Source organism: Cryobacterium sp. TMB1-7 (assembly GCF_004402435.1).
GTDB classification, from domain to species: Bacteria; Actinomycetota; Actinomycetes; order Actinomycetales; family Microbacteriaceae; genus Cryobacterium; species Cryobacterium zongtaii.
Window position 1 is genome coordinate 399,692 of record NZ_SOFZ01000029.1, and the last position, 112,720, is coordinate 512,411.

Here is a 112,720-nt window from a genome sequence, read left to right on the forward strand (position 1 = left end):
AGGCTCCGCCAGAAGTGCCCAACAACGCTGCCGGCTGCTCCGCCGACGATGGCGCTGCCGATGATCGCCGGGGGGAACAACAGGCCGACAACAGCGCCGGCGGCCACGCCGGTCCAGCCGGCATGTTTGCTGGTCTTGCGGTGAACCTGCACCGAGCCATCGGCCTCCTTGGTGGCGACGGCGGCGTCGTAGGTTCCGATCACCTTGGTGGAGTGCAGTTCACGCACAACCTCGAGGTCGGACTCGGCCGTTGCCGCGTTGGGGTACACACCGAGATAGAGGAAGACGGATTCGTCGGACATGGAAACTCCTTATTTCACGTGGGATTTCGGAAATGGGTCGCTGTCGCAAGGGACGGTACCCAGCCCCGTCCGGGTGTCAACCGCGCAGGGCAGCCGGCGCGACCGTAGGCTGATGCCATGATCTCCGACCGCCTGACCGACCTGTCGATGCGAGCCATGAACGCCGTACACCGCACGCTGCTGGTGCTCTCCCGAGGCCGGCTGGGCTGGAAAATCGGGCCGATGCCCGTCGTGGAACTGCACACACTCGGACGGAAGACCGGCGAGCGACGCTCCACGATGCTCACCGCCCCGATCCACGAGCCGAACCGGGTGGTGCTGATCGCGTCGAAGGGCGGCGACGACCGCAACCCGTTCTGGTACCTCAACCTGGTCGCCCACCCCGAGGTGGAACTCACCGAGAACGGGGTCACCCGCCCGATGCGGGCCCGCACGGCCACCGCGACGGAGAAGGCGGCGCTGTGGCCGGCGATCGTGCGCGCCTATTCGGGCTACGCCGGTTACCAGCAGAAGACCCGTCGGGACATTCCCGTCGTCATCTGCGAGCCGCGCACCCCCTGAGTCGGGATCCGGGCGCAGGGTCAGCGGGTCAGCCGGGTGAGCTCCACGTCGTGTCCGGCGAAGGCGGCATCCGTCGCCCGCAGAACCCGCAACACGTTGGCGCCGGCCAGGGCGGCCAGCTCGGCAGCGGTCCAGCCTCGCCGGGCGAGCTCGAGCAGCAGCGCCGGGTAACCGTCGACGCCCTCGAGGCCCTCGGGGAACTCGTCGGTGCCGTCGAAGTCCCCGCCTAGCCCGATGTGGCGGATGCCGGCGACGTCGCGCGCGTACTCGACGTGATCGGCTACCTGCGCCACGGTCACCCGGGGTGCGGGCGTGCTCCGGTCGCCGCCGAACCAGCCGGCATACTCCGCCGAGACGAACTGCGGCACAAAGGTGACCATCAGCACGCCGCCGTTGTCGGCCAGGCGCGCGAGCACATCGTCAGGCACGTTGCGTGGGTCGGCCGTGACGGCGGAGCAGGAGCTGTGGCTGAAGATCACCGGGGCGCTCGTGACGTCGAGGGCCGCGTGCGCAGTCGCCGGGGAGACGTGCGAGAGGTCAACGAGCATGCCCAACCGGTTGAGTTCCCGGATGTACTCGACACCGCGCGGGCTCAGGCCGTTGTGCACCGGTTCGTCGGTGCCGGAGTCGGCCCAACTCGTGTTGTGCACGTGAGTGAGGGTGAGGTAGCGCACGCCGAGCCTGGCCAGCATCCGCAGCACGGCGGGAGAATCGTTGAGCGAGTGGGCACCCTCGGCGCCCAACAGCGAGGCAACCCGGCCGCTGGCACGAGCGGCCTCCACATCGGCCGCACTCGTGGCGATCACGAAGGTCTGCGGATACCGGGCGGCGAGTCTGTACACCCAGTCCACCTGCTCCAGGGTGCCCTGCACGGCGTCGGCTCCGTCGAGGGTGTCTTCCACGTACACCGACCAGAATTGACCGCCCACCCGGCCGGCTCGGAGCCGGTCGATATCGGTGTCAGTGGCCAGGGCGCCGTCGAGACCCTCGACGGAGTAGTCCCGGTTCTCGCGACACTCCCAAGCCCAGTCGTTGTGCCCGTCAATGAGCGGAGCCAGGTCCAGGGCCGCGGCCACCGTGGCCAGGGCGTTAGCGCTGGACGCGTCAACACTGGACGGGGCCCTGCTGGACGGGGCGCTGCTGGACGGGGCGGTGCCAAAAGGGACCGCGCTAGACGAGTCGGTGCGAGCTGTCATCCGCACACGCTAGCAGCCACACGGCGGGCCGGCGCGGCTACTCGTCGAGCGCGAGTTCCTTGGGAAGTTCGAACTCCTTCGACGCCAGTTCCTCCACGTTGACGTCCTTGAACGTCAGCACTCGCACCGACTTCACAAAACGGTCGGAGCGGTAGACATCCCAGACCCAGACATCCTTCATCGTCAGTTCGAAGTAGAAGTCGTGTTCGGTGTCGCGGCGCACGAGTTCAACCTCGTTGGCGAGGTAGAAGCGGCGCTCAGTCTCGACGACGTACTGGAACTGCCCCACAACGTCTCGATACTCGCGGTATAGGGCCAACTCGACCTCGCGGTCGTAGTCCTCGAACTCATCTTCTTCCATGGTGAGTCAATCTTACGCGCAGTTCTCAAGCCGGAATCTTGAGCCAGCTGAGCCGGTGCTGTTCGCTGGCCCCCAACGCACCGATGGCGGTCATGTGTTGGGCGCTGCCGTAGCCCTTGTTGCCCGTCCAGCCGTAGCCGGGGGTGGCGAGGTCGGCCGCGATCATCAGCTGGTCCCGGTGCACCTTCGCGATCACGGATGCCGCGGACACCGACGCACAGTCCTGGTCGGCCTTGATACGGGTCACGACGGACAGCGGGGTGCTGAGGGCCTTGTTGAGCCAGTCGTCGTTGCCGTCCAGCAGCACGACTCCGCCGACGATGTCCACGCCGTCGGCGTGCAGCTGGGCAAGCGCTCGCTTGCCGGCCAGGCCGAGTGCGGCGATGATGCCGACGCTGTCCACCTCCTGCGGCGACGCCAACCCCACGGCGCTGTGGCGCACCCACGCCGCGGCCAGGGGGGCCAGCCGCTCCCGGCGGGGCTCGCTCAGGAGTTTGGAGTCGCGCAAGCCCACCGGGAAGGCACCGACGTCGGCCGTCACGACCGCGAGGCCCACGGCGACGGGGCCAGCGAGGGCACCGCGGCCGACCTCGTCGCAGCCGATCACACAGCTGGCGCCGGCAGCGAGCATCGCCAGCTCCACGTCGAGGGTCGGCTCGACGACAGCCATCATGACTGGAGGGGCTTCGTGGGCTGGGGAACGGTCACTTGTCGGCCTCTTCGACCCCGCGGAACACCTCGGGGTAATCGTCCAACCAGCTCCACCGTTCGAGCGGCCAGCTGATCACGAGGGCGCGGCCGACAACGTTGTCCATCGGCACGAACCCCTTGCCCGGAGCGTTGGGGTGGTAGCGGGAGTCGAGGGAGTCGTAGCGGTTGTCGCCCATGACCCACAGCGAATTCTCTGGAACGACGACGTCGAACGCGTCCTTGGACACGCTCGTCTCACCCGCCGGCAGCTGCGCGTACGGTTCGCTGAGCGGTATGTCGTTCACACTCATCTGGCCCAGCGTGTTGCAGCAGACCACGTGGTCTCCGGGCAAACCGATGATCCGTTTGATCAGGTGGTCGTTACTGTCCGGTGCGGACAGTCCGACCACCGACATCGTCCAGTCGAGCGCCGCGACGATCGGATTCTGTTCGAGGGGCGGCTGCGCCGGCAACCATCCGCCCGGATCGCGGAAGACGACGACGTCACCGCGGGAGACGGGCACCAGGGCGGGTTCGAGCTGGTTGACGATGATGCGATCGTCGACCAGCAGGGTGCTTTCCATCGACCCCGACGGGATGTAGAACGACCGCACGAGAAACGTCTTGATTAGGAACGAGATGAGCAGTGCCACCACGAAGATGATGAGAAGGTCGCGAATGAATATCGCAACGCCGCGCCTTTTGCGCGGCGAATCTGGTTCCAGGCGATGCGATCGCGAGGGCAGAGTGTTGTCTGTCATTTAACCGCCTGAGCTCCTCGCCCAGTTTAGCGGGGAGGAGCTCAGGGGGAAATCCAGCGGCTGCGAATACGCTCAGGCTTAGACCTGGCGAATCGGGATAGGCGCTGTTATTTAGTCGCGCTTTTCCTTGATCTTGGCCTTCTTGCCACGGAGACCGCGCAGGTAGTACAGCTTCGCGCGACGCACGTCACCGCGGACGACGACCTCAATGTGGTCGATCACCGGGGAGTGCACCGGGAAGGTACGCTCGACGCCGACCTGGAAGCTGACCTTACGGACGCAGAACGTCTCGCGGACGCCTTCGCCGGAACGGCCGATAACGACGCCCTGGTAGACCTGGACACGCGAGCGCGCGCCTTCAACGATGTTGACGTGTACCTTGACGGTGTCGCCGGCCCGGAACTCCGGGATGTCTGAACGCAGCGATGCTGCGTCCACCTGGTCGAGAATATGCATGTTGTTCGCTCTCTGTACCCGCCACAGGTCGAGGACGTTTCAGTGGCGCCCCGCCCTCTCACCGAAGGTGAGTTGGTGGCGACCAATTGAGTGTGTGCGTGCCGATATGAATGCAGCTCCCCTGTGGCAGAGACATGCCGCGGCACAAACGCTAATTCTGCCACTAAACCAGCCGCTCGCCAAACCCTCGGCCGACGGCACCTTTTACGGGTCAGTCAGCTTCTCCCGGATGATGATCACCGACGGGTCGGCGGGCGTCGTGGGCGCCGGATCCTGCCGGGCCCCGTCCGCACGAACGCCGGACCGGTCGTTCATCGGCGGGAACTGGTTCGGCCCGGCCGGGACGGTACCGAACCTGGCGGTCTCGTCGATGTAGACCATGGCTTCGCGCACTCGGGTGCGAGCGGCGTCGAAGAGTTCCCAGAGCGCGAACCAGAAGGCGCCGAGACCGACCAGGACCACCAGCACGGACAGCCACGGCGCCGTCACCGAGAACACGCCCATCAGCACGATCAGTACGTGCCAGAGGGCCAGCACCCCGACATCCGCCCAGGACACCGCCTTGACCGCACGCACCTCCTTGCGGGCCAGGAAGAGCAGGCTCACGACGAGGAGGCCGAAACCGATGGCGATGGCACCGAAGGTGGCGCCGAGAACCTCCCAGGCCGAGGATCCGAAAATCGACGCGGCGACCATCAGCCAGAGCGGAAGCGCGCCGACGGCTACGAACTGCCAGTAGTAGAAGACCCTGCGGAGAATCACAGTCCCCAGATTACCCGCGGGGGGCCCGCCGAGCCTTGGAGTTCGCTGGAGGCTGAAGGGCGGCATCCGCGTCGTCGGCGGGCAGGAGGTCGGGGCGCACCAACCGGGTGCGCTCGATCTGCTGCTGACGACGCCACGCCGCGATGGCGCCGTGGTTGCCGCTGAGCAGCACCGGCGGCACCTCCAGGCCACGCCAGCTGGCGGGCTTGGTGTAGCTGGGGTACTCCAGCAGGCCGTCCTCGTGCGATTCCTCGACCAGGCTTTCCGGGTTGCCCACCACGCCGGGGATGAGCCGGCCGATGGCCTCGATCATGGCCATCACGGCCACCTCTCCCCCGTTGAGCACGTAGTCGCCCAGGCTCACCAGGCGCACCCGGCCTCGGCCGGCGAAGTGGTCGACCACACGCTGGTCGATGCCCTCGTAGCGGCCGCAGCCGAAGACCAGGTGCGGCTCGTGGGCGAGTTCGCGGGCCATCGCCTGGGTGAACTGTTCTCCGGCGGGCGAGGGGAAGATCAGCACCGGGCCGGCGCCGCCCTCCGGCGCGCCGGCATCCGGGTCCTCGACCGCCGGCAGGATGCTGTCCAGCGCTTCACCCCAGGGTTCGGGCTTCATCACCATGCCGGCGCCGCCGCCGTAGGGGGTGTCGTCGACGGTGTTGTGCCTGTCGTGGGTGAAATCGCGCAGGTTGTGCACGGCGAGGTCGATCAGGCCGGCCTGGCGGGCGCGGCCGAGAAGGGAGATGTCCAGCACACCGAAGAACTCCGGAAAGATACTGATGATGTCGATGCGCATAGGGGCAATTCTACGAGTGGGTGACGGTGAGCTCCGGCGCGCTCGCGCCATCGTCTTCGGCCTCGAGGGCCGCCGCGCGGTTGACCTTGGTGCGGTGAGAGAAGTACAGCGGCAGGGCGGTGAAGAGCACGGCGCCCAGGAAGTTGCCGATCAGGACCGGGCCGGTGTTCCAGCCCCACCAGTCGCCGAAGCTGATGTCGGCGCCGAGCAGCATGCCCGCCGGGATGACGAACATGTTCACGACGGCGTGCTCGAGGCCGAGGCCGAAGAAGGTGAGCACAGGCAGCCACATGCCCAGGATCTTGCCGGAGGCCGAGGTGGATGTGTAGAACATGATGGTGCCCAGCGCCACCATCCAGTTGCACAGCATGGCCTTGATGATGGCGACCAGGACGCCGCCGGCACCGATCGTCGCGTACGGCAGCACCTTGTGCTCGGCCATGTTGATGATCGCCTGGATCATCGGGTCGGTGGTGTCCGTCCCGAGGTAGGTGATGACACCCACGTACAGGACGGCGTAGAGACCGGCGCCGAAGATATGCGCCGGGATGACGACGGCGAAGTTCTTCAGGCCCTTGGCGATGGTGGTGCGGCCCTCGAGGATCGCCAGCGGGATGATCGCAAAGCTGCCGGTGACCAGTTCGAGGCCGAGCATCAGGATCACAACGAACCCGACGGGGAACACGAGGGCGCCGACGATCGGCAGCCCGGTCTGGGCCGCCGCGGTCAGTGCCAGGGTCGTGGCCGCGCCGAGGATCGCTCCGGAGAGCGTGCCGCGCACGAACATCTGACGTGCGGTGAGGTTGGTCTTGACAACTCCGGAATGAACGAGCTGATCGATCAGGTGATCCGGTTTAACGTAGGACATGCGACGGTACTCCACTTCAACGGCCGCGATGTCAACGAACGTGAAGGAGGTGTGGCGCGGCGCGCCTCTTCCCGTGAACTGGATCAGGGCGCGTCTATGCGTCCTGACCGTCAGGAGTCGGCGTCGCTGCCGGTTCGTCTGAGTCGGGTTCCGCATCCGCTGCCGGCGCCGCGTCTTCGGGCGTCGAGTCGTCGGTGTCGGGTTCCTCAGGCAGCTCTTCGAGCAGCCCGGGGGGCGGAGTGATCGTGATGACGCCGGCCTTGACGTCGACCGAGGGAACGATCGCCTTGACGAACGGGATCATCACCTCGCCGTTGGCGGTCTTCACGATCAGGAGATCTTGGGCCGGCAGGTGCTCGAGGCGCGTCAGCGTGCCGATCTGCACGCCGTCGCGCACGACGGCGAGTCCCACCAGCTGGTGGTCGTACCAGGCGTCTTCTTCGTCGGTCTGCTCGGCCGAGTCCTGGTCGATCCAAAGGATCGCCTTGGCCAGGGCCTCGGCGGCTTCGCGGTCCGGGACCCCCTTGAAGAACCCGACGGGGTGCTGGTTGTACCAGCGCAGCTCGACGAGTTCGATGGTCTTGCCGTGCCAGGGTGAGCTGGTCGGCACCTGGAGTGTGAACACGGCGCCCGGGACGAAACGTCGTCCCGGGTCGTCCGTGAACAGCTCCAGCTTGATGGCGCCCTTGAGGCCATGGGCCTTGGTGAGGCGCCCCACCCGCAGTTGGGTGGCCGGGGTCGTGCTGTCGTCGCTCATGAGGGGCTAGTCACTACCCGCTCAGTTGTCGGTATCGACAACGTCGACCCGAACGCGCTTGCCATCGGCCAGAGCGGCCACGAGAGTGCGCAGCGCCTTGGCGGTGCGACCGGCGCGGCCGATCACCCGGCCGAGGTCCTCGGGGTTCACACGAACCTCGAGCACCTCACCACGGGGTGAGTTCTGGGCTACAACGTGCACGTCGTCCGGGTGATCAACGATTCCCTTGACGAGGTGCTCAAGCGCGGGAGCGAGCAAAATTACGCCTTGTCCTCTTCGGTTGCCTCGGCGGCAACGTCGTCGGTCGGGGCCTTGGCCGCGGGCTTGTCAGCCTTGGGCTTCAGAACCGGCTTCTTCTTCTCGTCGGCGACGAAGGGAGCCTTCGGCTCCTTCATCTTGACGGTGGAGACGGCGTTCTTGTCGCCCTTGAAGATGCCCCAGTCGCCGGTCAGCTTGAGGAGTGCCGCAACCTGCTCGGTCGGCTGGGCGCCGACGGAGAGCCAGTACTGGGCACGCTCGGACTTGACCTCGATGACCGAAGGCTCCTGCGTGGGGTGGTAGATGCCGATCTCTTCGATGACGCGGCCGTCGCGCTTGGTGCGCGAGTCGGCGACAACGATGCGGTAGTAGGGTGCACGGATCTTGCCCATGCGCTTCAGACGGATTTTGACAGCCACAATTCTCCTGTGATTTAGATGTTTGGCGAACTGACAGCCGTGAGCGTGGGGGCACACTCGGCACAAGCTCAATAAGGTTCGTGTTACGCCGGATTAGAGGGTCGGGCATAACGGAACTCGACTAATCATTGTGTCAGACATCGAGCACTTTGTGATAATCGTGCGCCGAGTTGCTTCGGGCAATCCGGCCGACACCGTGACCCCGTGTAGCGCGGCGAACCGCGCCGGCACGGTTTAGCTGTCAGGATTGTGCCACATCGCCCCGCATCGGGGCCTCGAAGCATGACTCGAAGCACGAAGGGCACCACCGTGGGTATCGAAAGAGTGGGAATCGAATTCGCTCGCTCCGAGCGGTCGACGGTGGGGATCGAGTGGGAACTCGCCCTGGTCGACCGCGCGACCGGAGACCTCGTGTCGATCGCCGACGAGGTACTCGACGCTCTCAGGGGGCCGGACGGCTCCCCACACCCGCACATCACCGGAGAGCTCCTCCTGAACACCGTTGAGCTCGTTTCCGGGGTGCACCACACCGTGGCCGGCGCTGTCGGCGACGTCGCCGGGCAGGTCGCCGAGGTGCGTGCCATCACCGACCCTCTGGGCGTCGACCCGATCTGTTCGGGTTCACATCCGTTCGGGCAATGGTTCGACCAGCAGGTCACCGATAAGAAGCGGTACCACAAGCTCATCGACCGCACCCAGTGGTGGGGTCGCAACATGATGATCTGGGGCATTCACGTGCACGTGGGCATCGAGGACCGCGACAAGGTCATCCCGATCCTCAACGGCCTACTTAGCTTCGTGCCGCACCTGCAGGCGCTGAGCGCGTCCAGCCCGTTTTGGGCCGGGGTCAACACGGGCTACGCCTCCAACCGCGCCCAGATGTTCCAGCAGCTTCCGACGGCCGGTTTGCCTTGGCGCCTCGAGGACTGGGCCGCGTGGGAGGAGTACGTCAACGACCTCACGGTGACCGGAATTATCGAGGACGCCTCCGAAGTGCGCTGGGACATCCGCCCGTCGCCGCGCTGGGGCACCATCGAGGTGCGCGCCTGCGACGGAGTATCGACGGTGGAAGAGCTCGGGGCGATCGCCGCGTTCATTCAGTGTGTGGTCGAGTGGATGTCGACGGAGATCGACGAGGGCCGGCCGGTGCCCACCATGCAGCCCTGGTTCGTGCGTGAGAACAAGTGGCGGGCGGCCCGGTACGGGCTGGCGGCCGAGATCATAGTGAGCTCCACCGGCACCGAGCGGATGGTCACCGACGAGGTGCGCCGCCTCGTCGAGGTGCTCTCCCCCACCGCCGAGCGCCTCGGCTGCCTGACCGAGTTGCTGCAGTTGAACCTGATCCTCGACCACGGTGCCAGCTATCAGCGTCAGCTGGCCGTGGCGGCCACACACAACGGTGACCTCCCCGCCGTGGTCGCCGCCCTCAGCCGCGAGCTCCGCGAGGGTCTGCTCCCGCCGGCCCCACCCTCGCGAACCGGGAATTAAGCACCAAAGACTCGCGAATTCTGGGGCTTTTCTCACGGTTCGCGGATGCCGTGACCGGGGCGGGGTGAGTGTCGGTGGTAGGTGAGACGATCTCAGTATGAGTATCGCTGACGAGGTACTACCGCCCGCTCCGGACGATGACGACTACTCTCCGGAGCCCACCCTGGACGACCGTGTCCAGACCGATCTGGTCAGACACACCGAACGGATCGCGGCCGATGACCGCCTCATCGCCCGGGCCCAGGCCCGCCGGATCGAGCACCTGCTGGACCTGCAGGACTGGAGCGAACAACCCCAGGTCGCCTCCCGGTTGCACGGCAACCCGGCGAACATCCGCCTCGCCGACGACAACGCGGCCAGCATGACCGAGGACCAGGCCCGCGCCGCCACCTACAACCGGTGGGACGACCGGGAGGTCGCCCGTCGCACGATCGTGAGTGAGACGGCGTGTCTGACCCGGGTGGCCGAGCGCACCATCGACCGGCAACTAAACGAGGCGCGGTTTCTCAGCTCGTACGCACCGGCCACGTTCGCGGCGTTCTCCAGAGGCGAGATCAGCTACCGGCACGCCACGACCCTGCTCGGGCAGCTACTCACCCTGCCCGATGGGGGCCAGGCGGCGTTTGAAGAGAAGGTGCTGCCCGACGCGAAACGCCTGCCGGTGGGCCGGTTCCGTGACAAGGCCCGCCGGCTGCGGGAGAGACTGCACCCGGAATCGATCGTGACCCGGCACCGGAACGCGCTGGCCGACCGGCGTTCGTACTGGGAGGCCGCCCCGGACGGGATGGGCTGGTTGCACTGGTACGGCACCGCCCACGACACCAAGGCCGCCTACGACCGGATCAACGGCATGGCCGTCAAGCTGAGGAAGGCCGGCGACCCAACTCCGGCCGACCAGGCGGAAGGCACCGACGGCGCCGGCACCGCATTCGCGCTCCGCCCATATGCCACGGAGGATATCCCGACCCGCACCCTCGACCAACTCCGCGCCGACATCACCGCCGCCCTACTGCTGGACGGAATCACGCCCGACGGGATGGACGCCGGCATCCGCGGCACCGTCATGGTCACCGTGCCCGTGCTCACCCTGCTGAGCTTGGACGAGGAACCCGCCACCCTCGAGGGCTACGGGCCGATCTCGCCGGAGGCCGCGCGGGAGATCGCCGGGCACGCACCGAGCTTCACCCGGCTACTGACCCACCCGGAAACCGGGGTGGTGCTCTCGCTGGGCAAAACCCAGCACAAGAACACCAAGGCCATGAAAAAGTACCTGCGGGTGCGCGACGAAACCTGCCGGTTCCCGGGCTGCTCCCGACCCGCGGTGACCAGCGACGTCGACCACACCGACCCCTGGGCCGGCGGCGGCAACACCGACAGTGACAACCTCGCCCACCTCTGCGAACCCCACCACCGACTCAAGCACCTCTCCCAGTGGCGGGTCACGCAGGAACCAGGTGGGATCCTGCACTGGACCTCCCCCGGCAAACGCAGCTACCGCACCGACCCCGCCAACCCGATGGGACCACCCCCGGCCACGGCCACCGGTGATGGGGCCGAAGACCCGGAAGCGGCCCGCCGACGAGACCTACCTGATGCCCCGGCAGCGGCCGACCCGGAAGCCGACCCCGCCGGTGCCCGAAAACCCGCCGTTCTGACCCGACGAGGACAGGCCACCTCACCGGGCCTATATCAGGCGTTTTTGCTGTCGCGCCAGGCGAGCCAGTCCTCCACGGGCGCGAGATCGTAGGCGGGACCGGAGATTCCGAGGGTGAACAGGGTGGTGCCGAGTCCATAGAGTTCGTCGGCTTCCTCGGTGGTTTTGCCGCGCAGTTCGGTGGAGATTTCAATCTCACTGACATCACGCCCGACGATGTCGCACCAGGTGCCCAGGACGCCGAGTTTGTGGGTGAGGACCTCTGGGGTGGAGAACGAGTGCCAGATGTCGGCGTGCTGCGCCACGATACGCAGCGTCTTCTTCTCACCCGCACCGCCGATGAGTACCGGGATGTCGCGAACCGGCGCCGGGTTGAGCTTGTCCCAGCGAGCCTCGATGCGAGGCAGGTCTGCGGCGAGGGCGTCCAGGCGGGTGCCGACGGTACCGAAGTCGTAGCCGTACTCGTCATAGTCGCGTTCGAACCAGCCCGAGCCGGTGCCGAAGATGAAGCGGCCGCCGCTGATGTGGTCGATGCTGCGGGCCATGTCCGCCTGCAGGTCGGCGTTGCGGTAGCTGTTGCAGTTGACCAGTGCGCCCATCTCGAGGACGCTGGTCTGTTCGGCCCAGGCGGCCAGCAGGGTCCAGGACTCGAAGTGCAGCCCCTCCGGGTCGCCGGAGAGCGGGAAGAAATGATCCCAGTTGAAGGCGACGTCAACGCCGAGGGCTTCGACCGCCGCAACGGTGTTCCGGATCGACGTGTAGTCGGCGTGCTGCGGGGCGATCTGCACGCCGAGGCGCACGGGGCGGGGCTGGGGAGAGGTCATTGCAAGATCCTAATCCCCGGCCACACCCATTTCGGCGACGCCGGCATGCGACATCCGGGCGCTTTAGCGGCCGAGCATCTTCTGCAGTGCCGCCATCTCCTCGGCCGACGGTCCGCCGGCCTTGGCTCCGCCGCCCAGACCGAAACCTGAGCCGCCGGCGGCGGGAGCGCCGCCGACCTTTTCACCGGAGGCGATTGCCGCATTCTCCGCGGCACGCTTGGCCGGGTTGCCCGACTTCGAGCCCTTCTTTTTCTGCTGCACCTGGGGACGCTTGCCGCCCATACCGCCGGGGATCGGACCCATGCCGGGGATGTTGGGCATGCCGCCCTTGGCCACGGTCTTCATCATCTTGGCAGCCTGTTCGAACCGCTGCACGAGCTGGTTCACCTCGGTGACGGTCGACCCGGAACCGCGCGCGATGCGGAGGCGCCGTGAACCGTTCAGGAGCTTGGGTGTGACCCGCTCGGCCTTGGTCATCGACTGGATGATCGCTTCGGTGCGCACGATCTCGCGCTCGTCGAAGTTGTCCAGCTGCTGCTTCATGGCGCCGGCGCCGGGCAGCATGCCCATCATCTTCTTGATCGAGCCCATGTTGCGCAGCTGCTGCATCTGGCCGAGGAAGTCGTCGAGGGTGAAGGTGTCGGTGGAGAACTTCTCCGCGATCTTGCGCGCTTCGTCCTCATCGAACGCCCCCTGAGCCTGCTCGATCAGTGTGAGGATGTCACCGAGGTCGAGGATCCGGCTGGCCATGCGGTCGGGGTGGAACGGTTCGAAGTCGTCCAGGCCCTCTCCCGTGGACGCGAACATGATCGGTCGGCCGGTGATCGACGCCACCGACAGTGCCGCACCACCGCGGGCGTCGCCGTCGAGCTTGGACAGCACGACACCGGTGAAGTCGACGCCGTCCTGGAATGCACGGGCCGTCGCCACTGCGTCCTGACCGATCATGGCGTCGATGACGAAGAGCACCTCGTCGGGGTCGATGGCCTTGCGGATGTCCGCGGCCTGCTTCATCATCTCGGCGTCGACGCCGAGACGTCCTGCGGTGTCGACGATGACCACGTCGTGCAGCTTCTGCTGAGCGAACTTGACGCCGTCGCGGGCCACCTTGACCGGGTTGCCGACGCCGTTGCCGGGCTCGGGGGCGTACACGGGCACACCCGCCTGCGCTCCGACGACCTCGAGCTGGGTGACGGCGTTGGGACGCTGCAGGTCGGCGGCGACCAGGATCGGCGTGTGGCCGTCCTTTGCCAGCCACTTGGCGAGCTTGCCGGCCAGGGTGGTCTTACCCGCACCCTGGAGACCGGCGAGCATGATGATGGTCGGCGGCTTCTTCGCGAATTCCAGGCGGCGCTGCTGGCCACCGAGAATCTGGATGAGCTCCTCGTTGACGATCTGCACGACCTGCTGGGCCGGATTCAGCGCCTTGCTGACCTCGTCGCCGAGGGCGCGTTCGCGCACCTTGCCGGTGAAGTCCTTGACCACTTCAAGCGCCACGTCGGCGTCGAGAAGGGCGCGCCGGATCTCGCGGACGGTGCCGTCGACATCCGCGGCGCTGAGCTTGCCCTTGGTGCGGAGATTTTTAAACGTCTCGGCGAGGCGATCTGAGAGGTTTCCAAAAGTAGCCATTGTGGTCTTAGTTTAACCGATCAATCGTTCGACGGCGCGCACCGCACTGGCCCGCCGGGCGGCGACGGTGGCGGGATCCGGCGCCCGGGCGGCGGCCAGGGCGGCGGCAGGCTCGTGGATCCAGCACGAGACGATCCCGAACACGAGGGCGTTGAGGTGGTCGGGGTCCCAGGATGCGTCGACGCTTCCGCCCGCCTGCAGTGCGATGACCGCGCGGACCCGCTCGGCGTGGAAATCCTCGACGAGGGCCAGCGGCGGGTTGATCAGGTCCTGGCCCTCCAGATTGGCCCAGTCGATCATCCGCAGGTACTCCGGATGCGCGACCGAGTAGTCGTAGAGTGCGCCCGCGAACTCGGGCAGGGACTCCCCTGCGCCCGGCTCCACCGCGCTCGCAAACTCGATCAGGTTCAGTTCCAGGACCGCGCTGAAGAGGTCCGCCTTGTGCCGGTAGTAGGCGTAGAGGCGCTCCTTACTGGCCGAGGCGTTGCGGGCGATCCGGTCGATGCGGGCACCGGCGAGCCCGTAAGCGGCGAATTCCACCCTCGCGGCCTCGAGGATGCGCTGACGTGTGGGCGCTGGCTCCGTCGGCGGCAGCCCGGACGGTGAATCGACTCTTTTCATGCCAACAGTGTAACAAAACGAACTAGTTCGTTTGGTATAGTTCTCGGCATGTCACAATCGAGCGCGACCGGCGTTTCCCCGGTTTCCACCCCTCCATCGCCCGACTCCTCTACCGAAGCCCACGCTCACCACCCCCGCCGGTGGTGGCTGCTGGCCATCGTGGCCCTCGCCCAGCTGACCGTCGTGCTCGACGGCACCATCGTCAACATCGCCCTCCCTCACGCCCAGAGCGACCTCGGCATGAGCGACGGCGACCGCACCTGGGTCGTCACCCTCTATGCCCTGGTCTTCGGCGCGCTGCTGCTCCTCGGCGGCCGCATTGCCGACTACTGGGGCCGCAAGCGCTCCTTCATCGTGGGCATGGCCGGCTTCGCGGTCGCCTCCACGCTCGGCGGCATGGCGCAGAGCACCTGGGAACTCCTGGCAGCCCGCGGCCTGCAGGGCCTGTTCGCCGCGCTACTGGCCCCGGCCTCGCTGGCCCTGCTCACGGTCAATTTCCCCGGTGGCAAGGACCGCATCAAGGCCTTCTCGGTCTACGGTGCGATCGCCGGCGGTGGCGCCGCGGTGGGCCTGGTGCTCGGCGGGGTGCTCACCGAGTACGCCAGCTGGCGCTGGTGCCTGCTCGTGAACGTGCCGATCGCGATCATCGCCATCGCCGCGGCCATCCCGATCATCCGGGAGAGCAAGGCCCACGGCAACACCCGGTACGACGTGCCCGGCGCGATTCTGGTTGCTCTCGGACTCGGTTCGCTGGTCTTCGGATTCGCCCAGGCCGAGAACGGCTGGTCGGCCTGGCAGGTCCTCGTCTTCATCCCGCTGGGCGTCGTGCTCCTGGGCCTCTTCGTGCTCGTCGAGAGCCGGTCCAACCACCCGCTGCTGCCGCTGCGGATCCTGGCCGACAAGGTGCGCGGAGGCGCGTTCATCACCGGGACGCTCACCGGCGCCGCGCTGCTGGGCGGCCTGCTCTTCCTCACCTTCCACCTGCAGATCGTGCTGGGCTTCTCGCCGCTGGAATCCGGACTGGCCTCCCTGCCGATGACCGCGACGATCATGGTCGGCGCCACTGTGCTGTCCAAGTTCCTGCCCCGCATCGGCGTTCGCGTGCCGATGACCGTGGGACCTGTCATCGTGGCCGCCGGGCTGTTCTATCTCTCCCGCATCACCGTCGACGGCAGCTATGTCGTTGAGGTGCTGCCCGGCCTCATTCTGATGGGTGCGGGCCTGGCGATGATCTTTGTGCCACTGCAAAACGTGGCACTGGCCGGCATCGACGCCCACGACGCCGGCGCCGCCAGCGCCGCGGTCACCGCCGTGCAGCAGATCGGCGGATCGATCGGCTCCGCGGTCTTCACAGTGCTCTACACCTCGGCCATTGCGGCCTCGCTGGCCGGCGGCGACGGCACCCCCGTCGCCCAGCTGGAGGCCTTCGTCGACGGCTATCAGGCCGCCTTCTTCTGGGCCGCCGTGGGCGTGTTGGTGGCCGCCCCCGTCGCGTTCTTCATGGTGCGCCCGAAGCCGGAGGACCTGCTCGGCACCGAGTCGGCCATGCACCTGGGCTGAATCGCCACGCTCCGCACACATCGAAGGCCCCCGGATCGCTCCGGGGGCCTTCGGTATGTGACGAGGCCGAATATCAGCTGTCGGCGGCGATCACGATGGTGTCGCCGTGTACGTCCAGGGTCACAACGAGCAGGGCATCGGTCTCGTGCGGGCTGATCGAGTAGTCGAGCACCGCGAAATGCTGGTCGTTGCCGACGTGATGCGGGTGGAACCCGATGCGCTGCAACTGGAGAGAGCGCAGGTAATCGATCTGCTTGTCCCCGGAGTCCCAGATCAGGGCGTCCTCGAGCACCTCGGCGTCGAGCTCCTCGAACTGCGCGACGATGAACTGGCTGGTGACCGAGACCTCGGCGCTCAGATCGGCGACGAGTGATTCGCGAGCCTGCGAATCGAGGTCTTCCAGGGCGTTGATCATGGCCGCGACGATATCGAGGGCCTCAACCGACACCGAGTCTTCGTCGGGTGAGCTCACGTCGATTTCGACGTTCTGGTCACCCAGTTCAGCGGTATCGGACCAGTACACCTCGCCGCTGTCGTCGTCGCTGCCGAGGATTCCGAAAAAGTCATGTTCGATGGTCATGAGGGGCGTCCTATCCGACGAGTTTTTGTGCGAAAACGTGCGGGGTGAAACCGGTGAGGTCGTTGATTCCCTCACCCTGCCCGACGAGTTTGATGGGAATTCCTGTTTTTTCCTGAACGGCCAGGACAAAACCGCCCTTGGCCGACCCGTCGAGCTTGGTCAGCACGAGGCCGGTCACCCCGGCGTGCTCGATGAATGCCTCCGCCTGCGCGAGACCGTTCTGGCCGGTCGTGGCATCCAGCACCAGGAGCACCTCGGAGATCGGGGTCTGCTTCTCGATGACCCGACGGATCTTGGTGAGCTCATCCATCAGCCCGCCCTTGGTCTGCAACCGGCCGGCGGTGTCGATGATCACGATCTCGGTACCCGTGTTGACGGCACGTTCGACGGTCTGAAAGGCAACGGATGCCGGGTCCTGGCCCTGGGCCTGCGGTTTCACGATGTCCGCGCCGGCCCGTTCCGCCCAGGTGGCGAGCTGCTCCACAGCGGCGGCACGGAAGGTGTCGGCGGCCCCGATCAGGACGCTGCGGTCGTGGACGCGCAGGAACTTGGCGAATTTTCCGATGGTGGTGGTCTTCCCCACCCCGTTGACACCGACCACGAGCACCACGGCAGGCCGGGCGCTGAGGTTCAGCGTGGGATCGAGCTTCGCCAGGCGCTCCTCGATGCCCTCGCGGAGCATCCGGTGCAGGTCCTTGGGGTCCGTGGTGTTGTACCGCGACACCTTGGCGCGCAGCTCTGCCACGATCGCATCGGTGATGTCGGGGCCGAAATCGGCCTGGATCAACGAGTCCTCGAGGTCATCCCAGGTATCGGCGTCGATGGTTTTCTTCGCGAACACTCCGCGCAATGCGCCGGAGAGGGACCACGGGGTGCGTTCTGCCATGCCCCTAGCCTATGGCTCGGCTGCCGACCCCGCCGTCGACGCCGGGCACCAGTGCGCACCGCGACACCATATTCACTCGGGGCGTCGGCCGCGCCTTCGTGACGCCCCGCTACGGAGCGTGACCGGCTGTGACGCCTCGCCATGACGTTGCGGCGCAGGCTCGGTAGATTTCCCAGCACGCCGCGCAGCCTGGCGGAGCAGCGCCCGCGTTCAACGAGGAGGACCTCAGTGCCACAGAGCCAGACCACCCAGCCGCAGACCGAGGCCGGCCATCGTCCGCGACCCGCCTCCCGGCCGAACGGCCAGTGGAAAGTCGACGGCACCGAGCCGCTCAACGGCAACGAGGCCTGGAAGCAAGTAGACAACGGGCTGAACGTGCGCGAGCGGATCGAGAAGATCTATTCCCGAGACGGGTTCGACTCCATCGAAAGCACGGACCTGCACGGCCGGTTCCGTTGGTGGGGCCTCTACACTCAGCGCAAGCCCGGTATCGACGGCGGAAAGACCGCGACCCTCGAACCCCACGAACTCGAAGACGCCTATTTCATGCTGCGGGTGCGCATCGACGGCGGCCAGCTCAGCACCGGCCAGCTGAGGGTCATCGGTCAGATCTCCGAGGAATTCGCCCGGGACACCGCCGATCTCACCGACCGGCAGAACATCCAGCTGCACTGGATCCGGGTCGAGGACGTTCCCGAAATCTGGCGCCGCCTCGAGGCCGTCGGCCTGCAGACCACCGAAGCCTGCGGCGATGTGCCTCGCGTGGTGCTCGGCTCCCCCGTCGCCGGCATCGCCGTCGACGAACTCCTCGACCCGACTGGCACGATCGCCGACATCACGGCGCGGTACATCGGGGTCCCCGAACTCGCGAACCTCCCCCGCAAGTTCAAGACCGCTCTGACCGGGCACCCGAGCCAGGATGTTGTGCACGAGATCAACGACGTCGGCTTCGTCGCCCTGCGGCATCCGGAGCTCGGCCTCGGTTACGACCTCTGGGTGGGTGGCGGCCTCTCGGCCAACCCCCGGCTCGGCGAGCGCCTGGGTGCCTTCGTCTCACCCGAGAAGGTCGCCGACGTGTGGCTCGGCGTTGCCTCCATCTTCCGCGACTACGGGTACCGGCGCCTGCGCAACAAGGCCAGGTTGAAGTTCCTGCTGGCGGACTGGGGGCCGGAGAAATTCCGTCAGGTCCTTGAAGACGAGTATCTGTTCGAGGCACTGCCCGACGGCCCGCCCGCCCCGACGCCGACCCAGCACGGTGACCACATCGGCGTGCACAAGCAGGTCGACGGCCAATTCTACATCGGTGTCACCCCGTTTGTCGGCCGGGTCTCCGGCACCATGCTCACACGACTCGCCGACCTCCTCGAGCAGCACGGCTCCGGGCGGCTGCGCACCACGCCGCACCAGAAACTCGTACTTCTGGACATCCGAGAAGAAGACGTCGAACCGCTCATCACCGCCCTCGACACGCTCGGCCTCGCCGCCCGCCCCAGCCTGTTCCGCCGTACGACCATCGCCTGCACCGGCATCGAGTTCTGCAAGCTCGCCATCGTCGAGACCAAGCAGACCGCGACCGACGCCGTTCTCGAACTCGAGAAACGCTTGGCCGGCATCGACGTGCCGCAACCGATCAGCCTGCACGTGAACGGCTGCCCCAACTCCTGCGCCCGCATCCAGACCGCCGACATCGGCCTCAAAGGCCAGCTCCTCGCCGACGGGAACGGCGGCCAGGTCCCCGGTTTCCAGGTGCACCTCGGCGGGGGCCTGGCCTCCGTCGGCCGCGATGAGGCCGGCCTCGGCCGCACCGTGCGTGGTCTCAAGGTCACCGCAGACGACCTCGCGGACTATGTGGAGCGCATCGTCCTCCGTTTCCTGGCCGACAGGGGTGACACCGAGACCTTCGCGGTCTGGGCGCACCGCGCAAACGAGGAGGCTCTGTTATGAGCAGCACCGGCACTCCCACGAGCACCCGCCGCTCCCCCGACGAGCTGCGCGCCCTGGCCGCGGCCGGCGCTGCCGAGCTGGACGAGGCATCCGCCGACGAGGTCATCGCCTGGGTGGCCCGCAACTTCGGCGCGGAGGCCGCCGCGGTCGCCTGCTCGATGGCCGACGCCGTGCTCCCCCACGCCGTGTCCCGGCGACTGCCCGGCGTTGACGTGCTTTTCCTCGACACCGGCTACCACTTCGCCCAGACCCACGACACCCGGGGCGACGTGGCCAGGCTGCTGCCCGTACGCATAGTCGACGTGCTGCCCGAGCGCACGGTGACCGAGCAGGACGCCGAGCACGGTTCCGAGCTGTTCGCCAGGGACCCGAACCTGTGCTGCGCGCTGCGCAAGGTCGATCCCCTGCACCGGGTGCTCGGTGGCTACGAGGTCTGGTTCACCGGCGTACGCCGCGACGAGGCGCCCACCCGGGCGAACACGCCGCTGATCGCCTGGGACGAACGTAACGGCCTCGTCAAGGTCAATCCGCTCGCCGCCTGGAGCTTCGAGGACATCCTGGACTACGCCGGCACGCACAACGTGCCGATCAATCCGCTGATGGCCCAGGGCTACCCCTCCATCGGCTGCGCGCCGTGCACCAAACCCGTCGCCGAAGGCGACGATCCCCGATCCGGACGCTGGGCCAGCCTGGCGAAGACAGAATGCGGACTCCACCTGTGAACGCTCTCCCCGCCCCCACCATCGACCGCGCCATCGACCGCGCCGCTTCCACCGACAGCACCGGGTTGAGCCAGCTCGACGTGCTCGAGAGCGAGGCGATACACATCATCCGTGAGGTGGTCGTCGAGTTCGAACGCCCCGTGCTGCTGTTCTCCGGCGGCAAGGACTCGGTGGTCGTGCTGCACCTGGCCGCGAAGGCGTTCTGGCCGGGGAAGGTGCCGTTCCCGCTCCTGCACGTGGACACCGGGCACAACTTTCCCGAGGTCCTCGAGTTCCGTGACGAGACCGTGGCCCGTCTGGGTCTCCGCCTCGAGGTGGCCAGGGTGCAGGACTATATCGACGACGGCCGCCTGACGGAACGCGCCGACGGCACCCGCAACCCCCTGCAGACGTTGCCGCTGCTCGACGCGATCGCCGCCGGCCGCCACGACGCCGTCTTCGGCGGTGCCCGCCGCGACGAGGACAAGGCCCGTGCGAAGGAGCGCATCCTCTCGCTCCGCGACGAGTTCGGCCAGTGGGACCCGCGCAACCAGCGCCCCGAACTCTGGAACCTCTACAACGGCCGCCACACTGTGGGCCAGCACGTACGGGCGTTCCCGATCAGCAACTGGACCGAGCTCAACGTCTGGCGTTACATCGAGCGGGAGGGCATCAGGCTGCCCCCGCTGTACTACGCGCACGAGCGCGAGGTCTACCGTCGCGACGGCATGTGGCGCGCCGTCGGCCCGGTCAGCGCCCCGCTGGCCAATGAGACCGTCGTCTCGCGCACGGTCAGGTACCGCACCGTGGGCGACATGAGCTGCACCGGCGCCGTCGACTCCGACGCCGCATCCGTGCAGGACGTCGTACGCGAAATCGCCGTGAGCACCATCACCGAACGCGGCGCGACCCGCGCCGATGACCGGATCTCAGAAGCCGCCATGGAAGATCGCAAGAAGGACGGGTATTTCTAATGACTCAGGTACAGCTCGAACGTTCAGAGGGCACCCTCTTCAGATTCGCGACCGCCGGTTCCGTCGACGACGGCAAGTCCACCCTGGTCGGCCGGCTGCTGCACGATTCGAAGGCGATCCTCGCCGACCAGCTCGACACCGTCACCCGTACCTCCACCGAGCGCGGCTTCGGCGGCGCGGCCGGCGGCATCGATTTTGCGCTGCTCACCGACGGGCTCCGGGCCGAGCGCGAGCAGGGCATCACCATCGACGTCGCCTATCGGTACTTCGCCACCGATCAGCGCTCGTTCATCCTGGCCGATTGCCCCGGCCACGTTCAGTACACCCGCAACATGGTCACCGGCGCCACCACGGCGGATGCCGTCATCATGCTCATCGACGCGCGCAAGGGCGTGCTCGAACAGACTCGCAGGCACTTGTCCGTCGTGAAACTGCTGCGGGTGCCCCACATCGTCATCGCGGTGAACAAGATCGATCTGCAGGATTACGACGAGGCCGCGTTCGGCGCTGTCGCCGCGGCCGTGCGCCGGGTCACCGACGAGCTGGGGTTGGGCGCTGTGCACGTCATCCCGGTTTCGGCCCTCGTGGGCGACAACGTCGTCGAGAGGTCGCCGAACACGCCCTGGTACGACGGCCCGAGCCTGCTCGAGCTGTTGGAGACCCTGCCCGCCGCTGACGACGTCGCCACGAATGTGGAGTCGTTCAGGCTGCCGGTGCAGCTCGTGCTGCGCCCCCAGGGCGCCGTCGCCGTTGCGCCGGAAGACGCCGCGGACTACCGCGACTACCGGGCGTACGCCGGCCAGGTGGCGTCAGGAACCGTGCGGGTGGGCGACACCGTCACGGTGACCCCCGGCGGCGCCAGCACCGTCGTGACCGGCATCGACTTCGCCGGAATCGCACTCGACGAGGCCGTGGCACCGCAGTCGGTCGCCCTGCGGCTGCGCGACGACCTCGACATCGCCCGCGGCGCCGTCATCGGCACGGCCGGCACCATGCCCGAACCCGTGAAGGAGCTGGCCGCCGACCTGTTCTGGCTCGACCCCCGGGCCCTGCGGCCCGGCGCCCGGGTGCTGGTCAAGTTCGGCACGCACACCGTGCAGGCCATCGTCGGAACCATCACCGGCCGGCTCAACCTGGACACCCTGGACCTCGAAGTCGCTCCAGCGCTCGAGATCAACGACATCGGACAGGTCACCGTGCGGCTGTCCGCCGCCCTCCCGGTGGAAACCTACGCGGCGAACCGAAGAGCCGGCGCGTTCCTGGTGATCCAGCCGCAGGATGGCGCGACACTGGCCGCCGGAATCGTGACGGCTGCCGGGACCAATGCCAGGACGGTTGCCGGGACTGCTGCCGGAACCGGAGGGCAGGCATGAGCGCCCGCACTGCCCGTCCGGCCGGCCGCCTCCTGTTGGCCGCCGCCCTGATTCCAGTGCTGCTGGGCGGATGCTCCGTCTCCCGCAGTGCCGCGGAACCGGCCGGGCCGGCCGCCGAGCTCCGATTGGGCTACTTCGACAACGTCACCCACGCCCCGGCACTGGTCGGGCTGGATCAGGGGCTGCTGGCGGATGCGCTCGGCAACACCACGCTGACCACCCAGGTCTTCGGCGCCGGCCCCGCCGCCATCGAAGCCCTCAGCGCCGGGGCCATCGACGCGGCCTACCTGGGCCCCAACCCCGCGGTGAACAGTTTTGTGCAGAGCGCCGGCCAGTCGGTTCGGATCGTGGCCGGGGCCACCAGCGGCGGGGCCGCGCTGGTCGTGCGACCCGGAATCACCGACGCGAGCGACCTGGCTGGAACCACGATCGCCAGCCCGCAGTTGGGCAACACGCAGGATGTCGCGCTGCGCTCCTGGCTCGGCGAGCAGGGCTACTCGACAAGCACCACCGGCGGCGACGTCGACGTGGATATCGCCCCGACCGACAACGCCCAGGCCCTCACCCTCTTCCAGAGCGGCAAGATCGACGGCGCGTGGCTCCCCGAACCCTGGGTGTCCAGGTTCATCCTCGAGGCCGGTGCCACCGTCCTCGTCGATGAGGCCTCGCTCTGGCCGGACGGCGCGTTCCCGACCACGGTGCTGGTGGTGGGGACCGACTTCCTGGCCGCGCATCCGGAAACCGTGCAGGATCTCGTCGCCGGCCACACGGCATCAGTCGACTGGCTCACCGCCAACCCCGACCAGGCCGCCGCCGCGATCAACCGCACCCTCGTTGCGGACACCGGAACGCCGCTGCCGGACGCAGTTCTCGCCCGCGCCCTCACCGGCGTGACGTTCACGACCGACCCGCTCGCGGCGGCCTTCCCTCCATTGCTGCAGGCCGGAGTCGACGTCGGCACCGCCAAAACCGGGAGCCTGGACGGGCTCTTCGACCTGGCACCGCTGAACAGGGTCCTCACGGCGGCCGGCGGGCAACCGGTCTCCGCTGCCGGGCTCGGAACCGAGTAATCGTGCAGACCGTCACCGACACGCCCCAGGCACCGACCACGCAGCCTCTCGGTGTGACTCCGGCAATCCGCATCGACTCACTCGGCAAACGGTTCGGACCGACCGGCCCTGTCGTTCTGGACAACATCACCCTCACCGTGGCAACCGGCGAGTTCCTCTGCCTGCTCGGCGCCTCCGGCTGCGGCAAATCCACCCTGCTCAACATCATCGCCGGTCTCGAACACCCGACCGAGGGCACGGTCACCGTGACCAGCGGCAACGCGGCGGTGATGTTCCAGGAGTCGGCGCTCTTCCCGTGGCTGACCGCCGGACGCAACGTCGAACTCGCTCTCAAGCTCCGGGGGGTGCCCAGATCCCAGCGCCGCGCCCAGGCCCTGGAGCTGCTCGACCTCGTCAACCTCGCCGATGCCGCCCAGAAACGCCCGCACGAGCTCTCCGGCGGCATGCGCCAGCGAGTGGCCCTGGCCAGGGCCCTCGCCCAGGACCGCAAGGTCCTACTGATGGACGAACCCTTCGCGGCCCTCGACGCCATCACCCGGGACCTGCTGCACGAGGAACTGGAGCGGGTCTGGCGGGAGACCGGCCGCACCATCATCTTCGTCACCCACAACGTGCGCGAGGCCGCCCGGCTCGGCCAGCGGGTGGTGCTCATGTCCTCTCGCCCGGGCCGCATCGCCAACGAATGGCGCATCGACGACACCGGGACCCGGCGGATCGAGTCCCCCGAGGTGTCCCGCCTGGCCATCGAGATCACCGACCAGCTACGAGAGGAGATCCGCCGCAATGCTGCCTGACACCAAGCTGCACAGTTCTTCCGCCGCGCCCCGCAGCGTCGGTGATCACGACGAGCTCCGACGCCTCGAATCAGGTTTGGACGCCCTCCAGACCGTGCCCTTGACCGAGAAGGGCCGCTGGCGCCGGTTTCTCGGCGGGGTGCTGCCACCGGTCCTGCTGGTGGTGGCGCTGATCGTGGCCTGGCAGTTCTACACCGTGATCGCCCAGCCCCGACCCGACCTGGCACCGGGCCCGGTGAACGTGGCCGGGTCGCTTGTCGAGCAGTGGAACGACGGCCGACTGCAGCAGGCGGTTCTCACCAGCCTGTCCCGCGGCGGAGCCGGCTTCCTCATCGCCGTCGCGATCGGTACACCGCTCGGGCTGCTGCTGGCCGAGTGGCGGCTGCTCCGGCGTGCCCTCGGGCCGCTCCTGTCCGGTCTGCAGGTGCTGCCGTCCGTGGCCTGGGTGCCCGCCGCGATCATCTGGTTCGGCCTGACCGACGCCACCGTCTACTTCGTGGTGCTGATGGGCGCTGTCCCGTCGATCGCGAACGGGCTGGTCTCCGGCATCGACCAGGTTCCCCCGCAGCTGCGCAAGGTCGGCACCGTGCTGGGCGCCTCCCGCATCGAACTCGCCACCCTGGTCGTGCTCCCGGCCGCCCTGCCCGGGTACTTCTCCGGGCTCAAACAGGGGTGGGCCTTCGCCTGGCGGTCCCTGATGGCTGCGGAGATCATCGTGGTAGGCGGCTCGATCGGATTCGGGCTCGGCACCATGCTGCAGCAGAGCCGGGAACTCGCCGACCTTTCCGCGGTGCTCGCGACCATCCTGGTCATCCTCGCCGTGGGCATTCTGGTGGAACTGACCGCCTTCGCCCCGCTCGAGCGCCGGCTCCTGCGCCGCCGTGGCCTCACCCCCGGCGCGCGCCGGTAGGCGAACCAGGACCCACCGATTCACCCCACCCCGTCACGCACGTCCGACCCCGCTCTTTCGAAAGGCCACTCATGACCCGGACGCCCTCCGCGCCCCAGCCACTGCGCGTCGCCATCATCGGCGCCGGCCCCGCCGGCATCTACGCCGGCAACATCCTCGGCACGGCCGTGCGGGCGACCGGCGGTGAGGTCGGCATCGACCTGTTCGACACCCTGCCCGCCCCCTACGGCCTGATCCGCTACGGCGTGGCCCCCGACCATCCCCGCATCAAGGGCATCGTCACCTCCCTGCACGAGATGCTCGATGCCGGGACCATCAGGTTCCTCGGCAACGTGGGCTACGGCACCGACCTGAGCCTGGCCGACCTGCGCCGGCACTACCACGCCGTCATCTTCGCCACCGGGGCGATCCGCGACGCCGACCTGCCGATCCCCGGCATCACCCTGCCCGGATCCTACGGAGCGGCCGACTTCGTCTCGTGGTTCGACGGGCATCCGGATGTGCCGCGGGACTGGCCGCTGGACGCCACCGACATCGCGGTGATCGGCAACGGCAACGTGGCCCTCGACGTGGCGCGGATGCTGGCCAAGCACCCCGCCGACCTGCTCAGCACCGACATCCCCGCCAACGTGCACGACGGCCTGGCGGGCTCGCCGGTCACCGACGTGCACGTCTTCGGCCGGCGCGGTCCCGGCCAGGTGAAGTTCACCCCGATAGAGCTGCGCGAACTCGGCGATATCCCCGACGTCGACGTGATCGTCTACGAGGAGGACTTCCCCAGGGACGCCGACTCCGAGGCGCGCCTGGCCGCATCCAGCAACCAGGTCAAGGTGATGAGCCGCACCCTGTACGGCTGGCTCACCCGGGAGCCCACCGGAGCGTCCCGGCGGTTGCACCTGCACTTCCTGCACAGCCCGGTAGAGGTCTACGGCACCGACAGAGTCGAGGGGATGCGCTTCGAACGCACCACGCCGACCGGCGACGGGGGCGTGCGCGGCACCGGGCAGATCCTCGACTACCCGCTGCAGGCCGTCTACCGCGCGGTCGGCTACCGCGGCAGCGCGCTGCCCGATGTGCCCTTCGACGACGCCCGCGGCGTCATCACCAGCGACGAAGGCCGCGTCATCGACGAGCACGGCACGCCCCTGCCCGGGCTCTACACCACGGGCTGGATCAAGCGTGGCCCGGTCGGGCTGATCGGCCACACCAAGGGCGACGCACTGGAGACGATCACCCACCTGGTCGAGGACCTGGCACTGCTGCCTGAACCGGCCGACCCCGCCCAGGACGCCGTCCTGCGACTGCTCGGCGAGCGCGGCATCCGCTACACCACCTGGCCCGGCTGGCTGGCCCTGGACGCCCACGAACGGGCCCTCGGCGATGCCGACCTGTCGGAGGTGACCCGGGAACGGGTGAAGGTCGTGCCCCGCGACGAGCAGGTGCTGATCGCCGCCGAAGTCTCGCTGGTGTCCTCGTGACCTATGTCATCGCGCTGCCTTGCGTGGACGTGAAGGATCGCGCCTGCGTCGACGAGTGCCCGGTCGACTGCATCTACGAGGGCGAACGGTCCCTGTACATCCACCCCGACGAGTGTGTCGACTGCGGCGCCTGCGAACCGGTCTGCCCGGTGGAGGCCATCTACTACGAGGACGACCTGCCCGAAGCCTGGTCCGACTATTACCGGGCCAATGTGGACTTCTTCGTCGAGCTCGGCTCCCCCGGCGGCGCCGCGAAAACCGGTGTGCTCGGCTACGACCACCCGGTCATCGCCGAGCTGCCTCGCCAGGGCGCACTCGGTGGCTGAGGCCCTGGAGCACGACGACCAGGACCGCTACGACTGCGTCGTGATCGGCGCCGGTCCGGCCGGCCTCTCGGCGGCGCTGAACCTGAGCAGGGCCCGCCTCACCGTGCTCGTCATCGACAGCGACCGGCCCCGGAACGCGGCGACCATGATCTCGCACGGCTTCCTCACCAGGGACGGGGTCCCTCCGCACGAGCTGCGCCGGCTGGCCAGGGCAGAGGTCGAGGGCTATCCAGGCGCCCAGATCTTGCGGCGTACCTCGGTGCGCGCGGTCCGGCGAACCCGCGAGCTGTCCGAGGAGGACGACTCGCACCCGTTCGCCGTGACGCTCGGAAGCCCGTCAAGTGCCGGTCGAACCGTGGCCAGCCGCGCGGTGCTCGTGGCCACCGGGCTGCGCGAGACGCTTCCGGATGTTCCCAACATCCGCGGGTTCTATGGCATGAGCCTGTTCAGCTGCGCCGCCTGCGACGGCTACGAGCTGGGTGATCAACCGCTGGCCCTGATCGGCGAGACCGAGGACCTGTTCGCCCGGGCGCTCCTGGTCTCCCAGTGGACCCGCACGCTGACGGTGTTCACCAACGGCGCACTCTTCAGCGACGAGACCGGCGCCGTCTCCGCCGGCCAGGAACGGGCGCTGCGCGGGCGCGGCATCAGCGTCGAACGACGCCGCATCACCGACCTCGAAGGCGACCGGGGGCGGCTCGCCTCGGTGCGGGTGTCTGGCGGTGACCGGATCCCGGTCACCGGCGGGTTCGTGCGGCCGCTCTGGCATCCCGCCGTGGAGTTCCTGACCGGGCTGAACGTCGCCGGGGACGCGCACGCCCAGTTGCTCACCGACCGCAACGGGCGCACCAGCGTGCCGGGGCTCTACGCCGCCGGGGACGTCGCGGCGCCCGGACCCCAGCAGCTGATCGTGGCGGCCGGCGCCGGTGCCCGCACGGCCGCGATCATCAGCCAGGACCTGCTGGGGGTAAGCACCGCACACTGACAGGTGCACCGGCGCCCGGGGTGGCGGGCCGCCGCGGTGCTGGGTATCGTCACGGTAGTCGCCGCGCGGGTCGGCCTTGCGTCGGTGAAAGCATCGCCCGTCGAAAGGACGCCCATGAGCACCCCACCACAGCCCATGCAATCGCCGGCGTCCGGCGCGCATCCTGCCCTCATCGCCCTCAGCGGGATTCTCGAAGGCGCTCTGGTGCTGCCCGGCGAAGCAGGCTGGGACGACGCCCGCGCCCCGTGGAACCTCGCCGTCGACCAGCAGCCGAGCGCCGTCGTGCGGCCGCGCTCTGTGCGCGACCTCAGGCAGGTCATCGTCGCGGCCAGGGAGGCCGGCCTGGGAGTGACCGTGCAGCCGCGGGGGCATGGCGCCGCCGCCGACCTCGCCGGCCAGATCCTCGTGCGCACCAGTGCCTTCGACGAGGTCACCGTGAATGTCGTCGCCCGGTTCGCACGCGTCGGCGCCGGCGTGCCCTGGGTCACCCTGCTCAACCGTCTCGACGGCACCGGCCTGATCGCTCTGGCCGGCACCAACCCCGACGTCAGCGTCACGGGGTACCTGCTCTCCGGCGGGCACTCCTGGTTCAGCCGGTGGCAGGGGCTGGCCGCGCACTCGATTCGAGCCGTCGAGCTGATCGACGCCACCGGGGTGCTGCGCCGCGTCACCAAAGACAGCGACCCGGATCTGCTCTGGGGCCTGCGAGGCGCCGGCGGGCTTTTCGGCGTGGTGACCGCCCTGGAGATCGAGCTGTACCCGGCGGCCGACCTCTTCGGCGGCAAGATCCTGTTTCCCGCCGAATCGGCCGAGGTGGTCTTCGGAGCCGCGGCCGACATCCTGCTGGATGCGCCGCCGGAACTGAGCCTGTTCCTGGGCCTGATCAACCTGCCCGACGTCGAGCAGGTGCCCGAGCTTCTGCGCGGGCGGAGCTTCACCCAGGTTGATGCGGTTTTTGTGGGGTCGGAAGCGGCGGGGAGCGCCCTGCTCGCTCCGCTCGTGTCGATCGCCCCGGTCATCGCCAACCTGTGCCGGCCGTTCTCGATCGGCCAGCTGGGCGAGGTATCCGGTGAACCGCAGGAGCCCTCGGCGACGCTGGACTGGTCCAGGACCGTCAGCGATCTCGACACCGCCACCATCGCGAGCCTCGTCGAGGCGTTCCACACCGCGAGCTACGCCGGACTGTCCCTGCTGCAGCTGCGCCCGCTGGGCGGGTTGATCGGCGACCCGACGGTCGGCGCCGACGGAGTCGTCGGCCACCTCGACGCCGGGTTCATGCTCTTCGCGGCGGCGATCCTGCCGCCGGGCGCGCCGGTTCCGGCCGCCTCCGACCGCCATCTGGTGTTCCAGCCGCTGGAGGACACCGTGCATGCCGTGGGTGTGCCCCGCATCGTGCCGACGATGCTCGCGGCCGGCCAGGATCTGGGCGTGGCGTTCACGCCGGAGGATCTGCAACGCCTGGCCGGGATCAAGGCGAGGGTCGACCCGGAGAACCTGTTCCGCAGCAACCGGCCGCTGCCGGCCTAGCCGAGACGTAGCGACACGAGACGTGGCTCAGGACGCCTGTTCCGTCTCACGCACGATGCGCTGGCCGACCACAGCGGACACTCCGTCCTGCCGCATCGAGACGCCGTACAGCGCATCCGCGATTTCCATGGTGCGCTTCTGGTGGGTGATGACGATGAGCTGGCTGGTGGCCCGCAGATCCTCGAAGATGGTCAGCAGCCGGCCCAGATTCGCGTCGTCCAGCGCGGCCTCGACCTCGTCCATGATGTAGAACGGGCTCGGCCTGGCCTTGAAGATCGCGATGAGCAGGGCCACAGCGGCCAGCGACCGTTCGCCGCCGGAGAGCAGCGACAGCCGCTCGATCTTCTTGCCCGCCGGCTTCACCGACACCTCTATCCCGGTGGTGAGCATGTTCGCGGGGTCGGTGAGCTGGATGCTGCCGCTGCCACCGGGGAACAGCACCGGGAACACCTCGGCGAAGGCCGCCTGGGTGTCTTCGAAAGCGCTGGCGAAAATGGTCCCCATCTTCACGTCGATGTCCTCGATGATGGTAATCAGATCGGCCCTGGTGGTGGTGAGGTCGGTGAGCTGCTCGGTGAGGAATAGGTGGCGTTGTTCCAGCGCCGCGAATTCCTCGAGCGCGAGCGGGTTGATCCGCCCCAGACGGGCATACTTGCGTTCGGCGGCCGCCAGGCGCGCCCGCTGCTCCTCCCGGTCGTACGGCGTGGCCGATGAGGCCTCGCCGTCGGCGGGCACGAGCTGGTCCGGGCCGTATTCGCCGACGAGGACGTCCTCCACCAGGCCCAGTTCGCTGGCGGCGCGCTCGAGAAGCGCCGACAACTGCAGTTTTTTCTCGTAGATCGCCAGTTCGAGGCCGTGTACGTTTTCCGTGATGGCCTGCAACCGGCTGCGCAGTTCGCTCTCGGCCCGACGGAGGGTGCTCAGCTCGTCGTTCTGGCTGGTCCGTTCGGCCTCGGCGACGGCCAGCCGCTGCCGCGCCTGGGCCACGGCGACGTCGACCGACGCGAGCACCGCCGGCAGCGCGTCGGCAACGGCGGATGCTGCATCCACCTGCCGGCGGCGGAGAACGGCCCGGCGGGCGGCGGCGTCCGCCTCGGCCCGGTCGGATTCGAGTTGCCGGGTCAGGGAGAGAACGCGGGCCTGGCCGCCACGCAGGCGCTCTTTGGCGGTATCCACCTGCAGACGCGACTCGATCTCGGTCTCCCTGGCCCGCTCGAGTTCTGCGTACAGGGCGTCGCGGGCGGTGACGTCGAGGATGGGCCGCGGCGTGGAGCGTCTGATGTCCAGAGCGGCGGCTGCTTTCCTGGCGGCGTTCTCGGCCTCGGCGACTCCTGAGGCGGCGAGCTCGGCCGCGGCCGACAGCCTGTCAAATTCCGCGGCCGCGGCGTCGACCTGCACGGTCAGTCGGTTGCGCCGGTCCGCGCGGGCGGCCGCCAGGGTGTTGTGCTCGCGGAGCCGGGCCTGGGCCGACCTGGACCGGTCCCGAGCGCCGGCCAGGAGGGTGCGCTGTTCGCCGAGATCGCCGGAGACGATGCCGAGCAGGCTCGTCACCTCGGCCAGTCGGTGCGCGGCCTCGTCACGTTCGGTGACGAGTTCCAGTTTGCTGGGGGCGGCACCGGAGCCGCCGCGCAACGCGTGGGCGGTGAGCACATCCCCCGCGCGGGTGATGATGGTGGCTGTCGATCCCTGCCCGGACGAGGCCAGGGCATCGGATGCCGCGACGGCGGCGGTCAGATCGTCGACGATGAGGGTGCCCTCGAGCAGCCCGAGCACGCCGGGCGGTGCGTCGACGACGGTGTGCGCGGCCACGACTCCCGGCAGGCCGGAGAGGTCCGGTTGAGCAGCAGACCCGGCGGACCCGGCGTCGGCGGCCCCGGCGAGCACCAGTTCCACCCGGCCGAGGTGCAGCGCGTCTGCGTGTCCGACCGCGGCGACCGCGGCATCCCGGTCATCGGCGGCCACGGCATCGGCGAGGGAGCCGAGCGCCGCCGCGACGGCGCGCTCGAAACCGGGGCGCACGCTCATGACCTCGGCGACCAGACCGCGGATGCCGGCCAGGTCGGCTTCGAGGAGGGCCGAGGAACCGTCTTTTTGGCCGAGTGCCAGGGTGAGGGCGCTCGTGCGGGCCGCCAGCGCATCCCGTTCCCGCTCCTGGCCGTGCAGGAGCTCGCGGAGCCGCTCGATCTCGGCCTCGGCCTGCGACACCTCGGCCTGGGCTAGGTCCACGACCTCGTCGAGGTCGACATCGTTCGCCGCGTCGTCGGCGTCCTCGTCGAGGTCGGCCAGCTGCTGGCGGGATGCGGCGAGTCGATCGCGGGCGGAGTCGAGGGCATCCTGCTGGCGCAGCACCTCCCCGCGCACAGCGGCCAATCGGGACGCCGCGGTGTCGGACTCGCCGGCGAGCTGGGACACCTCGAGGTCATGACGGGAGACGAGGGCGGACTGTGCTGCGATCTCGTCGTCGACGGCGTCCAAGTCGCGGCGCACCGAGGCCGTCGTGGTGCGTGCCCTGGCCCAGGCGTCCTCGGCCGTCGCGATGCCCGCCCGCAGGCGGTCCACTTCCGCCGCGGCATCCTCGACCCGCTGCGGGGTGACGCTCGCGGCCCGTTCGACAGGTTCAGCCTGGGTGCCCAGCAGGGCGAGCCGCTGGTTGGCGAGGGTGTACAGCCCGCGCAGCCGTTCCTGGGCGGATTCAAGGGCGAACGCCGTGCGCCGGGCGATGTCCACAGCATCGCCTACCTGCGCGTCCTCCAGCCGGCGCACCCGCACCTGGTTGTGGTCGAGCTGTTCCTGGACCACCAGGCGTTCGGAGTGCCGTTCGCTTTCGGTGCGGCCGTGGGCGTCAAGGGCCCTGCGCAGCACGATCACATCATCGGCGAGCAGCCGCGCCCGCGCGTCCCGCACGGTGGCGGCGATCTGCTGGGCCTGCCTGGCCACCTGAGCCTGTTGGCCGAGCGGCTTGAGCTGCCGGCGGATCTCCCCGGCGAGGTCGCTGAGCCTGGTGAGGTTGGTCTGCATGGCCTCGAGCTTCCGCACGGTCTTTTCCTTGCGGCGACGGTGCTTGAGGATTCCGGCGGCTTCCTCGATGAAACCGCGGCGTTCCTCCGGGCTGGCGCGCAGCACGGCATCCAACTGGCCCTGGCCGACGATGACGTGCATCTCCCGGCCGAGACCGGAGTCGCTGAGCAGCTCCTGCACGTCGAGCAGCCGGCAGGTGCGGCCGTTGATGGCGTACTCGCTGCCGCCGTTGCGAAACAGGGTGCGCGAGATGGTCACCTCGGCGTATTCGATGGGCAACGCCCCGTCGCTGTTGTCGATCGACAGGATCACCTCGGCGCGGCCAAGCGGTCCCCTGGTGGAGGTGCCGGCGAAGATGACGTCCTCCATCTTGCCGCCACGGAGCGTCTTCACCCCCTGCTCGCCCATCACCCAGGCCAGGGCGTCAACGACGTTGGACTTGCCGGAGCCGTTGGGACCCACGACGCAGGTGACGCCGGGTTCGAACGCGAAGGTCGTCGACTGCGCGAAGGACTTGAAACCTTTGAGGGTGAGGCTCTTCAGGTACAACCCGCTCGTCCTTCCCGCTAAAGTGTCTGACTCAGTCCACGGTACCGGACCGCCGCTCGTTTACTGGGATCTGACCGCCTCGAGATCCCCCGGGAGTGTGTCAGTTCCGCGACACCGGGTCTAGGCTCTGCGGACATGGAGAGTCATTCGTTGGGCATCGATGAATTGAGCGTTCCGGCGGCGCCCGGCGCGACGGGTTGGCCGGAGTTCGTCGCGGCCGTCGACGTGCGCAACCGGGTGGAGGCCCACGCGTACGGCACCGGTGAGCTGGCCCAGTCGGCGGAGGAACTGCTGCCGGGCTACCTCACCCCCGAGCACTCTCCTCGTCGGATGTTCGTGGCCCGCGTCGCGGGGGCGATCGTGGGCCGGGCCGCCTACGAGACGCAGGCGGACCCGTCGTCGGAGTTCGCCTGGTTCACCGTCGAGGTCCTGCCCGAATGGCGGGGCCGGGGCATCGGCAGCGCACTGTTGGACGTCCTGGAGACCCTGGCCGCCGCCGAGCACCGCAGCAGCAGGGTGATCTACGCGGTTTCCCCGCCCGGCCCCGGCGAACGCCTCGTCCCGCCCACGGGTTTCGGATCGGTGCCGCTGGCCAACCCCGAGGTGCGTTTTCTGCTGCACAGGGGGTACCGGCTCGAGCAGGTGGAACGCGGCAGCCGGCTGCAATTGCCGGTGGACCCCGCCGTCCTCGCCCGGCAGCTCAGGGAGGCGGCGGCCCGCGCCGGCGAGGATTATGCGTTGCTGTCCTGGACCGGGCGCACCCCGGAGCGCTGGCTCGAGGACATGGCCCTGCTGTACACCCGCATGTCGACGGATGCCCCGACGGCGGGTCTGGAAGAGCCTGAAGACGTGTGGAGCGTGGAGCGGCTACGCAGCGAACAGGACGCGTACGCGGCAGGCCCTGGCCGGACGCTGGTGACCGCTGTCCTGCACCGGCCCAGCGGTCGCCTGGCCGGTTTCACCGAGCTGTCGGTGCCCGGCGACACCAGCCGGGCCGTGACCCAGGAGGACACACTGGTGCTTCGGGAACACCGCGGACACCGGCTCGGCATGCTCATGAAGCTGGCCAATCTGCAAAGCCTGGCCCGTGAGCATCCCCGGCATCCGGCGGTGACCACGTTCAACGCCGAAGAGAACCGCTACATGCTCGACGTCAACGAGGCGCTCGGTTTCGTTCCGATGGGCTACGAGGGTGCCTGGCGGAAGGTCAGCGCAGCCGCTGACAGCGCGGGCAGTAGTGCGACGAGCGGTTCATGAATTTGACCCGCACGAGGTCGGTGCCGCAGCGGGGGCAGGGCTTGCCGTGTTGCCCGTAGGCGTTGAGGCTGTGCGCGAAGTAGCCGGACTGGCCGTTGACGTTCACGTACTGGGCGTCGAAGCTGGTGCCGCCCTCGGCCAACGCCCGCAGCAGAATCGCGCGGACGGCGGTGAGTAGGCGGCGGGCGCTCGCCGCGGACAGCGTCGCGGCCGGCTGGTCGAAGTGCACCCGGGCGTCGAAGAGTGCCTCGTCCGCATAGATGTTGCCGATCCCGCTGACGACCTGCTGGTCGAGCAACACCCGTTTGATGCCTGACCTGGTGCGGGCCAGCGCTCGGTAGAAGGCCGGGGCGGAGAACGCCGGGTCGAGCGGGTCCCGGCCGATGTGCGCCACCTGGCTGGGGATGAGGCCGGACCAGGCCGGGAGCGCATCCGCGGTACCGGTGGTTGGCCGGCCTGGGGCCATGCCGGGCCCTGCGTAACCGGCCGACCGGCCGTCGTCGGTGGCCTGCATCGTGTCGACGGCCATGCTGCCGAAGATGCGCTGGTCCACGAAGTGCAGGGCCAGTTCACCGTGTTCGGGGTTCTGCAGGGTTAGGCGGATGCGCAGCAGCTTTTCCGGGGTCTCACCCGGGGTACGCAACAGCACCTGTCCGCTCATCCCGAGGTGGGCCACGATGGCCCGGCGCGCGCCCGACCCCGGCGCCTCCCCCGGTGCGACGGCCAGCGGGAACCAGAGGAACTTGCCCCGGCGCACGGCGGCCTCGATCCGGGCGCCGGTCACCAGCGCTTCGAAATCGCCGAGCGCGCGGTCGTGGCGACGAAGGGACCTCTCGTCGAAGATTTCGACACCCGTGATCGCGGCGCCGGACACGGCGGTTTCCAGGCCGGTCCGCACGACCTCGACTTCGGGAAGTTCAGGCACGTGTCAGCGGCGCACGGCACGCAGGCGGGTCCACGCCTCAAGCGCCGCGGCCATCTCGGCATGCTTCTTGCTGGTGCCCTCGCCGGTGGCCGTCACGGCGGTGCCGACACTCACGGTGGCCACGAAGACTTTGGAGTGGTCCGGTCCGCTTTCGGCGACGGTGTACACCGGAACTCCGGCTCCCAACCGCGCGGCGGCTTCCTGCAGGCTGGTCTTGGGGTCCATCGAGATCCCGAAGTGGCCGGGGTCCGCCAGCATGGGCTGCAACAGCCGCATGACAAAACGCGTCGCGGAGTCCACGCCGGTGTCGAGGTAGACCGCGCCGATGAGCGCCTCGACGGTGTCGGCCAGGATCGACGACTTGTCGCGGCCACCGGTGAGGGTTTCCCCACGTCCGAGGCGCACAAAACGACCCAAGCCGATACCGCGGGCGATTTCGGACAGGGCGGCCGTGGACACCAGGCTGGCCCGGCGCTTGGCAAGGTCGCCCTCCGGCAGCTGCGGGTAATCGCGGTACAGCATCACGGTCACCGCCTGGCCCAGAATCGAGTCGCCCAGAAATTCCAGGCGTTCGTTCGTGGGCAAGCCACCGTTCTCGTACGCGTATGAGCGGTGTGTCAACGCGAGTTCGAGAAGACCGGCGTCGACCTGCACGCCAAGAATCTCCTGCAGGGCCGCCATCGGATTCTCCGGCGCCCCTGTCGGTCCCCGGGCAGCAGAAACTCCTGCAGCAGAGACCGCTGCAGGAGCATCTGTTCCGGGATTTGCGTCAGAACCTGACACGGTTGCGCACCACCCCTTGGTTGAAGCTCTGACTAAACGTCAGCGACCTTACGGCCCTTGTACTCCATGAAGAGTGCGGTGCCGGCGGCGTCCGTGACGACCTTCGCGCGGTGCGGGAGGCTGTAGACAACCTTGCCGTTTTCCATGGTCTTCACCAGGGTGGGGGCTTCGGCCTTCCAGCAGGAACGGCGTGAGCGGGTGTTGGAGCGTGATTGCTTGCGCTTCGGGACTGCCATGACTACTTCTCTTCTCTATCCGGTACAGCATGGATGTGCTCATCCGTGCTGATGCTTTCGGAAGCTTGGAATTCCAATAGTGCGGACCATCTCGGATCCTGCACTTCACTCGGTTCGAGTTCAGGGGAAGTGGCACGCCGTTCCCCGGTCTCTGGGTCGAGACCTGGGCAATCCCGCCGGCAAACCGGCTGGAACGGCAGTGACAACACCACTGCATCCCTGATGAGAGGTTCAAGATCCACGTGGTCATCTTGAACCGCACACTCATAAGCTTCATCAAGAGCGTACGCGAAAAGTTCAACAAAATGAACTCGGACAGGCAATTCGATGTCAATCAGGCATCTTCCGCACTCTCCGGCGGCTTTTCCGGTGACATCGGCGGTCACCAGGATGCCCTCGTGGATGCATTCCAGACGCAGATCGGCCTCGAGGGTGGAGCCGGCTTTCACGGCAACGAGCGCTTCACCGAGGTCGTTGGGAACGACGATGTCGATGTTGCGCTCGTACATCGTTCCCGGGCGGTTGATGACGTCGCGAACGTCAACCTTGTACGGGGTCTTCTTGAACTTGATCACAAGGGAAAATTCTACGCGCCCCCGGGCGTGCCGGTGGCCAGGCCCATCCGGCGCAGTGCCGACGAGGTCAGCGACGTCGGGAACACCAGGGCCCTGGCCCGCTGGATGGCCCGGGAACCGTGCCGCACGGCGTGAACGACGACATCAAGATCGGCCAGCAGCCCGGCACCCGGGTTCGTTGGCGACCCGTCCCGGCGGGCGTAGTGCGCCTGTTCGGTGGCCACCAGCATCCGCTCGAGCGCCTCGCGGGCCCGGGGACTGTCGCCCACACCGGGCCGGTCCCGGATACTGTCGGCCAGCTCCCGTGCGGTGAGGGTGTCGTAGACCTCCAGCCCGTGATCCACCGCGGTATCGGACAGCTCACGCCAGGCCAGCACCGCGCCGGCCCGATCCGCTGCCAGAAGGCGCCGCCGCCGCCGCCGCCGGGCCAGGCGGAACACGCCGGGGGCGAGCAGGAGAAGCAGGACACCCGTCGCCACGAGCCCGATCCGGGCGAGAATGTTGGGCAACTCATCCTCCTCGGCCGCCAGAGTGTCCACGGGGCCACCCTCGAATCCGGGGTTGTCGTTGGCCCGCGGCACGACCGACGGCGCCTCACCCGCGGACGGCGCACCGGACGCCGTCGAGCTCTCCGGCGCGGCGTAGTCCGGAACCGTGCCCCGCCCAGGGGTCGGTTCGAAAGGCACCCAGCCGACCCCGACGAAGTAGAGCTCCGGCCAGGAGTGCAGGTCGTGCGAGTCGACGTTGTACCGGTTGATGCCGTCGACGGCCGTGGCCGTCCGGGTGCCGGGGAGGTACCCCAGCACGATCCGGGCCGGGATGCCCAGGCTGCGCGACATCAGGGCCATCGCCGAGGCGAAGTGCACACAGTAGCCGCGTTTCACGTCGAGGAACGTGGCGATGACATCGGCCCCGCCGCCGTCGTACCCCTCATCGACCGGAGCCTCGGTGTCGTAGTTGAATTCACTTCCGCGCAGGTAATCCTGGATGGCCACCGCGGCGTCGTAGTTCGACTCCGTACCCGTACTGACGATGCGGGCGGTGTCACCGATGATCCCGGGTGTTCCCATCGGCAGGAACAGACTCGGCTCGATGTCGACGGGGTACCGGGTGCCGGACTCACGAAGTTGTTCCCTGGTGGGCTGCAGTTCGAGGGACGTCACCGCGTAGCGCTGGCCGATGGTCGTGCTGTCGGTGCTCGAAATGGCTCGGGTGTCGTTGTTCCAGAACCAGTCCCCGGTGAGCCCATCGACGCTCGTTGCGGGCACGGGGACCGGCAGCATGTCGGTGCGGACCCCGTCGATGTCGATGATGGTGTTGGCCTCGGTCCTGGCCACCCGTTGGGAGAGCCCCGGCGGATTCGCTATGGAGTCGACGGTCAGGTCCTCATCGACCTCGACGGCCCTCGGCAGCCACGTGGTGCCCTTGATGTCATCGAGGGTGAGCAGTGCGAGGTACGGCTGCTCGACGGCCGTTGTGCGGTAGTGCAGCGCGGGACCGGCCTTGGGCCTGCGCAGGTCCTGGCCGAGTTCGATCATCTGGCTGACTCCGGCACCGAAGAGCGCGCTGTCGGACCGCGAGCCGAAGGCTCCGCCGGAGATCACGGGCGCCGACAGGCTGAAGATCAGGGAGCCGACGATGCCGATGGCAGCGATGGCGATGGCTCCGCGTACGGCCCCGGTCGCACCCGTGATCCCTGTTCCGCGCCCGCCGGCCTGCCGGTTGACCCGCATCCCACGCAGATGCACGTCGATGCGCAGGAGGAGCAGATACGCGGCGGCTGTCGCAACGAGGGCGACCCAGTCCGCACCGGTGGACACCACAAAACCGGGTACCGCAACGGGGACCAGGGCCGGGATCCCGGCCAACGCGGGCCGGCCCAGACCGATCGCGAGGATGTCCATCAGGATCGCCAACAAGCCCACTCCCACGGCCAGGAGGAACAGGATGCCGTCCAGCACCTGGGCCGGAGTGCCCTGCGTCTGAATGGAGCGCACCCCGTCAGTGGCCAGTTCGGTGAAGCGGGCGACGGTATCGCCGGTGGGAACCAGCCAGAGCAGCCCGGTCCCGCCACCGAAGAACAGTGTGAGTAGCACGATGAGCCCACCCGTCGCCAGCAGCGGCACGACCACACTGTGCACCCCCGCCCGACGCAGCCCTGCCGAACCGACGAGCACGAGGCTCGCCACGATCAACAGCACCAACCACCACGACGATCCGGCCAGGACGGCGCCCAGGGCGGTGCATCCGGTCATCAGCAGCACCAGCAGCGCCAGGGTGAGCGGCCAGCGCACGATTTCAGTTCTGGTCATCGCGTCGCCGCCGTGTCCTGCCCGGCCTGCGCCCACGCAACCGCGACCGGTGCCGACGTATCCACCAGCGCGCACTGCCAGCCGGCCTCGCTCAGGCGTTCGATGGAGTCGGCGCTCATGGTGTCGAACACGAACGCGACGGCGGGCTGGCAGAGGCCGCGCAAGGCGACCAGGTCACGCGTGTCGGCGGGGCCGATATCGACGAGAACCGCGAAGGACGGAACCTGACGGCCCAGAGTCGCTGCCGGCCGGTGGCCGAGGCCGTCATCGATCGCGGCGTGGGTCACGCGGTCACGTCGGACCACGATCGCCAGGGCATCGACAAGCGCGGGCACGCCTTCCGGACCGGTGAACGAAGCCGGGTCGTCGCCGCGCAGGCCCCCTCGCCGGCCGTTGTCCGGATCGTGAGGAACCCTGGAGTCCCCCGCCACTGGCCGCACGGGGAGGAGCTGGCAGGGGCCGAGCTCCACCACATCGAGTCTGAACCCGCCCTCGAGCAGATGAACGGCGACGGACGCGGCCAACTCGATGGCCAGCTCGAATTCGGCGTCGTGCCCGCGGTCGGCGCCCCGCCCTCCGCGGGTGGTGTCGAGGATGACGCGCGCTTCGGGATGGCTGCGTTGTTCCTCCTGCCGGACCATGATCTCGCCATGCCGGGCGGTCGCCGGCCAGTTGACCCTGCGCATCGGGTCCCCCGGCCGGTACTCCCTGGCGATCAATTCATCCGAGTCATTGTTGAGATGCCGAACACGTTCATGGCGGGAGCCCTCGCCCCGTGTGATCGACACACCGTTGCCCGGCAGCGAGGTGACCCTGGGCGTCACGGTCAAATCATGCGGTGAGCCGATCGGCCACTCGCTGTAGGCGAGTCCGAAGGGGTCCGACCGGCCGAGCATCAGCGGTCCGATCGGATACACCCCCCGCCGGGATGGATGCAGCTGATAGCTCACCACCGCGGTGTCTGCGGCGCTCGAGCGCCCGGCTCGCGCCGGTGCGAGGGACCGCAGCGGCTGGCTCGGCGGCACGCTGACGCCCCTGACCGCCGTGTCGCGCCAGCGCAGTCCGAGCAGGGGCGTTGGGGCGAGATTGCGGATCTGGATCGTCACGGTGGCGCTGGACCCCGCTGTCACGGTGCCGGGCCTGAACGTGCGGGTGACGGACACGCGCACCGGATGGACGAGGACGAAGCCGAGGGCCACTGTCGGGACCAGAAGCAGCACCCCGGCCACGAACAGGAGGTCGCGTTCGTCGTAGGCCCAGGCGACCGCGAACAGCACCGCCCCGACGCCCAGGAAAACGGCCCCGCGCACTGTGGGGCGAACCAATCGGCGGGCCCGGCCGCGTCGCCCGGTCAGGTCCGTCCGGGTCATGCCCCTCTGCGTCTTGCTCATCTGCGTCACGTCCACCTGCATCTATGGCCCATGATGACTCCGATAGTGTGCCGCCCGCTACAGGCGGCCCTGCGACCCCGTCGGCACGGGCGTGGCCGCGAGGATGCGCCTGATCGTCTCCTCGATGAGCAGGGCGCTGTCCTGCGATCGATGGCCCAGTGCCCGGGTGGTGGGCACCAAACGGTGCCCGAGCACGGCGACGGCTAGCGAGTCGATGTCGTCGGGAAGCACATACTCCCTGCCGTGCAGAGCCGCCTGGGCCTTCGCGGCCCTGATCAGCTGCAGGGTAGCCCGCGGGCTCGCCCCCAACCGCAGGTCGCGGTCGTCCCGGGTGGCCCGCACCACGGCGACGGCGTACTCCTTGACCGCCCCGGAGGCGAACACGCTCCGTGCGGCCGACATCATGCCCCGCAGCTGGGGGCCGGTGACCACGGCGTCGATCCTGGACAGCGGGCTGGTCAGGTCGCGGGAGTCGAGCATCGAGAGTTCGGAGGCCGGGTCGGGGTAACCCATCGAGATGCGCGCCATGAAACGGTCGCGCTGGGCCTCGGGGAGGGCGTAGGTGCCCTCCATCTCGATGGGGTTCTGGGTGGCGACGACGGCGAACGGGCGCGCCAGCGGATAGCTGTGTCCGTCGACGGTGACCTGGCGTTCCTCCATGCACTCCAGCAGCGCGGATTGGGTCTTGGGACTGGCCCGGTTGATCTCGTCGCCGATCACGATGTTCGCGAAGATGGCGCCGGGCTTGAACTCGAACCGCCGCTCGGACTGGTTGTAGATCGACACACCCGTCACATCCGAGGGCAGCAGGTCCGGCGTGAACTGGATGCGGCTGACGCTGCAGTCCACGGACTTGGCGAGCGCTTTGGCGAGCATGGTCTTGCCCACTCCGGGCACGTCCTCGATGAGGAGGTGTCCCTCGGCGAGGAGCACCGTGAGCGCGATCTGCACGGCCGAATGCTTGCCGTCGATGACGGACTCGACGTTGCGCATGATCGCGAGGGCGGCTCCCTGCACGTCGGCGAGAGCCACGTCGGTTTCACCGTCCCCGTCGATGGCGCTGCGGGATGCCGCACCGACGGTGGTCGTGCCGGCCACGGCCGACTCCGAGACCCAACGTCCCGGAAATGCGTTCATGCGAGCGGTCGATTCAGAAAGGCCGCGACGGCGGGCGGCACATACGGGGCGATGTCACCGCCGAGGGCGGCAACCTGACGCACCAGGGAGCTGGACACGTGGGCGTGAGCGGGGTCCGGCAGCATGAAGATGGTTTCGACGCCCGCGAGGTTGCGGTTCACGATGGCCATCGGGGTCTCGTAGGCCACATCGATCTGAGAGCGGATGCCCTTGACCAGCACACTGGCGCCCACGTCGACGCAATAGTCGACGAGCAGGCCCATGCTCCAGGAGCTGACGATGATGTTTCCCGGCAGTTCGGCCTCGATGATCGCCCGCTCGATGAGGGAGACCCGCTGGGTGATCGGCAGAAGCGCCGACTTGGCCGGGTTGTGCACCACAAGAACGTGCAGCTCGTCGTACAGTCCCGCCGCTCGTTGGATCACATCGAGGTGCCCCAGTGTGACGGGGTCGAATGAACCAGGTACGACGGCGATCCTGCGCATACGGTTCACCCTAGCGCCAGCTTGCAGCGCCCGCTGCCCGGTCCGGCCGGATTTCCCAGACGTTCAGACGCTGACGGTGACCCGTTCAGCCTTTGGAGAGCGCGGCGCGCTCCGAGTCGTCGAGCCGGCGGCGCACGGCCGCCCGCAACGCCGGCATGGTGCGCATCTCCGGGTCCCCGCCGATGAGTTCGCGGGCGGCGGTCCTGGCGTCGGCGATGATGTCGCCGTCGGTCGCCACGCGGAGCAGGCGCAGCGACGACTGGCCGCCGGACTGGAAGCGGCCGAGCACATCGCCCTCCTGCCGTTGCTCGAGGTCGACCTGCGCCAGGACGAACCCGTCGAGGGTGTTCGCGACGGCCTCGATGCGGTCCCGGGCCGGGGACCCCGACGGCGCCGCTGTCACCAGCAGGCATAGCCCGGGCACGCCGCCGCGGCCCACCCGGCCGCGCAACTGGTGTAGCTGGGACACGCCGAAGCGGTGGGCATCCATCACGACCATCACCGAGGCGTTGGGCACGTCGACGCCGACCTCGATGACGGTGGTGGCCACGAGCACCTGGATGTCACCGGCCGCGAAGGCCCGCATGGTGTCGTCCTTCTCGTCGGCGGTCATGGCGCCGTGCAGCGGTTCGATCCGGGCATCCCGCAGCAGCGGATGCCGGTGCAGCTCGGCGTTGAGCTCTTCGACGGTGGTCATCGGGGTGGCGTCGAAGTCGATCTCCTCGCCCTGTTCGAGCTTCTTCGGCGCGATCGCGGGGCACACCACGAAGCACTGGCGGCCGAGCGCGAGCTCCTCGGACACCCGCTGCCACACCCGCACCACCCAGGCCGGTTTTTCGTCGAGGGGCACCACGAAGCTCTCGATCCCCGGGCGTCCGGACGGGAGCATGGCGATGGTGCTCACGTCGAGGTCACCGAACACCGTCATCGCGATGGTGCGGGGAATGGGCGTGGCGGTGAGCACCAGAACGTGCGGCGGCAGTTCGGCCTTCTGTCGCAGGGCCTCGCGCTGGTCGACGCCGAAACGGTGCTGTTCGTCGATGACGACCAGGCCGAGGTCGAAGAACCCGACGGTGTCACTGAGCAGGGCGTGTGTGCCGATCACGATGCGGGCCTGGTCGGACACCGTGCGCAGCAGTGCCTTCCGCCGTTCGGCGACGGGGAGCTGCCCGGTGAGCAGGGTGGGCATCAGTTCGGCGGTGAGGTCGGGGCCCAGGATGCGGGCTATCGAGCGCAGGTGTTGCCCGGCCAGCACCTCGGTGGGGGCCAGCAGCGCCGCCTGGCCGCCGGAGTCCGCCACCGCGAGCATGGCGCGCAGGGCCACGACGGTCTTGCCGGAGCCGACCTCGCCCTGGACCAGCCGGTTCATCGGGGCGGTCAGGGCAATGTCTCGCAGGATCTCGGCGCCGGTGATCTCCTGGTCGACGGTGAGGGCGAACGGCAGCGTCGCGTCGAACCGCTCGAGGTAACCGCCGGGGACCGGCTGCCGCGACCGGGTCCGCAGGGCGCGGTGCTCGGTGTGCTGCTGTACCAGCACGCACTGCAGCACGAACGCCTCAGTGAAGCGGAGCGTCTCCCTGGCCTCGTTCCAGTCGTCGTCGGTGGTGGGGCGGTGGATGCGCAGCAGCGCGTCCCGGTGCTCGAGCAGGCCGCGTTCGCGGCGCATCCGCTCGGGGATCGGGTCCTCGACCGGGCCGAGCCTCTCGAGGACCTTCACGATCAGCTTGGCGATCTGCCAGCTCGTCACGGCAGCCGTCGCACCGTAGATCGGGATGGGCCGGTCGGCCCACAGGCGGGCCTCTGCGGCATCCTCCGGCGAGATCGTGGCGTCCATGGGGTCGTCGCTGCCCGGCACGATCTCGTAGTCGGGATGGGCGAGCTGACGGGTCTTGTTGAAAATCGTGACCTTGCCGGAGAACATCGCCCGCATGCCGGGGCGCAGGGTCCTGGACAACCAGGGCTGGTTGAAGAAGGTCAGCGAGAGCATGCCGCGCCCGTCGGAGATGATGACCTCCGTCCGGTGCGGTGATTTTTTGCCCGGCTGCCGGCTGCCGGGGCTCTTCACCGTCACGGACAGCACTTCGGCCAGCACTGTCACGGCCTCGTCCAGCGGCAACGCCGCCAGCGTGGTGAGTTCGCCGCGCCGGGCGTATCGGCGCGGGTAGTGGCTGAGCAGGTCGCCCACCGTCGCCATGCCGAAGGCCTTGTCCAGCAGGGTCGCCTGGCCCTGGCCGAGAACGCCCCGCAGGGCCGAATCGAGGGTCAGCGCCCCGGGGTCGTCGGCGGGGTCCCCGTGCGAGGTGGCGGCATCCGAACCGGTCATACTCCGATGCTAAACGTCAGCACCGACGCCGGGCACCGACCCCGCAGACTGTGGATGGCGCGCGAAGGCTAGGCTCGAAGACAAATGACGCGAATTGTCGCCGGGTTCGCCGGCTCCCTCACCCTCACCGTGCCGGCCAAGGGCACCAGGCCCACCAGCGACCAGGTGCGCGAGGCACTGTTCTCGGCACTCGACGCCCGCGACGCCATCCGTGACTACAGGGTGCTCGACCTGTACGCCGGTTCCGGCGCACTCGGCCTCGAGGCCGCCAGCCGCGGCGCCAGGGTCGTCACCCTCGTCGAGAACGGCTTCGCGGCCAGCCAGACCTGCCGTAAGAACGCCGCCGCGGTGCAGAAGGCCGCCCCGAAGGGCGCGAACCTCGCTATCTCGGTGTCCAGCCAGGCCGTGCAATCCTTCCTGGCCGGCACCCCCGACGGCTTCGACCTGGTCTTCCTCGACCCGCCGTACGACCTCCCGGACGCCGAGCTGGCCGCGAACCTCGCCGCCCTGGCGCCGCTGCTGGACCCGGACGCCCTCGTGGTGGTGGAACGCTCGTCCCGGTCGCCGGAACCCACCTGGGGACCCGGCCTCGTCGTGGAACGCCGCAAGAACTACGGCGACACCACCCTCTGGTACGCCGGGGTGGCCGGCCCGGTGTAGGAAACCCCTGAAGAGGGCTGGTCAGAACGGATTTTTGCGCCTACGGTTGATGTGTGGGCACCGTCGTCCACCGCATTCGAAAGGTCGACGCTGTGCGTGTAGCGGTTGTTTGTGCCAGCCAGTACGGCGCCACCCTGGGCATCGCCGAACGGATCGGCGCCGAACTCGGCCTCGCCGGCCTGGACGCCCGCGTCTACGATGCCGCACAGCCCCCGCACGCGGAGGATGTGGCGGGTTTCGACGCCTTCGTGGTGGGCAGCGCCGTGTACATGGGTCACTGGCTCAAAGATGCCACGACCTTCGTGCACCGCTACCAGCCCACCCTTCTCGAACACCGGGTCTGGCTGTTCAGCAGCGGCCCGCTCGGATCGGCGACCACGGATGCCGACGGCACCGATGTGCGGGAGAGCACCGTGCCCGCGGAGATCGCCGATTTCACCAACAGCGTGCGGCCGGTCGGTCACCGGGTGTTCTTCGGAGCCATCGATCCGGATGTGCTCAGCCTGGGGCACCGGGTGATTCGAAAGTTCCCCGGCGCGGCCGAGAAGATCCCGGCCGGCGACTTCCGCGACTGGCCGGAGATCGAAGCCTGGGCGAGGGAGATCGCCCGCGCCCTGGTCACGCCCGCCTGAGCCGGCTCATCGTTGGGGAGGGTGCCTCAGGTGGTGGCGCCGTCCCAGCCGCGGTACGGGTCCCAACCGCCCTGGGTGTGCGGCTCACCGTCCACGAGCACGATCCCGGACTCGCCGGTGACGGTGCCGAGGCGCCGGAATCCGGCGGGGAGCTCCGCGGTGGGCGGGAAGGTGGCCAGCAGGCCGTGGTCCTCTCCCCCGCCCAGGGCCAGCTCCCGCTGGTCGCCGAGCGCCGCTGAATCAAAATCGACGCCGGCGCCGCTGGCCCGCGCGAGCCGGCCCGCATCGATAGCCAGCCCGTCGGACACGTCGAGCATGGCCGTCGCTCCGGCGGCCGCCGCGACAGCGCCCAACCGGATCGGCGGTACCGGCGCCAGTTGCGCCTCGACGAACCGGGGCTCGCGCAGCTTGAGGGCATCGGCGGCCGCGCGGCTCGGCACTCCGTCGGCGTCCACCCCGAAGCGGAACAGCAGCCCGAGGCCGATGCCGGCGTCACCCAGACGTCCAGCGTGGGCAACGATGTCCCCCGGCCGGGCACCGGAACGCAGCACGGGCGCCCGACCCTCGAGGTCGCCGAAGGCCGTGATCGAGAGAGTGAGGGCGTCGGAGGCGGACAGGTCACCGCCCACGACCCCGCAGCCCGGAGCCAACGCTTCACAGCCGTCGCGCAACCCGTCGGCGATGCCGAGGATGACCGAGATCGGTGTGGACGGCGGAGCGGCGATGGCCACCACGAGCGCTGTGGGCCTCGCGCCCATCGCGGCGACATCGGACAGGTTCGTCGCGGCGGCCTTCCAGCCCAGGTCGTGCGGCGTCGACCAGGCCAGCCTGAAGTCCGGGCCCTGGATCATCATGTCGCAGGTGACGACGAACCGGCCGTCGGCCGCGGAGAGCACGGCGGCGTCGTCACCGGGTCCGAGCAACTCGGTGTCGGCGTGCGGCAGCCGCGGGAAGATGCGGGCGAGCACCTCGCCCTCGCTGAGGTCGGCCAGGGTCTGGTCGGGAGCATTGGTCATGCTTCAAACGGTAACCTGAATGTGATGACTCTCCAGTTCACCCTCTCTCGCCGGCTCCGCCACAGCACCGGTGTCCGCGCCGCGACAGCGCTGCTGCTCGCGGCCTCCGCCGTTGTGCTCACAGGGTGTGCCGCCGCGGTTCCGATGCAACCGGCAGCGGATGCGGAGAACCCCGCCTGCGCCGACATCATCGTGCGCCTGCCGACGACCGTGGCCGACCAGCCCGAGCGGGAGACGAACGCTCAGGCCACCGGCGCCTGGGGTGACCCCAGCGCGGTGCTGCTCACCTGCGGCGTCGAGGTGCCCGGACCCACCACGCTGCCGTGCGTGAGCATCAACGGAGTCGACTGGATCGAGGATGACAGTGAGGCGCCCATGTACCGGTACACCACCTATGGGCGTGAACCGGCCACGGAGGTCTACCTCGACTCCGAGCTGGTCAGCGGATCGACCACCCTGGTCGACCTCGCCGCGGCCGTCGCGAACGTTCCCGCCTCGAAGCAGTGCCTCAGCGCCGACGACGTGACCCTGCCCAGCGAGACGCCTGCGCCCTGAGGAGGGCTCCGCCGCGCGGAGGCCGCGGATGCCGTGCCCGGGCCCGCGCGCCCCTCATCGAGTTGCCGGAAATACCCCCTTCAGGGCAGCTGAAGGGGAATCCTGCGGAAAGTCGTGGAGGGCGCACCCATCGACTCACGGCAAACGCCCCCTTCAAAGCAGCTGAAGGGGGCGTTTCACGGCAAGTGGTGGCGGCGTCTGCGTTACTCGGTGACGACGGCGGAGGTGCGGCGGCGCTTGTGCGCTGCCCGGGCTAGGGCCACCTCGATGAGCTCGTCGATCAGCTGCGGGTAGGTGTACCCGCTGGCCAGCCAGCAGCTGGGGAACATCGAGATGGGGGTGAAGCCCGGCATGGTGTTGATCTCGTTGATCACCCAGCCGTCGGCGGTGAGGAAGAAGTCCACCCTGGCCAGGCCGCCGGCGTCGATGGCCTCGAACGCCCGCACCGCGATGTCCTGCATCTCGGCCAGGTCCGCCGGGGCGAGGTCCGCCGGGCAGAGCAGTTCGATGCCAGCAGCGTCGAGGTACTTGGCGGCGAAGTCGTAGAAGTCGCGGCCGGTGACGACGACCTCACCGGCAACGGAGGCATGCGCCGGTTCGCCGGGGCGCCCCTGCAGCACGGCGACCTCGAGCTCGCGGCCCACCAGGCCCGCCTCGATGAGCACCTTGTCGTCCTCGGCCAGCGCCACGGCCATCGCCTCGGCCAGCTGGTCGGAGTTGGCGACCCGGCTCACGCCGACGCTGGAGCCGGCTCTGGCCGGCTTCACGAAGGCGGGCAGCCCCAGCTCCTCCAGGGCGGCGTAAGCCGACCCCGGCGCGTCGGCCCAGTCGTCCGCGGTGATGGTTCGCCAGGGGGCCACGGCCAGCCCTGAGTGCTGCAGAACGGTCTTGGTGAAGTGCTTGTCCATGCCCAACGCTGACGCGAGCACACCGGAGCCGACGAACGGCAGGTCGACGAGTTCGAGCATCCCCTGCACGGTGCCGTCTTCGCCGTATGGTCCGTGCAGGATCGGGAACACCAGGTCGATCGGGCCGAGGCTCCGGCGGCCGGAGTCGTCCACGACGATGAGTTCGCGGCTACGCGCGCTGTCGGGCCAGAGCACCCGGGTCCCGTTGTCGGTGACCTCGGGCAGGGCGGCGGCGGTCAGCGCGAACTTGGTCGGATCGTCGTCTTCGAGCACGAAGGTGCCGTCGCGGGTGATGCCTACCGGGATGACCGTGTAGCGGTTCCGGTCAATTGCGGCCAGTACCCCGCCCGCTGTGGCGCAGCTGATCGAATGTTCGCTTGAACGCCCCCCAAACAGCAGCGCTACCGTGAGCTTGTCCGTCATCAATGGTCCTTTCACCCTGCGGTGCGCCGGAGTCAGTCGTGAGGTGCGGCGCAATATCCCGCGGCTTCAGCGTACCCGCCAGCACCTGGCGTACCTGTTCGACGATGGGCATGTCGACACCCTTGGCACGCGCCAACTCGAGGATCGGGCTCACGGATGCGAGTCCCTCTGTGGTCTGCTGCATCTGCGCGATGACGTCGTTGTAGCTGTAGCCCTGGCCGAGCAGCCGGCCGGCGGTGTTGTTGCGGGACAGCGGGGACTGGCAGGTCGCGATGAGGTCGCCGAGGCCCGCCAGACCCGCGAGGGTCTCCGGCTGGGCGCCGTAGGCCACGGCGAAGTCCGTCATCTCCACGAGCCCGCGGGTGATGATCGACGCCTTGGTGTTCTCGCCGTAGCCGACGCCGTCCACGATGCCGATCGCCACGGCGATGAGGTTCTTGAGCACGCCGCCGAACTCGGTGCCGATGACGTCGGTGTTCACGTACGACCTGAAGTACTTCGTGGTGGCCAACAGGGCCACGGCGTGCGCGGTATCCAGGTTCGACGAGGACACCACGGCGGCCGTGGGCTGCTCTTTGGCGATCTCCAGGGCGAGGTTGGGCCCGGAGATCGCGGCGATGCGGGCCGGGTCGATCGGCAGGACCTGCTCGATGATCTCGCTCATCCGCAGACCCGAGGAGCGTTCGACGCCCTTCATCAGCGACACGATGATGGCGTTGGGCGCCAGGAACGGTTCGGCCTGGATGAGGTTCTCGCGCAGGGACTGGCTGGGCACGGAGACGAAGACCTGATCGGCGCCGGCGAGGGCCAGGTCGAGCCTGGACGTGGCGCGGAGGCCCAGGGGCAGGTTGATGCCGGGCAGGTAGTCGCTGTTGCGGCGGCCCTCGGTGATCTCCTTCGCCAGCTCGGGGCGGCGGGCCCAGAGCACCACATCCGCTCCGCCGTCGGTGAGGATTTTCGCGAACGTGGTGCCCCAGCTTCCGGCGCCGAGAACGGCAACGCGGGTGCCTGGCTGGACTTTAGGCTTCAAAACGGCCGGTCTCTTTCTGATCGTGCTCAGAGGGGTTCCAGCGCTTGGCCGGTGCGGTCTCGTTGCGGAGGTCCTCGAGCAGGGCGGTGATGGCGTCCATCACCACGGCGGTCGCCTCGTTCAGCGTCGCCGTGTCGAGGTTGCGGCCGCGGAACTCGGCCAGGTCGAGCGGGTCGCCGATCTTGACCAGGATGGTCTTGCGCGGGAACAGGTGCAGCTTCTTGGAGTACCGCTCCATGAGCTGCTGGGTGCCCCAGTGCGCCGCCGGCACGATGGGGATGCCCTGCTCCAGGGCGATCCGCACGGCGCCGCTCTTGCCGCGCATGGGCCACATGCCCGGATCGCGGGTGAGGGACCCCTCCGGGTACACGACCACCATCTGGCCGCGTTCGACGAGCCGACGGGCGGCCTTGACGGGCTCGCTGCCGCGCACCGAACCACCACGCTGCACCGGAATCTGCCCGGACCTCTTCAGCAGCCAGCCGGCAACGGGCAGCTTGAAGAGCGACGCCTTGGCCAGGAACCGCGGCAGCCGGCCGAGCTTCCAGCTGACCATGCCCATCACGATCGGGTCGATCTCGCTGTAGTGGTTGGGCGAGAGAACGAACGCGCCCTCACGGGGGAACTTGTGGCCGTCGGTGATCTTGTAGCGCGCGGCCAGGTTCATCGGCGGCAGCACGAGCACGGCAAGCAGCCAGAAAATCGAGGGTTTGCTCTTCTCGGAGCGCACCCGGCCGGACTTCGTCACCGGTGACGACGGGGAATCTGGCGCGTTGGAATCTGGCACGTCTGTATCTGGCACGGTGCCATTATCCTTCGAGATCGAAGTCAGCCCCCAACAGACGCAGCTTGGTGATGAAGTTCTCGTACCCGCGGCTGATGATTCCCACGTTGCTCACGGTGGAGGTTCCCTCGGCCGTGAGGGCCGCGATGAGGTGGCTGAAGCCACCGCGCAGGTCGGGTACCTCGATGTCGGCGCCGACCAGCTTGGTCGGGCCGGCGATGACGGCGGAGTGGTTGAAGTTTCGCTGACCGAAGCGGCACGGGTGCCCGCCGAGGCATTCGCGGTGGATCTGGATGGTGGCGCCCATCTCGACCAGGGCGTCGACGAAGCCGAAGCGCTGCTCGTAGACGGTTTCGTGCACGATCGACACGCCGTGGGCGTGGGTGAGCGCGATCACGAGCGGCTGCTGCCAGTCGGTCATGAAGCCGGGGTGAACATCCGTCTCGATGATGACGGGCTTGAGGTCGCCGCCTGGGTGGTAGAAACGGATGCCGTCGTCGTGGATGTCGAACGCGCCGCCGACCTTGCGGAAGACGTTGAGGAAGGTGAGCATCTCGGCCTGCTTGGCGCCGCCGACGAAGATGTCGCCGTCGGTGGCCAGCGCGGCCGCGGCCCAGCTGGCGGCCTCGTTGCGGTCGAACAGGGCGCGGTGCTGGTAGCCCTGCAGGCTGTCGACACCCTCGATGCGGATGACCCGGTCGGTGTCGACCGTGATGATGGCGCCCATCTTTTGCAGGATGTTGATGAGGTCCATGATCTCGGGCTCGATCGCGGCGTTCTTGAGCTCGGTGATGCCCTCGGCACGCACGGCCGTCAGCAGCACCTGCTCGGTGGCGCCCACGCTCGGGTACGGCAGCTCCACCTTGGTGCCCTTGAGGCCGTTCGGCGCCGACATGCGAATGCCGCTCTCCTGCTTCTCGACGACGGCGCCGAACTTGCGCAGCACCTCAAGGTGGTAGTCGATGGGGCGGTCGCCGATGCGGCAGCCGCCGAGGTCGGGGATGAAAGCTTCGCCGAGGCGGTGCAGCAACGGGCCGCAGAACAGGATCGGGATGCGAGAGGAGCCGGCGTGGGCGTCGATGTCGGCGTAGTGCGCGCTCTCCACGTCCACTGGGTCCAGCTGCAGGCTGCCGGGCTCGTCGCCCTCGGTCACCTTGACGCCGTGGGCCTCGAGCAGGCCGCGCACGATGCGTACGTCGCTGATGTTCGGCACGTCACGCAGGATGCTCGGGGTTTCGCCGAGGAGTGCGGCAACCATGGCCTTGGTGACCAGGTTCTTGGCACCCTTGACCTCGATGCGACCGACCAGGGGGCGGCCGCCGCGGATGGTGATCTTGTCGCCGACCAGGCCTACATTGGCTCCGTGACTCTGCGCGTTTCCGCGCTCTGCATTCTCTTGAACGTTTTCGCGGACCTGATTGTTTTCGCCGAGGATGATCACAAATTTACCTGCCTTGCGGGGAGAGTGCGGGGGCGCCAGGGCTCCCGGTGGGATTCGAATTCTGCGATTCGCGCTTCGTCGCGCAGGGTCAGGCCGATGTCGTCCAGGCCTTCCAGCAGTCGCCATCTAGTGTATTCGTCGACCTCGAATGAGACTGTGAGGTCGCCGACACTGGCAGTAGTGGCAACCAGATCCACGGTCAGTTCTATTCCGGGGTTCGCCTCGAGGATCCCCCAGAGGGTCTCGGCGTCGTCCTCACTGATCTGGCCGGCCAGTAGGCCCTGCTTGCCCGAGTTGCCCCGGAAAATGTCGCCGAATCGGGGGCTCAGCACCACATCGAAGCCGAAATCGCGCAGCGCCCAGACGGCGTGTTCACGCGAAGATCCAGTGCCGAAGTCGGCGCCGACTACCAGGACCTTGGGGCTCTGGTAGGCGGGTTGGTTGAGAATGAACTCAGGATCCTGCCGCCAACCGTAGAAGAGGGCGTCTTCGAATCCGGTCTTGGTGACGCGCTTGAGGAACACTGCGGGGATGATCTGGTCGGTGTCGACGTTCGAGCGGCGCATGGGAACGGCGACACCGGTGACGGTGGTGAATTTCTGCATGACGACTGCTCCTAGACGCTGGCGGGGACGAAAACGGCGGGAACGGCCTCGTGGCCGAGCGTGCCGTCCTGGACGAGGTCCCACGGGCTTGAGAGGGTGCCGCGGATGGCGGTGGCCGCGGCCACCAGCGGGGAGACCAGGTGGGTGCGTCCGCCCTTGCCCTGCCGTCCTTCGAAGTTGCGGTTGCTGGTGGAGGCGCAGCGCTCCCCCGGAGCCAGCTGGTCCGGGTTCATGCCCAGACACATCGAGCAGCCGGCGAAACGCCATTCGGCGCCGAACGCGAGGAAGATCTGGTCGAGGCCTTCCGCTTCGGCCTCGATCCGCACGCGGGCGGACCCGGGCACCACGAGCATCCGCACGCCGTCGGCAATGGACTTGCCCTTGATGATCTCGGCGGCGGCGCGCAAGTCTTCGACCCGGCTGTTGGTGCAGGAGCCGAGGAACACGGTGTCGACGCGGATGTCCTTCATCGCGGTGCCGGCGGCCAGGTCCATGTATTCGAGGGCGCGTTCGGCGGCGCTGCGCTCGTTGGCGTCGGCGATCTCGGCTGGGTTGGGCACGGTGTCGCTGAGCGAGACGCCCTGGCCGGGGTTGGTGCCCCAGGTCACGAACGGTTCGAGGGTGTCGGCGTCGAGGATCACCTCGGCGTCGAAGGTGGCGCCCTCGTCGGTGGCCAGCGTGTCCCAGTACGCGACGGCGTCGTCCCAATCGGTGTCGGCCGGCGCGTGGGCGCGGCCCTTGAGGTAGGCGTAGGTGGTGGCGTCCGGCGCGACCATACCGGCACGGGCGCCGGCCTCGATCGACATGTTGCAGATCGTCATGCGGCCCTCCATGGAGAGCGCGCGGATGGCGCTGCCACGGTATTCGAGCACGTAGCCCTGGCCGCCGCCGGTGCCGATCCTGGCGATCACGGCGAGGATGATGTCCTTGGCGGTGACGCCGGGACGCAGGGTGCCGTCGACGGTGATGGCCATGGTCTTGAACGGCTTGAGCGGCAGCGTCTGGGTGGCCATGACGTGCTCCACCTCGCTGGTGCCGATGCCCAGCGCCATGGCGCCGAAGGCCCCGTGGGTGGAGGTGTGCGAGTCGCCGCAGACGACCGTGATGCCCGGCTGGGTCAGGCCCAGCTGCGGGCCGACGACGTGCACGATGCCCTGTTCGATATCGCCCAGGGAGTGCAGGCGGATGCCGAACTCGGCGCAGTTGCGGCGCAGCGTTTCGATCTGGGTGCGGCTGGTGAGATCGGCGATAGGCCGGTCGATCGCCAGGGTCGGCGTGTTGTGGTCCTCGGTCGCGATCGTCAGGTCGGGCCGGCGAACCGGGCGACCGGCCAGGCGCAGGCCGTCGAAGGCCTGGGGGCTGGTGACCTCGTGCACGAGGTGCAGGTCGATGTAGATGAGGTCCGGGGTGCCGTTCTCGCCCTTGGCTACCAGGTGTTTGTCCCACACCTTCTCGGCCAGCGTGCGGGGGCGGATGTCCGGCGTGGGTGGATCGGTGATCACTGCGTTAGTCATGTTCGTGCGTCTTCCTCGGGAACGGTGGTCAGCCAACGACAAACTCCGCGACGAGTGGGCCTGTTAGATACGAGACTCGTCGCGGCACAGAAGAAGAAGTCGACGTTGCAGCACACCTCAGGCTAACACGCGCTTTAAAGTCCGCGAACTGTGAGCTGTGCCCCTAAAAATCGCGCATCCTGGTGGGCTTCTCACGGTTCACGGATGTCGGCGGGCCATGGCCGTGGGGGGACGGTCGACGTATGGTGTGCGCATGACGACCGTGACCGCTCCGAAGACCACTGGCAGGGTGCTCATCGTGATCCTGCTGGCCCAGTTCATCATCGTCGTCGACTCCACGTTCATGAACGTGTCGCTGTCGACCCTCGTGGAGGATTTTGACACGACGGTCACCGGCATCCAGAACGCCATCACGCTGTACACCCTGGTGATGGCCGCCTTCATGATCGCCGGCGCCAAGGTGGGCGACATCATCGGCCGCAAGCGCGCCTTCGTGATCGGCCTCAGCGTGTACTCGGTCGGCACGACCATCACCGCGCTCTCCCCCACGCTGACCGTGTTCATCCTGGGCTGGTCATTCCTCGAGGGGCTGGGCGCGGCCATGATGCTCCCGGCCATGATGTCGCTGATCGTGTCGAACTTCGCCGCCGGCCCCGCCCGGGCGAAGGCCTACGCCGGCTTCGCCGCCATCGCGGGGATCGCCGCTGGGATCGGCCCGATCATCGGGGGCCTGTTCACGTCGTACCTCTCCTGGCGGTTGGCCTTCGCCAGCGAACTGCTCGTGGCGCTGTTCATCTTCACCCAGCTGAAAATCATCAAGGATGCGCCCTTCCTGGGCCGGAAACCTCGCTTCGACTGGCCGGGGTTCATCCTCAGCTCCGCCGGACTCATCACGGCGGTTCTGGGCATCGTGATGGCCTCGGCCTACGGCCTGTTCATCAGTCGCGTTGACGTTGAGATCTTCGGTCAGGTCGTGCTCACCGCCGGCCAGATCTCACCGACGGTCATCCTCGTGTCGATCGGCCTGGTGTTCCTCCTCGTCTTCGTCCTGGTGGAACGAAGCCGGGATCGCCACCACCACGACACGCTCCTGGACCTGAACCTTTTCGGCATCCGCGCCGTCTCGTCGGGGTCGGCCGTGCAGCTGCTGCAGTACCTCGTTCTGACCGGTGCGATCTTCGCACTCTCCCTCTACGTGCAGATGGAACTGAATTACTCGGCGATCCAGAGCGGGCTCACCCTGCTGCCGCTGTCCCTGGCCGTCCTCCTGTCGGCGGCGGTGAGCGGGCGGGTGTTCAGCCGCCGGTTCGCGCCGCGCTCGGTGATCCTCGCCGGCTTCGCCATCATCGTGCTCGGCGCGGCGGCTATGGGGGTGCTGGCCAGGGATGCGACGAGCGGCACCGAGTTCATCCTGGGGCTGGCGCTGGTCGGTTTCGGTGCGGGCACCATCGCTTCCCAGAATCAGAACCTGATCATGTCGTCGGTGAAACCGCAGCGTTCCAACGAAACGTCCGGGGTCATCAACACCTCCCAGAACATCGGCGCATCCCTGGGCACGTCCCTGGCCGGGGCGCTCATCCTGTCGGTGTTCGTCCTGACGGCGACAAGCCTGATCGACGAGAGTCCGGTCTTCTCCTCGTCCGAACAGTCCCAGTTGGACACCGCGGTCACCGAGAAGGCTCAGATCATCAGCGACGCGCAGCTCGGCAACGCCGTCGCGGAGCTGCCCGCCGACCAACAGGCCGAGATCATCGAGATCAACGCCGAGGCCCGGCAGACGGCGCTCACCGTGGTCTACGCCGGCCTGGCCCTCGCCGGACTGCTCGGCTTCGCTGCTGCACTGCGGCTGCCCAAGACTCCGCCGCTTTCGAGCACGGGCCCTGGCGGAACCGGCTCGAGCACGGACAGCACAGCCGGACAGCCCTAGGCGTCGGGCCGCGACACCTGCACGGCGAATTCACCGAGGGAGAGGCTGACGCCGGCGCCCATCGCGGTGCGGACGCCCGGATTCACGGGAGTGCGTTCGCCGTGCACGTCGCCGACACTGACGCCGTTGGTGGAGTGCAGGTCGGTGACCCACAGCTCCCCGTCGACCAGCTCGACGAGGGCGTGCGACTTCGACACCGACCGGGCCGGGTCGATCACGCTGACCATCGTCGCGGCCCGGCGGGTGACCGGGGCCGGGTCGCGGCCCAGCACGAGCGAGCCCGTCACCGGAATGATCTGGCCGTCGGCAAGGGTGAGCTGCCAGACGGATGCGGCCTGCGAGGCAGCCGCGCGCTGCGGAGCGACCGCGGGCAGCGGAGTGCGCGGCGGCGGCGAGCCGGGGAACGTGGGAACAAACGCGGGGATGGACAGCACCGGCGCGGCCCCCGGCGGCGCGACCGCGGGGGCACCGGCCAGCGGGGCGGCTCCCACCGTGGGCATCGGCGGGCCGGTCGGCGGCGCCGCATTGTCGGCGACCGTCGGAGCGCCACCCCCTGGCGCCGGCGGGATGGCGCCGATCAGGTTCTTGTGCGGCACCCGCGCCGTTGATTCTTCGTCGACCTCGGCGTCAGCCTCAGCGTCTTTCGAGCGAAACATGCCCGGCGGGGGAACTATGAAGTCCGGATTTTCCACGGTGCAACTCTACCTTCGGCCCGTGCCGGGGCCACGGCTGCCGCGCAGGTTCACCTGGCTCCAGTCCCGCTTGGCGCGGAGCCTGAACCTGGCGAGAATCCGGCGCAGGCGCCCGGCGGACTCCCCCGCGGTGGCGAGGGAGGCCAGTGCCGCCGTCCAATTGCTCTCCACGACCTCGTCGCTGACCTGCTCGCCGCCGAACACGGCGCTGTCGACGGAAGCTGCTACCGGCACCAGCCGGTGCGGCGCCACGAACTCCGCGGCGTCGACGATCTCCCCGGTGCCGTCGGGGCTGAGCAGCTGGGCGGCCAGCTGCGCTTCCAGGCTGACGGCCACCTGACGACGGCTCGACGCGCGTGGCACCTCGAAACCAAGCTCGGCAAAGCCGTCCGCCAGCTCGGACCAGGCTCCGGCGGCGCGTTCATCGCCGGTCCCCTTGGTTCGGCGATTGCGGCGGCGGCGGGACTTCAGCGCGGCGATGACGAGGAACGGGACACCGATCAGTATCAGCGGGATGCCGATCGAACCGATCACGATCCAGGCCCAGCCGGGCAGCTCGAAGTCCTTGTCCTTGTCCTCGTCCTTGGTGTCGTCGATTTCGACGGCGGTCAGCAGGTCGTCGGCTTCGTTGTCCATGCGCGGGGGCTGACGCACCTGCGGCTGGGGCTCGGTCTTGGGCTTGGGGGTCTGGTCCTGCGGAACGTCAGTCTGGTCAGGGGTGGGGTAGAACGCGACCCAGCCGACGCCTTCGAAGGCCACTTCCACCCAGGCCGTCACGTCGGTTCCGGTGATCTCCACGGTGCCGGCGTCCTCGGGCACATCGGGCGCGAAGCCCATCACCACGCGGGCCGGGTAATCCAGGCTGCGGGCCATCAGGGCCATCGCGGCGGCGTACTGTTCCTCATCGCCCACCATCTGGGTGCGGGTGAACAGTTCGTTGATACGGTCGGCGCCGTGGCCGGCCCTGGACGGGATGCCGTCAGAGGCCAGGCCGTGGCTGAGGAACCCCTTGGTCTTGAGCGCCTGTTCGATCGCCCGGAGACTGTCGATGGGAGTATCGGCCGTGCCGGCGTACTCGATGGCCTTGGCCACGACGACGTCGGGGATGTTCTCGACCGCAGGCTGGGTGACGTCGGCGACGGGCACGTCCTGGAGGTCCTCATCCCGGTAGGTCTGCTGCAGCATGGCGTTCACCGTGTACTCATAACCGGGTTCGACACCGGTGGTGAGCACGGCGGTGCCGCTATCGGCGTTGTAGCGCAGGGTCTCGGCCTCCTCCTGGCTGCCCGCGTCGTCGAAGTCCACGGTGGCCGGATACCCGATCACCGGCAGCCAGACGTCTTCGTACCCGACGACGTCGACGGTGACGGTGCTGTTCGCACTGCTGGTGACCAAGGCCGGTTCGGGGATGGTGCGGCCCACGAGGCGGAAACTGCCGGAGCCGTTCACCAGGGTGTCCGCGGCGGCCACATTCCACAGTTTGCCGTCGTAGGCATCCATACTCGCCAGCCGCAGGGTCTCTCCGGGCTGCATTCCGGTCACGGAGAACAGCGGGGTGTCAGCGAGGGTCTTGGTGAACTGCCGGAAGCCGGCCAACGGGCTCGGGAACTCGAGCGGATCGAACGGCGGCTGGATCTCCTCGCGCAGCACGAATCGGTCCTTGGTCTCCGGTGCCAGGACACCGCCGACGAGAGCGCCGATCAGCACGGCTCCGACGACCAGGGTGGCGGTGCCCAGAAGCTTGCGTCGCAGCAGCCGAGCTGCGCCCGCGGCATCCGCGCGTTCCACTTTCGTGCGGCGCCAGCCGATCCAGACGATGGCGACAACGGCGAAGGCAACACCGCGCAGGCCCGCGTAGAAGGTCTTGTCGGTGCCCATCAGGATGCCGGTCAGATACAGCAGGACCGGCCCGATCAGGAGAACACCGGTGCGCCAGACTGTGCGCCGGCGGCCGGGCAGCCACCGGCTGGCCAGCATGGTGCCGACCAGGGCGATCAACCAAGCCGCGAAGTACGGCAGCACCGGCATGTAATACGGTGCTTCCACGGGCGTGCCGAGGGTGACGATGTCCTTCCAGCCGAAGACCGCGCCCAACGCCAAGCCGGCGGTGGACGAGATGCTGGGGAACACGCCGAGCAGGGCTTCGCCGGGCATAGTGAACGGCGTGCCGAGCAGGAAGTACGCCAGGATGGCGGCGAGCACGCTGGTGACTACACCCAGCCGCAGTGCGTAGCCGATCACGGCGATTCCGGTTCCCACGATCAGTCCGCCGAGGCCGGCGACCAGGAAGTTGTAGTCGCCGAAGGAGGTCTCCAGGCCCAGCACGCCCAGCAACGACAGCAGGCTCAGCACGGCGACGTCGGTCCAGGCGGCCCGCGGGAACGGCCGCCAGGCCGCGCGCAGTCCCGCCGGCCGGTCGGGGCGTGGCCTGGCTGCCGGCGCGGTCCTGGCCCGCGTTGTCGGACGGGGGCGGGTGAAGCGGCTCATCGGTGTACCCGTCGGAGAAGTTTGGGCAGGTCGGCCAGATCGCCGATGGTGACGACCGTGAGGCCGGACACCGTGGACAGCCGGGACTGCGCCCCGGGGTTAATACGGAACGCGAGGGTGGTGGCGTCCTTACCGAACAGGGTCTGCGCGGCCCGGAATTCGGTGAGGTCCATCAGCGAACCGGCGATGATCATGACCACGCTGGGCGGCGGCAGGCGCCGGGTGGCGGCCCGCGCGAATTCCCGCAGGCTCGGGAAGAGGCCGGACACGGCGTCGATCCTGGAGGTGTCGTCGAGCAGGGACACCGGGGTCGCGGTGCGCAGGGCGAGCTTCTCGGTGACCACGCTGAGGCCGGTGCCGTCGCGGATGATCTGCAGCGCCAGCGATGCGGTCACGGACACGGCGAGTTCGAACTCCTCGTCCGAGGCGTAGTACGCGGTCTCGGAGGTGTGCACGATGGTGAGCTGGGTGCGCCGGGTCTCTTCGAACTGACGCACCATCAGCTGCCCGGTGCGGGCGGACGTGCGCCAGTGCACATTGCGCAGCGGGTCGCCGGGCTCGTACGCGCGCAGGGCGTGGAAGGAGATGTCGTCGCTGGTGATCTTCTTGGTGACCTCACCCTCGAGGTCACGCATGAGGCCGGCGGCCGAGGAGGCGATCCGGGTGGTCACCGGGTGCACGAACAGCTCAACGGCCTCGGTCCAGCGCACGGTGCGCCGCATCAGGCCCAGCTGGTCACCGCGCACCGAGACGGCGGGGCCGGCGACGATCACGGCGCGGCGCTGGGTGGGCACGGCGAACAGCTCGTCGTGCACGGCGGCCGGTGCGAGCCCGGGGATGACGAACTCCGCCAGCCCGGTGCCGACGGGAAGTTCCATGCGGGCGGGCAGCAGGGCGCGCTCCCCCGAGTTCGTGACGGTCATCTGCCCCAGGGCCCGTTCGCCGGCGACGACGCGGTGCGGGTTCAGCTGCAGCTCGACGGCGTAGGTGGCCCGACCGATGATGAACGGCACGGCAACGAGCACGGCGGCCAGCAGGGTGGTCGCCAGGTAGGTGAATTCCACCCAGCCGAACACGGCGCTCACGATGAACGCGGCGACCGCGCAGAGCAGCACCAACCGGCCGGCCGGGCCGATCACATCGACGACGGGGCGGATGCGCCCCAGCACGACGGCGAGCACCTGGCGGAGCAACCGCCAGGCGTGGGAGGCACCGGCCCCGAGCGCGCGACCGACCGATCTCAGGGCGTGTCTGGCCGGTGAGATCCTGACGGGACCGCGCTCGGAGGCCCGTCTCATGCTGCGCGGAAGGCGGGCGGGGCCACCTCGACGAGGATCCGGCTGACGATGTCTTCGGCGGTGACGCCGGCGAAGTCGGCTTCGGGGTCGACCATGATGCGGTGCGCGAGCACCGGGATGGCCAGGTCGCGGATGTCGTCGGGGCTGACGAAGGTGCGCCCCTGCGACAGGGCCCAGGTCTTGGCCGCCCTGGCCAGGGCGAGGGCGCCACGCATGCTCACGCCGAGGGTCGAGGACACGTCGGTGCGGGTGGCGGTGACGATCTCGTTGAGGTAGCCGAGCACGGCGGCGTCCACGAACACCTCGGACGCCAGCTGGGCCATGGTGGTGACCGAGCTGGACGCGATGATCGGCGTGATCCCGGCGTCCCTGGACCGGTTCGAGGAGTCCAGCAGCAGGGTGACGGCGGTGTCGTGATCCGGGTAGCCGAGCGAGGTCTTGAACAGGAAGCGGTCGAGCTGGGCCTCGGGCAGCGTGTACGTTCCGGCCTGCTCGACGGGGTTCTGGGTGGCGATGACCATGAACGGGCTACCGACCTCATGGCTGATGCCGTCGACGGTGACCCGGCCCTCTTCCATCACCTCGAGCAGAGCGGACTGGGTCTTGGGGCTGGCCCGGTTGATCTCGTCGGCGAGCACGATCGACGCGAAGATCGGTCCTTTGTGGAACTCGAAGAGGCCCTTGCCCTGGTCGTAGATGGTGACACCGGTGACGTCGGACGGCAGCAGGTCAGGGGTGAACTGGATGCGCGAGTTGGTGCCGTCGAGGGTCTTGGCCAGGGCCTTGGCCAGCACGGTTTTACCCGTGCCGGGGAAGTCCTCCAGCAGCACGTGGCCGTTGGTGAGCATCGCGGCGACAACGAGCCGGATCACGTGGTCCTTGCCGAGGATCGCCTGTTCGACGTTGCCGACGAGCTTGCCGAATGCTTCGGCGAACCAGTCTGCCTGTTCTTGGGTGACGCTCATGTGATGTTCTTCCTGTTCTCGTTCGTTAGCCGGAGCATGTGTTGGGCGCCAGGTTGTTCCAGGCCGTGCCGGAGATGGTGTTGGTCTCGGGGATACCGGTGGGCGCACCGGCGCCGATGATCACCTTGATGTTCTCGCCGCCCACCCGCACGCCCAGCCAGTTCTGGAGGCGTACCTTGCCGTTGGCGTTCAGGTCGTACCCGATGTTGGTGAACGCGCTCGAATCGCCGTTGATTGCGGTAGTGAGCCGGTGGTTGCCGGGTTTGAAGTACTCGTACCGAACCTCCACGTAGTTACCCACCGGGGCGTTCGCGCCCTTGCACACATACGCCCGGGGCGGGGGCGGCGGCGGTTCGGGTTGCGGAGTCGCCGTGTTCGAGGACGTCCACTCGCCGCAGCCGCGCGGGTTGCAGGCCCGAACCCGGTACTGGGCAGGCTGGTCGATGTTTCCGGTATCGGACGCCGATAGGGCGGACGTATAGCGGTATCCGCTACGCCCCTGAACCCACTCGTAGTGGTACTCAGTTACGCCGCGCCCGCCGTTGCTGCCGGGTGCAGACCAGGTGAGTTCAAGCGCCCCGGTGCCCTGCCCGGGCGCCCTGAGCGTGGCGCTGGCAGGCGCCCCGGGCAGTCCATAAGGGGTGACGGTTGGGCTCGAGGCCGACGGCGTGGAGTCTCCGATGGCGTTCCGGGCGGTCACGGTGAAGTCGTAGTTGGACCCGTTGGTCAAGCCGGTGATGTCGTGGGTGCCGGCGCTCTTCACTGTCGTGGAGCCGCCGCCCCACCAGATGGTGTAGTCGATGATCTCTGAGTTGTTCGACGACGGGGCGGTGAAACTCACCGTGGCGCTGCCGTCGCCCTCGACCGCGGTCGGCGCCTTGGGGGCATCCGGGTTGTTGCGGATCACGAAGGTGATCCTGGCCTTGGTCTGGCGGGCCGGGTCGCCGGTGGCGTCCTTGATCGTGTAGACCACCGTGAGAGTGCCGGTGGCGCCCGAGCCGGTCTTGATGGTGACGTCGTTGCCGGTGAACGCGACGGATGCGGAGCCGACCTGCTGTTCGATGACCGCGCCGATCACCACGAGCGGCTTGCCGTCCTTGGCGAAGGGGTTGTAGTCGTTGTTGAGCACGGGCACTGTCTCCGAGGTGCTCGGCCGGGTTTCGATACCTGCGCCGTTGGGGCCGGCATCGTCGACGGCCTGGGGAACGGGGCGGGTAGACGAGACCACCGTCACCTCGATCGAGCCGGGGATGGTGAATTCCTTGTACGTGACCGAGAACGTGAGCTTCACCTTGGCGCCCGGCTGGGTGCCCAGCGGTGAGGAGATGGTGAGGTCGGCTCCGGCGAGGGTCGCGGCGACGGCGCCGCTCGTTCCGCTGAGCGATCCGTAGCTGACCCTCTGGATGATGTCGAGGTTGGGGTGTCCTGTCGAGTTGCGCAGGTTCACGACCTGCGCACCCTCGCCGGCCTCCACGGTGACCTTGGACGGGGTGAAGGTCGGAGCGACGTCCTCGAAGTTCGGGTCGCCGACGGTGATCGGGATGGTGAGGGTCGCTTGGTTGCCCTTGGGGTCTCCGGCACCGGTCCCGTCGGTCACCACGAAGGTCAGGGCGGCGGGCCCTCGGTAATCGGCCGCGGCCACGAAGCTCAGTGACGTGGAACCGTTCATGGCGTTCGAGCCGTCGCTGTTGGTGGCGGTGGCGCTGAGCAGCACGGCGGGGCGGCCGGAGGGGACCTCGACGATGTCGGCGAGGGACCAGCTCTTCGAGCCGTTCATCTTGATGACCTGCGGGCCGATGTCCTTCAGGAAAGGCGGCGGGAACACCTCTTCTTCCGGCGTCGGTTCGGCGTTCGCGGGATCAGTCGGCTTCGGGGTGTTCGGCTCCGGCATGGCCGGCACGATGATGAACGCGGTGGCACTGAGCTTGTCGACCTCGTTGGTGAGCCTGTAGGCGATCGCCTGACGTTCGAAGGTGGGCTCGACTCGCACGACGCCGTTTGACTGGATGGCGCCAGAGGCGGCGTTGGGTCCCTCCAGGCTGATGACCAGCTCGTCGATCAGGCCGCTCGGGTTCTCGGCTCCCTCGAGCGCGTCGATGTCGACGGCCTGGCCGGCCTGAATCTCTTCGGGTTCGACGAGGTGGTCGATCGCCACGGGGTACTGAGCCTTGGCGTCCTCGGTGACCTTCACCTGGATGAAGGCCGTGTCGGCGCCGCCGTGCCCGTTGGTGATCTCGTAGCGCAGCGTGTATGTGCCCTCCTCGGCGGGCGTTTCCACGATGACGCGACTGCCCTCGACGGTGGCGATGATGCCGGGATCGACCTCGGGCAGCTTCTCGGAGAGGGTGAGCTTGTAGCCGTTGGGGTCGGAGTCGTTGAGCACGACCGGGATCGATCCGGTGCGGCCAGGCTTGATCTCGATGGCGTCGTCGATCGCGCTCGGCGCCAGCAGTTCGACCGGTCGAGGGATCACGCCGATGCGCACGGAGCCTTCGGCGGTGGCGCCCAGGGTGTCTTCGACCTGGTACGTGAAGACATCCGTTCCCGCCGTGCCCGGGTAGGCCTCGTAGATGAAGAAATCGCTGCCCGCCTCGACGATCCTGCCGAGCTCCGGGGCGCTGGTGACGTCCTTCAGGTACACCGAGTCGCCGTCGGGGTCGATGCCGTCCAGCGGCACCTGCACCTTGATGGTGGATTCGGCGAAGGTGCGCATGGTCAGCGGCAGCGGGGTGGGCGGCCGGTTGTTCTTATCGTCCAGGGCGGTGACGGTGAACCGCACCGTGGCCGTCGCGGTCTCGGCGAAGGCGTCGCTGATGCTGTACACGACACTGTAGGAACCGGCTTCCCGGGGAGCCTGGTAGCGCACCTGGTTGCCCGTGACGAAGGCCAGTCCGCCGGCGTCAGCGGTGTCGGCCAGGTCGGGGGCGACCGTCATGGTGGCGGAGTCGGGGTGGTAGTCGTTGTCGAGCACCGGAACGGAGACGATGTCGCCGGCGCGCACGCTCACCGAGTCGTCCACCGCGACGGGAGGCTGGTGCTTCACCAGCGGCGGCACCGGCACGACGGTGACTCCGGCGGTTGACGTGCCGTCGCCGTCGCTGATGGTGTAGGTGAACTGCACCTGCTCGGTGAGCGCGGCGGCGGCGGTGACGCGCAGCACGGTGTTGGTGAGGATCTCCACGGTGACGAGGTCCTGGGTTGCGGTCAGGTCGACGGACTGCACGGCGAGGACCCGGCCGCTGGGTGAGACGTCGTTGTCGAGGACCGGGATCATCACCGGTTCGCCGGCGCGCAGGTACGCGGTGTCCTTGACCGCGATCGGCGGTTGCACGTCGTCGGGGTTCTCCAGCACGTCCACCCGGATCAGGCCGACGCTGGAGGTGGCGCCGGCGCCGAGGCTGTAGGTGAAGACGTAGCTGCCGGCCTTGTTCGCGGAGACGGCCACGGTGCCGCGCTCGAGGTTGGGCACGGCGGTGAGGTCGTTGGGCACTTCGTTGACCCCGATCAGGGCCAGCGGCGCACCGGAGGGGGTCACGTCGTTCTTGAGTGGTTCGATCAGGGCGGTCTCGCCCAGGAACACGGTGGTGAAGTCCGGAGTGCCGATGGGGTTGAGGCTGCCGGGCGCCTTCACGTCAACGGTCAGCACGCCGGTGGCGGTCAGTAGCCCGTCGGAGATGACGAACTGCACCTCCTTGACCCCGAGTTCGGCGGTCTTGGATTCGAAGGTGACAAAACCCTCCGGGCCGAACCGCACACCGTCACCGGTGGTCGGCGAGGCGGAGACCAGGTAGATGTCGTCGCCGTCGGGGTCGATCCAGTCCGAGAGCACGTTGTAGCTGACCAGCTGGCCCTGCTCCACGCTGATGGCGCCGGCCCGGTTCGACACCGGGGCCAGGTTCTCCCCCAACGGACGCATGGTCACGTTCACCTGCGCCTCGGCGACGGCGCCGCGACCATCGGCGACCGTGTAGCGGAACGACACCGTTCCGGCCGCATCCTCGGCGGGAGTGAACTGCACGGCCCGGCCACCGTCGATGTAATCCAGGCTGCCCTGGGCCTGGGAGAAGCCGCTCAGATTCGAGACCGTGAGCACGTCACCGTCGGGGTCGGTGTCGTTCTCCAGCACCGGCAACACCGTCGTCTTGCCCGGCCGCACCCCGTACGCGTCGTCGCGCGCCAACGGCGCCCGGTTCACATTCGTGCGCTCGGCCAGGGTGTCTTCGAAGGACTGTTGGGCGGCTTTTTCGGTGCCGTCCTCAGCGTCCGATTCCTCCGGCGGGGTGACCTCTTCCCAGTTCTCGACCAGGCGCATGTTCGAATCCACCAGCCACACGTTGCCGTTGGAGAGGTTGTTCAACGCGATCACATCACGATTGACCCGAAACTCCAGCACCGACCCCTGGGTGGGCTGCTCGATGGTCTCCCGCAACACCTCGGAACCCTCACAGTCGGCGAGGTAACGCTGGGCACCCGACCAGGCCGCGTGCGCGCACCCGTTCAACCACACCGGTGCCGACACCGATTTCGGATCGGTCACGGCGGCATCCAGCTTCGCGTCGACCGTGACGATGTCGCCGCCGTTCAGAGACACCCTCAGCAGCGCCTTCGTGGTCGCCACGAGTACCACGTCGTTCTCGGCCCCGGTCTGCTGCAGCTTCAGAGCGGTTTTGGGAACCTCAATGCTCTCACCGTCGACAACGAGCCGATGGTTCTCCGTGTCCAGCAGAACGGCGGTGTCCCCCACCGCCGCGATCTGGAACTCGCCCAGCTTGGGCAGGTCGGTTTCGGCGGACTCGGGTTCTTCGGCCGTCGGGTCGAAGCGGGTGAGGGTCTTGTCGGTCTTGGAGGCGCCGAAGACCACGCCGCCCGGCGAGACGGCGATGTGGCCGCCCTTGCCCAGTTTCATCACCGGGTCGGTGGCCTTGGGGTCGAAGCTCAGTTCGCCGGCGGCGTTGATCACCCAGACCTCACCGGTGGATTGGTTCATCACCGCGATGGAGTCGCCGCCGTAGGCGATCTCAGACCCCTGGGCCACGTCGACGCGTTCGCCGAGGGTGGTGAAGGCCGGGTCGATGCGTTCGATGGTGCCCGCGCTGCCGTCGATCAGGAAGACGTCTTCGCCGTCCTGCACGACGTCAAAGGTGCTCGATGAAGCGTTGACCGAGGCGTTCAGCTCTTCGATCTGACGGTTCAACCGGCCGGCCAGCAGCTCTTTGCCGTTGGTGACCCAGACATCGCGGGCGGAGAGGTCGACATCCGTCACCGGGAAACCCTCGTGCAGCACCGCGAACGACAGGGGCAAGCCCGCCAGCACCGACAGAGCCACCACGGATGCCGATACCCTTCGGCCGCGCAACCACGAACTGAGGGTCCCCACCCGATTTCCCCCAAATGTGATGTTGATGCGTGTACGTGAAAAAGTATGGCCTATCGCGCCGTGACCTTTGGCACTGTCCCCTGACCGGCTCTTACGCTAACACGCGAACGGGGGCCACCCGGATGGGCAGGGGTACCCGTTCGTGCGTGTTCATCAGCAATTCGGAATGATCGTGCCGTTGGTGTCCGAGATCCGGATGAACCAGCCGTCGTAGCTGCGGTCTTCGATCTGGAAGTAGTACCAGTTCTTGCCGTTGCGCACGGACAGGCAGATCGCATCGATCACGGTTCCGGGCTGCAGGTAGCCGCGGGCGTTCATGGTGCAGCCCGAATTGCCGTTGGTGACGGGCTTGTTGTAGGTGGAGTCCGGTTCCGGGCAGGCCTGCTGGGTCACCGAGAAGCCGTAGTGGGTCGGTGCCCAGGCCGGCGGAGGCGGTGGCGGTGTCGTGGGTGTCGCGGCGTTCGATGTGGTCCAGTCGCCGCAACCGCGCGGGTTGCAGGCCTGCACCCGGTACTGGTACTGCGTGGTCGCGGTGCCGGTGGCCGAGGCGGTTGTGGCGCCACTGGTCGAGCCGTTGGCGGCGCCGCCGGTGACCCACTCGTATTTGTAGCCGCTGACCCCGCGCCCTCCGGTACTGCCCGGTGCGGCCCAGCTGAGCCCGAGCGCACCGTTGCCGGTGGCCGACGCCGTGAGATTGGCGCTGGCGGGAGCACCGGGCACTCCGTAGGGGGTGACCGTGTTGCTGGATGCCGAGGCGTTCGAGGTGCCTTTGGCGTTCTGGGCCGTCACCTGGAACGCGTAGCTCTGTCCGTTGGTGAGTCCGGTGATGTCGTAGGTGCCGGCGCTGGTCACATTCCTGGAGCCGCCGGTCCAGCTGATGGTGTAGCCCGTGATCGGAGAATTGTTCGAGGAGGGCGCCGCGAAGCTGATGGTGGCTGCGGCATTGCCCTCGGCTGCTGTGGGCGCGTTGGGGGCATCGGGACGGTCCCGGATGACCAGGGTGATGCGTCCCTGGGTGGCTCTGGCCTGGTCCTTGGTCGCGTCGAGGATGCGGTACACGGCGGTGAGGGTGCCGGTGGCACCGGGTCCTGTCGTGATGGTCACCCCGCTCGCGGTGTAAGAGACCGACGCTTTACCTCCGCTGACGTCCTGCTCGATCGTCGCGGACACCACGGTGAGTGGTTTGCCGTCCTGCGCGAAAGGGTTGTAGTCGTTGTCGAGCACGGGAACCTGCACGACCGAACTCGGTGTCGTTTCGATGCCGGCGCCGTTGGGTCCGGCGTCGTCCACGGCCTGCGGCACGGCCCGGGTCGAGGAGACGACAGTGACATCCACCGAGCCGGGGATGGTGAACTCCCGGTAGGTGACGCTGAAGGTGAGGCGCACCCTGGTGCCGGGTTGGGTGCCGAGTGGGGAGGAGACCGTGAGGTTGGCCCCCGAGATGGCGGCGGCGACATCCGCTGTGGCGCCGGCCAGGGCGCCGTAGCTGAGGTTTTCGATGATGGCCGGGTTCGGATGCCCGCTGGATGAACGCAGGTTCACCACGGTTGCGGACTCTCCCGCCTCGAGGGTGACCTTGGGCGGGGTGAAGGTGGGGGCGACGTCTTCGAAGTCGGGGTCGCCGACGGTGATCGGGATGGTGAGGGTCGCCTGGTTGCCCGCGGGGTCGTCGGCGCCGGTGCCGTCGGTGACCACGAAGGTCACCGACGCCGGGCCGCGGTAGTCTCTGGCGGCCACAAAGCTCAACGAGGAGCCGCCGGCCACCTTTGAACCGTCACTGTTGGTCGCGGTGGCGCTGAGCAGCAGCGCGGGGCGGCCGGAGGGCACCTCGACGATGTCGCCGATGGACCAGGACTTGGACCCGTTCATCTTGACGACCTGCGGGCCGATGTCTTTCAGGAACGGCGGCGGGAACTGCTCTTCTTCTGGTGTGGGCTCGGTGGACGGCTGATTCACCGGATCCACGGGTTTGGGCTGCGGTGGCACGATGATGAATGCCGTGGCGCTGAGCTGATCGAGCTCGTTCGTGAGCCTGTATGCGATCGCCTGCCGGTCGGTTGACGGTTCGACCCGAACCGTGCCGTCGGCCTGTAGCGCGCCGTTGCCGGCGTTCGGGCCCTCGAGGGTGATCACCAGGTCCTCGATCAGACCGCTCGGGTTCTCCGCGCCGTCGAGTACCGGGACGTCGATCGGCGTGCCGGCCAGGACCTGGTCGGGCTCGACGAAGTGGTCGATCGCGACCGGGTACTGCGCCTTCGCGTCCTTGGTCACCTTCACCTGCACAAACGCCGTATCGGCACCGCCGTGCCCGTTGGTGATCTCGTACCGCAGCGTATAGGTGCCTTCCTCGGCGGGTGCCTCCACGATCACCCGGCTGCCGTCGACCGTGGCCGTGATGCCGGGGTCCACCTCGGGCAGCTTCTTCGACAGGGTCAGCTTGTACCCGTTGGGATCGGAGTCGTTCAAGACGACGGGGATCGATCCATTGCGGCCGGGCTTGATCTCGATGGCGTCATCAACCGCGTTCGGGGGCAGCATTGCCACCGGGCGGGGGATCACGCCGATCCGCACCGTGCCCTCGGCCGTGGCACCGACGGTATCCGCGACCTGATAAGTGAACGAGTCAGTGCCGGCAGTGCCGGGGTAGGCCTCGTAGATGAAGAAATCGCTGCCCTGGTCCACGATGCGGCCCAGGGTGGGAGCAGAGGTGACGGCGGTGAGGTACACCGAATCGCCGTCGGGGTCGATGCCGTCCAACGGAACCTGCACCTTGATCGTCGACTCCGCAAATGTGCGCATCGTCAACGGCAGCGGCGTGGGCGCCTGATTGTCCGCCACGTTCACGGCGATCACGGTGAACCGCACGATGGCTGTCGCGGTCTCCTGGAAGGCATCCGAGATCGTATACGCGATGCTGTAGGCGCCGGGTTCGGTGGGCGCCTGGTAGCGCACCTGATTGCCCGTGACGAAGGCCAGCCCGCCGGCGTCGGCGGTGTCGGCCAGGTCGGGGGCGACCGTCATGGTGGCGGAGTCGGGGTGGTAGTCGTTGTCGAGCACCGACACACTCACGATGTCCCCAGCGCGCACGCTCACGGAGTCGTCGACCGCGACGGGCGGCTGATGCTTGATCAGCGGCGGCACCGGCACGACGGTGACGCCGGCGGTTGACGTGCCCTCGCCGTCGCTGATCGTGTAGGTGAACTGCACCTGCTGAGTGAGGGCCGCGGATGCGGTGACCCGCAACACCGTGTTGGTGAGGATCTCGACCGTGACGAGATCATCGGTGCTGCTCAGGTCCACGGACTGCACCGCGAGCACCCGGCCGCTGGGCGAGACGTCGTTGTCCAGCACCGGGATCGTGACGGGTTCGGCCGCGCGGAGGTAGGCGGTGTCCTTGACGGCGATCGGAGGCAGGATCTCCGCGGGGTTCTCAATCACGTCAACGCGGATCAGGCCGACGCTCGACGTGGCGCCGGCGCCGAGGCTGTAGGTGAAGACGTAGCTGCCGGCTTTGCCCGACGATACGGCGATGGTGCCACGTTCCAGGTTCGGCACGGCGGTGAGGTCGTTGGGCACCTCGTTGACCCCGATCAACGCCAATGGGGCTCCCGACGGAGTCACATCGTTCTTGAGCGGCTCAATCAGTGCCGTCTCCCCCACGAACACCGTGCTGAAGTCCGGTGTCCCGACCGGGTTCAGCGTGCCCGCCGCCTTCACGTCCACGGTCAGCACGCCGGTGGCGGTGAGCAAGCCGTCGGAGATGACGAACTGCACCTCCTTGACCCCCAATTCCGCGGTCTTGGATTCGAAGGTCACAAAACCCTCCGGGCCGAACCGCACACCGTCACCGGTGGTCGGCGACGCCGACACCAGATAGATGTCGTCACCGTCGGGGTCGATCCAGTCCGAGAGCACGTTGTAGCTGACCAGCTGGCCCTGCTCCACGCTGATGGCGCCGGCCCGGTTCGACACCGGGGCCAGGTTCTCCCCCAACGGACGCATGGTCACGTTCACCTGCGCCTCGGCGACGGCGCCGCGACCATCGGCCACCGTGTACCGGAACGACACCGTGCCGGCCGCATCCTCGGCGGGAGTGAACTGCACGGCCCGGCCACCGTCGATGTAATCCAGGCTGCCCTGCGACGGGGAGAACCCGCTGATGTTGGTGACCGTGAGCACGTCACCGTCGGGGTCGGTGTCGTTCTCCAGCACCGGCAACACCGTGGTCTTGCCCGGCCGTACCCCGTATGCATCGTCGCGCGCCAACGGGGCTCGGTTCACATCGGTGCGCTCAGCGATGGTGTCTTCGAAGGACTGTTGGGCGGCTTTTTCGGTGCCGTCCTCAGCGTCCGATTCCTCCGGCGGGGTGACCTCTTCCCAGTTCTCGACCAGGCGCATGTTCGAATCCACCAGCCACACGTTGCCATTGGAGAGGTTGTTCAACGCGATCACATCACGATTGACCCTGAATTCAAGCACCGACCCCTGGGTGGGCTGCTGGATCGTCTCCCGCATTACCTCGGAGCCGTCGCAGTCGGCGAGGTAACGCTGGGCACCCGACCAGGCCGCGTGCGCGCACCCGTTCAACCACACCGGCGCCGACACCGATTTCGGATCGGTCACGGCGGCATCCAGCTTCGCGTCGACCGTGACGATGTCGCCGCCGTTCAGAGACACCCTCAGCAGCGCCTTCGTGGTCGCCACCAGTACCACGTCGTTCTCGGCCCCGGTCTGCTGCAACTTCAGAGCAGTCTGGGGAACCTCAATGCTCTCACCGTCGACAACGAGCCGATGGTTCTCCGTGTCCAGCAGAACGGCGGTGTCCCCCACTGCCGCAATCTGGAACTCGCCCAGCTTCGGCAGGCCACTCGCTACCGGTTGGGCCGTGTCTTCGGAGGACGGGTCGTAGCTGAAAAGGCTCTTTTCGGTCGATGATGCTCCGAAGACCACGCCGTCCTGCGAAACGGCGATGTGACCGCCCGCGCCGAGCTCCATCACCGGGTCGGTGGTTTTGGGGTCGAAGCTCAGTTCGCCGGCGGCGTTGAGTACCCACACGTCACCGGAGGGGGCCATCACGGCGATCGAGTCGCCGCCGTGGAGCACCTCGGAGCCGGGCGTCACGTCGACACGTTCGCCAAGGGTGGTGAAGGCGGGGTCGATACGTTCGATCGAGCCCACACTGCTATCGATGAGGAAGACGTCATCGCCGTTCTGCAACACGTCGAAGGCGCTGGACGCGGCGTTGACCGAGGCGTTGAGCTCTTCGATCTGCCGGTTCAACCGGCCGGCCAGCAGCTGCTTGCCGTTGGTGACCCACACATCACGGGCCGAGAGGTCGACATCCGTCACCGGGAAACCCTCGTGCAGCACCGCGAACGACAGCGGCACGCCGGCCATCACCGACAGGGCCACTACCGAAGCCGACATCTTGCGGCCGCGCAACCACGAACTCAGGGTCCCCACCGGTCACTCCCCCTCGGCCGCCCGGTCGAGCAGGACAACATCGTCCAGACTCACCAGCCGGGTGGCGACGGCGTACTCCACCAGTCGAGCCCGCCGATTGGTGGCCAGATGGCCGGTACCGCCGCGAAGCCCGGCGACGCCGAGCTTGTCGAGTTTGCTGCAGACATTGTCGAGCTTGCGGTTGAACGTGGTCATACTCCAGCCCAGCCGGGCCGCGGCCTCCGCCGAGCTGGGAATGGCGCCCCGCCCGGGCACAGCCTGGGTGAGGATGCTCTCGGACAGGGCCACGATCAGCAGGCGCTGACTCGTCGTGAGGGTCACGGGCAGGATGGTGGTGGTACCGCCCTCGTGCGAGGCCGACAGCGAGGTGTTGTAGAAGTCGGACTCGGCGTGGATGGTGAAGTCGTAGGTGGACGAGCCGGCGCTGAACATTACGTGCATGGTCTGGAAGACGATGGGCAGTTTGGCGCCGGGCGCCAGCCAGGCCTGCACCGTGCCGGTGGTGTCCGACACCGTCGCAGACAAGAGGTTGCCCACGTTCGCGATCCACCACATTCCGTAGTCCTCGTAGAGCCGCAGGAAGGTGCGGTGCAGATACGGATTATCGTCGATGGTGAGGTCGGACTCGCGCCCGATCGAGAAGTCCGCTCCGGGCTCCACCCCGTACCACTCGCCGCAGAATTCAATCCGCAGCGGCTGCACGGGCGTGATTTCAGCGGTTGCAGGCACGGTTGGCCTCCGAAATCTTGCCGTCGGTGCGTTGCAGGTAGATGTCCACGCAGACCGTGCTGCCGGGCACGACGCCGTCAACGGTGATGTCGGCGACAGTGCTGAGCTTGGGCTGGTTGGGGGTTTCGGCGCGAGCCCACCTGTAAACGTCGCCGTCCAACGGGGACGGGTTGCTGACCGTGAAGGTGACCTGACTGCCGTCTTCGGAGGTCGCGGTGCCCTCGAGGACCGGCGCCGGCACTCCGGCGGCGGAATTCACGCTGTCCGGTTTGGCCGGTACCGGAGAGGCGCTGGGGGTGAGGGCGGAGTTGTCGATGCCGGTGAGGGTGACCGCGGCGACCACGGCGCCGATCAGGAGCACGGCCGCGGCTATGGACCCGATCATCACCAGGCGGCGACGGCCGGATGCGTTCTCTATCGGGGCATCGTCGGCGGCGGCGGGCGCTGAGACGGGTTCCTGTGCTCGTACCGAGTCGCGGGGGCGTACGACGGTGGCTTCCTTGGCCGGGCTGGGGGTGCCGGGGGCGGGCGTGCCGGCGTCGGCGCTCCTGGCGGGAGCGCTGCCGGATGGGGCGCTGCCCGGTTCGATCACCCGGGCGCCGCGCACGCGTGTCGCGTCCGCCTGATCCGGTTCGGCGTGCGGCGCTGCGGGCGTCGCCGGGGCGGCCCGGGCCGGAGCCGGGGCCTGCGCGGCGATCGACACCACGGAACGCGCCCGGGTCTCGTCGTCGCCGGCCGGCGCATCCGGTTTGCCGTGCTCGGTGCCCGCGATGGTGGGGATGTCGATACCCGTTGGCGCGTAACCGAGTTCGAGCTCCACCCGCTGGAGGGCGCGAGCGAAGTCCACGGCGGTGGCGAACCTGTCGTCGCGCCGGGTGGCCATGGCCTTGGCCAGTACAGCCACGAGCGAGCGCGGCACATCGTCACGGCCGATGGGGGTGATGGCACCGCGTTCGATGCGACCGATCAGATCGAGGGTGCCGTTGGACCGCCCGTGGATCTCGAACGGCGTCTGTCCGGCCAGGAGGGTGTGGATGGTGGCGGCCAGCGAGAAGACGTCGCTGCGCACGTCGGGCCGCGGGTCGTCCTCGAACATCTCCGGCGGCGACCAGGGCACACTCATGCCGACCGACTGGCTTTCTCCGGCGCCGGTGGACTCCGACCCGGCCGGGCGGTGGTTACCGGTGCTGGTTTGCACGGGCAGTTCCTCGTCGAGGCTCGACGAGATGCCGAAGTCGGTGAGGGCGGGCCAGCCGAAGTCGTTGGTGAGAACGTTGGCCGGTTTGATGTCGCGGTGCAGGATGCCGGCCGAATGGGCGGTCGCGATCGCGCCGGCCAGGCGCACTCCGGTGCGCAGGGCGTCCTCGACCCCGAATTTCTGGCGCTTGTAACGTTCGGCCAAGCTCGGGCCCGAGCAATGCTCCATCACGAAGTACGGCCGGCCATCGCCCGCGACATCGGCGTGGTAAATCGTGACGATGTACGGATGGGTCGACAGTTGCGCCATCAGGTTGGCTTCGTCGACGAACTGCGCCTGGGTGGAGGGGTTCAGCTGTTCGGTGAGCAGGACCTTCACTGCGACCCGGCGCCGGGGCAGGCGCTGCTGGTAGAGGAACACGTCGGAGAAGCCGCCGGAGCCGAGGACGGAGACATATTCGTAGCCGGGCAGTTCCGGGGCGACGGAAGGTGCGCGGCGCATCACTCCTGGCCGACCGTGAGGGTGATGCCGCTACCGAGGTCGATGACGGTGCCCACGATGACCGCGGTGGGTTCGCCCTGGCGCAACTTCTGGGCCGGCTTGCCCGGCAGCACGACCAGGGTGCCGTTGCGGGAATGCAGGTCGGTGACGACGACGGTGTCGCCCTCGACGGTGAAGTGCACGTGGTTGCGCGACACATCCTGGTCGGCACCGCCCAGGCTCACCAGTTTGGGCACGAGGCCACCGGAGATCTTGCTGACGCTCGGCGCCCGACCCACCCGGATCGGCTGGCTGAGCGGTTCCCGCACCCCGCTGGGCAGCAGCAGGTAGAGCCGAGGCGCGACGGCGGCTGGTTCGGCGGCGATACGGCGACGCGAAGCGCGCATCCTCTGGATGTCACCGCTCATCACGGTGTGGCCGTCGTGGTCGCCTGGCAGGTCGCCGTCGAGCTCGTCGCCGTCGAGCTCGTCGCCGTCGAGCTCGTCGTCGTCCGGGTCGTCGTCGTCCGGGTCGGTGTCGGAGGGCGCGACAACTGCCGGCGCGACGGGCTCGTCGTCATCGGCCTCGGCCTCAGGCCGCACGGCCGCCTGCTCGACACCGCGCATCACGGTCGCACCGAACAAATGGTCGTAGCCGCCGGCGGGGTCGGCGTCGGGCTCTGGGGCGGGCTCGGCGGGCGGTGCGTTGGCAGGCTCCGCCGCCGGGATGTCGGAGATGGTCTGCTCGCTGGCCGGTTCGGCGATCGGGCGGGCCGGCGGCAGCGGCGGCGGTGCGGTCTTCGGCGCTGCCGGCGGCGGCACGATCTGCGCGATCGGTTGCACTCGAGCGGGCTCGACTCGAGTCGGCTCGGCCCGAGTCGGCGACGCCGCACTGGCGCCGTCGACGGCCAGGCGCAGGCGACGGGTGCGCACCATGCCCGCCCGGAGGGGAAGGCCGGCCCCGAGTGGCAGGGCGGCGAGGTCTTCCGTGCCGATCGGGTCGGCATCCGCAACAACGGGCACAGCGGTCACCGAGAGAGCGGTGACGTCCGCTACGGAGCGCTCCACCCAGGTTGAGATGCCCAGGCCGCCGATCGACAGGTCACCGTCGGCCGTGGTCAGAACGACCTCGACTTCTCCGCGCACGAAGACCCGTACCGTCGCCGGCACGGAGTCATCCCAGGTGAGAAGAGCGAACGGCGGGGTCTTGGACAGGCCACCGGCGGTGAGTTCGTCGAGCACGGCGCGGGCACCCTGCTCGCTCGACCCGGCACCGACCAGGCTCGCCCAGACGCGGGCGCCGGCGGCGGAATCGGCGGCGGGCAGGAGCACCAGACGGTCCCCCGTCGCTGCCGCCAGCCATCCGCCCCGGTTGTCGTCGTCGTACGAAAGCACAGATCCCCCCATTGCCGTTCTTCAGTCCGGATTCGTGTTGCGTGGCCGCGTATCTTCAAGATTCTGGTGCAACCCTGCAGGGCTTTCGCGGGTCACATCGTTGTCCGGGCCGGGATCACCCCATGTCGACTCGACGATGACGACGGTGACGTTGTCCCGGCCGCCCTTGGCCAGCGCAGCGGCGACGAGCACGTCGGCCAGTGATCCGAGGTCCTCGGGAACGGCGTGCGAGGCCAGCAGCTCCGCGATCTCGACGACCGACAGTTCCTTGGTGAGACCGTCGGAGCAGAGCAGGAAGGTGTGGCGTCCGGTCGCGGGCAACAGCCAGACATCCGCGTCGACGAATTCGTCGGCCCCGATGGCGCGGGTGATGACGTTGCGGTCCGGGTGTCTCTCGGCATCCATCGCCTTGATCAAGCCTGCGTCCACCATCTCCTGAACCGCGGAGTGGTCGACGCTGAGCTGCTCGAGGGTACGACCATCCCAGGTGTAGATACGGGAGTCACCGATATTGAACGCCATCCAGTGAAAGCCGACGTCGTCGCCGGCATCGACGAACGCGACGCCGGTGAGGGTCGTGCCGGACACTGCGGTACCGAAGTCGTCAGCAGCGCTGAGGTCGCGCACCGCGTCGTTCGACGAGTGGATCGCGTCGAGGATCCGCTCGGGGGTCGAGGGCACGCCCTGTTCGATGTGGTCGTCGAAGACCCGGATGACGGTCTGGCTGGCGGCGTCACCGTGCGCGTGACCACCCATGCCGTCGGCGACAAAGAACACCGGTGACTGGGCCAGATAGCTGTCCTCGTTGACCTTGCGCACCCGTCCGACGTCGCTGCCGGCACTGAAGCTGAAGTGCACGCTCGAGTCGCCGAGGGTGATCGCACTCTCGCCGTTGACTGCCATGTGCACTCCGAAAAAATCCGTCCGGCTCCGATTCGGAGCGCTTCCGCCCTGTTCGGGGGAAGTCGAGGTACCACCGTACCAATACCCTGGGCTTGTTCAGACGCACTCTGATCGGGAAATACGGGCGTCGCACTCCCCTTCGGCCACCTCGGCCGGTCGGGGGATGGTCGCGGCACCGTACCGGCGATACCCTCGCGGTATGAACAACGAAGAACTCCGCAAACTCGCGACAAAGCGGCTCAAGGCGCGCCGTGACTTCTGGAACTATTGCGGCGTCTGGCTCGGGGTTTCTCTCATCGTCATCGCCGTGTGGTTGTTGACGGATCCGGGCGGGTATTTCTGGCCGATCTGGCCGATCGGCGGCATGGGCATCGCCGCCTTCTTCATCGGCCTCGACGCCTTCGGACCCAACCGGGGCATCATCACCGAAGACGCCATTGACGACGAAGTCGCCCGAATCACCCGCGGCAACCAGCGCGGCGCCGCCAAGTAGCCTGCGGCCGGCTGCGGGCAGAACAGAACCGGCCACCCCGAGGGGCGGCCGGCCAGGTACTTCTGCGTGCTGACTGGCTAGATCAGCCAGGTGTACTTCTGCACGATCGGCAGTGCCTTCCAGGTCTTGCCGAAGCCCCAGGTGTCGCCGGCCGCGAAGACGGCGACGACGATCAGAGCCAGCGCGTAGATGATGTGGTAGTCCACCAGCGGGTTGGTCGAGGCCGCGCCGGCGGCGAAGGGCCACTCGGCCAGGTACATGAAGACCATGATGAGGCTGCCGGCAACGGCGCTGACCCGCAGACCCACACCGAGCATGACGGCGAGTCCCACGGCGATCATGCCGAGCATGAAGAGGAAGTCCACCAGCGGGCTGGCGATTCCGACGAAGAAGGGCTGCAGCGGCCCGGTGACGCCGGGGCTGTTCAGGAAGCCCTGCGCCGGGGTTCCACCGTTGAGCCAGGCACGCTCGGCGGGAGTGGAGAAGCCCAAACCGAAGGTCTTGTCGAGGAACGCCCAGAGGAAGATGAATCCGATGGCCAGTCGCAGCACCGCGAGGGTTCGACGCTGGAGCAGGGTGGTGCCGGTCGTCGCGGCGGGGGCGGTGACCGCTGCCCCGCGAGTGGTGCTGGTGGCCATGGGAGGTTTCCTCTGGGTCGATTGGTGTCGCCCGTGTCGTCTGACAGTGGGCTGTGAGTCCCAGATTCCCAGCCGGCGTTCAGCAACGACAGGGTCGAACGTCCCAAAACAAAAATGCCCGGCCTCCTTCGTGAGAAGGAGGCCGGGCGTTGGTGACCCCAACCGGATTCGAACCGGTGTTACCGCCGTGAGAGGGCGGTGTCCTAGGCCGCTAAACGATGGGGCCGTTTTTGCAACTTCACGAGTATGCCACAGCCTGGTTACCGAGTTCAAATCGAGCGCGTCGTCCGCGCGTCGTGCGGGGTGCGGGTGCGGGTGCGGGTGCTCGCAGGATGCGCGTGTCGCGCGTTGCCCGCGGTCTGGTTTGGGTATTAGCTCGAGACATGAAGTTGACCAAACTCGAACACGCCGCACTCGTCCTCGAAGCCTCAGGGCAGAAGCTGTTCATCGATCCCGGCTCGTTCACCACCGCGCTGACCGAGACCGCCAATGCGGCCGCGATCGTGATCACCCACGAGCACGCCGACCACTGGACACCCGAGCAGTTGAACCGGGTGTTGGCCATGAACCCCGGCGTTCCCATCTACGGGCCGACCGGTGTCGCCGCGGCGGCCGGTGACATCGCCGTGACAGTGGTCGCCGAGGGAGACACCGTTGAGGCGGGCCCGTTCACGCTGCGGTTCTTCGGCCAGAAGCACGCCGTGATCCACTCGTCCATCCCGGTGATCGACAACGTGGGGGTGCTCGTGAACGACGAGCTGTTCTACCCCGGTGATGCGTTCACCATCCCCGAGGGAGTCACGGTGAAGACCCTGGCCGTCCCGGCAGGGGCGCCGTGGCTGAAGATCAGCGAGGTCATCGACTACGTTCTCGCGATCAAGCCGGTGCGCAGCTTTCCGACCCACGAGATGGGTTTGTCGCGGAGCGGCAAGGACCTCGCCGGCTCCCGCATCAAGTCCGCCACGGAACAGAACGGCGGCACCTTCTTCCCGCTCGAACCCCACGAATCGCTCGACTTGTAACCGCATATCGAAGGAGATCTCATGCGCTTCTCGTTGCTCATCATCAAGGCTGAGACCAGGGAGGGCGACATCTCCGAGGAGGAGCTGCCGCCGTTTCGGGAGCTGTTCGACGCGTACGCGGCGTCGTTACAGGAATCAGGCGCGTTGGTCGCAGCGGATATCTTCAGGCCCGCCGCGGAGTCAACCACGGTGACGCTCCGCGGCGGCAGCAGGGAGGTGCGCGACGGTCCATTCATCGACGCCGTCGAATCCCTGTCCGGCTGCTTCGTGATCGACGTGCCGAACCGGGCCGCCGCGCTGGAATGGGCGGAGAAGTGCCCTGCCGCACTTTACGGAGTCGTCGAGGTGCGCCCGGCGGCCCTGGCCTTCCACGACGGTCGCTGGCGCGGCGAGAACCGACGCTAGGGACTGTCGACGAGTTCAGGGGCCCTGACCAGGGTTTCGGCCGATTCGCGCCGGTTCACGAGAACCGACGAGAGGAAGGCCGCGCAGATCAGGAACACCCCGATGAGACCCGTGACGATCTCCGGGATCTCAAAACCGATACTCAGAAGCAGGATGCCCGCGAGCGCACCGATGGCCCAGTGGGCGCCATGGTCGAGGTAGATGTAATCGTTGAGGGTGCCCTGGCGCACCAGGAAGATGGTGAGCGATCGGACGAACATCGCGCCGATCAGACCGAGACCGAGCAGGATGATAATCGGGTCCGCGGTGATTGCGAACGCGCCGATGACGCCATCGAACGAGAAAGAGGCGTCGAGGACTTCGAGGTAGAGGAAAGAAAAGAACGCTGCCCGGCCGGTGAGCACGGCAAGCGTGGACGCGCCGCCGCGTGTGGTGTCCGACACTGCCTCGGCCGCGTCGCTGCCCTCGAACAATGACCCGAGTCCGTTCACCAGAACGTACGTGATGAGGCCGAGCACGCCGGCAACAAGGACCACAGAGGCATCGTCGGCAATGGCAGCTCCGCCCAGCAGGGCTGCGAGCGCGACAACGTAGGACAAGGAATCGAGCTTTCCAACCCGTGCGAGCGGCTTCTCCAACCAGCTGAGCCAGGTGATGTCCCGCTCTTCGAAAATGAAGTCCAGAAACAGCATGAGCAGGAACATTCCGCCGAAGGCCGCAATCTGCGGGTGGGCATCGTGCAGATAGTGGCCGTAGGTGCCGACGGTGGCCGGGTCACCCTTCTGCAGGGCCAGGGTGATGACCTCGCCGAAAGACAGACCCGTGGTTGCGGACACCAGAATGAGCGGCATGATCAGGCGCATCCCCACGACGGCGATGAGGATGCCGATCGTGAGGAAGATCTTCTGCCAGAATTCCGACATTTTCTCCAGCACCCTGGCATTGACAACCGCGTTGTCGAATGACAGTGAGATCTCCATCAGCCCAAGGATCACGCAGAGGGCAACCGCAGCCCAGCCGCCGTAAACCAGCGCGATGACGAGCGCTATCAAGGACACGATGAGCGACCACGAGAAGTGGTGGAAGAAGGTTTTCATACTGACTTGGTTGGGATCACCCGTTCGGGCTCTCCGCATCCTTTCTGACAAATTTTGCGCGACGATGCAGTTTTTTGACCTGTCTCACCGGGTCTCGACAGGCTCGACTAACGCCGCAGGCTCGACCAACGGTACAGGCTCGACGAGCCCGCGCGCGCTCGCGGCGAGGGCAGCACTGTCGGCGTCGCCCGAGATCCGGGCCCGCGCGGCAAGCTCGTCGGCGGCGTCCAGGACGGCTCCGGTGATCTCCTCCCGAACTCGTTGCAGTAAAGACCGGGTGCGGTCTCGGCGAAGGCCGCGATGGGAGCGCCGGCAACTGCTCCTGCAACGAGTGCTCCATTGAGCAAGGTGAGGAGGAGCAGACGTCTGTTGTTCAGCAAGCTTCACCTGTGTCCTCCAACGACCTCACAAACCAGGCACCCGCGGCGGGGCTATATACGACAGTTATTGTCGACAAACCACGCGGGTTCGGTGGCTGGGGTGCAGCCTCCCCGCTGGGCAGGGTGACCGTTCGGGTGGAGCTGTCGTAGCAGGTGGTGATCATCACAGATCCGAAGGGGACGGTCGTCCCATCCGCTTCCAGGCCCCCAGAATATGAGTCCTCTACGGTGCTGGTGATTCCCCCGGTGACCACGTAGCCCTGATCGGCGATGGCTTGAGCCGTGGTGATGACAGAGGTATTTGCTGGAGGGACTGCAACCGCGTTGATTCGCTCGGGTGAAACTCCCTTCTCCGCAATAACAGCGTTCATGATCTGAACGAACTGAGCGAGGGTCGCCTCGGCCGCGACCACAGCCTCAGACTCGCTCGTGGGAGCAGCCGATGAGGTGGGTGTCGGCGCGGGAGCCGCCGAGCTCTGTGGAGTAGCTGTCGCGGCGGTGGCTTCAGGGGTCGGCGCAGCCTGTGGTGCCGGGCTCGAACAACCTGCCAGAATCACTGCGGCCACCAGGGACGAGCCCAAAAGGCCAAACGTGCGCTTCTGACTGATTGACATCGGGGTGATCAGCGTGGTCATGGTGCTCCTTTGAAGGACTGGAAGTACATCAGATGCGATGAGTCGGCGAGAAGTCATGGTCGTTCCCGGAAGGCGTCCACGGGCGAGCTCGCCGTGGTGGTGATGGCGCTCACGGTGCCTACCTCCCCCAGGGGAACATTGAGCCCACTGTCGTCAACGAACACGCTGAAGTCCGCGCAGGCGAGGCCGGACTGCGCCACCGAGGTCTGCGCGGCCAGCTGTGCGCTGGCCTGGGCGCCGACGGTCGTGCGGGACAGCGACGCGTCCCGGGCCGCGGCGACAGCGGCGGATTCGACGGCGTTGCCGGCCAGGGCCACCCGGGCGCCGGCCACCAGCAGCAGGATGACCAGGACCAGCGCCGGCGCGATCAGCACCAGCTCGACGGACATCGAGCCGCGCTCGCCGGAGCCGTGCAGCCGCCCGCGCAGCCATCGACGTAGCCTCATGGTGTGATCCACCGTTCTACCGGTCCGGACACTGTGCGTTCCACTCGGGTGTCCCAGCCGGGAACCAGCGTGGGTGCGTTGCCGCTGACGGTGACGGTGACGGTCACGGTCACGGTGGTGATCGTGCTATCCACCACCACCACCACGGCACCGTCGAGCACAGTGCCGGTCTGCTGGGCAGAAGCGGTGCCGGCGGCCACGCCATCCGCCGCCACGGCGTCATACAGCCGGGCCGCGTTGTAGGCGCTGGACGCTGCGGCCTGGGCGATGTTGCCGGCGTGCAACCACACCGCACCCTGCACAATGACGAAGAAGACGCCGAACAGGATCTGCAGCACGATGAGGGCTTCCACCGTCTGTGAACCGCGCTCTGACGCCCCCTCACGACGAAGTGCGGTGAGGGTGGTGCGGAAACGCGGTCGTCTGGCCATGGTCTGCGGCTTAGCCCGGCAGCTTGCCGACCTGGGCCTGTACGAACGCCGTCACCGCGGCGATGACGATACCGGCGATCACGAGGATGCCGACGACGAGGAAGATCCACTCTACGGTCTGCAGGTCGGCGTCTCCGGTGGAGCGCACCAGACGGGCGCGGCGGCGGACTTCGGTGACGAGGCCAGGGTATTCCGCTCGCAGGGTGAGGTCCGGGGCCAGCCCAGGGGGCTGGGCGCCGGCCGTGTCTGCCGAGAACCCCGGTGTTCCGCGAACCGTTCGGCTGGAGAGGTGTCTGGCGATGTCACTCACCGCGGCGGTGACATCCGCCGTCACGACGACCTCACCCACCACCCCGGACACATCTTTCACGGCAAGTCGAAGCTTCATTGTTGTTCCCCCAGGGGGGACCATACGGCATGGGGCCCCCGGATGGCGCCTTTTTTGCATCTGATCGGGAAACTTCTTGGTTCCTAGGCGGGCTCCGCGGTGTTCGGCGGCACCAGGTGGCCGGCGAACCAGTCGGCGGCCAATTCGGCGGCGGCGCCCAGGGCGCCCGGTTCCTCGAACAGGTGGGTGGCGCCGGGTATGACGGCCAGCCGGTTCTCGCAGCGCAGGTGTTTCTGTGCCTCACGGTTGCCCTCCAGCACGGTGATATCGGCACCGCCGACGATGAGCAGGGTGGGCGCGGTCACCAGCGGTAGTCTCGTTCCGGCCAGGTCGGGCCGGCCCCCGCGAGACACGACAGCGGCAATATGCGTCTCGGCATCGCCGGCCGCCCACAGGGCTGCGGCGGCTCCGGTGCTGGCACCGAAGTAGCCGATCCGGCATCCGGCGGTGTCGGACCGGTCGGTCAGCCAGCCGGTGACGGCGACCAATCGCCGGCCCAGCAGCTCGATGTCGAAGACGTTCCCCCGGTCCAGCTCCTCCTCCGGCGTGAGCAGGTCGAACAGGAGGATGCCCAGCCCGGCCTCGAACAGCACATCGGCCACGTACTGGTTGCGGGGGCTGTGCCGGCTGCTGCCGCTCCCGTGGGCGAAGAGCACCACGCCGGTCGGCGACGCGGGCAGGTGCAGATGCCCGTTCAGGGGCACGGTCTCGACGGGTATCTCGACCTCGTCGTCGACCCCCGGCTCGAGGTCCGAGTCGCCAGCACCCGACGGCCCGGTGAGCCGCCGTGCCGCCTCGTCGAGCAGCCGAGCGACCTCGTCGTCGGTGGTGGCCGAGAAGTCGGTGTAGAACTGGCCGACCGCCCAGAAGGTCTCCGGCGCCGCCAGGTAGACGATGTCGTCAGCGCCGGTCATCTCCGCCAGGGTCGAGGCGGCGATCACGGGCACCGCGAGGATCACGGTCGCGGCGCCGAACCTGCGGGCCACGTCGCACGCCACTCGTGCTGTCGCCCCCGTAGCCACCCCGTCATCCACGATCACGACGGTTTTGCCATCGAGTGGGATCCGGTCGCGGCCCGGCCGAAGTCGCTCGACCCGCGCGTCGAGGTTCACCCGCTCGCGAGCTTCGACCGCGCTCACCTCGGCGTCGGTCACCCCGGTCAAGGCCACGGTCGATTCGTCGATGAGTTGCTCCCCGCCCTCGCCGATGGCGCCCATCGCGAATTCGGGCTGGAAGGGCACGCCGAGCTTGCGCACGACGATGACGTCGAGAGGGACGTCGAGTGACGCGGCGACCTCGTACGCCACCGGCACTCCCCCGCGGGGAATGCCGAGTACCACAATGTCCTGCCCACGCAGGTAGTCGAGCTGCAGGGCCAGTCGACGACCGGCTTCCACGCGATCAGTGAAGAGCACCATCGGCCCATGATCGTCCCGCACGCCCTCTGCCGCTAGACATCACATCCAGAGTGCGACCATCACGGACTACACGGGCCCGACTCTCACGGCTTCGGGTCGGCCCAGCTCGGCTTACCAGTCCGACCGCTCAGCAGGGCGACGGATCGCACGGCGATGCTCCCGATCAGCATCGTGGCGACCCCAGTGGCGAGCCACGCCCACACCGCGTGGCCTGGACCGCCCCAGAGCGCCAGCCAGTGTGCCGTATAGGTTCCGCTGGAGGCCGCGGTGAACGTGAATGCCCAGAACCCCAGGGTGAAAGGCAGCCGCCAGTAGGTGCCCAGCATCATCAGTTGCACGAGGATCAGCACGACGAAGGCACCGAGCAACATCGTCTCGACCAGGTCGACGCGGCCGCCGTTGACCGCGAACCACGCGTTTCCGGCGACCGCCGGCGGTGCGGACCAGATCGCGAAGGTCGGCAGGAGAGCGTCGGGCGGCGCCGGGCGGAACGCCATCCGCGCCAGGATGATCGTGCCCAGCATCAGCCAAAACAAGATACCGACAGCGATGGCCGCTTCGCCCAACAACGTCCAGCCGAACGTGCCTGCCCCCTGCCCGATGATGAACGCTGCGGCGACGGTGGGCAACAGGTAGCCGCCGTGGATGCTGTCGATGCTGCGCTCGCGGAGAGCGAACTGAGCAAGAAACCAGGTGCCGAAGAGCAGGCCGATCACCATGAATACACCCGTGGCGATGCGGCCGGCGAGCGGGAAATACTGCGCGTAGTGGGTGCAGACCAACAACGCCGACGTCGGTGCGAGCGACGCGAAAGGGCCCTGCACGGGGTCGCGGAGATCCTCGCCGATGCTGCCGCCGTGATAACCGGATCGCCGGAGGTAGTTCGTGACGACGACGATCCAGGCGGCTGCCGCGAGCATCCACATTCCCTCGGCGATGATGTTCGGCGTGAGCGAGGTGTGTGCGGCCATGGTCCAGGTGCCGGCCAGGCCGGACAGCCCGAACGGGATGCCAAGGCTGCTCAGCGGAGCCCGACCGGTGCGGGTGCTGCGGACGCGCGACCTCGGCGCAGGTGTCATGGCGTTGTCTCCTCGCGGACGGACGTGGCTGGTGAGCGTCGTGCCCACATCGTCAGGCATGTCGATCCCGCCCGGTCAACGCTACGCGGGGTGAAGCGGGACTTTCGTCACAGTGAGGCTCGACCGAACCGATGGTTTCGAGTCTCGGAGTTTGAAGCACTCGGTGCAACACCCGGAGACTCAAAAGCCGCCGCCAAGGTCGGCAATGGGCTGTCTGTCGTCCCTGATCTTGTCGCAGAAGCGGCAGCCGTGGTACCTCGGCGCGTCCGGCGAGTCCTGCTTGATGACCCATTTGTGCAACCCGAGCCGGCATCGAAGTCGTCGTTTCATCTTCAGCTCCCTCAGGTCAAGGTGACGCCGTTTGCCCCCCAAGCTACGCCGGACGACGCGGTCGCGCTCGTGATCAGGCGACCAGATTAAAGGTGCTCGCGAAACGGTCGAGCAGGTCGGCGCGTCCATGTAGCACCTTGATCACCCCCGTTGTGATCGCACGAGCCGGTGCGAGCTCACCCAGAATGAGCAGGTGGATGTCCGGACCGGCCACAAAGGCGAGGTCTGCAGGTCCGTGCCCGCGGGTCACGTCCAGGGTTCTGCCCTTTACCCTGATGAGCAGCTCGGCGCCACCGAATTGCGCCGCGTAGGCGGTGGGGGGCAGCTTCGCTGCCACCTGGGCGCGGAACGTCGTTCGCAGATCCATCGTCAGCGAGTCGGGAGTGATGACTTGCTCATCCCGCGGCTCACCCATCGCCTTGAAGCCCCAGGCGCCGAACGCCAGCACAACGGGCTCGAGCTCGCGGCCGTACGGCGTCAGCTCGTAGACGATCACGCGCGAGCGCGGTGCCCGGCGGATCACACCGGCCGACTGCAGTTCCTTGAGTCGCGCCGCCAGGATGTTGCTCGGGATGCGAGGCAGTCCCTCGGCGAGTTCTCCATAGCGGCGCGGCCCAACGAGCAGGTCGCGAACAATGAGCAGGGCCCAGCGCTCGCCCACGAGTTCCATGGCGCGGGAGACACCGGAGTACTGCCCATAGTCGCGTGCAGCCATCGCTGGCTAGGCCTGCTGGTTCAGGACGGCGCCCGGCCCCTGCTCGGCGGCGACCGGCTCCATGTAGCCGAACTCGACAATGTTGCCGTCGGGGTCAGTGAGTTGACGCTGATACATGAAGCCGTAGTCGGAAGGCTCCTGCGCCTCCGTGCCTCCGGCTGCGACGCCCCCGGCGACGCTGGCGTCCACCGCTTCCCGGCTGTCCAGGAAGATTGCGGTCGACACCGACGGGTTCACGGCCGGGTCACCGAGGGGAAGCTCGGTGAAGGTTTGGAAATACGCGCGGACCAGCAGCATGATCGCGCTGTGATCCTCCTCTACGACGACGCAGGCCGCGTTGTGATCAGTGAAAAGCGGGTTGATGGTGAATCCGATCGCCGTGTAGAAGGCCTTCGCGCGATCCAGATCGGTCACCGGCAGATTGACGAACATCGAAGTCATGGTGCTCTTCCTTTCGTGGGTTCGGTATCACTGAGGGGTCCGGAGATGGACACCATCCACACTTGCAAAAAACAAGTAGCGTGTCAAGGGTTGGGCGCCCGGCCTGGTCTTACCTGCCGTCGATGATGGACATCAGCCCGGCAAACGCGAAGATCCCGGGCACGACGTAGAGCAACGTGCAAAAAAGGAACCGGGGCGACCTCCTGCCCGGTTACCCGTTCATCCCGATATCGACGAGCGCTGGCAGCAGGTAGAGCACGTCCGACCGGTACGTGACCGGCCTATACAGGTGGAACCACCGGTCGAAACCTCCCTCAAGAGACAACCGCTGGGCGCGATCGACTCCGGTGGGCAGGTCGCTGCCGAGCCTGTTGTCCGAGGTCGCGTCGAGGATGAGGTGCGGCAGCGGCGCAGGCAGCCTGACGGCCAGATAGTGCCATCGGCTCGACCGGCCCGCTCGGCGCACCAGATTGCCGAGAGACTATGAAGAGATACCACAGGTCATTGATCCCCCGACACTCACGCTAGTGGGCACGCGGACACCGGTCGACCGGATCAGCTCGCGGCGTCTGGTCAGCCTGGCGGCGGGCCCGGCTCCGCGGGCCGCACGTACTCGTAAACATCGACATGGTCACTCTTGAGCACGAACCGGGTGAGACTGCGCGTCGTCTGCGCTAGGTCAGCGATGGTCTCGTCACCGTCGGGGGAACACGCTTCGGCACCGATCCCCTCGTTGAGCCCTTGAACGGGATGGGCCACGAGCAGGCAGGTAGAACCGTAGCGAGATTTCCCGCTCCAGACGGTGAGGTACCCGTAGGTTTCGTAGCGCCGCATCGCATCGGCATTCAGCCCCAGCCGGTTGAGAGTGCCGTGCGGGTCGTTCGGCTCATCGGCCTCCGTGCCCTCCGACACCAGCCCGAGAATGGCGTCCGGGGGAAATGCGTAGTTCGGCGTGCGCACGTAGTCCGGCGCAGATGGCTGCATCCACGCGACGATGGCCGCGGTTAGGGCGAGGGTCGTGATGGTCCCGCCGAGGATCGTCAGCCAGCTTCGGCGGCGGCGCCACCACGGCGCCGCGGGGGCTTCGCCGATGGGAACGGAATCCGCGATCGGACCCTCGGCGGGGTCGCTCTCGGTGACCGCCCGTGAGTCAGGGTCGGGGTCGGTGACCGCGGCCTCCAGTTCGGTGAGCCGAGCCCGAGCCGCCGCATCCCCCGCGATGTCGGCATTCCGTCCGTACGCGCGTCGCCGCAGGCGCTCCAACTCGGTGGATTCGTCGAACTCGCCGGGCGCCGGCGGCACATCCATGTCCTCATTATCCGCGCGGGCGGGACAGGAGGAAAGGGGCTACCTGTTAGGGGCCGTCATCTGACAGGACAAAAGCCCGGAGCACCGACCGGAGCGGCTTCATGCTGGGAGCCGTGGTGTCCGGTGCTCTGCACGTCGTCTACATGCTCGTTCCTCGAGCCTGGCCGTCACACCGGTCCGCCTGTGCGAGGTGCTGCCTACCGGAAGGGCACAGGGACGTGGGCGGCCTTGGCCCAATCAAACCGGATGCGTTGACCGCCGGTTTCGTTCAGTATGTAGGCCTCAAGCTTCATGACGCGATGGTCGGCGATTGCCTGATCGGTTCCCACGATGTCGAATCGATACCTGCTGGAGTGCTCGGTCACGAGGACCGCACCGATGCCGGGAAAGATGACGAACATTTGATCCGTAAACAACAGTGTGTGTTCGTAGTGCCGACGAAGATTCTGGCCCAGTTGCGGGAAACTACGGAGCGATTCGACCGGGCGCACGATGGCTGTCATGGTGATCATGATGTAATCCTCAGCCCGCAAGGTAAGCACCAGGTTAACTACCGGTGGGCGTCTGCTGGGAATTCACCCGTCGCGACTTCGTGCTGAGCGGGTGCGATGAGGAAGGTGATGATCGACGCTACGACCAGGGTCACGGCCCCGGCGAGCATCGCCGCGCTGAACCCGACCGCGAACGCTTCCCGGGCAGCACGTGCGAGGGCCTCGCCTTCCGGGCCGAACGAATCGGCGATGCCGATCGCGGCACCGGCGCCGGCGTCGACGACCTGGCGCACCTGGTCGGGAATCCCGTCAAGCGCCGGCTTGATGTCGCTCCGGTAGAAGCTGATCAGGACACTCGAGAGCACGGCGATTCCGAGCACGCCGCCGACCTCGCGGGTGATGTCGTTGACGGCGCTCGCGACGGAGCGCCGCTCCGCGGGGAGACCCTCAATGATGAGTTGGGTTCCGGGGGTGATCCCCATGCCAAACCCGATGCCGAACACCAGGACGCCGGCTCCCAACACCCAGATCGAAGCATCCACCCCGCCGGCCAGGCCCGCTGCGCAGACGAAGAGCCCGACCCCCATGAGCAGCAGGCCCAATGAGCCGGGTACGCGTGCACCAAACCTCCTTTCGAGTGCGGCCGATATCCCGATGCCTGCGCCGACGCCGACGGGAACGATGAGCAGGGCCAGAGCCGCTCCTAGCGGCGTGTACTCCAACACGATTTGCAGATACTGCGGCGAAAGCACGAAGAACCCGAGCGAGGCGAAAAACTGAACGGTGACGATGAGGGATCCCGCGGCCAGTCCACGATTGGCGAACAGCCTCACGTCGAGCGACGGATCTTTCGCACGCAACTGGTGCACGACGAACGCCACGAAACCCAGAGCGCCGACGGCGAACGCCAGCAGGGTGACGAGGTCGAGCCATCCGCGCTGAGGGCCCTCAACCACGCCGAAGACGAGCCCAGCCAAAGCGATGATCGACCAGAGTGCGCCCAACGGGTCGAGAGAAAGCCGCGGGTTGCGATTCTGCGCAACGAGCATCAGTACCGGGATGATCAGGGCAACGGCGACGCTGCCGAACACCAGTTGCACGCTTCCCCACCAATACGCTTCGAGGAGAGCACCGGCGATGATCGTGCCAGCCACCGCGCCGGCAGAGCTGACCCCCGACCACACTCCGATGGCAAAGGTTCGTCGCTCGGGCGGATACGCATCAACGAGCGCGGAGAGGGTTACGGGAAAGACCGCGGCGGCGCCCACCCCGGCAATGGCCCGCAGGGCGATGAACCAGCCGGGGTCGGGCGCGAACGCTGACGCGACGTTGGCCGCCCCGAAGATCAGCAAGCCCATCACGAGAATCGTGCGCCGCCCGACTCGGTCAGCGGCGATGCCCGCAGTGAGAAGGAGGGCGGCGAAGGTCAGGGCGTACGCATCGATGATCCAGGTCAGCTCGGACTGGTCAGCCTCAAGGTCGATCGCGATGTCGGGCAAGGCGATCGCCAGTGCCGAGTTGCCCGCAACGACCAGCGCGAGGGCGGCACAGAGCACAACAAGCAGCCCACGAAGCTGAGTCGGGTTGAGCGGCATGTGCGGTGCGGCAGTGGTCGGTGGGAGTGCGGTCATGACTATTCCCTTCCTTTAGCTCCTTTACCGAGTGTCTCCGTTACGGAAGGAAATGTCAACTATGATGTGGCCATGGCGAAAAACAGCGACATCCCGGGAGCGGAGCAGGTCGAGCGCAGCAGAATGTCGGCTGCAGAACTGTCGTGGGCGCTGCGCTCGGTGAATCGCGCCGCGTCCCAGCTCGAGCACGCCCTGGCCGCCAAGGTGGGACTGCGCGCCCTCGACTTCGAGGCGATGGGTCACATCATGGATCTGGAAGGAACCCAGCTCGGGCCGGCCGAACTTGGCCACCGTTTGGGCATCAGTACCGGCTCGGCGACCGAACTGGCGGACCGCCTCGAAGCTGCGGGCCACATCGCGCGCGCCCGGGATGCGACTGACCGGCGTCGAGTCAACCTAGTGCCGCAGGCTTCCGCCGTGGGTCGCATCCTCGGAGAGCTCGCCCCGCTCTTCACCGCGCTGGACAGCCTCGCACTCGAATTCTCGCCCGAGGAGCAGGCCGCGATCAGCCGATACTTGCGTGCCGCAGCAGACGAGCTCCAGACGCACTCTGCGACACTCACCTCGTCTTCGTCTGACGAGTGATGGTCAGCCGGCGCCGACCGGCAGTTGAGTCATGAGGTCCAGGGTGTCAGCGTTGAGCCAATATTCGATGACCCGATCGTTCGCGATTCGCAGGATGTCGGTGCCGTGGAAGGTCATTACCCTGCCCACCGGCGCTCCGACCCCCGGGCATGCCGCCGCCGTAGTGTCCGGTTGCCACCCCACGGACCACGACGTGGTCGCCGTCGACGAGGGGACCGACGTCGATCGAGAAGACGAGGTCGGACATGAGGGTTCCCATCTGCACGACGAGGTCCTTCATTCCGGAGACGCCGCCCACGGCGCTGTCGCCCCCATCGAACATGGCGGCGTGAACACGGTTGTCGTCGGAGATGATCTCCTCGGCGATCGCTTCGTCGCCGTTCCACATGGCGACCCAGTCGGCGACGAGCATGTTCGCCCCATCCCGGTCAGAAACGGCGAGGGTGTTGTCCATGTTTCCCGTTTTCTTCTCCGATGCGATCGTCGTTCTCGGTGAGGGCCAACTGGTCTTGCCGATTGACGTCCGCGCCCCACCGGAACGCTCCAGCCCCACGATCGACATCGCGGCCACACCCGAAGAGGTTTGGGACGTCCTTTCCGACTTCCCTGCTTACGGCGACTGGAGCAACTTCTCTCGTGTGGACGGGGTCCCGGAAGTCGGGAACAGACCCAAAATGCGCATGTCTGGATTTTGGTTCACATCGACGGTCACCGCTGTCACCGAGAGCCAGGAACTGCAATGGTCGGCGACGATTATCAGGGCGGCCCTGTTCCTCGGCGAGCACAACTTCACCCTCGTCCGCAAGACCGACGGCAGCACTCAGGTAACCAACACCGAGACCTTTTCCGGCGTCCTCACCAGGCCCTTCGAAGGCCTCTTCGCGAAGAGTCACAATGCGGGAGGGTATGTCGCGTTCAATCAATCGTTGAAGAGCCGGGTGGAGAGCCGGGCATCAATCCATCGCTAGGCCGGCGTCGCGGGCGTGCTGGTGACGTCACTCTCCCGAGGGGGTCACAGTTCTCTCTGGCCGAACGTTCGGGGGTCGACCGGCCGCTGGGCATGGGGCAGGTTCCCAATGACGAGCCGATAGGACTCGGTGACGAGGTCGTCGACAAGATCCTTCTCCAGGGTTCCGTCGGGATGCAAGGTGATCCAGTGCTGCTTGTTCATGTGGTAGCCGGGGGTGATATCCGCGTACTGCTCGCGCAGAGCTCTTGCGTCCTCCGGGTCGGCCTTGAGGATAACGATCGGCTCACCGGTGATCTCGGTCATCAGCATGAAGACCTTCTCGCGCACCTTGAAGACGTCCCAATCCGGCCCGAACGGATGCTCCAACGTGGCCCCCGGGAGCTCCCAGACGCGGTTACGCGCATGCTGCCGCAGCGTGCCGCCCTTCATGGTCACCCTCCTGAGGTCTCTCTCGCTCCGCACGGTGCCGCGGCTGCGCTCCCATTCCAGCAGACGGCTCGGCCGATAGAAATTCCCGCGGGGATACTCCCGGTCGGACGCGACAACGGGTGAGGTGAATCGATCGAGCCATCCACCGGCGGATGATTGAGTCATGAGTCCACACCGCACGATGATGCACGCACTGCGAAATACAACGCACGGCGGACCACGACTGCTGCAGATGCAGCAAATCCCCATCCCGAGCCGCGGCCCGGGAGAGGTACTCGTAGAAGTACATGCCGCCGGTGTCGCTTACCCTGACGTGCTGCAGTCGCGCGGCGAGTATCAGCTGAAAGTTCCGCTTCCATTCACTGTGGGATGTGAGTTCTCCGGCATCATCGCTGACGCTGATCCCGATTCCGGATTCGTCGCCGGCGACCGGGTCCTTGGCGTAGCTGGTTCCGGCGCGTTTGCCGAGTACGTCGTCACCCCTGCCGATCGGGTGTTGCCCTTGCCCGATAGTGTCGACTTCATCCAGGGTGCGGCGATGCCGATAAATGTGCTCAGCGCTGAATTCGCCTTGGGAGAGCGCGGCAATCTTCGTGCCGGTGAGACGGTGTTAATCCACGGCGCCGCGGGCGGGCTCGGAGTGGCGCTCACCCAACAGGCGAAGCTACGGGGCGCATCCGTCATCGCTGTGGTCTCCACGCCTGAGAAGGCCGAACTGTCACGAAGCATCGGTGCGGATGACGTCATCTCCCCCTTCGACTTCCTCACCGAGGTCCGCCGCATCACGGATGGGCGTGGGGTGGATATGGTGTTGGATCCGGTGGGCGGTGAGCGCTTCACTGATTCGCTGCGGGCGCTAACTACCCGCGGCCGCTTGCTCGTTCTCGGTTTCACCGGAGGGAGCATCCCGACCGTTCGGGTGAACCGCCTTCTGCTGACCAACACGACGATCGTTGGTGTCGCCTGGGAAGGCCTCATGCCCTCACCGTCGGTGTCTCTCCAAGACCAGTGGGCGCGGCTTGTTCCTGATGTCGCCCGGGGTGCGCTCGCGCCGGTCATCGGCGAGGTCGTCCCGTTCACCCAGGCACCGGAAGCAATCGCCGCGCTGGATGAGCGCCGCGCGCTCGGAAAGACAGTTCTTCGTGTCAGTGGCGACGGATGGGCGGCTACGAGTTAGACCACTCCCTCAGGTTGGCGCGCATCAGCGTTCGTTGGCGCCGGTGCCTCCCAGTAGATCGCCAAGCAGGGGCCCACGATGTCCCTCACGACTTGCGCGCTCGACTTCTATCGGGTCCAGGGCCTGGTCACCGTCCGGCACCGGACCCAGCGCTTCGAGCTGTTCGACCACAACGCTCGACTCCTTCGCTTCCTTCTTCAGCCGCTTCTTCGCGGCCTTCTCAACAAGGACCGGAACGAAGTCACGAACCCGACCCCCATCCAACTTCCCATGCTCCTCGTCGACGACGTCCGCGATATGGCCGCGCTCCAGACTCGGGAACCGTTCCGCCAACCGATCAATCACCTGATCGATGGCTTGAGTTTCATCTAGCTCGCTCATGTGGACATTCTCTACTGGTGACCCTCCCCCGACAACAGCTGGCAGTGCCAAATGTGGGCGAAAGGCGAAGCCGAAAGGGCGAAATGGTTGCGTCCCTGATGACGGCGAAAATTGACTCACAGTCCGCTCCGCCGTAGGGTCTGAGTGTTGCCCCAGACCCCGGCAGCGGTTTTATCCGCAACGATCGGGGGAGCATAAATGCTTGACAGCCCGCCTCGCCCCGGCATCGGTGGCGCATCCAGGAACACCAGTTCTGTCGAGACAACCGAAGACGCGGCGAATTCTGTAACTGATGCCGCTAACCTCGCCTACACGCTGTCCTCAGAATTGGAATCGGTGGTGCGAGCCGTTCCTGGAGTGGACTCTCTGTATCCGACCGAGCCCGTCGTCGCGACGATTGTCGGTGCCATTGTCGACGCGCTGACGCACCGAGAACGCACGTCCAACCTGGTTGCCGTCACCATGGGAGACGCGGGGATAAACGTGTCCGTGGCTTTTCGGGCCGTCAGCTCTGAGCCGGCCACCGAAGTGTGCCGGCTCGTATTTGACTCGATCGCCATGGTCCTCGATGCCAGTTCGATCACGCGCATCGATAGCATCCACGTGACAGTTGCCAGCATCGGCTGATGTATCGCCATATTCTGGCCGCCCGTCAGGAACCGATGCGGGTGTCCGTTTCTTTCACACCGAGGTTTGTCGACGTGTAGACACCGAGATTCGCCCCTGAATATTGGTGACCTGAGCTCGACCTCTGTAACCGGTTGGCCTTAGTGATTCTGGCTGAGCAACGGCAATTCAACGGTGAAGGTCGCTCCTCGGCCGACACCCGCGCTTTCTGCTCGAACGCTTCCACCGTGGGCCTCGGTGATGGATTTAGCGATCGCCAGGCCTACGCCGGAGCCACCGTGTGCGCGGTCCCTGCTGGCGTCCACTCGGTAGAACCGCTCGAAAACATGCAAAATGTGGTCGGCCGGAATTCCATCGCCCTCGTCGGAGACGGCGACCACCGCCCTGCCGCCGACTACCGCGGCGGAGATCACGACCTCGCCCCCGGACGGGGTGTGTCGAACCGCGTTGTCGAGGAGATTTGTCAGGACCTGACCGATGCGATCGCTGTCCCCATCGACAGCCGCGTCCCGGGCGCCTCCGGACATAGTGACTGTCAGCGTCACGTTCTGGGCAGCGTATTGCGCTGTCGCCTGGGCCACTGCATCCGCGACGACCTGAGAAACGAGCAGGCGTCGTCGGTGCATTGTCAGTCGGCCTTCTTCGGCGGTCGTCACGATGGCGACGTCCTGGCTAAGCCGTGCCAGACGGGTGACCTGGTCACCCAGCATCGTGAGGGTTGCCGGATCCGCTTGCTGGACGCCATCGGCGATGGCCTCCAGGTAGGCACCGATCGTGGTGATGGGGGTGCGCATTTCGTGTGCCAGGTCGCCCAGCATCCTCGTTCTGGTCGCTTCGATCCGACCGAGATCGGTGGCCATCGAGTTGAAGGCCGCAGTGAGGTCGTCGAACTCACTGCCGAGTCCCACAGCGGGGATACGCGCGGTGTAGTCCCCGTCAGCCACCCGGCCAGCTGCTTCAGTGACGGGTGCCAGGGACCGGGTGATCCGGCGGGAGAGAAACAGGCTCACCCCGACTGACGCTGCCAGAGCAGCGATGAGGGCCACGGCTAGGGAGAGCGTTGATGCCGTCCGGAATGCCTCCTCGGCATGCACCGTCGAGTTAGCCCCAGAACCACCCGTGCCCATCATGTGAACGTGGAAAATGGCTGGGCCGATCCCTGCGACGACGACCCAGGCAGTTGCGACTCCGACGAGAACTACGACGAGGATGGCGCCAAGTAGGCGGGCGCTGAGGTCCCTAGGGCCAGGGACCCGTGTGCGTGTTCTGCTCACGCTCCCACGCCCATCTGGTAGCCGACGCCACGCACCGTCCTAATAAATACCGGTGTAGCCGGATCATCACCGATCTTGCGTCGTACGTGCCCGATATGCACATCCACAAGGTGCGGATCGCTCATCCAGCCGTCTCCCCATACGGCATCAATGAGTTGCTGCCGAGAGAAGACGATTCGAGGTTGACCGGCCAATGCCGCCAACACCTCGAACTCGGTGCGGGTCAGGTCCACCGCTTCACCGCTTCGGCGGACTTCGCGGCCGCCGACGTCGATTTGGAGGGAGCCAAGGACAAGAGGCGGTGTGCCGAGCGCGGCGGCTTGTTCGCTGGGGCGGGGCCGGCGGAGCATAGCGCGCACTCGAGCCACGAGCTCTCGCGGGCTGAAAGGCTTGGTCAGGTAATCGTCTGCTCCGACGGAGAGGCCGACCAGCTTGTCGATTTCGTCAACCCGGGCGGTCAGCATGATGATGTAGCAATCGGTGAAGGTGCGCACGGTACGACAAACCTCAATGCCGTCCATCCCTGGTAGGCCCAAGTCGAGAACGATGATGGCGGGGGCCCAGTTTCGTGCCGTCGTCACCGCAGCCTGGCCGTCAGCTGACGTCTGCACGTCGAACCCATCTCGCTCCAAGTAGCCGGCGACCAACTCGAGCAGCGGCACCTCATCGTCGACCACCAGTACTCGCGGCCGCGGCTCCGCAGCGGTTTGTGGCCTGAAGGTCGTTGACATCATGGTCTCATTGTCCCTCCGGGTTCATCCCGGACCGCTCTGATGAGCGGCTGCCGCCCATATCCCCAGTCAATCTTTGTCAAAAGACCTATCAATGGATTTCAGCTGAGCTGCACCGCGCCATTCCCAGCTGAACTTTGTCAAGTGTCGATACGGTTTTGGGTACCCGCGATTTCAACCTGGTTTGTCGACACTGGAGGTGACATGAACCCGCACGGCAATTCCGTAGCTGACCGTCACCAAAGGCCTGTAGTCGCCTATGCGTTCACGGCGGTTCTTGTCATGGCAGCCATGTTGCTGGGCATGCACTCCATGATCGGCGAGCACGGCGTAGGTTCGGGGGCAGCCGAGTCCACTGCACATTCCGACACCGTCCCGAGGGCCGCTGACTTCGGAACTGACGTGGCGGTCGCGGCGACGGCGCCGATGCTCCCAGTAGTCGTGCATGCAGAAGTCGGCCTTTTCGGTAGCGCCGACGGCATGTTCGATTGCGCCGTCTGGGCGATAACCTGCGCCCTGGTACTGGTTTTAGCGGCTCTCATCATTCTTGCCAGCTCGCCGGCCACGTATCGGCGTCTGCTCGAGGCGGGCGGGCGGGTCGTCTCTCGCTATCAGGGCCCCGCGCTTCATCTCTTCCGGCCTAGCTTGGTCGTTCTCTCCATCAGTCGCACCTAAAACCAGCAATGGCCTTAGCGTCACTCGACGCCTACCTTCACCACGCCGTATGGCGACCCGATTTTTCACGTCTGACTCCGAATGGATTGACAATGCCCAAGCCACATACTTATCTTCTTGCTGCCGCAGCCGTCGCGACTGCACTCACTCTCAGCGCCTGCGCTGGTGGAACAACCGACACCGGCTCATCCGCCGCCCCTAGCTCCCCCGAGTCCTCCGCCTCATCGGTTGATCTCGCCGACGCGGACGTCGAGTTCACCCAGATGATGATCCCCCATCACGAACAGGCCGTCGAAATGAGCGATGACCTTCTCGCGAAAGACGAGATCGACCAGCGCATCGTGGACCTGGCCACCGAGATCAAAGACGCTCAAGAGCCCGAAATCCAGCAGCTCGAATCCTGGCTATCCGCATGGGGCATGGATGACACCAGCTCCAGCGAAATGGATATGTCCGATATGGATCACGGCACGGACGGCATGATGTCTGACGACGATATGAACGCCCTCGAGTCCGCGCCCTCAGAAGACGCTGGAAAACTCTTTCTCGAACAGATGATCGTTCATCACCAGGGCGCAATCGCGATGGCTCAGACCGAGATCGACGAGGGACAATTCCCGGACGCTGTGGACATGGCCACGAACATCGTGAACAGCCAGACCGCCGAGATTGATGTCATGAACGGCATCCTCGCCACACTGTAGCCCCAGGTTCAGGAGCGACCGTGACACGCGAGCGGTCGGACCCCGGATTCCGCGAGCGAAGCAGGTAAAGATGACTGTCATCGGGTACGCGCGTGGTGCGACGCGCAAGCAGAGAGTCGATGAGCGAGAAATCGCGTTGACCGCGGCCGGCGCGGAGCGCGTGTATGTGGACCACGGCGAGTCGAAGAATAGGGCGTCGTTGCCGCAGTTTTCAGCCTGCTTGGCTTGCTTGCGGGCCGGTGACGTCTTGTTGGTTTGCCAACTCAGCCAGTTGGATCGGTTGGCTCGTGACGATCGTCTGATTTCACTCCTTCACGAGCTCGGCGAACGCGGCATCGGACTTCGTTCGTTAGCGGAACCGGCGATCGATACGACCGGCCCCTCAGACCGGGTCCTTCTCGCTTGCCCAGGTTGAAGGCTCCATAGGCGCTACCGTCCTTGCCTGCGGGGAGAGCTGGAACTGGGTGTAACCGTCAACTTCAATGACGAGCTCGCCAGTGCGTTCGCCTATGCCTCCGTCAGCTGGGGCCCGCGGGTGGGCGTGTGGTGGGCCACTCCACTGAGGAGAGATGGCGGCGCAATTTCTTTTCGGACAAGCGACCGTAGCTGAACAGCTCGCCGTCGATCAAGATGCCCGGGGCGAAAACGATGCCGACCCGGTTCGCAAGATCTCGGCCTTCGGCTGATGCCAACGGAATCTCCACGATGTTGAAGGGATACTCGTCGGCGAGTTGCGCCAAGGTGTTTTTCGCGTTCACGCAGGAGGGGCAGGCCTCTTGGGTCAGGACGGTGACCATCATCATCCGTTCACCCCGGCAGCCGTCATGTCGGCGAGAAGGTCGGTCATGGACACGTACATGGTGTAATCCGGGGCGCCACCGTAGTCGGCTCGCCACTGAATGGTGCCGTCAGGCCCGACAAGGATGAAGCTGTGTCCGGCGCGGGAGTCGCCCATCATGCCGTAGTCGTTCGCCCCGTACTCTTTTATGACGTCCATCTTCGTGTCCGCCAGGGCGACGGAGGCGAGTTTGTCATCTTCCATCTTTTGCGCGATCAGGTCTACCGGCCCGCTGGTGATTGTGAGCACGGCGTCGACTCCGACGGCAGTGAGCTGATCGGATTCGGCGTCCAGGTCACGCATCTGGTCCCAACAGGGCTGGCAGCCCAGTCCCTCATGGAAGTACAAGAGCACCGATTTGCCCGCGTAGTCAGTCAAATCCACGGTGTCCCCCGATGTGGACTCCATTGCGAATCCCGGGGCCATCTCTCCCACCCCCGGAGATCCCACCGCGTAGTCAGCCGCATCGTCGCTCCTGACCATAGGAGCGGACTGGGCCGGCTGGGCGGGTCCGGAGGGCTCCTGGGCGAGAATAAGGAAAAAGGCGCCGAAAATGGCCACGACCACGCCGGCACCGATCAGCACGGCACGGCGGTTGGCGTTCATTTTCAGAGGCCGCATCGCTGCGGCGCGCTTCTTGTTGCGTGATGCCATTACTGTGATTCCTTTGCGGTGTCGTGACAGGCCGGAGCGGTCGAACCGGCCGCTACCTGCTCTGCCGTATCTGGCTCTGTCGCGGACGAGGTGTGACCTCCCTGTGGGCGTCGGGCGCGCAATGCCTTCCACACCAGGGTGGCGAGGGCGACGAAGACCACGAGGGCCGAGAGCCAGCCGGGGATGAAGCCGACGGACTGCTGAATAACCACAGCTGTGTGGTTGAGCCAGGCGGTGACCCGAACCTGCCAGCCGTCGGGCGCCATGCCGATGCCGCGAACCGCGATGATCATGGTGACGATACCCATCCCGAGCATCAAGCCACCGGACAACAGGCTCGACAGCGGCAGCCGTCGTCCGCCGGGCCACAGGGCGACAGTGCGCGCCGTGAGCAGCCGGCTATTGCTCCAGTCCTTCCGATCCCACACCAGCGCAAGGACACAGAGCGGAGCGACCATGCCGAAGACGTAGGCAATACCGACCAGCGCTGCCGTAGAAATCGACGACGCCGCCCCGGACATCGCGGCAACTCCGGCCAGGACTGGTGCACAACAAGCACTCGCCGCGCCAGAAAACACGCCCAACCCGTACACGGAACCGATTCCTGACCCTGAACTCTTCCCCGACGGCATCGGGAGCATCAACTTCCACCCCACCAACGTGGCGACACCTACGACGACCATGGCAATTCCCACCACGCTGAAAATCCAGAAGTGGTACTGCGCCAGGGCGCGGCTAACGATCGCGGCCCCCAACGCAATGGGCAGGATGATCGTGCCGACACCGGCAGCGAAAACAAGTGTCATTCCCAGGATCTGGCCGCGACGGCGGAAGCTTGACGCGAAGAACGCCGGCAGCATGACCGACACACAACAGGGGGCCAGCAGGGCGACGATGCCGCCTAAGAACGAGGCGAGGATTGTGGTGGAGAGCAGGGCCTGCTCCATGTATTGCTCCTTCAAAAGTGCACGGACTCACCGCCGTGCCGATGCCGTGGGGACGGGCGGACGGGCGGACGCCCGAGGGTCAAGCCTGGGTCGTAGTCTTCGCGGCTTCGTTGGAGCCGGTGTCGCTGTGGACGGGTGATTCCCGCGGGGCGGCAGCGTCCTTGTTTTTGCTGCGCATCATCATGAACGTCATCCCGATCATCGTCACGGGGCACGCCAGAACCGCTGCGAGGGGAAGTGCCTCGCCGATCGATCTTCCGGCCACGAGCAGGCCGCCGAGAATAACGACACCGATCAGAATCATGCCGATGAGATGCGACTTGCCACCGTGGTTGTGCCCGTTCATGGACCTTCTCTTCTCTGGGGTTCGGTTGGGTGGACTGCGTCCCCTGGTGGTGTGTTTTTGCCTCGGCCGTTTATGGGGAAGATCCGAGCAATCGCCCACACCCCGAGAACGACGAACACCACACAAATTCCGGCGAGAATCGGCCACTCGCTCATGACCATTACTTCCTCCTGCTGGAATGTCCTGTCATGACTCTGGTTCCTCCACCCGCGCTTCTCGATGCAGGTTTGACGAAGAAACGATAAAGAAGGAGCGTCCGGTTCGAGGGTTCGTGGGCCCGGAGACTTCGTTTACGCATCGCTGAACGGCGACAACGCTGTGGCGCCGCAAACCAGGGCCTCGTGAGATCGACCGTCGCAGCGGCGCCGACCGACCTCAGGACGCCCGAGAAGGGGAAAATGAGTTATTGCCAACTTTTGCGACTTGTGATTGCATTTTTCTGAAGCACCAAATGACAAGCTGAAAGTACGAGGAACGTACCATGAGCAACACCACCAACAGGGGCCGCGTCACGCGGCTCTCAACTGAGACGAAGGCTGCATTCAAGACCACTGAGTTCATTGCGTATGTGGTCATACTCGTCGGGTTGTTCATCGCATCGGCCATGGTGGACAACGGAGACGACGGTGAGGGATTCGGCGCTCAGGATGCCTGGTTCTACGCCACGCTCCTAACCATCGGTTACATGGTCAGCCGCGGCCTCGCTAAGTCAGGAAGTCGGGAATATTACGACCACGACGACCACGACACTCGTCATTAGCGAACGCCCGCAGAGCAGTCAGTAACGGACGGTGGGAGCGCCCGGGCCTTCTGGCAGCCTGACCACTCCACACGCCAAGAAGTTCGGAAACGCGATCGTGTTTGCGGCGAGAGCTTCAACGACCGGCCACGGAGGATGACGTTGCGAGCTCCGCAGAGTCATCTCCCCCAGTCCGACTCGGAGAGGGCTATTTGCGCGTCTTGAAATCGATCGCCTCACCGCTGACACAGTTCCGGCTGCTCCTTCCAGTCCTGGAGTCGCTATCGTGACGCGTGATGGCACAATTGACCTCCCCGGTACTTCAGGCGCTTGGCCGATTCAACGACCGGCATCCTTGGTCGCACAACGATGCCTACTCAGGCTGGATCGTCTATCAGGCCCGACGCGTTCACTTCCGCGGAGGGTCACGCGCACTCGACGTCGGTTGTGGCACCGGGCATCTGGTCGAACGCCTGTCCCGCGAGCTCTCCGACGTGCGTGGCATCGAACCAGACCCGGCCAGCGTAGAAGCGGCGCGTTACAACACGCGGGAGCTCCGCAACGTGGTGATCAGCCGATCGACGTGGGCCGAAGTCCGCGACACCCCGTATGACCTGATCACGTTCGTGGCGGTACTCCACCACCTCCCCCTTCAGGAAACTCTGCGCAGAGCGAGCCTGCTCGTCGCTCCAGGAGGCCGTCTGGTCATCGTGGGCGTCGCCCGTGAAACCGCTCGCGACATCCCGTTGTCGCTGATCTCGACACTGCTCAATCCACTGGTCGGCTTGGCATTGCACCCGCGCCCGGCCGTCCGCTTGCCCGCTCACATGCGCTCCCCCATCCAGCCGCCCACGGAAACATACGCCGAGGTCAAGGCCGTTGCCCGACGGGTGCTGCCCCGTATCACCCTGCGGCGCAGCCTGTTCTGGCGGTACACGGCCGTCTGGACGGCACCACCGTCGTCCTCCCAAGTCCGCCGGCCAGTATTTCGCAGCAGACTACGCCGGGCTGCCGGTTGAATCACTCAAGTCGTGAAATCGATCGTACCGACGGATAGCAATCTTCAAGAGCCCGCTCCGCCGAAGGAGTCCGTCCGACGCTGCCGAACGGAATCGATCAGACACGCAGATGCGAAATGCAGCCCGCAATTTTGGTGGCGGGCGTGACACATTCGCCTCGAGCTACGTCTTAGAAGTGGATACTCCGGACCGCCTGTGGTGGAGGCGCCACGAAACAAGGGTTCACTATGGACGCAATCACATTGGCCGGGCGCTCACCTGAGGTCACCGCAGCCGGACCACCGCGACTACGCGGACGTTACCGGTTGCTGGAACTGATCGGTCGAGGCGGCGAGGGCTCTGTCTACCGCGCCAGGGACGAAACGCTGGGTCGTGATGTCGCGGTGAAGGTCTTCGAGGCGTCCGCGACAACCGAGAAGGACATCCGTCGTCAGGAAGACGAAGTGAACCTCTTGGCGAGCCTGAGCCACCACAGCCTCGTCACCCTGCTCGATGCGGGTGTCGACCGCACGGATGTGGGCCGGCCACGTGTCTTTTTCGTCATGGAGCTCGTCACCGGCGCGGATCTCAAGGTCCAGCTCGAGCGGGGCACTCTCTCGGCTCGTCAGATAGCGCACATCGGCTACGACCTGGCTGAAGGCCTGCAGTACATCCATCATCGGGGTGTTGTGCATCGGGACGTCAAGCCGGCCAACGTCCTGCTTGTCGACTACAACCACGGCGGCGCTCGATACCGCGCGAAGCTGACCGATTTCGGCATCGCCCTGGTAGGCGCCATCGACCGCCGAGACCCGGACGCCGTGACGACGGGCACGGCCGCCTACCTCAGCCCCGAACAGACGCGGGGTCAGACGCTCGGCTCGGCCAGCGATGTCTACTCGCTGGGGCTCGTTCTTCTCGAGTGCTTCACTCGCACCATCGCGTTTCCCGGCGACCCGATCCCGTCGGCACTGGCCCGGCTCAGAAAAGACCCCTCCATTCCGCCCGGCATCGCCCCGGAATGGCGGGCGCTGCTGGCTGCAATGACCGCCCGCGACCCGAAGGACCGCCCCTCCATCCACGATCTGGTCGTGGCGCTTCGCCAGATGGTCGCTGCCGAGACCGGCCGGCACCGAGATGTGGCGGCGATTTCCGCGCCTTCGACCGAGGAAGCCCGGATGCTCGCGGTCGCGCGCTATCGACTGCCGGAAGCACCGGCCGACGGGGCCTTCGACCGCGTCACGGCCATTGCCGCCCGAGTGTTCTCCGTTCCGGTCGCGCTCGTCACGATCGTCGACCAGGACCGGATCTGGTTCACGTCCCACCACGGTCTGGAGATCGACCACATTGAGAGGCACCCGGGGCTCTGCGCCTCGGCGATCCTGGACGACGTGCCCTGGGTCGTCGAGGATGCCCGGTTCGACCCCCGGACGCTGGCTAATCCCCTCGTCGCCAGCGATTTCGGCCTCCAGTTCTACGCCGGGGTGCCGTTGCGCACCCGCGACGGACACAACCTCGGCACTCTGTGCGTTCTCGACTTCGAACCGCGCCAGGCCTCGGAAGAGGAACTCGCCACCCTCGGCGACCTCGCTGCGGTGGTCATGAGCGAAATGGAACTGCGCCTGGAAGGTCGGCGATCTGCTTTGGCGCTCAAAAGCGCTACTTCGACGCCGAGCTGACCCGCCGAACCCGCCGGGTCACCGTGAACTCGCCTGACGCCCTGCGAGCCGCGGGGCACCCTGCGCGAAGCATGAGACCTCCCTATTTCTTCTTCAGAGTGTTGGCGTGATCAGTGACCAGGCTCGCCTCATCCTTCGGGGGCCGCTCGTAGTCATTTGCTTCCGGGCGATCGGGAATAGTCACTTCGTCCGGCACCCGGTGCTCATAGGGGATGTTGGACAGAAGGTGCTTGATTGAGTTGATTCGTGCCGCACGCTTGTCATCGCTCTCAACCGTCCACCACCGTGCAAACGGAAGGTCCGTGACAGCGAACAAGTCATCCTTGGCTCGCGAGTAGTCCTCCCAGCGGGTAATCGAAAAGAGGTCCGTCTCGGAGAGTTTCCACCGGCGCATCGGATCTTCCAGTCGAGAACGGAACCGGTCTTCCTGGACCTTGTCAGACACAGAGAACCAGAACTTCACCAGAATGATCCCCTCGTCAACGAGCATCTTTTCCACCAAGGGCACCTGCTCGAGAAACAGACGGTATTGCTCATCGGTGCAATATCCCATCACCCGTTCGACGCCACCACGGTTGTACCAAGAGCGGTCCATCAAGACGATCTCCCCGGCGGTGGGAAGCCGTTCAATGTAGCGCTGGAAATACCACTGGCCCTTCTCTCGCTCGCTCGGAGTGGGAAGTGCGACGACCCGGGCGGAGCGCGGATTCAAATATTGGACGATCCGCTTGATCGCGCCGCCCTTGCCCGCGGCGTCTCGACCCTCGAAGATGACCAGCACCCGCGCCCCGGTCTCAATGACCCATTGCTGCATGCCTACGAGCTCGGCTTGCAACCGTTCCAGCTCGTCCTCGTATAGAGGTTTCGGAACGCGCTTGACCGCACCTGTTTTCTTCGACTTCGACACGGCTGTCCCTTCATCGACCTACGGCGGCAGCCCGAAACACGCGGCCGGGACGATCATAAATCCTGTGCGGCGACAAGCGCGAGGTTAGAGCGCAGATTCGTTCCCTGCGAGCATGCTCATCTCTGTACTGCCTGGTTTACAGTGGCTCAATGAGTGATGTCACGCTTCGGAACGCCGCTGTCGTTTACAACCCCGTCAAGGTCGATCTCGATGCCCTCCGAAACGCTGTGAATGCGGAGGCAGCGGCCGGGGGGTGGTCTGAGAGCGTCTGGTTTGAAACGTCCGTCGACGATGTCGGCCAGGGCGTGACCGCGAAAGCGTTGGAACTCGGCGTTGATCTGATCATCGTCGCCGGCGGTGACGGTACCGTGCGCGCTGTCATCGAGGCCGTTCGCGGGCACGACGTGCCGGTTGGGCTTATACCCTCCGGAACGGGCAACCTCCTCGCGCGCAATCTCGACCTCACCCTCAGTGACATGCACGAGAGCGTGCGCGCAGCATTCACCGGTGAGGATCGCGCAATTGATCTGGGCATGATTCGTATCGAGCGAGACGACAAGTCGCGCGACGAGCACGCGTTCGTGGTGATGGCAGGTTTGGGCCTTGACGCAAAGATGATCACGAACACTGACGAAGATCTCAAGGCAAAAGCCGGCTGGGCAGCCTATGTGAAAGCAATCGTCAAGTCTCTGCGTGACCCGGATGAGCTGCACATGCGATTCCAGATCAACGACGGCGCTGCCAAGCGAGCAACGGTGCACACCCTGATCCTCGGCAACTGCGGATCGTTGCCGGCCAATATCTTGCTGATGCCCGAAGCAGTGCTGGATGACGGTTTGTTCGATGTCATGATGACCCGGCCAGGCGGTGCACTGGGCTGGATCAGGGTATGGGTGAAAGTGGCCTGGACCAACGGCATCGTTCGTCGAACCAAAGCGGGCAAGGCCCTCGCCGGGGAACAGAAGAACGACGGCGACCTGCGCTATGAAACCGGCTCTGAGTTCACCGCACGCTTCTCTCGACCCGAGGAAATAGAACTCGACGGCGACGCGTTCGGCAAAGCCGTTGCCTTCAAAGCCTGGATCGAGCCCAGCAAGCTCCGCATCCGCATTCCAGTCACAACCGCATAAGAATCCTCGCACCAACCACACCACCCAGAACTTGCCGGCGGAGTATCTGCATCACGCGGAGAACCGCAACGAGTGACCTGCCCATTCGAAGTCACCCGTCGGGGCCTTAGCGCCGATGTCGACACACTTGCTGACAAAGCCACGCCCAGCAAGATCGTGGACCGCCAGAAAGTCAGACGCGCGCAGGCGCCTCATCGCGGGAGCGCTCAATACCGGCGAACGTGGGGTCGTCGTCGAAAGACTTAATGCGTGCCACCTGGAAGATGATCAGCGCATAGACGGCCTTTGCCAGAATGTCGGCGATCGAATAGCCGACCTGTTTGTAGACCCAGGCATCAGGACCGGCGATGTCCAGCAACGGCAACAGATAGGCAATCGGGTAGACACCCCAGCTCAGCAACAGCAAGAAACGCAGCTGGCTCAGGATGCGGCGCACGCCCACGGGTTGTTTGTTCAGCGACTTACCCAGCTGCACGAACAGCACATAGAGAATGTAGGCGAACGGGATGGTGGACAGCAGCCCGAACAGGCCACGGATGCCGTTGTCGCCACTGATCTCTCCGGGGTAGCCGAGGATGATCATGAGCGCGGCGGCCGGAACGAGCCGCACTAGCAGCCCACGTTGCACGGACCGGGCCAATGCGAGCACGGCAATGAGTTCCACCAGCAGCAGCGGTACCGTGAGGAGCCAGTCCACGTAGCGGTAGCCCTCGTTGAATCCTTCGCCGACCGCCTGACTGTAGTCGGCCTGGCCGCCGACGCCTTCCGTCACGAAGGCCGCCTTGAACGAGTCGAAGATGCGGAAGTAATGGTAGGCCGCGATGCCGCAGACGACGATTGCCACCGTGATGGCCTGGCGATACCGCGGCAGGATGCGTGGCAGCGAGATGAGCAGAAAGACCGCCGTGAACAGCTGGGCGGCGATGACCAGGGACAAGGAGTTGTAGACCGTGTCGTACTGGCCGGGCGAGAGAATATCGGGAATCATGATCTACTCCATCGGTTTTGACGGTGCCTGATTTGCCTTAGCCACTAAGTGACTTACTCAGTAAACTACATTTTCACCTTGTTTGGGGTGAATTGGGTACGATTACTTCACAACGCCGCGTGGGCGGGGCTTGGCCCCACGTAGGCCGGAGGAGACATGACCCAACCCGAAGCACTCGCGCATACCCTCACCGGTTTTCCGGCGGCGGCCACTGCATTCGTGAGCGCCCTCGACGCTAACCGCCAGCGCATCGCGCAGGATGTCGGTGTGAGCGCGACCGAGCTGCGCGCCCTGTTCCGGGTGGGTCGGTCGGTGAGCATCACGCCCAAGGAGCTGGCCGCACACCTAGGCATGACCACGGGCGCGATCACCGCGATCGCCCGCCGGTTAGTCGACGCGGACCTGCTGCACCGGGTGGATCACCCCGGCGACCGGCGCAGCCTCTACCTGGAGTTGACCCCGCTCGGGCACGAGGTGATGGGCGGCATCCACCGGGACTTCTCGGAGATGCTCGCCGCCTCGACCAGTAGTTTGAATGCCGATCAGCTCGCCGCCTTCACCGAGGCCCTCACCTCGGTCGCAGCCGAGGTGCGCAGCCGGTCTGCGCGCCCCTGATGCTCAGAGCAGTGACGTGCTCGTTGCCGGAAACGGCACGCTGAAACTCACGCCCCATTGTGCTTGCCGGGTGCTTTACACCGCCTCCTCCCCCACCGCCGCACCGTTGATTTCCGTGAACTTCCCGTATGTCTTCCGTTAGGGGACCGGTGTTGCGCCCGGGTGTCCGTTAGGACTGAAGAATGACTACTCCTGACAGCCCCACATTGGAGCCCCTTAGACCCAGCGATCTGGGAATGAGGTCTGGCTCATGACTCTCACCGCGATGATGCCGTCCCTCCGGCGTACGCTCGCCGATCCTCTCTACATCGATGCGTGGCCCGAATCTTCACACGCCACCACCACTGATGTCATCGTCTCCGGCGTGTCCATGCTGCGGCTCGTCGACGTGTGCCAAACCCCGTGCGTGCATACTGCTACCGCCGTCATCCCCGCCACTCACGGGCGGAGATCGCCGTACCGGGACGCCGCCGTCGTCGTCGTGCAGGTCACTGCGGTTCTGAGGAACTTCGACGCCGCACGTGTGGTCCTCATCGACGCGTGCCTGGACAATGTGGACGCGACGTGGCGGGAAACCCGACTCATCGGGCGAGCCTCGACGGTCAAGAGCAGCACCGCGATTCTGCTCTCCGGCGAATCTCACGAAACCCCCGGTCTCGGTCGCGGCATGGTGGAGCTGCCCGACGATCTCCGTGAAGGTGACTTACTCGCCATCCCCTGTATGGGTGTTGTCGCACTCCGCGATATCCGGGCGCGGCCGCAGTTCGAAGACGACACAGTGGCACCCCCCGAGCGTGACGCCGTTGCATTGACCTGGCTGGCACAACTCGCATAAACCGTGAGACCGGGTCAGCCGGCCTATTTTCGGTGTGAGACTGGGCATACCGACGCTGTCATGGGGGAAGAATCCCACGTGTGCAGGTCTCGGAGACGGCGATGGGGCGCAATGCAGGCACGAGAGTGGAAGAATCCGGTGTTGGTCACCGGCGCGACCGGGAATGTGGGTCGGGTGGTTGTGCAGGAGCTTTTGGATGGTGGCGCCCGAGTGAGGGCGACCGGTCGTAGCGTCGAGTCGGTTCGGCGGGTATTCGGCGACCGGGTGGAAGCCGTTGCTCTTGACTTCACCGACCCAACTACCTGGGAAGCCGCCTTTGCGGGGGTGCAGCAGATGTTCCTCATGCGCCCGCCGCACCTGGGGAAACCGAAAAGTCAGATGATCCCGGCGTTGGAGTACGCCCGCGACCACGGGATCTCGCAAATCGTGTTCCTGTCGCTGCAGGGAGCAGAGAAGAACACCATCGTGCCGCACGCGGCGATCGAGGCGTGGCTTCGTGACTCAGGCGTGGCATGGACTTTCGTTAGAGCATCCTTCTTCCACCAAAATCTGTCCACCACCCATCTGACCGATATTCGCGACCGGGACGAGATCATGGTCCCCGCACGCAACGGAGCGACGGCATTCGTGGATGTTGAAGACGTCGGAGCCGTTGCGGCCGCGGCGCTTCTGGATCCGTCAGCGCATGTGGACACCGCGTGGACGGTGACCGGGAATGAAGCGCTGACCTATGCACAGATTGCCGAGATCCTCACCCACGAACTGGGCCGGCCGATCCGCTACGCGCGGCCCGGCATCCTGCGGTATATCGTGCATGCCCGCAGGAAGTTAGGAATGCCATGGGGCATGGTCCTCGTCACTGCGGCGATTTACACGACCGCCCGGCTGGGCCTGGCCGCGGGCCTGACCGACGATGTCCGTCAGGTCCTCGGTCGCGACCCAGTCGGGTTCGCAGTGTTCGCCCACCGCGACCGCTCGGTGTGGACTCCGCGATAGTTCGGAGCGAGCGCGCGCCGCGGTAGAGCATTCAGCGGTGCGACGATCCTGTTTCAGGACGAGGTCGCGCTCGTGTCCGTTGGATGCTCGTGAGAAGTATCCAGGTCGGTGTATTCGCCATCAGGAGCATTCTTGTTTTTCATGAGCTTCTCTCTCGAAGGGAGTACTGAGTTTATCTCTTGTAGCTGGCCCGTGTTCGGGTCCATCATTCTCGGGTGCCGCTCCCCAGTGGATCGGTGGACGTTAGGAGACGATCAAGTTCTTGCCGGGAGTTCTCGAACCTAGAGCTATAACGCAGAAGATTAGGGTGGGCTGAATCGATCCTTGTGACTCCTAATGGGACCCGAACCCATGAAATGCGAGACGTAGGAGATCCCTCCTGTTCCCCCGACGAGCGGCAGATGACTTGTCTCGCATCTGTAGGATTCCGAGATGAGATTGCCCCTTGTCTGAGTTGCTCACGTTCGCCTGTTCGCGTTCTGGTAATTGAGGTTCCAGTAGCGAGCCACGAGGCATCTCCACCTCAGAAGCGCGCGGTATCACTGCGGTGAATCCGGCTAGTCTTAACGGATCAGACAGGGCGCCGCGGGTCACCGGGACCACCCCTCGTGCCCTTGTGTGCCTCTTCGATGATCCGGACGTTCTTTACAACGGCGCTTTCGGTCATGAGCAGATCGAGCGAAGTGACGAACAGTCGGGCGATTTCTTCACTGCTCACATCAGGGCCGGGCACGTCGACCCGGAACCTCTGGGCCTGAAGACCACCCTCGTTCGAAAACACAATCTCTGCATCGAAAACAGCGCGATATTCGGTCATCTGGCAACACTAACGAGATGGTCGTTGACGAACACGCTGCCCCGCGGTACCAACTCAGCGATCACGCGACGCAACAGATAACCATCGCGCGCACGAACCCATCATTTGATCAGCCTTCGACCGGTTGGACTAGACGCCTCGCAACCCATGGGATAGGAGACGTAAAAGATCCCTCCTGTTCACCCGACGAGCGGCAGGTGACTTATCTCGTATCTGGACCCGTCTCGCATCTGTAGTGTTTCGAGTCAAAGGAACTTGCTGGACGGCTGTCCCCGTGGCCTAGGTGCCCGCATTCGATATGTCTATTGAATGGTGCCAGAAATCGTCTGCACCAGTTTCAGGACTCTTCAACACAGCTGTAGTCGGGCTTGTCCGAGAAGCCCGTGGCGGAGCATTTGGTCGACCGAATGGTGGGGCATCGTCGCGGTGGCGAACACAGCGTTGCGGCCGGGAGTCGCCGTGAATCTGGAATTTCGGAACGGTGGCATTCAGGCATTCGGGAGAGCGACTTCCGGACCATCAATGGCCTCCATCCTGGTGGCAGGTGGTCGAAAAGGCGAACAATGCAATGGCAACAGCGGGTAATCCTGCAACGCGAAGGCGACGAAGAAGCCAAGAGCCGAGTGGTTGGATTGCGTAGTTTTCCTTCTTATGCTTGTGGCTGTTGGGGGGGGGAATTCGTTAACCAGTTGTACTCGATTGCAGTTGAAAGCGTGCGCTGTGTGGTGTTGTCGGCGCAAGCGGACACGGCGTCAGGCAGATCGGGGGGGGGTCGGTGTCAACGCCCTAGGTTGTCATAGAGACGGCGAACTGCGGTCCACTGGATATCTCGACGGGAGTGACTTTCGACGGGCTGCAAGAGTTGGTGGGACGAGTCCATCGGTAGAGTTTTGCGATGAAGAGTTTTCGCATCAAGGTGCCAGAGTCGGATCTTGTTGATCTGCGGGATCGGCTTCTTCGTACACGCTTACCGGAGCCAACGCCTGGGACGGAGTGGGCTGCTGGAGTTCCGAAGTCTTACTTGCAGAATCTCGTGACCTACTGGGAAGCCGAGTTTGACTGGCGTGCTCAGGAACGTTGGTTGAACTCATTCCCGCAATTTACTGCTGACATCGACTCCCAATTAGTCCATTTTGTTCACGTGAAGTCATCCCATCCTCATGCCGTACCTCTTGTCCTGAGCCATGGATGGCCGTACTCGTTTGCCGAGATGCTCCCGCTCGTCACTCTCTTGTCCGACTTTGACCTCGTCATTCCCTCATTACCCGGGTTCGTGTTCTCCGACGCCCCCACCGGATTTTTCACCGATACAAGTACGGCGCGAACGATACATAAGCTGATGACTGATGTCCTCGGCTATGCCCGGTACGGCACCTATGGTGAGGACATTGGCGCCTCCGTCAGTCATAGCCTGGCGTCACTCTTCCCGGACTCAGTGCTCGGTATCTTCGTCACACACCCCGCAGTGCCCCAGGTTGACGACCGGAAAGACCTCTCCGCGGCAGAAGACGCCTTCATTGCATGGCTCGACGCCGAATGGGAAGACGAGACCGCGTATGCGCATCTGCAAAGCACCCGCCCCGACACGGTCGCCGCCGCCTTGAACGACTCGCCCGCTGGGCTTGCCGCCTGGATTCTCGAAAAGTTTCGTTCGTGGAGCGACAGACGAAGCGGCCCGACGGAACTCACTCTTGATGAAAAGTTCTCTCGCGACGACCTTCTGCGAACGATTTCGCTGTACTGGTTCACTCAATCCATTGGGTCATCATTCCGCTCCTACTACCACCTGAGGCACCGCGAGAAGCGTGGTGCCGTTCACGTCCCGACGGGCATCGCCGTCGGGACAGGAGACCTCGGATACCCCCGTGAACTTGCCCAGCGCACGTACACCGACATTCGAAGCTTCGCCGTGCTCCCTCATGGTGGTCACTTCACGGCTAAAGAGGAACCCGAACTCATCAGCGCCAACATCCGGGCCTTCTTCCAAGGGCTCCTAACCGAACCGGACCCGACGCGACCTCCCGATGGCGCCCGGGGCGTCTATTCGGAGGTCGGAGAGGCGTCGGAGTTCGAAAGTTCTCGGCCCTCCGTCACCGAGTGATCAGCTGCTGTAGCGTCAGCCCACTCCTCCGCCCAGGAAACAAGCGGCCCGAACGCCGCAGGTAGAGCGGCTCCAAGCGAGGACAACTCGTATGAACCGTCGTGCTGACGGGCGACCAGCTTCGCTTCAGTGAGTTCACGAAGTCGGAGAGTCAGCGTCGAAGATGACATCCCGTCGCACTCTCGTTGAAGTTCCAAAAACGTGAGCGCGTGGCCCTGCAATTCCCAAACAATTCTCATGCTCCATCGC

Annotated in this window: 110 protein-coding genes, 1 tRNA gene and 1 pseudogene (2 of these 112 cut by a window edge); 40 read left to right on the forward strand and 72 right to left on the reverse strand. The window is 66.7% G+C overall.

From position 1 onward, the window contains the following. Positions 1-302, reverse strand: partial view of a DUF1269 domain-containing protein gene (locus E3O60_RS14965; RefSeq protein ID WP_088456467.1) — the 5' portion only. Its footprint begins 223 nt before the window's first position; the window shows 302 of its 525 coding nt (coding positions 1-302); the start codon lies at positions 300-302; its stop codon lies off the left edge, out of view. 117 nt (positions 303-419) lie between these two features. On the opposite strand from E3O60_RS14965, the gene E3O60_RS14970 reads away from it, so the two are divergent. After that, entirely contained in the window at positions 420-863 is a 444-nt protein-coding gene (locus E3O60_RS14970; RefSeq protein WP_088456468.1) for a nitroreductase/quinone reductase family protein, read from the forward strand. Between the two features lie 20 nt (positions 864-883). On the opposite strand, the gene E3O60_RS14975 is transcribed toward E3O60_RS14970, so the two are convergent. The 11 genes from E3O60_RS14975 to rpsP form a co-directional block, all read right to left on the reverse strand. After that, positions 884-2,059, reverse strand: coding sequence for a dipeptidase (locus tag E3O60_RS14975; protein ID WP_134498498.1), 1,176 nt, complete (start codon positions 2,057-2,059; stop codon positions 884-886). Positions 2,060-2,096: 37 nt separating this feature from the next. Then, the gene (locus E3O60_RS14980; protein ID WP_066596196.1) at positions 2,097-2,420 is read right to left on the reverse strand and encodes a DUF2469 family protein; all 324 of its coding nucleotides are present in this window, start codon (positions 2,418-2,420) and stop codon (positions 2,097-2,099) included. 25 nt (positions 2,421-2,445) lie between these two features. Continuing rightward, entirely contained in the window at positions 2,446-3,090 is a 645-nt protein-coding gene (locus E3O60_RS14985; RefSeq protein ID WP_088458030.1) for a ribonuclease HII, read from the reverse strand. Between the two features lie 34 nt (positions 3,091-3,124). Beyond that, a complete protein-coding gene (lepB, locus tag E3O60_RS14990; protein WP_088456469.1) occupies positions 3,125-3,871 on the reverse strand; it encodes a signal peptidase I in 747 nt (248 codons plus the stop codon). Between the two features lie 111 nt (positions 3,872-3,982). Beyond that, on the reverse strand, positions 3,983-4,327 hold the full coding sequence (gene rplS / locus E3O60_RS14995; RefSeq protein WP_088456470.1) for a 50S ribosomal protein L19: 345 nt from the start codon (positions 4,325-4,327) through the stop codon (positions 3,983-3,985). A 204-nt stretch (positions 4,328-4,531) separates the two neighbouring features. Then, complete coding sequence (locus tag E3O60_RS15000) at positions 4,532-5,089, reverse strand: MFS transporter (protein ID WP_088456471.1); 558 nt, start codon at positions 5,087-5,089, stop codon at positions 4,532-4,534. 10 nt (positions 5,090-5,099) lie between these two features. Beyond that, positions 5,100-5,882, reverse strand: coding sequence for a tRNA (guanosine(37)-N1)-methyltransferase TrmD (trmD, locus tag E3O60_RS15005; RefSeq protein ID WP_088456472.1), 783 nt, complete (start codon positions 5,880-5,882; stop codon positions 5,100-5,102). Between the two features lie 10 nt (positions 5,883-5,892). Next, positions 5,893-6,750 (reverse strand): formate/nitrite transporter family protein, encoded by an 858-nt coding sequence (locus E3O60_RS15010; protein ID WP_088456473.1) that lies wholly within the window; start codon positions 6,748-6,750, stop codon positions 5,893-5,895. Between the two features lie 94 nt (positions 6,751-6,844). After that, positions 6,845-7,507 carry a ribosome maturation factor RimM gene (rimM, locus tag E3O60_RS15015; RefSeq protein ID WP_134408336.1) on the reverse strand — a complete coding sequence of 221 codons (663 nt, stop codon included), beginning with the start codon at positions 7,505-7,507 and terminating at the stop codon, positions 6,845-6,847. 21 nt (positions 7,508-7,528) lie between these two features. Continuing rightward, positions 7,529-7,765, reverse strand: coding sequence for an RNA-binding protein (locus E3O60_RS15020; RefSeq protein ID WP_088456475.1), 237 nt, complete (start codon positions 7,763-7,765; stop codon positions 7,529-7,531). Between the two features lie 2 nt (positions 7,766-7,767). Continuing rightward, positions 7,768-8,184 carry a 30S ribosomal protein S16 gene (rpsP, locus tag E3O60_RS15025; RefSeq protein ID WP_103432055.1) on the reverse strand — a complete coding sequence of 139 codons (417 nt, stop codon included), beginning with the start codon at positions 8,182-8,184 and terminating at the stop codon, positions 7,768-7,770. 282 nt (positions 8,185-8,466) lie between these two features. Here rpsP and E3O60_RS15030 point away from each other — a divergent pair, with 282 nt between their 5' ends. Together E3O60_RS15030 and E3O60_RS15035 are read left to right on the forward strand one after the other, a co-directional pair. Further along, the gene (locus tag E3O60_RS15030) at positions 8,467-9,672 is read left to right on the forward strand and encodes a glutamate--cysteine ligase (RefSeq protein ID WP_370028126.1); all 1,206 of its coding nucleotides are present in this window, start codon (positions 8,467-8,469) and stop codon (positions 9,670-9,672) included. 97 nt (positions 9,673-9,769) lie between these two features. Then, positions 9,770-11,419 (forward strand): HNH endonuclease signature motif containing protein, encoded by a 1,650-nt coding sequence (locus E3O60_RS15035; protein ID WP_134498500.1) that lies wholly within the window; start codon positions 9,770-9,772, stop codon positions 11,417-11,419. On the opposite strand, the gene E3O60_RS15040 is transcribed toward E3O60_RS15035, so the two are convergent. The 3 genes from E3O60_RS15040 to E3O60_RS15050 form a co-directional block, all read right to left on the reverse strand. Further along, positions 11,362-12,150 (reverse strand): LLM class F420-dependent oxidoreductase, encoded by a 789-nt coding sequence (locus E3O60_RS15040; RefSeq protein ID WP_134498502.1) that lies wholly within the window; start codon positions 12,148-12,150, stop codon positions 11,362-11,364. The genes E3O60_RS15035 and E3O60_RS15040 overlap by 58 nt on opposite strands. A 63-nt stretch (positions 12,151-12,213) precedes the next feature. Beyond that, a complete protein-coding gene (gene ffh, locus E3O60_RS15045; RefSeq protein ID WP_088456479.1) occupies positions 12,214-13,779 on the reverse strand; it encodes a signal recognition particle protein in 1,566 nt (521 codons plus the stop codon). Positions 13,780-13,791: 12 nt separating this feature from the next. Then, entirely contained in the window at positions 13,792-14,400 is a 609-nt protein-coding gene (locus E3O60_RS15050; protein ID WP_088456480.1) for a TetR family transcriptional regulator, read from the reverse strand. A gap of 48 nt (positions 14,401-14,448) precedes the next feature. On the opposite strand from E3O60_RS15050, the gene E3O60_RS15055 reads away from it, so the two are divergent. Continuing rightward, complete coding sequence (locus tag E3O60_RS15055) at positions 14,449-15,960, forward strand: MFS transporter (protein WP_088456481.1); 1,512 nt, start codon at positions 14,449-14,451, stop codon at positions 15,958-15,960. Between the two features lie 73 nt (positions 15,961-16,033). Here the strand turns inward: E3O60_RS15055 and E3O60_RS15060 are convergent, their stop codons facing one another. Beyond that, positions 16,034-16,540 carry a DUF2004 domain-containing protein gene (locus E3O60_RS15060; protein ID WP_088456482.1) on the reverse strand — a complete coding sequence of 169 codons (507 nt, stop codon included), beginning with the start codon at positions 16,538-16,540 and terminating at the stop codon, positions 16,034-16,036. 10 nt (positions 16,541-16,550) lie between these two features. Beyond that, positions 16,551-17,426 carry a signal recognition particle-docking protein FtsY gene (ftsY, locus tag E3O60_RS15065; protein ID WP_088456483.1) on the reverse strand — a complete coding sequence of 292 codons (876 nt, stop codon included), beginning with the start codon at positions 17,424-17,426 and terminating at the stop codon, positions 16,551-16,553. A gap of 141 nt (positions 17,427-17,567) precedes the next feature. On the opposite strand from ftsY, the gene E3O60_RS15070 reads away from it, so the two are divergent. From E3O60_RS15070 to E3O60_RS15120, 11 genes are all read left to right on the forward strand, one after another. Further along, complete coding sequence (locus E3O60_RS15070; protein ID WP_134498504.1) at positions 17,568-19,370, forward strand: nitrite/sulfite reductase; 1,803 nt, start codon at positions 17,568-17,570, stop codon at positions 19,368-19,370. Next, positions 19,367-20,092: a phosphoadenylyl-sulfate reductase gene (locus E3O60_RS15075; protein WP_088456485.1), complete on the forward strand. Its 726-nt coding sequence runs from the start codon at positions 19,367-19,369 to the stop codon at positions 20,090-20,092. The genes E3O60_RS15070 and E3O60_RS15075 overlap by 4 nt, the downstream gene beginning before the upstream one ends. After that, positions 20,074-21,045, forward strand: coding sequence for a sulfate adenylyltransferase subunit CysD (gene cysD, locus E3O60_RS15080; RefSeq protein WP_134498506.1), 972 nt, complete (start codon positions 20,074-20,076; stop codon positions 21,043-21,045). The genes E3O60_RS15075 and cysD overlap by 19 nt, the downstream gene beginning before the upstream one ends. Beyond that, positions 21,045-22,418: a sulfate adenylyltransferase subunit 1 gene (locus tag E3O60_RS15085; RefSeq protein ID WP_134498508.1), complete on the forward strand. Its 1,374-nt coding sequence runs from the start codon at positions 21,045-21,047 to the stop codon at positions 22,416-22,418. Before cysD ends, E3O60_RS15085 begins: the two co-directional genes overlap by 1 nt. Further along, on the forward strand, positions 22,415-23,488 hold the full coding sequence (locus E3O60_RS15090; protein WP_134498510.1) for an ABC transporter substrate-binding protein: 1,074 nt from the start codon (positions 22,415-22,417) through the stop codon (positions 23,486-23,488). Before E3O60_RS15085 ends, E3O60_RS15090 begins: the two co-directional genes overlap by 4 nt. A gap of 53 nt (positions 23,489-23,541) precedes the next feature. After that, positions 23,542-24,282: an ABC transporter ATP-binding protein gene (locus E3O60_RS15095; RefSeq protein WP_198414946.1), complete on the forward strand. Its 741-nt coding sequence runs from the start codon at positions 23,542-23,544 to the stop codon at positions 24,280-24,282. Continuing rightward, positions 24,272-25,192, forward strand: coding sequence for an ABC transporter permease (locus E3O60_RS15100; RefSeq protein ID WP_088456490.1), 921 nt, complete (start codon positions 24,272-24,274; stop codon positions 25,190-25,192). Before E3O60_RS15095 ends, E3O60_RS15100 begins: the two co-directional genes overlap by 11 nt. Before the next feature lie 71 nt (positions 25,193-25,263). Next, the gene (locus E3O60_RS15105; RefSeq protein ID WP_134498512.1) at positions 25,264-26,670 is read left to right on the forward strand and encodes an FAD-dependent oxidoreductase; all 1,407 of its coding nucleotides are present in this window, start codon (positions 25,264-25,266) and stop codon (positions 26,668-26,670) included. Further along, positions 26,667-26,996, forward strand: a complete 330-nt coding sequence (gene fdxA / locus E3O60_RS15110) for a ferredoxin (protein WP_088456492.1) — start codon at positions 26,667-26,669, stop codon at positions 26,994-26,996. Before E3O60_RS15105 ends, fdxA begins: the two co-directional genes overlap by 4 nt. Next, entirely contained in the window at positions 26,989-27,981 is a 993-nt protein-coding gene (locus E3O60_RS15115) for an NAD(P)/FAD-dependent oxidoreductase (protein WP_241993284.1), read from the forward strand. The genes fdxA and E3O60_RS15115 overlap by 8 nt, the downstream gene beginning before the upstream one ends. Before the next feature lie 114 nt (positions 27,982-28,095). Beyond that, a complete protein-coding gene (locus E3O60_RS15120; RefSeq protein ID WP_088456494.1) occupies positions 28,096-29,508 on the forward strand; it encodes an FAD-binding oxidoreductase in 1,413 nt (470 codons plus the stop codon). A 27-nt stretch (positions 29,509-29,535) separates the two neighbouring features. Here the strand turns inward: E3O60_RS15120 and smc are convergent, their stop codons facing one another. Next, positions 29,536-33,075, reverse strand: coding sequence for a chromosome segregation protein SMC (gene smc, locus E3O60_RS15125; RefSeq protein ID WP_134498516.1), 3,540 nt, complete (start codon positions 33,073-33,075; stop codon positions 29,536-29,538). A gap of 135 nt (positions 33,076-33,210) precedes the next feature. Here smc and E3O60_RS15130 point away from each other — a divergent pair, with 135 nt between their 5' ends. Further along, on the forward strand, positions 33,211-34,332 hold the full coding sequence (locus E3O60_RS15130) for a GNAT family N-acetyltransferase (RefSeq protein ID WP_134480449.1): 1,122 nt from the start codon (positions 33,211-33,213) through the stop codon (positions 34,330-34,332). Here E3O60_RS15130 and mutM read toward each other — a convergent pair. The 9 genes from mutM to E3O60_RS15175 all read right to left on the reverse strand — a co-directional run bounded on the left by mutM (position 34,283) and on the right by E3O60_RS15175 (position 44,499). Then, the gene (gene mutM, locus E3O60_RS15135; RefSeq protein ID WP_134498518.1) at positions 34,283-35,257 is read right to left on the reverse strand and encodes a bifunctional DNA-formamidopyrimidine glycosylase/DNA-(apurinic or apyrimidinic site) lyase; all 975 of its coding nucleotides are present in this window, start codon (positions 35,255-35,257) and stop codon (positions 34,283-34,285) included. The genes E3O60_RS15130 and mutM overlap by 50 nt on opposite strands. A 3-nt stretch (positions 35,258-35,260) precedes the next feature. Further along, positions 35,261-35,938, reverse strand: a complete 678-nt coding sequence (rnc, locus tag E3O60_RS15140; protein WP_088456498.1) for a ribonuclease III — start codon at positions 35,936-35,938, stop codon at positions 35,261-35,263. A gap of 134 nt (positions 35,939-36,072) precedes the next feature. Beyond that, the gene (gene rpmF, locus E3O60_RS15145) at positions 36,073-36,276 is read right to left on the reverse strand and encodes a 50S ribosomal protein L32 (RefSeq protein WP_066596228.1); all 204 of its coding nucleotides are present in this window, start codon (positions 36,274-36,276) and stop codon (positions 36,073-36,075) included. 2 nt (positions 36,277-36,278) lie between these two features. Then, a complete protein-coding gene (locus E3O60_RS15150; RefSeq protein ID WP_327016791.1) occupies positions 36,279-36,851 on the reverse strand; it encodes a YceD family protein in 573 nt (190 codons plus the stop codon). An 11-nt stretch (positions 36,852-36,862) separates the two neighbouring features. Then, positions 36,863-39,163, reverse strand: a complete 2,301-nt coding sequence (locus tag E3O60_RS15155; protein WP_134498520.1) for a DUF3488 and transglutaminase-like domain-containing protein — start codon at positions 39,161-39,163, stop codon at positions 36,863-36,865. After that, positions 39,160-40,554 (reverse strand): DUF58 domain-containing protein, encoded by a 1,395-nt coding sequence (locus E3O60_RS15160; RefSeq protein WP_166788998.1) that lies wholly within the window; start codon positions 40,552-40,554, stop codon positions 39,160-39,162. The genes E3O60_RS15155 and E3O60_RS15160 overlap by 4 nt, the downstream gene beginning before the upstream one ends. Before the next feature lie 57 nt (positions 40,555-40,611). Then, positions 40,612-41,547: an AAA family ATPase gene (locus E3O60_RS15165; RefSeq protein ID WP_370028266.1), complete on the reverse strand. Its 936-nt coding sequence runs from the start codon at positions 41,545-41,547 to the stop codon at positions 40,612-40,614. Between the two features lie 140 nt (positions 41,548-41,687). After that, positions 41,688-42,176, reverse strand: coding sequence for a pantetheine-phosphate adenylyltransferase (gene coaD, locus E3O60_RS15170; RefSeq protein WP_088456502.1), 489 nt, complete (start codon positions 42,174-42,176; stop codon positions 41,688-41,690). A gap of 85 nt (positions 42,177-42,261) precedes the next feature. Further along, positions 42,262-44,499 carry an ATP-dependent DNA helicase RecG gene (locus tag E3O60_RS15175; RefSeq protein ID WP_134498524.1) on the reverse strand — a complete coding sequence of 746 codons (2,238 nt, stop codon included), beginning with the start codon at positions 44,497-44,499 and terminating at the stop codon, positions 42,262-42,264. Positions 44,500-44,583: 84 nt separating this feature from the next. Between E3O60_RS15175 and rsmD the strand changes: the two genes are divergently transcribed. After that, on the forward strand, positions 44,584-45,159 hold the full coding sequence (gene rsmD, locus E3O60_RS15180) for a 16S rRNA (guanine(966)-N(2))-methyltransferase RsmD (protein ID WP_088456504.1): 576 nt from the start codon (positions 44,584-44,586) through the stop codon (positions 45,157-45,159). Positions 45,160-45,212: 53 nt separating this feature from the next. Continuing rightward, the gene (locus tag E3O60_RS15185; RefSeq protein ID WP_241980042.1) at positions 45,213-45,791 is read left to right on the forward strand and encodes a flavodoxin domain-containing protein; all 579 of its coding nucleotides are present in this window, start codon (positions 45,213-45,215) and stop codon (positions 45,789-45,791) included. A gap of 26 nt (positions 45,792-45,817) precedes the next feature. On the opposite strand, the gene thiL is transcribed toward E3O60_RS15185, so the two are convergent. After that, positions 45,818-46,807, reverse strand: coding sequence for a thiamine-phosphate kinase (gene thiL / locus E3O60_RS15190; protein ID WP_088456505.1), 990 nt, complete (start codon positions 46,805-46,807; stop codon positions 45,818-45,820). Positions 46,808-46,831: 24 nt separating this feature from the next. On the opposite strand from thiL, the gene E3O60_RS15195 reads away from it, so the two are divergent. Then, entirely contained in the window at positions 46,832-47,362 is a 531-nt protein-coding gene (locus tag E3O60_RS15195) for a DUF3515 domain-containing protein (RefSeq protein WP_103460009.1), read from the forward strand. 203 nt (positions 47,363-47,565) lie between these two features. Here E3O60_RS15195 and E3O60_RS15200 read toward each other — a convergent pair whose 3' ends face one another. The 6 genes from E3O60_RS15200 to leuC form a co-directional block, all read right to left on the reverse strand. After that, on the reverse strand, positions 47,566-48,693 hold the full coding sequence (locus E3O60_RS15200) for a D-alanine--D-alanine ligase family protein (RefSeq protein ID WP_134408350.1): 1,128 nt from the start codon (positions 48,691-48,693) through the stop codon (positions 47,566-47,568). Then, a complete protein-coding gene (locus E3O60_RS15205; RefSeq protein ID WP_134498526.1) occupies positions 48,596-49,723 on the reverse strand; it encodes an NAD(P)H-dependent glycerol-3-phosphate dehydrogenase in 1,128 nt (375 codons plus the stop codon). The genes E3O60_RS15200 and E3O60_RS15205 overlap by 98 nt, the downstream gene beginning before the upstream one ends. Next, complete coding sequence (locus E3O60_RS15210) at positions 49,713-50,525, reverse strand: 1-acyl-sn-glycerol-3-phosphate acyltransferase (RefSeq protein ID WP_241993285.1); 813 nt, start codon at positions 50,523-50,525, stop codon at positions 49,713-49,715. The genes E3O60_RS15205 and E3O60_RS15210 overlap by 11 nt, the downstream gene beginning before the upstream one ends. A 7-nt stretch (positions 50,526-50,532) precedes the next feature. Next, positions 50,533-51,855 (reverse strand): UDP-N-acetylglucosamine 1-carboxyvinyltransferase, encoded by a 1,323-nt coding sequence (gene murA, locus E3O60_RS15215; RefSeq protein WP_165787962.1) that lies wholly within the window; start codon positions 51,853-51,855, stop codon positions 50,533-50,535. Between the two features lie 89 nt (positions 51,856-51,944). After that, a complete protein-coding gene (gene leuD, locus E3O60_RS15220) occupies positions 51,945-52,553 on the reverse strand; it encodes a 3-isopropylmalate dehydratase small subunit (RefSeq protein ID WP_134498528.1) in 609 nt (202 codons plus the stop codon). An 11-nt stretch (positions 52,554-52,564) separates the two neighbouring features. Then, on the reverse strand, positions 52,565-54,067 hold the full coding sequence (gene leuC / locus E3O60_RS15225; protein WP_134408351.1) for a 3-isopropylmalate dehydratase large subunit: 1,503 nt from the start codon (positions 54,065-54,067) through the stop codon (positions 52,565-52,567). 253 nt (positions 54,068-54,320) lie between these two features. On the opposite strand from leuC, the gene E3O60_RS15230 reads away from it, so the two are divergent. Further along, complete coding sequence (locus E3O60_RS15230; protein ID WP_165787956.1) at positions 54,321-55,994, forward strand: MFS transporter; 1,674 nt, start codon at positions 54,321-54,323, stop codon at positions 55,992-55,994. Here E3O60_RS15230 and E3O60_RS18545 read toward each other — a convergent pair. From E3O60_RS18545 to E3O60_RS19120, 5 genes are read right to left on the reverse strand one after another with little or no spacing between them, the layout of a single operon-like run. Further along, positions 55,991-56,686, reverse strand: coding sequence for an FHA domain-containing protein (locus E3O60_RS18545; protein WP_166788999.1), 696 nt, complete (start codon positions 56,684-56,686; stop codon positions 55,991-55,993). The genes E3O60_RS15230 and E3O60_RS18545 overlap by 4 nt on opposite strands. Positions 56,687-56,695: 9 nt before the next feature. After that, the gene (locus E3O60_RS15245) at positions 56,696-59,173 is read right to left on the reverse strand and encodes a transglutaminase domain-containing protein (RefSeq protein ID WP_134498530.1); all 2,478 of its coding nucleotides are present in this window, start codon (positions 59,171-59,173) and stop codon (positions 56,696-56,698) included. Then, positions 59,170-60,471, reverse strand: coding sequence for a DUF58 domain-containing protein (locus E3O60_RS15250; RefSeq protein ID WP_103460418.1), 1,302 nt, complete (start codon positions 60,469-60,471; stop codon positions 59,170-59,172). The genes E3O60_RS15245 and E3O60_RS15250 overlap by 4 nt, the downstream gene beginning before the upstream one ends. Beyond that, complete coding sequence (locus E3O60_RS15255; RefSeq protein WP_088456515.1) at positions 60,468-61,436, reverse strand: MoxR family ATPase; 969 nt, start codon at positions 61,434-61,436, stop codon at positions 60,468-60,470. The genes E3O60_RS15250 and E3O60_RS15255 overlap by 4 nt, the downstream gene beginning before the upstream one ends. A gap of 25 nt (positions 61,437-61,461) precedes the next feature. Further along, positions 61,462-62,340 carry a fibronectin type III domain-containing protein gene (locus E3O60_RS19120; protein WP_370294259.1) on the reverse strand — a complete coding sequence of 293 codons (879 nt, stop codon included), beginning with the start codon at positions 62,338-62,340 and terminating at the stop codon, positions 61,462-61,464. Here E3O60_RS19120 and E3O60_RS19125 point away from each other — a divergent pair. Then, a complete protein-coding gene (locus tag E3O60_RS19125; RefSeq protein WP_370294260.1) occupies positions 62,285-62,404 on the forward strand; it encodes a hypothetical protein in 120 nt (39 codons plus the stop codon). The two genes, E3O60_RS19120 and E3O60_RS19125, sit on opposite strands and share 56 nt — an antisense overlap. A 1,550-nt stretch (positions 62,405-63,954) precedes the next feature. On the opposite strand, the pseudogene E3O60_RS19130 reads toward E3O60_RS19125, so the two are convergent. From E3O60_RS19130 to E3O60_RS15285, 6 genes and pseudogenes are all read right to left on the reverse strand, one after another. Further along, positions 63,955-66,423 (reverse strand): annotated as a pseudogene (locus tag E3O60_RS19130) (Ig-like domain-containing protein); the annotation flags it as partial. A 543-nt stretch (positions 66,424-66,966) separates the two neighbouring features. Beyond that, complete coding sequence (locus tag E3O60_RS15265; RefSeq protein ID WP_134498534.1) at positions 66,967-72,276, reverse strand: Ig-like domain-containing protein; 5,310 nt, start codon at positions 72,274-72,276, stop codon at positions 66,967-66,969. 3 nt (positions 72,277-72,279) lie between these two features. After that, complete coding sequence (locus E3O60_RS15270; RefSeq protein WP_240632198.1) at positions 72,280-73,005, reverse strand: hypothetical protein; 726 nt, start codon at positions 73,003-73,005, stop codon at positions 72,280-72,282. Next, positions 72,989-74,704, reverse strand: coding sequence for a serine/threonine-protein kinase (locus tag E3O60_RS15275; RefSeq protein ID WP_134498536.1), 1,716 nt, complete (start codon positions 74,702-74,704; stop codon positions 72,989-72,991). Before E3O60_RS15275 ends, E3O60_RS15270 begins: the two co-directional genes overlap by 17 nt. Then, complete coding sequence (locus E3O60_RS15280) at positions 74,704-76,077, reverse strand: FHA domain-containing protein (protein WP_134498538.1); 1,374 nt, start codon at positions 76,075-76,077, stop codon at positions 74,704-74,706. The genes E3O60_RS15275 and E3O60_RS15280 overlap by 1 nt, the downstream gene beginning before the upstream one ends. 21 nt (positions 76,078-76,098) lie before the next feature. Further along, positions 76,099-76,980 (reverse strand): PP2C family serine/threonine-protein phosphatase, encoded by an 882-nt coding sequence (locus E3O60_RS15285; protein WP_103460412.1) that lies wholly within the window; start codon positions 76,978-76,980, stop codon positions 76,099-76,101. A gap of 199 nt (positions 76,981-77,179) precedes the next feature. On the opposite strand from E3O60_RS15285, the gene E3O60_RS18550 reads away from it, so the two are divergent. Beyond that, entirely contained in the window at positions 77,180-77,473 is a 294-nt protein-coding gene (locus E3O60_RS18550) for a 2TM domain-containing protein (RefSeq protein ID WP_165787985.1), read from the forward strand. Between the two features lie 77 nt (positions 77,474-77,550). On the opposite strand, the gene E3O60_RS15295 is transcribed toward E3O60_RS18550, so the two are convergent. Beyond that, the gene (locus tag E3O60_RS15295) at positions 77,551-78,111 is read right to left on the reverse strand and encodes a DoxX family protein (RefSeq protein WP_198415728.1); all 561 of its coding nucleotides are present in this window, start codon (positions 78,109-78,111) and stop codon (positions 77,551-77,553) included. 150 nt (positions 78,112-78,261) lie between these two features. After that, positions 78,262-78,337: transfer RNA gene (locus tag E3O60_RS15300), tRNA-Glu, on the reverse strand. 157 nt (positions 78,338-78,494) lie between these two features. Here E3O60_RS15300 and E3O60_RS15305 point away from each other — a divergent pair. Further along, positions 78,495-79,133 (forward strand): MBL fold metallo-hydrolase, encoded by a 639-nt coding sequence (locus tag E3O60_RS15305; protein WP_088456522.1) that lies wholly within the window; start codon positions 78,495-78,497, stop codon positions 79,131-79,133. A gap of 21 nt (positions 79,134-79,154) precedes the next feature. Then, the gene (locus E3O60_RS15310) at positions 79,155-79,538 is read left to right on the forward strand and encodes a YciI family protein (protein ID WP_088456523.1); all 384 of its coding nucleotides are present in this window, start codon (positions 79,155-79,157) and stop codon (positions 79,536-79,538) included. On the opposite strand, the gene E3O60_RS15315 is transcribed toward E3O60_RS15310, so the two are convergent. From E3O60_RS15315 to E3O60_RS15370, 12 genes are all read right to left on the reverse strand, one after another. Next, positions 79,535-80,635, reverse strand: a complete 1,101-nt coding sequence (locus tag E3O60_RS15315) for a DUF475 domain-containing protein (protein ID WP_134498540.1) — start codon at positions 80,633-80,635, stop codon at positions 79,535-79,537. The two genes, E3O60_RS15310 and E3O60_RS15315, sit on opposite strands and share 4 nt — an antisense overlap. Positions 80,636-81,008: 373 nt before the next feature. Further along, entirely contained in the window at positions 81,009-81,650 is a 642-nt protein-coding gene (locus E3O60_RS15320; protein ID WP_134408392.1) for a hypothetical protein, read from the reverse strand. Positions 81,651-81,703: 53 nt separating this feature from the next. Continuing rightward, positions 81,704-82,096, reverse strand: a complete 393-nt coding sequence (locus E3O60_RS15325; RefSeq protein ID WP_134498542.1) for a TadE/TadG family type IV pilus assembly protein — start codon at positions 82,094-82,096, stop codon at positions 81,704-81,706. Next, entirely contained in the window at positions 82,093-82,527 is a 435-nt protein-coding gene (locus tag E3O60_RS15330; protein ID WP_134498544.1) for a TadE/TadG family type IV pilus assembly protein, read from the reverse strand. The genes E3O60_RS15325 and E3O60_RS15330 overlap by 4 nt, the downstream gene beginning before the upstream one ends. A 10-nt stretch (positions 82,528-82,537) precedes the next feature. Further along, a complete protein-coding gene (locus E3O60_RS15335) occupies positions 82,538-82,915 on the reverse strand; it encodes a hypothetical protein (protein WP_134408395.1) in 378 nt (125 codons plus the stop codon). Between the two features lie 83 nt (positions 82,916-82,998). Then, on the reverse strand, positions 82,999-84,333 hold the full coding sequence (locus E3O60_RS15340; RefSeq protein WP_134498546.1) for a phosphoribosyltransferase: 1,335 nt from the start codon (positions 84,331-84,333) through the stop codon (positions 82,999-83,001). 83 nt (positions 84,334-84,416) lie between these two features. Then, positions 84,417-85,412 (reverse strand): C4-dicarboxylate transporter, encoded by a 996-nt coding sequence (locus E3O60_RS15345; RefSeq protein WP_166789000.1) that lies wholly within the window; start codon positions 85,410-85,412, stop codon positions 84,417-84,419. A 403-nt stretch (positions 85,413-85,815) separates the two neighbouring features. After that, complete coding sequence (locus tag E3O60_RS15350; protein ID WP_134498548.1) at positions 85,816-86,457, reverse strand: helix-turn-helix domain-containing protein; 642 nt, start codon at positions 86,455-86,457, stop codon at positions 85,816-85,818. A gap of 6 nt (positions 86,458-86,463) precedes the next feature. Next, complete coding sequence (locus E3O60_RS15355; protein WP_088456532.1) at positions 86,464-86,898, reverse strand: VOC family protein; 435 nt, start codon at positions 86,896-86,898, stop codon at positions 86,464-86,466. A gap of 573 nt (positions 86,899-87,471) precedes the next feature. Beyond that, a complete protein-coding gene (locus E3O60_RS15360; protein ID WP_134408400.1) occupies positions 87,472-88,206 on the reverse strand; it encodes a hypothetical protein in 735 nt (244 codons plus the stop codon). A 197-nt stretch (positions 88,207-88,403) separates the two neighbouring features. After that, on the reverse strand, positions 88,404-88,718 hold the full coding sequence (locus E3O60_RS15365) for a hypothetical protein (RefSeq protein WP_088456535.1): 315 nt from the start codon (positions 88,716-88,718) through the stop codon (positions 88,404-88,406). A 38-nt stretch (positions 88,719-88,756) separates the two neighbouring features. Beyond that, entirely contained in the window at positions 88,757-90,328 is a 1,572-nt protein-coding gene (locus E3O60_RS15370) for an MFS transporter (RefSeq protein ID WP_134408402.1), read from the reverse strand. A 72-nt stretch (positions 90,329-90,400) separates the two neighbouring features. Between E3O60_RS15370 and E3O60_RS15375 the strand changes: the two genes are divergently transcribed. Continuing rightward, a complete protein-coding gene (locus tag E3O60_RS15375; protein ID WP_088456537.1) occupies positions 90,401-90,913 on the forward strand; it encodes a MarR family transcriptional regulator in 513 nt (170 codons plus the stop codon). A 46-nt stretch (positions 90,914-90,959) separates the two neighbouring features. Here E3O60_RS15375 and E3O60_RS18900 read toward each other — a convergent pair whose 3' ends face one another. Continuing rightward, entirely contained in the window at positions 90,960-91,367 is a 408-nt protein-coding gene (locus E3O60_RS18900; RefSeq protein WP_241980056.1) for an ester cyclase, read from the reverse strand. Between E3O60_RS18900 and E3O60_RS15385 the strand changes: the two genes are divergently transcribed. Continuing rightward, positions 91,366-91,881 (forward strand): SRPBCC domain-containing protein, encoded by a 516-nt coding sequence (locus tag E3O60_RS15385; RefSeq protein ID WP_166789001.1) that lies wholly within the window; start codon positions 91,366-91,368, stop codon positions 91,879-91,881. The genes E3O60_RS18900 and E3O60_RS15385 overlap by 2 nt on opposite strands. Before the next feature lie 44 nt (positions 91,882-91,925). Here E3O60_RS15385 and E3O60_RS15390 read toward each other — a convergent pair whose 3' ends face one another. Next, positions 91,926-92,312 (reverse strand): MmcQ/YjbR family DNA-binding protein, encoded by a 387-nt coding sequence (locus E3O60_RS15390; protein WP_134498552.1) that lies wholly within the window; start codon positions 92,310-92,312, stop codon positions 91,926-91,928. Between the two features lie 232 nt (positions 92,313-92,544). Here E3O60_RS15390 and E3O60_RS15395 point away from each other — a divergent pair, with 232 nt between their 5' ends. Then, on the forward strand, positions 92,545-93,489 hold the full coding sequence (locus E3O60_RS15395) for an NADPH:quinone oxidoreductase family protein (RefSeq protein ID WP_255455321.1): 945 nt from the start codon (positions 92,545-92,547) through the stop codon (positions 93,487-93,489). 24 nt (positions 93,490-93,513) lie between these two features. Here the strand turns inward: E3O60_RS15395 and E3O60_RS18905 are convergent, their stop codons facing one another. After that, positions 93,514-93,870: a three-helix bundle dimerization domain-containing protein gene (locus E3O60_RS18905; protein ID WP_240632201.1), complete on the reverse strand. Its 357-nt coding sequence runs from the start codon at positions 93,868-93,870 to the stop codon at positions 93,514-93,516. Positions 93,871-94,068: 198 nt separating this feature from the next. Between E3O60_RS18905 and E3O60_RS15405 the strand changes: the two genes are divergently transcribed. After that, entirely contained in the window at positions 94,069-94,497 is a 429-nt protein-coding gene (locus E3O60_RS15405) for a hypothetical protein (RefSeq protein ID WP_134408406.1), read from the forward strand. A 140-nt stretch (positions 94,498-94,637) separates the two neighbouring features. Here the strand turns inward: E3O60_RS15405 and E3O60_RS15410 are convergent, their stop codons facing one another. Beyond that, positions 94,638-95,543, reverse strand: coding sequence for a cell wall metabolism sensor histidine kinase WalK (locus E3O60_RS15410; RefSeq protein ID WP_241983560.1), 906 nt, complete (start codon positions 95,541-95,543; stop codon positions 94,638-94,640). Positions 95,544-95,767: 224 nt separating this feature from the next. Then, positions 95,768-96,505, reverse strand: a complete 738-nt coding sequence (locus E3O60_RS15415; protein ID WP_166789002.1) for a response regulator transcription factor — start codon at positions 96,503-96,505, stop codon at positions 95,768-95,770. 201 nt (positions 96,506-96,706) lie between these two features. Here E3O60_RS15415 and E3O60_RS15420 point away from each other — a divergent pair, with 201 nt between their 5' ends. The 3 genes from E3O60_RS15420 to E3O60_RS19135 all read left to right on the forward strand — a co-directional run bounded on the left by E3O60_RS15420 (position 96,707) and on the right by E3O60_RS19135 (position 98,296). Further along, positions 96,707-97,177, forward strand: coding sequence for a hypothetical protein (locus E3O60_RS15420; protein ID WP_134498554.1), 471 nt, complete (start codon positions 96,707-96,709; stop codon positions 97,175-97,177). Positions 97,178-97,269: 92 nt separating this feature from the next. Further along, positions 97,270-97,881, forward strand: a complete 612-nt coding sequence (locus E3O60_RS15425; protein WP_134479790.1) for a DUF305 domain-containing protein — start codon at positions 97,270-97,272, stop codon at positions 97,879-97,881. A gap of 70 nt (positions 97,882-97,951) precedes the next feature. Next, complete coding sequence (locus E3O60_RS19135; RefSeq protein ID WP_134498556.1) at positions 97,952-98,296, forward strand: recombinase family protein; 345 nt, start codon at positions 97,952-97,954, stop codon at positions 98,294-98,296. Between the two features lie 103 nt (positions 98,297-98,399). Here E3O60_RS19135 and E3O60_RS15435 read toward each other — a convergent pair whose 3' ends face one another. The 4 genes from E3O60_RS15435 to E3O60_RS15450 all read right to left on the reverse strand — a co-directional run bounded on the left by E3O60_RS15435 (position 98,400) and on the right by E3O60_RS15450 (position 100,666). Further along, positions 98,400-98,684: a thioredoxin family protein gene (locus tag E3O60_RS15435; RefSeq protein WP_088456545.1), complete on the reverse strand. Its 285-nt coding sequence runs from the start codon at positions 98,682-98,684 to the stop codon at positions 98,400-98,402. After that, positions 98,681-99,373: a peroxiredoxin family protein gene (locus E3O60_RS15440; RefSeq protein WP_134498558.1), complete on the reverse strand. Its 693-nt coding sequence runs from the start codon at positions 99,371-99,373 to the stop codon at positions 98,681-98,683. The genes E3O60_RS15435 and E3O60_RS15440 overlap by 4 nt, the downstream gene beginning before the upstream one ends. Continuing rightward, a complete protein-coding gene (locus E3O60_RS15445; protein ID WP_134498560.1) occupies positions 99,373-100,320 on the reverse strand; it encodes a cytochrome c biogenesis CcdA family protein in 948 nt (315 codons plus the stop codon). Before E3O60_RS15445 ends, E3O60_RS15440 begins: the two co-directional genes overlap by 1 nt. Positions 100,321-100,399: 79 nt before the next feature. After that, positions 100,400-100,666 carry a hypothetical protein gene (locus E3O60_RS15450; RefSeq protein ID WP_088456548.1) on the reverse strand — a complete coding sequence of 89 codons (267 nt, stop codon included), beginning with the start codon at positions 100,664-100,666 and terminating at the stop codon, positions 100,400-100,402. A gap of 481 nt (positions 100,667-101,147) precedes the next feature. On the opposite strand from E3O60_RS15450, the gene E3O60_RS15455 reads away from it, so the two are divergent. The 3 genes from E3O60_RS15455 (at position 101,148) to E3O60_RS15465 (ending at position 104,082) form a co-directional block, all read left to right on the forward strand. Next, positions 101,148-101,426: a hypothetical protein gene (locus tag E3O60_RS15455; RefSeq protein ID WP_088456549.1), complete on the forward strand. Its 279-nt coding sequence runs from the start codon at positions 101,148-101,150 to the stop codon at positions 101,424-101,426. A gap of 275 nt (positions 101,427-101,701) precedes the next feature. Beyond that, positions 101,702-102,424, forward strand: coding sequence for a bifunctional 2-polyprenyl-6-hydroxyphenol methylase/3-demethylubiquinol 3-O-methyltransferase UbiG (locus tag E3O60_RS15460; RefSeq protein WP_134498562.1), 723 nt, complete (start codon positions 101,702-101,704; stop codon positions 102,422-102,424). A gap of 227 nt (positions 102,425-102,651) precedes the next feature. Then, entirely contained in the window at positions 102,652-104,082 is a 1,431-nt protein-coding gene (locus tag E3O60_RS15465) for a protein kinase (protein ID WP_088456551.1), read from the forward strand. An 82-nt stretch (positions 104,083-104,164) separates the two neighbouring features. Here the strand turns inward: E3O60_RS15465 and ppk2 are convergent, their stop codons facing one another. Further along, positions 104,165-104,989 (reverse strand): polyphosphate kinase 2, encoded by an 825-nt coding sequence (ppk2, locus tag E3O60_RS15470; protein WP_088456552.1) that lies wholly within the window; start codon positions 104,987-104,989, stop codon positions 104,165-104,167. 149 nt (positions 104,990-105,138) lie between these two features. On the opposite strand from ppk2, the gene E3O60_RS15475 reads away from it, so the two are divergent. Both E3O60_RS15475 and E3O60_RS15480 read left to right on the forward strand, forming a co-directional pair. Beyond that, a complete protein-coding gene (locus E3O60_RS15475) occupies positions 105,139-106,119 on the forward strand; it encodes a diacylglycerol kinase family protein (RefSeq protein WP_134498564.1) in 981 nt (326 codons plus the stop codon). 72 nt (positions 106,120-106,191) lie between these two features. Beyond that, positions 106,192-106,365 carry a DUF3618 domain-containing protein gene (locus E3O60_RS15480; RefSeq protein ID WP_088456554.1) on the forward strand — a complete coding sequence of 58 codons (174 nt, stop codon included), beginning with the start codon at positions 106,192-106,194 and terminating at the stop codon, positions 106,363-106,365. Here E3O60_RS15480 and E3O60_RS15485 read toward each other — a convergent pair. Next, positions 106,292-107,107, reverse strand: a complete 816-nt coding sequence (locus E3O60_RS15485) for a bacteriorhodopsin-like (RefSeq protein ID WP_088456555.1) — start codon at positions 107,105-107,107, stop codon at positions 106,292-106,294. The two genes, E3O60_RS15480 and E3O60_RS15485, sit on opposite strands and share 74 nt — an antisense overlap. A gap of 156 nt (positions 107,108-107,263) precedes the next feature. Between E3O60_RS15485 and E3O60_RS15490 the strand changes: the two genes are divergently transcribed. The 3 genes from E3O60_RS15490 (at position 107,264) to E3O60_RS15500 (ending at position 109,553) form a co-directional block, all read left to right on the forward strand. After that, the gene (locus E3O60_RS15490) at positions 107,264-107,722 is read left to right on the forward strand and encodes a MarR family winged helix-turn-helix transcriptional regulator (RefSeq protein WP_088456556.1); all 459 of its coding nucleotides are present in this window, start codon (positions 107,264-107,266) and stop codon (positions 107,720-107,722) included. 250 nt (positions 107,723-107,972) lie between these two features. Beyond that, positions 107,973-108,557: a hypothetical protein gene (locus E3O60_RS15495; protein ID WP_134498566.1), complete on the forward strand. Its 585-nt coding sequence runs from the start codon at positions 107,973-107,975 to the stop codon at positions 108,555-108,557. 111 nt (positions 108,558-108,668) lie between these two features. Continuing rightward, the gene (locus E3O60_RS15500; protein WP_134498568.1) at positions 108,669-109,553 is read left to right on the forward strand and encodes an NmrA family NAD(P)-binding protein; all 885 of its coding nucleotides are present in this window, start codon (positions 108,669-108,671) and stop codon (positions 109,551-109,553) included. Positions 109,554-110,124: 571 nt separating this feature from the next. Here the strand turns inward: E3O60_RS15500 and E3O60_RS15505 are convergent. Continuing rightward, a complete protein-coding gene (locus E3O60_RS15505) occupies positions 110,125-110,370 on the reverse strand; it encodes a hypothetical protein (RefSeq protein WP_088456559.1) in 246 nt (81 codons plus the stop codon). An 895-nt stretch (positions 110,371-111,265) separates the two neighbouring features. Between E3O60_RS15505 and E3O60_RS15510 the strand changes: the two genes are divergently transcribed. Beyond that, positions 111,266-112,471, forward strand: a complete 1,206-nt coding sequence (locus E3O60_RS15510) for an epoxide hydrolase family protein (RefSeq protein WP_134498570.1) — start codon at positions 111,266-111,268, stop codon at positions 112,469-112,471. Here the strand turns inward: E3O60_RS15510 and E3O60_RS19010 are convergent. Then, positions 112,411-112,720, reverse strand: partial view of a helix-turn-helix domain-containing protein gene (locus E3O60_RS19010; protein ID WP_088456561.1) — the 3' portion only. Its footprint extends 86 nt past the window's final position; only the last 310 of its 396 coding nucleotides appear in the window; the start codon falls outside the window, past its right edge; it ends in the stop codon at positions 112,411-112,413. The two genes, E3O60_RS15510 and E3O60_RS19010, sit on opposite strands and share 61 nt — an antisense overlap.

Excerpts from the sequence above, each read along its gene's own strand:
- leuD (WP_134498528.1), bottom strand. The coding sequence starts at position 52,553 with ATGCAGAAATTCACCACCGTCACCGGTGTCGCCGTTCCCATGCGCCGC.
- E3O60_RS15500 (WP_134498568.1), top strand. The coding sequence starts at position 108,669 with ATGCAGGCACGAGAGTGGAAGAATCCGGTGTTGGTCACCGGCGCGACC.
- E3O60_RS15375 (WP_088456537.1), top strand. The coding sequence starts at position 90,401 with ATGGCGAAAAACAGCGACATCCCGGGAGCGGAGCAGGTCGAGCGCAGC.
- E3O60_RS15075 (WP_088456485.1), top strand. The coding sequence starts at position 19,367 with ATGAGCAGCACCGGCACTCCCACGAGCACCCGCCGCTCCCCCGACGAG.
- E3O60_RS15415 (WP_166789002.1), bottom strand. The coding sequence starts at position 96,505 with ATGATGTCAACGACCTTCAGGCCACAAACCGCTGCGGAGCCGCGGCCG.
- E3O60_RS15340 (WP_134498546.1), bottom strand. The coding sequence starts at position 84,333 with ATGGTGCTCTTCACTGATCGCGTGGAAGCCGGTCGTCGACTGGCCCTG.
- E3O60_RS15085 (WP_134498508.1), top strand. The coding sequence starts at position 21,045 with ATGACTCAGGTACAGCTCGAACGTTCAGAGGGCACCCTCTTCAGATTC.
- E3O60_RS15350 (WP_134498548.1), bottom strand. The coding sequence starts at position 86,457 with ATGGCTGCACGCGACTATGGGCAGTACTCCGGTGTCTCCCGCGCCATG.
- E3O60_RS15230 (WP_165787956.1), top strand. The coding sequence starts at position 54,321 with ATGACGACCGTGACCGCTCCGAAGACCACTGGCAGGGTGCTCATCGTG.
- E3O60_RS15420 (WP_134498554.1), top strand. The coding sequence starts at position 96,707 with ATGAACCCGCACGGCAATTCCGTAGCTGACCGTCACCAAAGGCCTGTA.
- E3O60_RS15030 (WP_370028126.1), top strand. The coding sequence starts at position 8,467 with ATGACTCGAAGCACGAAGGGCACCACCGTGGGTATCGAAAGAGTGGGA.
- E3O60_RS15435 (WP_088456545.1), bottom strand. The coding sequence starts at position 98,684 with ATGATGATGGTCACCGTCCTGACCCAAGAGGCCTGCCCCTCCTGCGTG.
- E3O60_RS18905 (WP_240632201.1), bottom strand. The coding sequence starts at position 93,870 with ATGAGCGAGCTAGATGAAACTCAAGCCATCGATCAGGTGATTGATCGG.
- E3O60_RS19135 (WP_134498556.1), top strand. The coding sequence starts at position 97,952 with ATGACTGTCATCGGGTACGCGCGTGGTGCGACGCGCAAGCAGAGAGTC.
- E3O60_RS15090 (WP_134498510.1), top strand. The coding sequence starts at position 22,415 with ATGAGCGCCCGCACTGCCCGTCCGGCCGGCCGCCTCCTGTTGGCCGCC.
- E3O60_RS15165 (WP_370028266.1), bottom strand. The coding sequence starts at position 41,547 with ATGCGCAACGTCGAGTCCGTCATCGACGGCAAGCATTCGGCCGTGCAG.
- E3O60_RS15315 (WP_134498540.1), bottom strand. The coding sequence starts at position 80,635 with ATGAAAACCTTCTTCCACCACTTCTCGTGGTCGCTCATCGTGTCCTTG.
- E3O60_RS15305 (WP_088456522.1), top strand. The coding sequence starts at position 78,495 with ATGAAGTTGACCAAACTCGAACACGCCGCACTCGTCCTCGAAGCCTCA.
- coaD (WP_088456502.1), bottom strand. The coding sequence starts at position 42,176 with ATGCGCAGGATCGCCGTCGTACCTGGTTCATTCGACCCCGTCACACTG.
- E3O60_RS15370 (WP_134408402.1), bottom strand. The coding sequence starts at position 90,328 with ATGACCGCACTCCCACCGACCACTGCCGCACCGCACATGCCGCTCAAC.
- E3O60_RS15495 (WP_134498566.1), top strand. The coding sequence starts at position 107,973 with ATGACTCTCACCGCGATGATGCCGTCCCTCCGGCGTACGCTCGCCGAT.
- E3O60_RS15365 (WP_088456535.1), bottom strand. The coding sequence starts at position 88,718 with ATGATCACCATGACAGCCATCGTGCGCCCGGTCGAATCGCTCCGTAGT.
- E3O60_RS15120 (WP_088456494.1), top strand. The coding sequence starts at position 28,096 with ATGAGCACCCCACCACAGCCCATGCAATCGCCGGCGTCCGGCGCGCAT.
- E3O60_RS15160 (WP_166788998.1), bottom strand. The coding sequence starts at position 40,554 with ATGAGCAAGACGCAGAGGGGCATGACCCGGACGGACCTGACCGGGCGA.
- E3O60_RS15275 (WP_134498536.1), bottom strand. The coding sequence starts at position 74,704 with ATGCGCCGCGCACCTTCCGTCGCCCCGGAACTGCCCGGCTACGAATAT.
- rpmF (WP_066596228.1), bottom strand. The coding sequence starts at position 36,276 with ATGGCAGTCCCGAAGCGCAAGCAATCACGCTCCAACACCCGCTCACGC.
- E3O60_RS15100 (WP_088456490.1), top strand. The coding sequence starts at position 24,272 with ATGCTGCCTGACACCAAGCTGCACAGTTCTTCCGCCGCGCCCCGCAGC.
- rsmD (WP_088456504.1), top strand. The coding sequence starts at position 44,584 with ATGACGCGAATTGTCGCCGGGTTCGCCGGCTCCCTCACCCTCACCGTG.
- E3O60_RS15035 (WP_134498500.1), top strand. The coding sequence starts at position 9,770 with ATGAGTATCGCTGACGAGGTACTACCGCCCGCTCCGGACGATGACGAC.
- E3O60_RS15055 (WP_088456481.1), top strand. The coding sequence starts at position 14,449 with ATGTCACAATCGAGCGCGACCGGCGTTTCCCCGGTTTCCACCCCTCCA.
- E3O60_RS15050 (WP_088456480.1), bottom strand. The coding sequence starts at position 14,400 with ATGAAAAGAGTCGATTCACCGTCCGGGCTGCCGCCGACGGAGCCAGCG.
- E3O60_RS15505 (WP_088456559.1), bottom strand. The coding sequence starts at position 110,370 with ATGACCGAATATCGCGCTGTTTTCGATGCAGAGATTGTGTTTTCGAAC.
- rplS (WP_088456470.1), bottom strand. The coding sequence starts at position 4,327 with ATGCATATTCTCGACCAGGTGGACGCAGCATCGCTGCGTTCAGACATC.
- E3O60_RS18900 (WP_241980056.1), bottom strand. The coding sequence starts at position 91,367 with ATGGACAACACCCTCGCCGTTTCTGACCGGGATGGGGCGAACATGCTC.
- E3O60_RS15255 (WP_088456515.1), bottom strand. The coding sequence starts at position 61,436 with ATGAGCGTCACCCAAGAACAGGCAGACTGGTTCGCCGAAGCATTCGGC.
- E3O60_RS15330 (WP_134498544.1), bottom strand. The coding sequence starts at position 82,527 with ATGGCCAGACGACCGCGTTTCCGCACCACCCTCACCGCACTTCGTCGT.
- E3O60_RS14980 (WP_066596196.1), bottom strand. The coding sequence starts at position 2,420 with ATGGAAGAAGATGAGTTCGAGGACTACGACCGCGAGGTCGAGTTGGCC.
- cysD (WP_134498506.1), top strand. The coding sequence starts at position 20,074 with ATGCGGACTCCACCTGTGAACGCTCTCCCCGCCCCCACCATCGACCGC.
- E3O60_RS15195 (WP_103460009.1), top strand. The coding sequence starts at position 46,832 with ATGACTCTCCAGTTCACCCTCTCTCGCCGGCTCCGCCACAGCACCGGT.
- lepB (WP_088456469.1), bottom strand. The coding sequence starts at position 3,871 with ATGACAGACAACACTCTGCCCTCGCGATCGCATCGCCTGGAACCAGAT.
- E3O60_RS15245 (WP_134498530.1), bottom strand. The coding sequence starts at position 59,173 with ATGAGCCGCTTCACCCGCCCCCGTCCGACAACGCGGGCCAGGACCGCG.
- E3O60_RS15355 (WP_088456532.1), bottom strand. The coding sequence starts at position 86,898 with ATGACTTCGATGTTCGTCAATCTGCCGGTGACCGATCTGGATCGCGCG.
- E3O60_RS15250 (WP_103460418.1), bottom strand. The coding sequence starts at position 60,471 with ATGAGACGGGCCTCCGAGCGCGGTCCCGTCAGGATCTCACCGGCCAGA.
- E3O60_RS15385 (WP_166789001.1), top strand. The coding sequence starts at position 91,366 with ATGTTTCCCGTTTTCTTCTCCGATGCGATCGTCGTTCTCGGTGAGGGC.
- E3O60_RS15285 (WP_103460412.1), bottom strand. The coding sequence starts at position 76,980 with ATGGCAGTCAACGGCGAGAGTGCGATCACCCTCGGCGACTCGAGCGTG.
- E3O60_RS15455 (WP_088456549.1), top strand. The coding sequence starts at position 101,148 with ATGAGCAACACCACCAACAGGGGCCGCGTCACGCGGCTCTCAACTGAG.
- E3O60_RS15040 (WP_134498502.1), bottom strand. The coding sequence starts at position 12,150 with ATGACCTCTCCCCAGCCCCGCCCCGTGCGCCTCGGCGTGCAGATCGCC.
- E3O60_RS15175 (WP_134498524.1), bottom strand. The coding sequence starts at position 44,499 with ATGACCGGTTCGGATGCCGCCACCTCGCACGGGGACCCCGCCGACGAC.
- E3O60_RS15510 (WP_134498570.1), top strand. The coding sequence starts at position 111,266 with ATGAAGAGTTTTCGCATCAAGGTGCCAGAGTCGGATCTTGTTGATCTG.
- E3O60_RS15405 (WP_134408406.1), top strand. The coding sequence starts at position 94,069 with ATGCTTGACAGCCCGCCTCGCCCCGGCATCGGTGGCGCATCCAGGAAC.
- ffh (WP_088456479.1), bottom strand. The coding sequence starts at position 13,779 with ATGGCTACTTTTGGAAACCTCTCAGATCGCCTCGCCGAGACGTTTAAA.
- E3O60_RS15460 (WP_134498562.1), top strand. The coding sequence starts at position 101,702 with ATGGCACAATTGACCTCCCCGGTACTTCAGGCGCTTGGCCGATTCAAC.
- E3O60_RS15450 (WP_088456548.1), bottom strand. The coding sequence starts at position 100,666 with ATGAACGGGCACAACCACGGTGGCAAGTCGCATCTCATCGGCATGATT.
- E3O60_RS15155 (WP_134498520.1), bottom strand. The coding sequence starts at position 39,163 with ATGACCAGAACTGAAATCGTGCGCTGGCCGCTCACCCTGGCGCTGCTG.
- ftsY (WP_088456483.1), bottom strand. The coding sequence starts at position 17,426 with ATGGCAGAACGCACCCCGTGGTCCCTCTCCGGCGCATTGCGCGGAGTG.
- E3O60_RS15395 (WP_255455321.1), top strand. The coding sequence starts at position 92,545 with ATGCAGCAAATCCCCATCCCGAGCCGCGGCCCGGGAGAGGTACTCGTA.
- E3O60_RS15475 (WP_134498564.1), top strand. The coding sequence starts at position 105,139 with ATGAGTGATGTCACGCTTCGGAACGCCGCTGTCGTTTACAACCCCGTC.
- rnc (WP_088456498.1), bottom strand. The coding sequence starts at position 35,938 with ATGGCGGCCCTGCAGGAGATTCTTGGCGTGCAGGTCGACGCCGGTCTT.
- E3O60_RS15490 (WP_088456556.1), top strand. The coding sequence starts at position 107,264 with ATGACCCAACCCGAAGCACTCGCGCATACCCTCACCGGTTTTCCGGCG.
- E3O60_RS14985 (WP_088458030.1), bottom strand. The coding sequence starts at position 3,090 with ATGGCTGTCGTCGAGCCGACCCTCGACGTGGAGCTGGCGATGCTCGCT.
- trmD (WP_088456472.1), bottom strand. The coding sequence starts at position 5,882 with ATGCGCATCGACATCATCAGTATCTTTCCGGAGTTCTTCGGTGTGCTG.
- E3O60_RS15485 (WP_088456555.1), bottom strand. The coding sequence starts at position 107,107 with ATGATTCCCGATATTCTCTCGCCCGGCCAGTACGACACGGTCTACAAC.
- E3O60_RS15440 (WP_134498558.1), bottom strand. The coding sequence starts at position 99,373 with ATGGCATCACGCAACAAGAAGCGCGCCGCAGCGATGCGGCCTCTGAAA.
- E3O60_RS15335 (WP_134408395.1), bottom strand. The coding sequence starts at position 82,915 with ATGAAGCTTCGACTTGCCGTGAAAGATGTGTCCGGGGTGGTGGGTGAG.
- E3O60_RS15010 (WP_088456473.1), bottom strand. The coding sequence starts at position 6,750 with ATGTCCTACGTTAAACCGGATCACCTGATCGATCAGCTCGTTCATTCC.
- E3O60_RS18550 (WP_165787985.1), top strand. The coding sequence starts at position 77,180 with ATGAACAACGAAGAACTCCGCAAACTCGCGACAAAGCGGCTCAAGGCG.
- E3O60_RS15390 (WP_134498552.1), bottom strand. The coding sequence starts at position 92,312 with ATGAAGGGCGGCACGCTGCGGCAGCATGCGCGTAACCGCGTCTGGGAG.
- E3O60_RS15360 (WP_134408400.1), bottom strand. The coding sequence starts at position 88,206 with ATGGATGTGCCGCCGGCGCCCGGCGAGTTCGACGAATCCACCGAGTTG.
- E3O60_RS15465 (WP_088456551.1), top strand. The coding sequence starts at position 102,652 with ATGGACGCAATCACATTGGCCGGGCGCTCACCTGAGGTCACCGCAGCC.
- E3O60_RS15070 (WP_134498504.1), top strand. The coding sequence starts at position 17,568 with ATGACGTTGCGGCGCAGGCTCGGTAGATTTCCCAGCACGCCGCGCAGC.
- E3O60_RS15295 (WP_198415728.1), bottom strand. The coding sequence starts at position 78,111 with ATGGCCACCAGCACCACTCGCGGGGCAGCGGTCACCGCCCCCGCCGCG.
- rimM (WP_134408336.1), bottom strand. The coding sequence starts at position 7,507 with ATGAGCGACGACAGCACGACCCCGGCCACCCAACTGCGGGTGGGGCGC.
- E3O60_RS15445 (WP_134498560.1), bottom strand. The coding sequence starts at position 100,320 with ATGGAGCAGGCCCTGCTCTCCACCACAATCCTCGCCTCGTTCTTAGGC.
- leuC (WP_134408351.1), bottom strand. The coding sequence starts at position 54,067 with ATGACTAACGCAGTGATCACCGATCCACCCACGCCGGACATCCGCCCC.
- E3O60_RS15320 (WP_134408392.1), bottom strand. The coding sequence starts at position 81,650 with ATGACCACGCTGATCACCCCGATGTCAATCAGTCAGAAGCGCACGTTT.
- E3O60_RS15310 (WP_088456523.1), top strand. The coding sequence starts at position 79,155 with ATGCGCTTCTCGTTGCTCATCATCAAGGCTGAGACCAGGGAGGGCGAC.
- thiL (WP_088456505.1), bottom strand. The coding sequence starts at position 46,807 with ATGACCAATGCTCCCGACCAGACCCTGGCCGACCTCAGCGAGGGCGAG.
- E3O60_RS15060 (WP_088456482.1), bottom strand. The coding sequence starts at position 16,540 with ATGACCATCGAACATGACTTTTTCGGAATCCTCGGCAGCGACGACGAC.
- E3O60_RS14970 (WP_088456468.1), top strand. The coding sequence starts at position 420 with ATGATCTCCGACCGCCTGACCGACCTGTCGATGCGAGCCATGAACGCC.
- E3O60_RS15425 (WP_134479790.1), top strand. The coding sequence starts at position 97,270 with ATGCCCAAGCCACATACTTATCTTCTTGCTGCCGCAGCCGTCGCGACT.
- E3O60_RS15105 (WP_134498512.1), top strand. The coding sequence starts at position 25,264 with ATGACCCGGACGCCCTCCGCGCCCCAGCCACTGCGCGTCGCCATCATC.
- E3O60_RS15345 (WP_166789000.1), bottom strand. The coding sequence starts at position 85,412 with ATGACACCTGCGCCGAGGTCGCGCGTCCGCAGCACCCGCACCGGTCGG.
- E3O60_RS15200 (WP_134408350.1), bottom strand. The coding sequence starts at position 48,693 with ATGACGGACAAGCTCACGGTAGCGCTGCTGTTTGGGGGGCGTTCAAGC.
- E3O60_RS15325 (WP_134498542.1), bottom strand. The coding sequence starts at position 82,096 with ATGAGGCTACGTCGATGGCTGCGCGGGCGGCTGCACGGCTCCGGCGAG.
- E3O60_RS15130 (WP_134480449.1), top strand. The coding sequence starts at position 33,211 with ATGGAGAGTCATTCGTTGGGCATCGATGAATTGAGCGTTCCGGCGGCG.
- E3O60_RS14975 (WP_134498498.1), bottom strand. The coding sequence starts at position 2,059 with ATGACAGCTCGCACCGACTCGTCTAGCGCGGTCCCTTTTGGCACCGCC.